Origin of the sequence: Actinomadura kijaniata (genome assembly GCF_014138665.1) — a bacterium.
GTDB classification, from domain to species: Bacteria; Actinomycetota; Actinomycetes; order Streptosporangiales; family Streptosporangiaceae; genus Spirillospora; species Spirillospora kijaniata.
The window spans coordinates 1-103,582 of record NZ_JACJIA010000016.1 but is presented as its reverse complement, the minus strand read 5'-3'; the positions used below and the strand labels follow the sequence as shown (position 1 = coordinate 103,582).

Annotated in this window: 96 protein-coding genes, 5 tRNA genes and 1 CRISPR repeat array; of the genes, 55 read left to right on the top strand and 46 right to left on the bottom strand. The window is 72.3% G+C overall.

Translation table 11 applies throughout. The features are described 5' to 3' along the window. Positions 1-60: 60 nt before the first annotated feature. Positions 61-1,349: direct repeats of the CRISPR family, unit length 37 nt; unit sequence GTGGCGCCCGCCCTCCGGGGCGGGCGAGGATCGCAAC. Between the two features lie 252 nt (positions 1,350-1,601). Next, on the bottom strand, positions 1,602-2,300 hold the full coding sequence (locus HNR61_RS40590) for an ATP-binding protein (protein WP_182848456.1): 699 nt from the start codon (positions 2,298-2,300) through the stop codon (positions 1,602-1,604). Between the two features lie 825 nt (positions 2,301-3,125). Here HNR61_RS40590 and HNR61_RS40585 point away from each other — a divergent pair. Beyond that, a complete protein-coding gene (locus HNR61_RS40585; RefSeq protein WP_220510379.1) occupies positions 3,126-4,001 on the top strand; it encodes a helix-turn-helix domain-containing protein in 876 nt (291 codons plus the stop codon). 13 nt (positions 4,002-4,014) lie between these two features. After that, positions 4,015-4,230, top strand: a complete 216-nt coding sequence (locus HNR61_RS40580; RefSeq protein WP_182848455.1) for a DUF397 domain-containing protein — start codon at positions 4,015-4,017, stop codon at positions 4,228-4,230. A gap of 70 nt (positions 4,231-4,300) precedes the next feature. On the opposite strand, the gene HNR61_RS40575 is transcribed toward HNR61_RS40580, so the two are convergent. From HNR61_RS40575 to HNR61_RS40475, 21 genes are all read right to left on the bottom strand, one after another. After that, on the bottom strand, positions 4,301-4,882 hold the full coding sequence (locus HNR61_RS40575) for a hypothetical protein (protein ID WP_182848454.1): 582 nt from the start codon (positions 4,880-4,882) through the stop codon (positions 4,301-4,303). Positions 4,883-5,679: 797 nt separating this feature from the next. After that, on the bottom strand, positions 5,680-5,937 hold the full coding sequence (locus tag HNR61_RS40570; protein WP_182848453.1) for a superinfection immunity protein: 258 nt from the start codon (positions 5,935-5,937) through the stop codon (positions 5,680-5,682). 18 nt (positions 5,938-5,955) lie between these two features. Then, positions 5,956-6,849 carry a hypothetical protein gene (locus HNR61_RS40565; RefSeq protein WP_182848452.1) on the bottom strand — a complete coding sequence of 298 codons (894 nt, stop codon included), beginning with the start codon at positions 6,847-6,849 and terminating at the stop codon, positions 5,956-5,958. 24 nt (positions 6,850-6,873) lie between these two features. After that, positions 6,874-8,904, bottom strand: coding sequence for a toprim domain-containing protein (locus tag HNR61_RS40560; RefSeq protein ID WP_182848451.1), 2,031 nt, complete (start codon positions 8,902-8,904; stop codon positions 6,874-6,876). Then, entirely contained in the window at positions 8,901-9,137 is a 237-nt protein-coding gene (locus HNR61_RS40555) for a hypothetical protein (protein WP_182848450.1), read from the bottom strand. The genes HNR61_RS40560 and HNR61_RS40555 overlap by 4 nt, the downstream gene beginning before the upstream one ends. A gap of 197 nt (positions 9,138-9,334) precedes the next feature. After that, on the bottom strand, positions 9,335-10,300 hold the full coding sequence (locus tag HNR61_RS40550; protein WP_182848449.1) for a DUF2637 domain-containing protein: 966 nt from the start codon (positions 10,298-10,300) through the stop codon (positions 9,335-9,337). A gap of 11 nt (positions 10,301-10,311) precedes the next feature. Further along, positions 10,312-11,784, bottom strand: coding sequence for a hypothetical protein (locus HNR61_RS40545; RefSeq protein ID WP_182848448.1), 1,473 nt, complete (start codon positions 11,782-11,784; stop codon positions 10,312-10,314). A gap of 5 nt (positions 11,785-11,789) precedes the next feature. After that, positions 11,790-12,182, bottom strand: a complete 393-nt coding sequence (locus HNR61_RS40540; RefSeq protein WP_182848447.1) for a hypothetical protein — start codon at positions 12,180-12,182, stop codon at positions 11,790-11,792. Continuing rightward, complete coding sequence (locus tag HNR61_RS40535; RefSeq protein WP_182848446.1) at positions 12,179-12,988, bottom strand: hypothetical protein; 810 nt, start codon at positions 12,986-12,988, stop codon at positions 12,179-12,181. The genes HNR61_RS40540 and HNR61_RS40535 overlap by 4 nt, the downstream gene beginning before the upstream one ends. Beyond that, entirely contained in the window at positions 12,985-13,395 is a 411-nt protein-coding gene (locus HNR61_RS40530; RefSeq protein ID WP_182848445.1) for a hypothetical protein, read from the bottom strand. Before HNR61_RS40530 ends, HNR61_RS40535 begins: the two co-directional genes overlap by 4 nt. Further along, positions 13,388-13,852, bottom strand: a complete 465-nt coding sequence (locus tag HNR61_RS40525) for a hypothetical protein (protein ID WP_182848444.1) — start codon at positions 13,850-13,852, stop codon at positions 13,388-13,390. The genes HNR61_RS40530 and HNR61_RS40525 overlap by 8 nt, the downstream gene beginning before the upstream one ends. A gap of 17 nt (positions 13,853-13,869) precedes the next feature. Next, positions 13,870-14,682 (bottom strand): hypothetical protein, encoded by an 813-nt coding sequence (locus HNR61_RS40520; protein WP_182848443.1) that lies wholly within the window; start codon positions 14,680-14,682, stop codon positions 13,870-13,872. Between the two features lie 23 nt (positions 14,683-14,705). Further along, positions 14,706-15,521 (bottom strand): hypothetical protein, encoded by an 816-nt coding sequence (locus HNR61_RS40515; protein ID WP_182848442.1) that lies wholly within the window; start codon positions 15,519-15,521, stop codon positions 14,706-14,708. Further along, the gene (locus HNR61_RS40510; protein ID WP_182848441.1) at positions 15,518-15,910 is read right to left on the bottom strand and encodes a DUF4913 domain-containing protein; all 393 of its coding nucleotides are present in this window, start codon (positions 15,908-15,910) and stop codon (positions 15,518-15,520) included. The genes HNR61_RS40515 and HNR61_RS40510 overlap by 4 nt, the downstream gene beginning before the upstream one ends. Positions 15,911-16,001: 91 nt before the next feature. After that, complete coding sequence (locus HNR61_RS40505) at positions 16,002-17,813, bottom strand: type IV secretory system conjugative DNA transfer family protein (RefSeq protein ID WP_182848440.1); 1,812 nt, start codon at positions 17,811-17,813, stop codon at positions 16,002-16,004. Next, on the bottom strand, positions 17,810-19,282 hold the full coding sequence (locus HNR61_RS40500) for a putative type IV secretion/conjugal transfer ATPase (RefSeq protein ID WP_246444834.1): 1,473 nt from the start codon (positions 19,280-19,282) through the stop codon (positions 17,810-17,812). The genes HNR61_RS40505 and HNR61_RS40500 overlap by 4 nt, the downstream gene beginning before the upstream one ends. Before the next feature lie 8 nt (positions 19,283-19,290). After that, complete coding sequence (locus HNR61_RS40495; protein ID WP_182848439.1) at positions 19,291-20,766, bottom strand: SCO6880 family protein; 1,476 nt, start codon at positions 20,764-20,766, stop codon at positions 19,291-19,293. Continuing rightward, positions 20,756-22,165 carry a hypothetical protein gene (locus HNR61_RS40490; RefSeq protein WP_182848438.1) on the bottom strand — a complete coding sequence of 470 codons (1,410 nt, stop codon included), beginning with the start codon at positions 22,163-22,165 and terminating at the stop codon, positions 20,756-20,758. Before HNR61_RS40490 ends, HNR61_RS40495 begins: the two co-directional genes overlap by 11 nt. Next, complete coding sequence (locus HNR61_RS40485) at positions 22,162-22,818, bottom strand: DUF8175 domain-containg protein (protein WP_182848437.1); 657 nt, start codon at positions 22,816-22,818, stop codon at positions 22,162-22,164. Before HNR61_RS40485 ends, HNR61_RS40490 begins: the two co-directional genes overlap by 4 nt. Positions 22,819-22,838: 20 nt before the next feature. Continuing rightward, positions 22,839-23,204 carry a hypothetical protein gene (locus HNR61_RS40480; protein WP_220510376.1) on the bottom strand — a complete coding sequence of 122 codons (366 nt, stop codon included), beginning with the start codon at positions 23,202-23,204 and terminating at the stop codon, positions 22,839-22,841. Between the two features lie 9 nt (positions 23,205-23,213). Then, positions 23,214-23,708: a hypothetical protein gene (locus tag HNR61_RS40475; RefSeq protein WP_182848436.1), complete on the bottom strand. Its 495-nt coding sequence runs from the start codon at positions 23,706-23,708 to the stop codon at positions 23,214-23,216. A 179-nt stretch (positions 23,709-23,887) separates the two neighbouring features. Here HNR61_RS40475 and HNR61_RS40470 point away from each other — a divergent pair, with 179 nt between their 5' ends. Genes HNR61_RS40470 through HNR61_RS40455 form a run of 4 tightly spaced genes read left to right on the top strand, consistent with a single transcriptional unit; the run spans position 23,888 to position 26,440 of the window. After that, entirely contained in the window at positions 23,888-24,196 is a 309-nt protein-coding gene (locus HNR61_RS40470; RefSeq protein ID WP_182848435.1) for a helix-turn-helix domain-containing protein, read from the top strand. 21 nt (positions 24,197-24,217) lie between these two features. Then, complete coding sequence (locus tag HNR61_RS40465; protein WP_182848434.1) at positions 24,218-25,204, top strand: C40 family peptidase; 987 nt, start codon at positions 24,218-24,220, stop codon at positions 25,202-25,204. Between the two features lie 23 nt (positions 25,205-25,227). After that, positions 25,228-26,130, top strand: coding sequence for a phosphoadenosine phosphosulfate reductase (locus tag HNR61_RS40460; protein WP_220510375.1), 903 nt, complete (start codon positions 25,228-25,230; stop codon positions 26,128-26,130). A 52-nt stretch (positions 26,131-26,182) separates the two neighbouring features. Continuing rightward, positions 26,183-26,440, top strand: coding sequence for a helix-turn-helix domain-containing protein (locus tag HNR61_RS40455; RefSeq protein WP_182848433.1), 258 nt, complete (start codon positions 26,183-26,185; stop codon positions 26,438-26,440). Positions 26,441-26,833: 393 nt separating this feature from the next. Here HNR61_RS40455 and HNR61_RS40450 read toward each other — a convergent pair. Continuing rightward, positions 26,834-26,907, bottom strand: a tRNA-Gly gene (locus HNR61_RS40450). Between the two features lie 170 nt (positions 26,908-27,077). On the opposite strand from HNR61_RS40450, the gene HNR61_RS40445 reads away from it, so the two are divergent. The 4 genes from HNR61_RS40445 (at position 27,078) to HNR61_RS40430 (ending at position 29,794) form a co-directional block, all read left to right on the top strand. Then, positions 27,078-27,154: transfer RNA gene (locus tag HNR61_RS40445), tRNA-Pro, on the top strand. Positions 27,155-27,400: 246 nt separating this feature from the next. Next, complete coding sequence (locus HNR61_RS40440; RefSeq protein ID WP_182848432.1) at positions 27,401-28,000, top strand: TetR/AcrR family transcriptional regulator; 600 nt, start codon at positions 27,401-27,403, stop codon at positions 27,998-28,000. Next, positions 27,997-28,749 carry an SDR family NAD(P)-dependent oxidoreductase gene (locus HNR61_RS40435; RefSeq protein ID WP_182848431.1) on the top strand — a complete coding sequence of 251 codons (753 nt, stop codon included), beginning with the start codon at positions 27,997-27,999 and terminating at the stop codon, positions 28,747-28,749. Before HNR61_RS40440 ends, HNR61_RS40435 begins: the two co-directional genes overlap by 4 nt. Positions 28,750-28,759: 10 nt before the next feature. Continuing rightward, positions 28,760-29,794: an NAD(P)-dependent alcohol dehydrogenase gene (locus tag HNR61_RS40430; protein WP_182848430.1), complete on the top strand. Its 1,035-nt coding sequence runs from the start codon at positions 28,760-28,762 to the stop codon at positions 29,792-29,794. Here HNR61_RS40430 and HNR61_RS40425 read toward each other — a convergent pair. Continuing rightward, the gene (locus HNR61_RS40425) at positions 29,791-30,291 is read right to left on the bottom strand and encodes a hypothetical protein (RefSeq protein ID WP_182848429.1); all 501 of its coding nucleotides are present in this window, start codon (positions 30,289-30,291) and stop codon (positions 29,791-29,793) included. The genes HNR61_RS40430 and HNR61_RS40425 overlap by 4 nt on opposite strands. A 78-nt stretch (positions 30,292-30,369) precedes the next feature. Here HNR61_RS40425 and HNR61_RS47060 point away from each other — a divergent pair, with 78 nt between their 5' ends. Continuing rightward, positions 30,370-31,143 (top strand): hypothetical protein, encoded by a 774-nt coding sequence (locus HNR61_RS47060; protein WP_220510374.1) that lies wholly within the window; start codon positions 30,370-30,372, stop codon positions 31,141-31,143. On the opposite strand, the gene HNR61_RS40415 is transcribed toward HNR61_RS47060, so the two are convergent. Beyond that, positions 31,109-31,762, bottom strand: coding sequence for an HAD family hydrolase (locus HNR61_RS40415; RefSeq protein ID WP_312898329.1), 654 nt, complete (start codon positions 31,760-31,762; stop codon positions 31,109-31,111). The two genes, HNR61_RS47060 and HNR61_RS40415, sit on opposite strands and share 35 nt — an antisense overlap. A gap of 118 nt (positions 31,763-31,880) precedes the next feature. On the opposite strand from HNR61_RS40415, the gene HNR61_RS40410 reads away from it, so the two are divergent. Then, entirely contained in the window at positions 31,881-32,321 is a 441-nt protein-coding gene (locus tag HNR61_RS40410; protein WP_182848428.1) for a spore germination protein GerW family protein, read from the top strand. A 6-nt stretch (positions 32,322-32,327) separates the two neighbouring features. Here HNR61_RS40410 and HNR61_RS40405 read toward each other — a convergent pair whose 3' ends face one another. Continuing rightward, positions 32,328-33,452 (bottom strand): glycerate kinase family protein, encoded by a 1,125-nt coding sequence (locus HNR61_RS40405; RefSeq protein WP_182848427.1) that lies wholly within the window; start codon positions 33,450-33,452, stop codon positions 32,328-32,330. Further along, entirely contained in the window at positions 33,449-35,107 is a 1,659-nt protein-coding gene (locus tag HNR61_RS40400; RefSeq protein ID WP_312898328.1) for an L-lactate permease, read from the bottom strand. Before HNR61_RS40400 ends, HNR61_RS40405 begins: the two co-directional genes overlap by 4 nt. 181 nt (positions 35,108-35,288) lie before the next feature. Between HNR61_RS40400 and HNR61_RS40395 the strand changes: the two genes are divergently transcribed. The 3 genes from HNR61_RS40395 to HNR61_RS40385 are packed head-to-tail and all read left to right on the top strand — an operon-like array spanning position 35,289 to position 38,546. Continuing rightward, positions 35,289-35,903: a GntR family transcriptional regulator gene (locus HNR61_RS40395; protein ID WP_218009961.1), complete on the top strand. Its 615-nt coding sequence runs from the start codon at positions 35,289-35,291 to the stop codon at positions 35,901-35,903. A gap of 46 nt (positions 35,904-35,949) precedes the next feature. Further along, entirely contained in the window at positions 35,950-37,551 is a 1,602-nt protein-coding gene (locus HNR61_RS40390) for a nucleotidyl transferase AbiEii/AbiGii toxin family protein (protein WP_182848426.1), read from the top strand. Next, positions 37,548-38,546, top strand: coding sequence for a nucleotidyl transferase AbiEii/AbiGii toxin family protein (locus HNR61_RS40385; RefSeq protein WP_220510373.1), 999 nt, complete (start codon positions 37,548-37,550; stop codon positions 38,544-38,546). Before HNR61_RS40390 ends, HNR61_RS40385 begins: the two co-directional genes overlap by 4 nt. A gap of 82 nt (positions 38,547-38,628) precedes the next feature. Here HNR61_RS40385 and HNR61_RS40380 read toward each other — a convergent pair whose 3' ends face one another. The 3 genes from HNR61_RS40380 to HNR61_RS40370 form a co-directional block, all read right to left on the bottom strand. Beyond that, a complete protein-coding gene (locus HNR61_RS40380) occupies positions 38,629-40,455 on the bottom strand; it encodes a glycoside hydrolase family 18 chitinase (protein ID WP_182848425.1) in 1,827 nt (608 codons plus the stop codon). Positions 40,456-40,644: 189 nt separating this feature from the next. Then, complete coding sequence (locus tag HNR61_RS40375) at positions 40,645-41,031, bottom strand: tautomerase family protein (protein WP_182848424.1); 387 nt, start codon at positions 41,029-41,031, stop codon at positions 40,645-40,647. Beyond that, positions 41,028-41,498: a MarR family winged helix-turn-helix transcriptional regulator gene (locus HNR61_RS40370; RefSeq protein WP_182848423.1), complete on the bottom strand. Its 471-nt coding sequence runs from the start codon at positions 41,496-41,498 to the stop codon at positions 41,028-41,030. The genes HNR61_RS40375 and HNR61_RS40370 overlap by 4 nt, the downstream gene beginning before the upstream one ends. Before the next feature lie 61 nt (positions 41,499-41,559). Between HNR61_RS40370 and HNR61_RS40365 the strand changes: the two genes are divergently transcribed. After that, positions 41,560-41,973: a cupin domain-containing protein gene (locus tag HNR61_RS40365; protein ID WP_182848422.1), complete on the top strand. Its 414-nt coding sequence runs from the start codon at positions 41,560-41,562 to the stop codon at positions 41,971-41,973. Positions 41,974-42,015: 42 nt separating this feature from the next. On the opposite strand, the gene HNR61_RS40360 is transcribed toward HNR61_RS40365, so the two are convergent. After that, the gene (locus HNR61_RS40360; RefSeq protein WP_182848421.1) at positions 42,016-42,660 is read right to left on the bottom strand and encodes a LuxR C-terminal-related transcriptional regulator; all 645 of its coding nucleotides are present in this window, start codon (positions 42,658-42,660) and stop codon (positions 42,016-42,018) included. Continuing rightward, positions 42,633-43,961, bottom strand: coding sequence for a sensor histidine kinase (locus HNR61_RS40355; protein WP_312898327.1), 1,329 nt, complete (start codon positions 43,959-43,961; stop codon positions 42,633-42,635). The genes HNR61_RS40360 and HNR61_RS40355 overlap by 28 nt, the downstream gene beginning before the upstream one ends. Before the next feature lie 135 nt (positions 43,962-44,096). Here HNR61_RS40355 and HNR61_RS40350 point away from each other — a divergent pair, with 135 nt between their 5' ends. After that, positions 44,097-46,586, top strand: a complete 2,490-nt coding sequence (locus HNR61_RS40350; RefSeq protein ID WP_376770304.1) for a Tex family protein — start codon at positions 44,097-44,099, stop codon at positions 46,584-46,586. An 82-nt stretch (positions 46,587-46,668) separates the two neighbouring features. Here HNR61_RS40350 and HNR61_RS40345 read toward each other — a convergent pair whose 3' ends face one another. Then, positions 46,669-47,757 (bottom strand): DMT family transporter, encoded by a 1,089-nt coding sequence (locus HNR61_RS40345; RefSeq protein WP_246444833.1) that lies wholly within the window; start codon positions 47,755-47,757, stop codon positions 46,669-46,671. 299 nt (positions 47,758-48,056) lie between these two features. Between HNR61_RS40345 and tig the strand changes: the two genes are divergently transcribed. The 4 genes from tig (at position 48,057) to clpX (ending at position 52,667) form a co-directional block, all read left to right on the top strand. Next, a complete protein-coding gene (gene tig / locus HNR61_RS40340) occupies positions 48,057-49,577 on the top strand; it encodes a trigger factor (RefSeq protein ID WP_182848420.1) in 1,521 nt (506 codons plus the stop codon). Positions 49,578-49,810: 233 nt separating this feature from the next. Next, a complete protein-coding gene (locus tag HNR61_RS40335; RefSeq protein ID WP_067828953.1) occupies positions 49,811-50,443 on the top strand; it encodes a ClpP family protease in 633 nt (210 codons plus the stop codon). A gap of 57 nt (positions 50,444-50,500) precedes the next feature. Beyond that, positions 50,501-51,175, top strand: coding sequence for an ATP-dependent Clp protease proteolytic subunit (locus HNR61_RS40330; RefSeq protein WP_312898333.1), 675 nt, complete (start codon positions 50,501-50,503; stop codon positions 51,173-51,175). 217 nt (positions 51,176-51,392) lie between these two features. Continuing rightward, positions 51,393-52,667 (top strand): ATP-dependent Clp protease ATP-binding subunit ClpX, encoded by a 1,275-nt coding sequence (clpX, locus tag HNR61_RS40325; RefSeq protein ID WP_067828924.1) that lies wholly within the window; start codon positions 51,393-51,395, stop codon positions 52,665-52,667. Between the two features lie 128 nt (positions 52,668-52,795). Here the strand turns inward: clpX and HNR61_RS40320 are convergent, their stop codons facing one another. The 3 genes from HNR61_RS40320 to HNR61_RS40310 all read right to left on the bottom strand — a co-directional run bounded on the left by HNR61_RS40320 (position 52,796) and on the right by HNR61_RS40310 (position 55,088). Then, on the bottom strand, positions 52,796-53,461 hold the full coding sequence (locus HNR61_RS40320; protein WP_067828925.1) for a response regulator transcription factor: 666 nt from the start codon (positions 53,459-53,461) through the stop codon (positions 52,796-52,798). Next, positions 53,424-54,230: a sensor histidine kinase gene (locus HNR61_RS40315; protein WP_182848419.1), complete on the bottom strand. Its 807-nt coding sequence runs from the start codon at positions 54,228-54,230 to the stop codon at positions 53,424-53,426. The genes HNR61_RS40320 and HNR61_RS40315 overlap by 38 nt, the downstream gene beginning before the upstream one ends. Before the next feature lie 93 nt (positions 54,231-54,323). Next, entirely contained in the window at positions 54,324-55,088 is a 765-nt protein-coding gene (locus HNR61_RS40310; RefSeq protein WP_182848418.1) for a hypothetical protein, read from the bottom strand. Between the two features lie 173 nt (positions 55,089-55,261). On the opposite strand from HNR61_RS40310, the gene HNR61_RS40305 reads away from it, so the two are divergent. After that, entirely contained in the window at positions 55,262-57,871 is a 2,610-nt protein-coding gene (locus HNR61_RS40305) for a valine--tRNA ligase (RefSeq protein WP_312898326.1), read from the top strand. 56 nt (positions 57,872-57,927) lie between these two features. On the opposite strand, the gene HNR61_RS40300 is transcribed toward HNR61_RS40305, so the two are convergent. Then, complete coding sequence (locus HNR61_RS40300) at positions 57,928-58,509, bottom strand: sugar O-acetyltransferase (protein WP_182848416.1); 582 nt, start codon at positions 58,507-58,509, stop codon at positions 57,928-57,930. A gap of 112 nt (positions 58,510-58,621) precedes the next feature. Here HNR61_RS40300 and HNR61_RS40295 point away from each other — a divergent pair, with 112 nt between their 5' ends. Together HNR61_RS40295 and HNR61_RS40290 are read left to right on the top strand one after the other, a co-directional pair. Next, positions 58,622-59,311 (top strand): ComEA family DNA-binding protein, encoded by a 690-nt coding sequence (locus tag HNR61_RS40295; protein ID WP_182848415.1) that lies wholly within the window; start codon positions 58,622-58,624, stop codon positions 59,309-59,311. Positions 59,312-59,393: 82 nt separating this feature from the next. Then, positions 59,394-60,251 carry a hypothetical protein gene (locus tag HNR61_RS40290; protein ID WP_182848414.1) on the top strand — a complete coding sequence of 286 codons (858 nt, stop codon included), beginning with the start codon at positions 59,394-59,396 and terminating at the stop codon, positions 60,249-60,251. Here the strand turns inward: HNR61_RS40290 and HNR61_RS40285 are convergent. Beyond that, the gene (locus tag HNR61_RS40285; protein ID WP_182848413.1) at positions 60,211-61,461 is read right to left on the bottom strand and encodes a folylpolyglutamate synthase family protein; all 1,251 of its coding nucleotides are present in this window, start codon (positions 61,459-61,461) and stop codon (positions 60,211-60,213) included. The two genes, HNR61_RS40290 and HNR61_RS40285, sit on opposite strands and share 41 nt — an antisense overlap. A 177-nt stretch (positions 61,462-61,638) precedes the next feature. On the opposite strand from HNR61_RS40285, the gene HNR61_RS40280 reads away from it, so the two are divergent. The 19 genes from HNR61_RS40280 to HNR61_RS40190 all read left to right on the top strand — a co-directional run bounded on the left by HNR61_RS40280 (position 61,639) and on the right by HNR61_RS40190 (position 85,629). Continuing rightward, positions 61,639-63,018 carry a bifunctional folylpolyglutamate synthase/dihydrofolate synthase gene (locus HNR61_RS40280; protein WP_182848500.1) on the top strand — a complete coding sequence of 460 codons (1,380 nt, stop codon included), beginning with the start codon at positions 61,639-61,641 and terminating at the stop codon, positions 63,016-63,018. Further along, entirely contained in the window at positions 63,015-63,374 is a 360-nt protein-coding gene (locus HNR61_RS40275; protein ID WP_182848412.1) for a DUF4233 domain-containing protein, read from the top strand. Before HNR61_RS40280 ends, HNR61_RS40275 begins: the two co-directional genes overlap by 4 nt. A gap of 113 nt (positions 63,375-63,487) precedes the next feature. Beyond that, on the top strand, positions 63,488-65,089 hold the full coding sequence (locus HNR61_RS40270) for a hypothetical protein (RefSeq protein ID WP_182848411.1): 1,602 nt from the start codon (positions 63,488-63,490) through the stop codon (positions 65,087-65,089). A 108-nt stretch (positions 65,090-65,197) separates the two neighbouring features. Beyond that, complete coding sequence (gene ndk / locus HNR61_RS40265) at positions 65,198-65,608, top strand: nucleoside-diphosphate kinase (protein ID WP_067829538.1); 411 nt, start codon at positions 65,198-65,200, stop codon at positions 65,606-65,608. Between the two features lie 202 nt (positions 65,609-65,810). Then, positions 65,811-66,845, top strand: a complete 1,035-nt coding sequence (locus HNR61_RS40260; RefSeq protein WP_067829535.1) for a rod shape-determining protein — start codon at positions 65,811-65,813, stop codon at positions 66,843-66,845. 40 nt (positions 66,846-66,885) lie between these two features. Beyond that, complete coding sequence (mreC, locus tag HNR61_RS40255; protein ID WP_182848410.1) at positions 66,886-67,893, top strand: rod shape-determining protein MreC; 1,008 nt, start codon at positions 66,886-66,888, stop codon at positions 67,891-67,893. A gap of 5 nt (positions 67,894-67,898) precedes the next feature. Beyond that, positions 67,899-68,492 carry a rod shape-determining protein MreD gene (gene mreD / locus HNR61_RS40250; RefSeq protein WP_067829530.1) on the top strand — a complete coding sequence of 198 codons (594 nt, stop codon included), beginning with the start codon at positions 67,899-67,901 and terminating at the stop codon, positions 68,490-68,492. Next, on the top strand, positions 68,489-70,564 hold the full coding sequence (gene mrdA / locus HNR61_RS40245; RefSeq protein ID WP_182848409.1) for a penicillin-binding protein 2: 2,076 nt from the start codon (positions 68,489-68,491) through the stop codon (positions 70,562-70,564). The genes mreD and mrdA overlap by 4 nt, the downstream gene beginning before the upstream one ends. Then, positions 70,564-71,745, top strand: coding sequence for a rod shape-determining protein RodA (gene rodA / locus HNR61_RS40240; protein ID WP_182848408.1), 1,182 nt, complete (start codon positions 70,564-70,566; stop codon positions 71,743-71,745). The genes mrdA and rodA overlap by 1 nt, the downstream gene beginning before the upstream one ends. Positions 71,746-71,804: 59 nt before the next feature. Continuing rightward, positions 71,805-73,727 carry a TIGR03960 family B12-binding radical SAM protein gene (locus HNR61_RS40235; protein WP_182848407.1) on the top strand — a complete coding sequence of 641 codons (1,923 nt, stop codon included), beginning with the start codon at positions 71,805-71,807 and terminating at the stop codon, positions 73,725-73,727. A 266-nt stretch (positions 73,728-73,993) separates the two neighbouring features. Further along, positions 73,994-74,833 carry a TIGR03936 family radical SAM-associated protein gene (locus HNR61_RS40230; RefSeq protein WP_182848406.1) on the top strand — a complete coding sequence of 280 codons (840 nt, stop codon included), beginning with the start codon at positions 73,994-73,996 and terminating at the stop codon, positions 74,831-74,833. Between the two features lie 209 nt (positions 74,834-75,042). Next, the gene (locus HNR61_RS40225; protein WP_182848405.1) at positions 75,043-77,904 is read left to right on the top strand and encodes an Rne/Rng family ribonuclease; all 2,862 of its coding nucleotides are present in this window, start codon (positions 75,043-75,045) and stop codon (positions 77,902-77,904) included. Positions 77,905-78,203: 299 nt separating this feature from the next. Further along, positions 78,204-78,518: a 50S ribosomal protein L21 gene (gene rplU / locus HNR61_RS40220; protein WP_067829513.1), complete on the top strand. Its 315-nt coding sequence runs from the start codon at positions 78,204-78,206 to the stop codon at positions 78,516-78,518. A 15-nt stretch (positions 78,519-78,533) separates the two neighbouring features. After that, positions 78,534-78,791 (top strand): 50S ribosomal protein L27, encoded by a 258-nt coding sequence (rpmA, locus tag HNR61_RS40215; RefSeq protein WP_067829511.1) that lies wholly within the window; start codon positions 78,534-78,536, stop codon positions 78,789-78,791. A gap of 101 nt (positions 78,792-78,892) precedes the next feature. Continuing rightward, on the top strand, positions 78,893-80,299 hold the full coding sequence (gene obgE / locus HNR61_RS40210) for a GTPase ObgE (RefSeq protein ID WP_182848404.1): 1,407 nt from the start codon (positions 78,893-78,895) through the stop codon (positions 80,297-80,299). Between the two features lie 46 nt (positions 80,300-80,345). Further along, positions 80,346-81,467: a glutamate 5-kinase gene (gene proB, locus HNR61_RS40205; protein ID WP_182848403.1), complete on the top strand. Its 1,122-nt coding sequence runs from the start codon at positions 80,346-80,348 to the stop codon at positions 81,465-81,467. Next, positions 81,460-82,761, top strand: a complete 1,302-nt coding sequence (locus HNR61_RS40200) for a glutamate-5-semialdehyde dehydrogenase (protein ID WP_182848402.1) — start codon at positions 81,460-81,462, stop codon at positions 82,759-82,761. The genes proB and HNR61_RS40200 overlap by 8 nt, the downstream gene beginning before the upstream one ends. 369 nt (positions 82,762-83,130) lie before the next feature. After that, positions 83,131-84,885, top strand: a complete 1,755-nt coding sequence (locus HNR61_RS40195; protein ID WP_182848401.1) for a TIGR03767 family metallophosphoesterase — start codon at positions 83,131-83,133, stop codon at positions 84,883-84,885. Positions 84,886-84,975: 90 nt separating this feature from the next. Continuing rightward, positions 84,976-85,629, top strand: coding sequence for a TNT domain-containing protein (locus HNR61_RS40190; RefSeq protein WP_182848400.1), 654 nt, complete (start codon positions 84,976-84,978; stop codon positions 85,627-85,629). A 67-nt stretch (positions 85,630-85,696) separates the two neighbouring features. Here the strand turns inward: HNR61_RS40190 and HNR61_RS40185 are convergent, their stop codons facing one another. Next, the gene (locus HNR61_RS40185; protein WP_182848399.1) at positions 85,697-86,734 is read right to left on the bottom strand and encodes a M48 family metallopeptidase; all 1,038 of its coding nucleotides are present in this window, start codon (positions 86,732-86,734) and stop codon (positions 85,697-85,699) included. Positions 86,735-86,884: 150 nt separating this feature from the next. On the opposite strand from HNR61_RS40185, the gene HNR61_RS40180 reads away from it, so the two are divergent. The 7 genes from HNR61_RS40180 (at position 86,885) to HNR61_RS40150 (ending at position 92,673) form a co-directional block, all read left to right on the top strand. After that, entirely contained in the window at positions 86,885-88,174 is a 1,290-nt protein-coding gene (locus HNR61_RS40180) for a phenylacetate--CoA ligase family protein (RefSeq protein WP_220510372.1), read from the top strand. Between the two features lie 58 nt (positions 88,175-88,232). Beyond that, a complete protein-coding gene (gene nadD, locus HNR61_RS40175; protein ID WP_182848398.1) occupies positions 88,233-88,850 on the top strand; it encodes a nicotinate-nucleotide adenylyltransferase in 618 nt (205 codons plus the stop codon). Positions 88,851-89,017: 167 nt separating this feature from the next. Next, the gene (gene rsfS / locus HNR61_RS40170; protein WP_067829491.1) at positions 89,018-89,431 is read left to right on the top strand and encodes a ribosome silencing factor; all 414 of its coding nucleotides are present in this window, start codon (positions 89,018-89,020) and stop codon (positions 89,429-89,431) included. Continuing rightward, complete coding sequence (locus HNR61_RS40165) at positions 89,424-90,074, top strand: histidine phosphatase family protein (RefSeq protein WP_182848397.1); 651 nt, start codon at positions 89,424-89,426, stop codon at positions 90,072-90,074. The genes rsfS and HNR61_RS40165 overlap by 8 nt, the downstream gene beginning before the upstream one ends. A gap of 91 nt (positions 90,075-90,165) precedes the next feature. Continuing rightward, positions 90,166-90,238 (top strand) — tRNA-Ala (locus HNR61_RS40160). 239 nt (positions 90,239-90,477) lie between these two features. Continuing rightward, positions 90,478-92,343 (top strand): hypothetical protein, encoded by a 1,866-nt coding sequence (locus tag HNR61_RS40155; RefSeq protein ID WP_182848396.1) that lies wholly within the window; start codon positions 90,478-90,480, stop codon positions 92,341-92,343. A 138-nt stretch (positions 92,344-92,481) separates the two neighbouring features. Next, positions 92,482-92,673, top strand: a complete 192-nt coding sequence (locus HNR61_RS40150) for a hypothetical protein (protein WP_182848395.1) — start codon at positions 92,482-92,484, stop codon at positions 92,671-92,673. Positions 92,674-92,697: 24 nt separating this feature from the next. Here HNR61_RS40150 and HNR61_RS40145 read toward each other — a convergent pair whose 3' ends face one another. Next, on the bottom strand, positions 92,698-93,144 hold the full coding sequence (locus tag HNR61_RS40145; protein WP_182848394.1) for a MarR family winged helix-turn-helix transcriptional regulator: 447 nt from the start codon (positions 93,142-93,144) through the stop codon (positions 92,698-92,700). Positions 93,145-93,225: 81 nt separating this feature from the next. Between HNR61_RS40145 and HNR61_RS40140 the strand changes: the two genes are divergently transcribed. From HNR61_RS40140 to HNR61_RS40130, 3 genes are all read left to right on the top strand, one after another. After that, positions 93,226-94,221 carry an NADP-dependent oxidoreductase gene (locus tag HNR61_RS40140; protein ID WP_182848393.1) on the top strand — a complete coding sequence of 332 codons (996 nt, stop codon included), beginning with the start codon at positions 93,226-93,228 and terminating at the stop codon, positions 94,219-94,221. Positions 94,222-94,290: 69 nt separating this feature from the next. Further along, positions 94,291-94,366, top strand: a tRNA-Ala gene (locus HNR61_RS40135). A 131-nt stretch (positions 94,367-94,497) separates the two neighbouring features. After that, positions 94,498-94,570 (top strand) — tRNA-Ala (locus tag HNR61_RS40130). An 88-nt stretch (positions 94,571-94,658) separates the two neighbouring features. Here HNR61_RS40130 and HNR61_RS40125 read toward each other — a convergent pair. Both HNR61_RS40125 and HNR61_RS40120 read right to left on the bottom strand, forming a co-directional pair. Next, complete coding sequence (locus tag HNR61_RS40125) at positions 94,659-95,756, bottom strand: baeRF2 domain-containing protein (protein ID WP_182848392.1); 1,098 nt, start codon at positions 95,754-95,756, stop codon at positions 94,659-94,661. A 39-nt stretch (positions 95,757-95,795) separates the two neighbouring features. Then, the gene (locus HNR61_RS40120; protein ID WP_182848391.1) at positions 95,796-96,305 is read right to left on the bottom strand and encodes a DUF1360 domain-containing protein; all 510 of its coding nucleotides are present in this window, start codon (positions 96,303-96,305) and stop codon (positions 95,796-95,798) included. Positions 96,306-96,438: 133 nt separating this feature from the next. Here HNR61_RS40120 and HNR61_RS40115 point away from each other — a divergent pair, with 133 nt between their 5' ends. Beyond that, entirely contained in the window at positions 96,439-96,819 is a 381-nt protein-coding gene (locus tag HNR61_RS40115) for a DUF5709 domain-containing protein (protein WP_182848390.1), read from the top strand. Between the two features lie 55 nt (positions 96,820-96,874). On the opposite strand, the gene HNR61_RS40110 is transcribed toward HNR61_RS40115, so the two are convergent. Both HNR61_RS40110 and HNR61_RS40105 read right to left on the bottom strand, forming a co-directional pair. Then, on the bottom strand, positions 96,875-97,132 hold the full coding sequence (locus HNR61_RS40110) for a DUF7218 family protein (protein ID WP_067832811.1): 258 nt from the start codon (positions 97,130-97,132) through the stop codon (positions 96,875-96,877). Positions 97,133-97,207: 75 nt separating this feature from the next. After that, positions 97,208-97,996 (bottom strand): MBL fold metallo-hydrolase, encoded by a 789-nt coding sequence (locus tag HNR61_RS40105; RefSeq protein ID WP_246444832.1) that lies wholly within the window; start codon positions 97,994-97,996, stop codon positions 97,208-97,210. Positions 97,997-98,047: 51 nt separating this feature from the next. On the opposite strand from HNR61_RS40105, the gene HNR61_RS40100 reads away from it, so the two are divergent. Next, positions 98,048-101,209 (top strand): ATP-binding protein, encoded by a 3,162-nt coding sequence (locus HNR61_RS40100; RefSeq protein ID WP_182848389.1) that lies wholly within the window; start codon positions 98,048-98,050, stop codon positions 101,207-101,209. A 2-nt stretch (positions 101,210-101,211) separates the two neighbouring features. Here HNR61_RS40100 and HNR61_RS40095 read toward each other — a convergent pair whose 3' ends face one another. Then, positions 101,212-102,012 (bottom strand): ABC transporter permease, encoded by an 801-nt coding sequence (locus HNR61_RS40095; protein ID WP_182848388.1) that lies wholly within the window; start codon positions 102,010-102,012, stop codon positions 101,212-101,214. After that, positions 102,009-102,968 (bottom strand): ATP-binding cassette domain-containing protein, encoded by a 960-nt coding sequence (locus HNR61_RS40090; protein WP_182848387.1) that lies wholly within the window; start codon positions 102,966-102,968, stop codon positions 102,009-102,011. The genes HNR61_RS40095 and HNR61_RS40090 overlap by 4 nt, the downstream gene beginning before the upstream one ends. Between the last annotated feature and the right edge of the window lie 614 nt (positions 102,969-103,582).

The following is a 103,582-nucleotide window of genomic DNA, read 5'->3' as shown; positions in this document are numbered from 1 at the left end:
CTCCGGGGCGGGCGAGGATCGCAACTGCCAAATCGTTCGGGCGCCCTCCTCCCCCCAGCGGTGGCGCCCGCCCTCCGGGGCGGGCGAGGATCGCAACTGCCAAATCGTTCGGGCGCCCTCCTCCCCCCAGCGGTGGCGCCCGCCCTCCGGGGCGGGCGAGGATCGCAACTTCGCGGGTGGCGTCCACCGGGACGGGGGCGTGGATTGTGGCGCCCGCCCTCCGGGGCGGGCGAGGATCGCAACATCCTGGCCGGCGGCACGACCGCCTCGGACATCCGTGGCGCCCGCCCTCCGGGGCGGGCGAGGATCGCAACTGGTTGGGCAGCGCGCCCAACCCGTCCCGCGCCGAGTGGCGCCCGCCCTCCGGGGCGGGCGAGGATCGCAACCCCGAGCTGTCCGTGGCGCTACACGCGCCTCACCTGTGGCGCCCGCCCTCCGGGGCGGGCGAGGATCGCAACTCGCCGGTCGGGCCCTCGCCGAGGAACGGCTCGACGTGGCGCCCGCCCTCTGGGGCGGGCGAGGATCGCAACAACCTCTCGGACGGGACCCGTGCCGTCTACGTGCTGGCGTGGCGCCCGCCCTCCGGGGCGGGCGAGGATCGCAACATGCGTGCGCGCGCGGAGGCGGAGGTGCGCGTGGTGTGGCGCCCGCCCTCCGGGGCGGGCGAGGATCGCAACAACGTCGCGCCGGCCACGTCGGACGTGGTGGCCACGACGGTGGCGCCCGCCCTCCGGGGCGGGCGAGGATCGCAACGCTGCTGGCTCATCGGCGGGGGCTCCCGTCCGGCCAGTGTGGCGCCCGCCCTCCGGGGCGGGCGAGGATCGCAACGGATTCATGCCTGCGCCACCGCTTCCACCCGCCCGGGTGGCGCCCGCCCTCCGGGGCGGGCGAGGATCGCAACCTCACCGACTGGGCACGACTGATCAAGGCGCTGTCGCGGGTGGCGCCCGCCCTCCGGGGCAAGCGAGGATCGCAACGAGGACACCGGCATCGACTACTTGTTCCTGGACGAGGGTGGCGCCCACCCTCCGGGGCGGGCGAGGATCGCAACGTCCGGCTCGGCCGTCACGGGTGGGCCGTAGGCGCCGAGTGGCACCCGCCCTCCGGGGCGAGCGAGGATCGCAACGTGTGGGTCAGCGGGATCGAGCGGGTCGGCGGCGACCGTGGCGCCCGCCCTCCGGGGCGGGCGAGGATCGCAACGGGTCCACGTAGACCGGCAGCCCCTGGAGGGTGCCCAGTGGCGCCCGCCCTCTGGGGCGGGCGAGGATCGCAACGACTGGTGGTGCGACGGCCTGCGCCGCCTGGGCTATGTGTGGCGCCCGCTCTCAGGGGCGGACGGGGATCGCAATATGCGTGGCGGCGGTGGCTTGGCCGAGGCTTCGGAGATGGAGGCCACACCGGCGCGGGCAAGGATCACAGCAATGCCGCTGCTTGCATTACGACGCCGTACGCGGCGGGTGGCGGCCGCCGTCCGCGGGAATGAGCGAGAAGGCATCGTCAAATTTCCGTCGATCAACCCACCGCACCTAAGAGTCACTTGGCTTCCGCTGCCCGTCGCCCTGGAGCGGGATGTCTCAGGACGACGGGTACTCGACGGATGATCAGCAGACTTGTTGGATGAGAGCTTCGACAACATCTTGCAGGTCGGTTAGCGGAAGACGGAGCACTTTATTGGTAGGCGACCCCCAGAGATAGTGGGTACAGGTCACCTGGATACGGAGCTCGTTCAGTGCGATGACCGTGGGCCCGTCCAAGTCGGTGATGTGGATGGGGTGTAGTCCGCGCACCGTTAGCGCCAGAAGAAGTTGCTGTGCGGCGCGTAGTGGGGTGAGGACTGGCGATGGGAACGGTGAACAGTCCTTCAGCGTGAGTGCGAACCAGACTGCTTTGCCGGGGATCGGGTGTGGCTGGAGTCGGGAGCGGGTGGGGTGGGTTCCGGTGTCGGCGGAGAACGCGGTGACGATCGTCAGACCCCTGCCGTTTTCGGCCAGCAGATCGCCGGGGGTGAAGGTCGGCAGGTGGGTGCGATCGGTGTCGAAGACCGAGACCACCAGCTGAGGTTCGGGAACGGTGCGTCGCCAGATCCACAGCTCGTAGGGGCCGCGGGGAGCGTGGAGAAGGCTGTTGCTGGCCAGCTCCGAGACCGCCAGGGCGCCGTCTTCGATAAGAGGTCGGGGAAGGGTGAGCTGGCTCATCACGATGGTCAGTGCCGAGCGTGCGATGGAGGCGCATTCGGGGGTGTCGGGGAGGGAGAAGGCGTGGAAGCCCCCGGCGGCCAAGGGGAAGTTGTTGTTCAGCATGGGAAGCTCCAGCGACCCCGCGAGATGAGGCGTTGGTGGGCGCAGCACGCCTCACCGCAGACGAGCGGGTGGCGAGGGGGAGTGGGGCGTCGTCGTGTCATGGCGGTGAGGAGTCGCCGCAGAAGACCAGGACGCTGGGCCGGAGCGGCTTCTGCGGCTGGGGGATCTTCGCGTGGTTTGATCGGCGGGAGTGAAGGCTCTGGCATGTAGGCGAGTGGCGTGGGGGCTGGCTCGTGTGACGGCGACGGGCTGCTGGCTTGGGCGAGTTGCTGGGTGAACGCGTCGGCGGTGGCAGCGGTGAGGAAGCGGTCGTTCTCGCGGACGTCGTCGGGGAGAAACGCCCAGTAGGAACCGGTCCACTCGCCCCACCACATCACTACGGCCGGGAAGCGTTCTCGGAGTTCGTCCAGGACCTGATCGGGGTCTCGTTCAGTTTGCGCCCATGGAGTGGGAGGGCGCGGACGGGGTGAGGGGGCGGAGTCGACGCGGGTGAAGCAGACCTGCGCTGGGGGCGGCGGGAGCGAGGGCACGTAGGGCTGCTGAGGGTAGGCGGCGTTGTGGCCGCATGCCGGATGCCCTGGGGGAGCGAGCCGCTCGGAGCGGATGTTGCCGGGGTGGAGAGTCGCGGGCTTTCTGCTGGTCATCGCGGTTGCCTCCGCTGCAGAGACCGATCGGGTCGCCGCGCGGCCAGCGGGAGGCCGGGCTGCGCGGCTTCCTCGCAATCGTGACTCGCTGAACTAGAATCTGCAATGCAGAAATTCAAACCAGGCCGATTGGTTATTGGATGTCCGATTGCCCTGATCTCCCCTACGATCGACACGAGCCATGACCGTGCGGGAGGTACAGGTGGCTGACGCGAGACGGAGCCCGACGGTGCGTCGTCGCAGGCTCGGCATTGAACTGCGAAAATTGCGCATTGCGGCCGACATGTCGGCCTTGGAGGTGACCAAGGCCCTGGAGTGGTCACCCGGCAAGGTGACCCGCCTGGAGAAGGCCCAGGCGGTCAAGCCGATGGTCGCCGACACGCGGCTGCTGCTCGACCTGTACGGGGTGCCGGCCGACGATCCCCGCTATGAGGAGTTGCTCACCCTCACCCGCCAGGCGCGCCAGCGCGGTTGGTGGAACTCCTACAAGGACGTGCTGGATGACTCCTATGTGGAGTTCGAAGCAGGGGCGGAGAAGATCCATGCCTTCGAGCTGTCGGTCATCCCCGGACTGCTCCAGACCCCTGCCTATGCCGCCGCCCTGCACCGCGGACGGCTCATCCGTGACCCGGAGGAAGTGGATCGGCTGGTGCAGTTGCGCATGGAACGCCAGCACCTGCTGGATCATGCCGAGCCGCCGTATCTATGGGCGGTCATCGACGAGGCCGCGATCCTGCGACCGTTCGGAACAGTTGACGACCGTCGTGAGCAGCTTCAACGGTTGATCGACACCGGCCCGATGGAGCACGTCACCGTGCAGGTCCTGCCGTTGGAAGCCGGCCCGCACCCGGGACTTGCGGGCTCGTTCGTCATCTTGGACTTCCCCGACGGAGACCCCAGCCTGGTCTACGCCGAGAACCAGCACACCAGCGTGTATCTCGAAGAACGGGTGGAGATTCAGCGCTATAGCATGCTGTTTCAGCATCTGAGCGCGACTGCGCTGAGCCCGGACGCGACGCTCGCGTACCTGGCCAGGACGATTGACCAGCTCAAGTAGAGAAGGTTTCCTCGTGAAGCGTTCCCCCGCAGACGAGCACCGGCTTCAGTGGCGCAAGTCCAGTCACAGCCAAGGGGGAAGCGGCAACTGCGTCGAGACCGCCTATGCCCCCGCGCTCGGCGTTCTGATCCGCGACTCCAAGAACGTCCATGGTCCCGTGCTAGTTCTGCAACCGCAGGCATGGCGAGAACTCGCCGCAACGGTCAAGCAGAACTGCCCAAGGCTGTGACCGACAGACTGAGACGAACAGAGCCCGGCGCCGGTGAACGCGGCGCCGGGCTCTTCGGTGGTAGAGCCTCTCACGAAGAGGTGAGGTGGGTGCGGATCGCTGCGACGGCCTCCTCCGGGGACAGGCTCGGAAGCTCCCGGCCGCGCCCTTGGGCATCGCGGACACGGACAGTGGCGCTGTCGACGGTGAAGTCGTAGGTCGGACCGTGTGGCCAGTCACCCAACATCATCGTGAGCAAGTTGCGGTGCCGACTTTGTCGGCTGAGCGCCAAGACGTCGTCGCTGTCCTTCCCGGGTGCGGTGATCCAGTAGGTGATGGACCCACCGCACCCGCCGACCGGCTCCCGGCCCGACTTGATGTGCTCGATGGCATCCTCAACGCACTCGAACACCACCAGGCGCGGGGCGAGCGCGACGCTCAACTCGTCATCGAAGGCGCCGGCGAACGACTCGATCAGCTCGCGGCGACCGATGTAGACCAGTGAACGGTCGTTGGGGGCGGTAAAGACATCGACCAGCAGCGCACGAACGAAGGACGCGGCCCCCGTGCCCACCAAGCCCATGCCGCCGTGCCGGACCAGGTACCGGGTGATGCCGTCGGCTCCAGCAGCCGGAAGAGGGCCGAGCGGCCGTGGGGTTTGAGGGGTGGCCATCGAAGCCATCGGATGCTTCCAGCGAGGCGGGCGAAGCGTGCCGAGGGCACCAGCTCCTGACCGGGCACGCCCGAGAGCCGGACTCGGCTTGGCGACGCGCCGGCAGACCAGGCTCACGATGAGCAGAAGCAAGGCTCCGATGGTCACGACGGCTGGTCTCGTTGTCGATTCGCCGCTGGCTCGAAGAGCCAAACCGTCGGATGTGGCTTGTTGTTCGGGCGGGCGATGAACCCCTGCCTGGGAGGAGCCGTTCGCAGGCAGCGGCAGAGCAGAGTCAGCGGATGAAGTTGGTCCTGGGGCGGATGGGACGTCTCTGTCGTCACGGCTGACGGAGGAAGAAGTGTTGTGATCGGCCGGTGAGCGATCTGCTGCGTTGCGGGAGCCCAACGCTGAACGGCCAGGACCAGATGGACCTTGTACGCCCTGCCGGGTCACTTTGCCAGGAGAGAGTCCTGGTCGAGTGGATGCCTTGCGGATCTTCTTCGATGCTCTGGTGCGTCCCCCGGGAGGTTTCATCGACTGCTGTAGTGCCTTGTAGACGTCCATGTTTCCAGCGGCGATCTGCTGCTTCACCTTCTGGCAGAAAGCTTTCTGGTCGACCAGGGCAGCGGCTGTTCCCTTGAGGTTTGGGCATGCGATGCGTTGGGGCGCGGCGAGGCTGCTTGGTGCTCCTGTCAGGACGAACGTCAACGTCGCCCCAGCAAGGACGGCATGACGCCAGTAGTTGCTCATGTCTGTGCGGGCCGTTTCCTCTGCGGTCGCGATGGGTTGCTTCGCTGATGGGCGGCGGGACAGGGTCACCTTCCGGGCGGAGGCGGTGGAGGGGGCAGCGACGACAAGAGATCGCGGCGACGTGGAGCTCTGATGGCGAGCATGAGAGCGACCGGCCAGCCGAGGAAGGTCACGCAGCCGATGACGTTGAACAGCAGGATGAGGGAGATCTCCTCCGCGCCTCTGATGATCGCGATCAACGTCGGGAGAAGGGCGACGAGCACGGCGAGGGCGACAAGGAGCAGCGCCAGCCAGAAGTTGAGGTCGTCGGTGAAGGCGTTCACGGTCGGCTCCTGTGATGCTCAGAGGTTGCGGCGACGGTTGCGGTCGGGAACCTGGACCGGTGTCCTTCTGGCGGACGACTGGTGGGCAGACCAGGTGGACGGCGCGGTCAGTGCTTCGTCGATGGTCAGTGGGAAGCCCTCGTCGGCAAGTGCGCCTTCGGACGTGGCGATCCCAGACGAGCTGCTCGCGGCGCGGACCGGAACGGCCTCGGCGATGACCTCTTCCGGCAGGTTGGTGGTGATCTCCAGCATGGTGCGCAGTTCGATGGGGCTGGGGTCGTGCCCCCTGGCCTTGCACCTGGACCGTAGGTCGGCGGCGATCTGCCGGGCGCGTTCCCGCCGCACGGCCTCTTCCATCTCCGAGCGGCTGGGGCCATGCGGATTAGCCGCCCAGGTGGTGCCATCGCCTTCCGTGAGGGCGGGACGGGAGACGGGGGCGTGGCCGGTGCGGGTGTGGGGAGCATGGTTGAAGAAGGGCGCCGCCTCCTTCATCGCGGCCAGACGGTCCGTGCCGTCGTCGCGGAGCCGGTCGTAGCGCTCCATCCCGTACGGGTGCAGCTCGCGGAGACGGTCTTCGCACTTGCCTACGGCGGATCCGGCAGAGGTGAGCTCGTTGGCGTAGGGCAGCGCGGCAGCCCAGGCCTGCCCGACCTCCACGAGGTTTGCTGTGCGGAGCCACTCACGGTCATGAGCGGGCGACCAGCGTGCTCGTGCTTCCTCCAACGCGGCTTTGCGCAGGGCCTCTGTGCGTTTGAGCGCGGCTTCCTCCTTGGCATGCCGGGCGTCCCGTAGTCGCTGACGCAGTTGCTTGTGAAGCTGTCTCCCGGCGGCTGCGATCGCGACGAACTGGGTGATGCGCTGGCCGCTGAAAGTCAGACCTTCGGTGAATGGGTCGGGGTGCTGTTCGGACATGAGAACTCCTGTGCGTTGGAACCGTCAGGGGGACGGGTGCCGGGATGCCGTGTTGCGAGGGGTGGTCTTCGCTTTGGCTGCGGGGGTGTAGGAGGTTTGCGGGACTATGTGGAGTGGCTCGGGGAAGTCCTCGGCTGCCGTGGTGCTCGCCGGGGGGACGTTGGGGCTGACCGCGGTGGCGACGGCGTGGGTTACCTCCGCTGGGGGGAGGCCGGTGGCGGCGGCGACGCGGGCCACCTGGCGGGCGGCTTGGCCGGGAGACATGCGGGCGATGAGGTTGGCGGTGGCATGGAGCGCCGCCAACCTTCTTTCGGCGAGGTCGAGCTTTCCTCCGGCTCGTGCGACCTCTGCGTCAACCACCAGGTCAGCAAGCTGTACTACTGAATGTAATGAGTCGAGTACAAGTTTGGCACCCCCGTGGCGCAAGAGGTCCGCAGGGTCCTGACCTTCAGGGAGAACGACGGCTTCGACCGGACCGCTGACCTCGCGGAGGAGCGACCAGCAGCGTCGCACCGCTCGTTGCCCGGCGCTGTCGCCATCGAAGGCCAGCACGATGCCCACCTGGTCTAGAGGGGCATGTCGCGCCAGTTGCTCCAGATGGTCGGCGGTGAGTGCGGTGCCGCAGGGAGCGAGGGCGACATAACCGTCCGGCTGCGCGGAATGGACGGCGAGAACGTCCAACGGCCCTTCGACGATCAAGGGCCGAGCCCCTGCGGCGAGACGGTCACGGCCCTCGAACAGACCGAACAACGTCTGGCTCTTTTGGAACACAGATGTGGCCGGGGTGTTGAGGTACTTGGGCCCTCGGGCGGCGTCGGAGCGGCGGCCGATGAAGCCGACCACGGTCCCGTCCGCCTCCCGCAGGGGCAGGATCAGCCGGTCGATGAACAGGGCGGAGAGCGTGCCATCGGCACGGCGTACGAGACCCGCTTCTTCGAGTACCGCATCCGTGAAGCCCAAGGCTCTGAGATGCGCGACCAGCGCTTGGCCGGCCTTGGGCGCGTAGCCGGTTTCCCAGAAGTGGTGAACGTCGTCAGGGAACCCGCGAACGGCCAGGTAGCCGGGCACCCAACTGTTCTGTCTCTGGGTTTGGAAGAACGCATGCGCGGCGGCCAGGGCGTTGATGACCTCACGCGAAGGGGAGGGCGGCTTCGGCTTCTTCGGGGGAGGCGTTGGTGGGGGACTGGCTGTTGTCGCAGGAACTCTTGGTTTGGGAGGCGAGGGTGCTGGGGTGGACGGAACGGTGTCCAGTTGCTTGCGGATGCGTTCAGCAGTCTTGAGGACCTGGGTTCCGACGCTCCGGACGGCGGCGAGGGGGAGCGAACGAGGGTCTTTTCCTGCCCAGGACGGAACGGGCGGGAAGGAGAGCCGCTCCGTGTCGATCCCCAACCTGGCCAGAACCAGATAGGCGATTGAGTCGGCTCGGACCCGTCGTGTGCCCTGGCAAGGCGCGTTCTCCTGCGGGTCAGGCCGTTCTCCGGCCTGGAGGACGTGGGCGAACTGGTGGGCCAGCAATGTGCTCGCCGTGCTCGCGTCCATTCCGTCGGGGATGACGATCCGGCGGGTGGGGTCTCCCAGGTAGGTCCAGGTGGCTCCGCGGTCGATGTACAGGTCCAGGCGTTCCGCCAGGCGGACCAACCGCTCCAGAGCGCTCTCGGGGGTGGGCGAGGTGCCGGGTTTCCCCTCACCGGGATGGTCGAGGTCGGGGCCGTCGGTCTGCGCTCGGTCGAACACCGAGTACACGGTGCCGCGCCCCGAGATGATCCGGATGCCGTGCTCGCCCTTACGGACCTGCCGTCCGTGCCGCTTCCACTCGTCGTAGGTGCGGACCTCGGTCGCCGTGGCACGTTGCAGCGGGACCAGCAGTGTGTTGGCGAAGCCGTAGCGTCCGTGCAGGTCGGCCTGCTTCAGCCAGGTCGTCCAAGGCAACCGGCCCTGATGAAGCTCGCTGGTCCGGTATTCGACGGCCTGCTGCAGAACGGCGAGTTGGCGCTGCTGTTCCCGGACGCGGGGATCGTCCGCATCGTGGTCGGCAGGGGAAGGCGGAACGGTCATCGCTGGTGCCGCTCCAGCATCCAGAGCAGGCGGCGGGCTATGTAGCGGACGTCGCCGGTCGGTCCCAGTAGCTGGCCGTGCGTGGTGACGTAGGCGTAGGTGCCCTCGGCGCCCGCGCACATCACGGTCGTGCTCCAGCCTCGCCAGTAGAGGCGGAGCTTCCAGCGACCACTTCGTGCCCGGCGAACCCGGACGCGTGCTCCGAGCTCGGTCAGTTCGTGTCGTAGTCGCATCAGGTGTGCCTGTCGCTCCTGCGATTCGGTGCGAGGCGTCGTGGCGAGCGACGACATGGGGGTCACCTCCGGTTGATGCTTGCCGACGGACGCGGAGTCCATCAACTAAAGTTAATGAGAAGACGTTGCGGTGTCGGCGGTCGTGATGTCAACGGTGATTGATGGGTTTGAAGGTAAAGAACTTTGATGGTCGGGGGTTACGTGGGCGTGTGTCCGGGGTTGGCTTCCATGTGGGCGAGCGCGATCGCGCGGAGTTCGCCCAGTCGCTCGTTGGCGATCGCGAAGCCCCGGTCGCGGAGGCGCCCGCCGAACTCGGCGCGGGTGAGACGCAGTCCCTGCCGATGCGCTTCGGTGAGGACCTGTTCCGCCGCGTCGAGGAGGTCCTCTTCCAGCCAGTCGGGACGATGCGGTCGCTTGGCGCGGTCGCCGTTCTCGGCTGCCGTCAGGAGGAGCGGGAAACCGAGCCTGGACTGGGCTGGGAGCAGCCGTAGAGCCAGGCGCTCGGTAAGGGGAGCTCGCCACCGCCACGCGAATCGGCCGTACTGCTGCGCCATGCCCGAGACCGCGAGCAGATACCGATACTCCAGGTCGAGGGCTTCGCGGTAGGTGGTGATCTGCCACAGCGCCATCCGCCGCCACAGCATCGCCGTGGAGAACGGTGCGAGCGCCCAGCGGCGGGTCGGGATGCGCTCGGTCCGGGTGCCGGTGGTCAGTCCGACCCAGCGCCGGATCAGGTGCCGGACACCTTCGACGGCGGTGATGAACAGGATCGGCATCGCCGCGTGCAGCACGCTTCCGGTCGGGTCTCCGCCTGCCGCGACGACGTTCACGGCGACCGTTGCGGCGATGTAGCACCAGGCGACCCAGCGCAGTACCGGCCAGGGCAGGCCGAAGTACTCCATCAGCAGGTCCCAGGCGAGCAGAGCCAGGATGCCCACGTCCATGCCGATGGGGACGATCCAGGCCAGCTCGCCGAACCACGGCTGCGCCACGGTCCGCACGGTGGTGAACGACCCGACTCCGCCGAGCACGGCGAGAGCCATGATCAGAAGGGCCAACGCGCACGCGACGACCTTGATCGCTGTGGTGTGCGTGCCGCGCGGTAACGCAGGAGCGGAGGGGCCGTGGGACGGGTGGCGAAGGGGGCCGGAAGCGCTGCTCATCGGGGCGTCCTTCATGTGCTTTGTGATGAGGGGCGGGGGAGGTAGCTGGTCGTTCTCGTAGAGGTGTGTGCTTGGGGCGCCGGGCTCGGGGCTGCTTGAAGGGCTTCGGTGATCGGGCGTGGGAAGTCCTTGCTCGCGAGGGCTGCCGGCGCGGGGGCGGCGGCTCGTCGGAGAGCGAGGGCTGTCTCGTCGGTAGGCGTGAGATCGTGCAGGGCGCGACCGAGCCTGGCGAGAACGCGTTGCCCCGCGACCTGGACGTTCTTGTACATGTTGCTCAGCTCTCTCGGCTGACGGGAGGAACCGGGGCCCCGCCGCGGACCGCGCATGGCGATGTCGTTTACGGCGGCCTGGTGCTGCGCTGCGATGGTGTTGTACGTCTCGATGGACTTCAGCGCGGCCAGGCCGATCAGCCTGACCTCCCGCAGAGAGGGAGCCAGCCGTTCGGGAGGCGCCGGTGCGAACCGGGAGCGGTGGGTGGGTGTCCAGGACGGGTCGGCGTAGGTGAGCCTGCCGAGGCGGAGAAGCAGATCGCTGGCGTCGACCGAGGCGGTGCTGACCGGATCGTGGTGCATGGCGGCGAGGTCGTGCCACCGACGGGCGATGGCTTTCCATCGTTCCGCGACGCGCTCCAGAGAACGGGCCGCCCTGGTCAGGTTGGCGGAGGTCTCCCGGTCGCCGAGCTGTTCGGCCCGCACGCTGAGCGTTCCGACAAGGCACTGGCTGATCCCGGTAGTGACGGCGGCAGCCCTGGCCAGATAGCGCCAGGTCGCCACCGAACTGGGCTCCTCGACGGCGTTCAGCCGACGGATGCTGGCGTCGATCCCCGCGAGAGCCTGGTGAAGGTCTTCGCCCTCTTGGGGACGGACGCGGTCGGGAACGTCGCGGATGGGGATCGCGGCTATGCCGCCGTCGTCGGCTTGGCCATAGCAGTGAGTGATGAGAGCGGCCTTGATGAGCGACAGCGCTGCCGGTTGCGCGGCGGGACTGGCGCGCAGCGCGACGTGACCGACCACGGAGGCGTACTCGCTGAGCATGCGCAGCAGGGATCGGGCGGTGTCGGTCGCGGCGATGACCGAGGCGGTGGGTGTCAGGGGAGTCTCCGCCGCCCGGGCAGCCGCGGTGAAGTGGGTCGACAACAGATCCAGCCCGCAGCCCAAGGCGGTGGAGGTCGCGCGGAGCAGTTGCGACAGCGAAGGGCCGTTCAACTCGGAGTCGGGCGGTGCACCGAGAGCTTCACCGGCGTCCCGGAGCAGGACGCTGGTCCGCCGGGCGGCGTCCCGCACACCGGAACCGTCGGTGTAGGGGACGCCGAACCCGGTGGCGATCCGGTCGGTGTAGCGGCCGAGCACCCGGCACAGCCGCGCCACCTCGGCGATGGTGTCGGGGTGGACCGCCTGCGCGCCGAAGTCGGGATGGTGGAGGAACGAGCGGACCTCGGTGAGTTGCTGGTGAGCGAGCGAGGCCATCTCCCCGAAGGTGACCACGGCCGCTACCGGAGCGCGTCGCGCAGACGGCCGGCGTGCAGGGCGGCCGTGAGGCAGGCCATGGTGTCCACGGGATCGTCGGCGGTCTCGGCGGCGATGATGAGCACTCGGGTGACGCGGTCGGTGGTGTCGGCCAGTGCCGCCAAGGACCTGATCAGCAGGCTGGTGGGCGTGGTGGGAGGCGTCGTGTCGTCGGTGGAGGTCGACGGCGGCAGGGAGGGGGCCATCGCCAGGACGGCCAGGGCGTCGGCGGCTTCGCCTTCGGCCAGGCCCAGCTGGATGTAGCCGTCGGGGAGCCGGTCGGCGACCGCGGTGATGACGGTCTTGGCGTGGGCCAGGTCCTCGTGGACGTTCCGCAGGATGGCGGCGAGGCTGGTGCTGTGGGTGTTGTCGCTCATGCAGAAGGGCCTCTTTCAGGTGGGTGAGCGGCGTCTTGGTGACGCTGAGGACGAGAGGGTGCTGCGGGCGAAGTGGGGTCGGCTGGGAATCCCTCGGTGATGTCGAGGGGAAAGTCACGGGCGGCGAGCCGGGCTGGATTTCCGGTGGGGCGTGCGGGCCGTTCGAGTTCGGCACCACGTCGCGAGATCTTGGAGCTGAGGTCTTGCAGCAGCTCGTTGGGGCGGGTGCCGCTCCAGTCGCTCAACGCCTCCAGCAGGCGATTGGTCTGCCCCTGGTACTTGGAGTACATCGGGCTACCGGGGCGCATATGCGCCGCCGCTTCCACCAGGGCGGCTTCCGCCTGCACGGCGGTGGTGACCGGAGGATCGACACCTTCGACCGGAGGGAACGGCGGTGCCGGCTCCAGAGAGACGGCGCGTTCCTGGTGGAGGTAGGGCAGGCCGGGGACCTTGACCAGGTAGAGCGACTCACCGTGTGCTTCGTCGATCTCGATGACCGTGCCGCGCCGGTTGGGGATCAGCCGGATCTGGACCTGGTCGCCGACCTCGTAGATACGGGCGGCGGCGACTTCGTCGGCGTGTATCCGGTGGCCGGTCGCGACGGCTTGGGCGAAGTCGACGCCGTGGACGGTGGCGAGATGCTCCAGGTCGCACAGCAACGCGCTCAGCACGTCGCGGAGGTAGTCCGGGTCTTGGGGGTGTGGGGTGTTGTCGGGGTCGAGCAGGGAGGCGCGTTCGTAAGCGGTCAGGGCCTGCTTGGCGTTGGAGATCTGCTGGGTGTGCGGGGAATCGCCGTTGCTGCTCATGGCACCTGCCTGAGAGCGGCGTAGACCAAGCCCGTGTGGCGAACGGCTCCGAGGCAGGCGACACGGTCCGCAGGGTCAGCGGCCAGGTTGACGGCGTTCAGCAGCGCTCGGGAGACCGTCAGGCTCAGGTCGGCGACGGTTGCAGCGAGTTCGCGGTGCCGGTCGCTGGCGAAAGCGGCCCTGCTTGGCCAGATGAGCGTGGGGGCTTCCAGCAAGGCACCGGAGGCATGGGTCGCCTCGTTGTAGGCGGTGACATAGGCCGGGCGGGTCTGGAGAGGCGCGATCTCGGTCAGCAGCAGGGTGCCTCGTTCGACCATCTCCAGGCCGATGAACGAAGTTGCCAGCAGCCCGGAAAGGGAGTCGGCGGCTTCGAGCTGCCGAGTGACGAAGTCGATGTGGTCATCCATGGTTGTCTCCGGGAAGCGCTGAGCTGGTGGCGCGGGAGCGGTGCAGTTCCAGGCACAGCCCGTGGACCCGCAACGTGGCGCGCAGGGTGGCGAACGCGTCATGGGGTTCCGACGCCTGGCGTGCGCTTTCCAGGAGCGCCATAGTCAGGACTTCGGCGAGAGTGAGCAGCTCACCGGTGACGGTGGCGGGGTCGTCGATGGCCAGCGCGACGGTGGGAGGCGGGCTGGTGATCGGCCAGCGCAGGGACGGCACCGCGGCCAGCGCCGCCCGCGCGTGTGCGACGTGCCGTTGGACAGCGGCCCAGCGGGGTGGAGGGTCAGGCGCGTCGAGGAACGCCAACTCTTGGACGGCGTTCTCGATGAGTTCGAGGGCGTAGTAGGCGGCGGCGAGACGTTGGTGCAGGTCCTGCTGGCGTGCCAGCTCTTCGGCGGTGCGACGGATCAGCGGGATGGACATGCTCTTCTCCTGCGAAGTCAGCGAGGGGCGTTGTGCTGCTGGGTGGGGCGCGGCTTCGCTGTCTTCGGCCGGGTGGTGGAGACGGTCGGGTCGTCGGCGGGTTCCGGAGAACTCGGGAAGCCCTCGGCGGCGAGCCGGGCGGGGTGTGTCGATAGGGGTCCGCTGGGGAGCTTCAGGGCGTCGGCCGCGGCCTTGAACTTGGGGGCGAGCACTTCGGCCATGCGCTCTTCGGTCAGACCGCTCCACTCGGCGAGCGCGGGGAGCAAAGCATTGAAGTCGGCGACGCGCTCGCGGTCGGGGAGTTGGCCGTGTTCGGTGGCTGAGAGCATGGAGGCGGCGGCGTTGGCCAGGACGCGTTCGGCGCGCACGGGATCGACGACCGGCCCCTTGCTGGTTCCGACTGCGCGGAACGGTGGGGCCGGTTCGAGCTGGTCGGCGCGGAGACGGTCGTTGCGGGACGCGCCGGGGAAACGGACGAGGTAGTCGCGGCCTCCGTCCTCGGCGGGCAGGACGTTCGCCACCGTTCCCCGGACCGGCAACTGCGCCCGTTCGGCTTCGCGCGTTGCTTCGCCGGTGAGCTGGACGAGGGAGTCGAGTGCGAAGACGCCCTCTTCGGCGCGTTCACCGGCGTAGGTGAGCCGGGCGGTTTCGAGCGCCTGGTCGAAGTCCACGCCGTGCAGGGAGCAGTAGTGCATCAGGTCGGACAGAACGTCGGAGATGAGCTCGTCTTCGGGGAGCGGGGTATCGATCCCGAGATCGATGAGTTCGCGGTAGGAGTGGAGGACGAGGCGGCCGAATTCGGCGAAGTCGACGTTGTCGCGTTCGGGCATGAAGATCGCTCCGTTGCGGGTCGTCAGTGGTCGGGGCGGGGGTGGCGGGGCGAAGGCTGCGGGCGGCTGTCCGGAGAGCGTCCGGCGGACGGGGTCTCGGGGATGCCGTCGGCCAGATCGCGGGGGAAGTCGCGACCTGCGAGTCGTGCGGGGGCTTCGGACGAGGCGGCTGCCCCCTGCATGGCGCGATGGATCTGCGGGATGAGGACGGGCTGGATGCGTCGCGACGGAACGCCTGCCCAGTTGCCCAGCTCGACCGCCAGGAGAGCGTGATCCACAAGGTCGGCGGACGACGGAACCTCGTTGGAGCCGGTGGATCGGAGGACGCGCGCAGCCACCTTGATGAACGCCCGTTCCGCGTCAGCGGCGTTGGTGACCGTGCCGCGAGAGGTCTCCACCTCGGGGAACGGTTCGGCCGTGCGCAACTCCGCCGAGGCCATGCGGAACTGCCGGGCGGGGACACCGGGGAAAACGACGGTGTACTCGGCCTCGCCCTCGGACGAGAGGTGAACGGAGCTGACGTAGCCACGTGTCTTGGGCACGGTGGGGCGGGCGTGCTCCGGATCCGCTTCGACCGCGTCGTTCACTCGCCAGCCGCCGTCCGGGCGTTCCTGCCGGATCTCCCGGTCACTTCGCCGTGACTGCGACGCGGTGAGGAGGGAGATCCAGTCGAAGTCGAGGCCGTGGTGGGTGATGTAGACCGACAGGTCGGCCAGCAGTGCGCGGATCAGGGCTTCGGTGATGACCGGACGACCGCGGAAGCTGAGGCCGCCGGGCGGAAGGACGGCTCCCTCGTAGGCGTCCAGGGCGATCTCGGCGGAGGTGACGTGGTCTTTCATCGCCGGTCACCTTCACTCCCGTCCCACCAGCCGTCGGGGACGGGAGCGAGCCGGGCCGGACGCGCCTCCAGATGCTCGTCCTCGGTGCACTGGTAGAAGGGGCCGCGCGGACCGAGCAGCACCGGGAGCTGGTGGTCGAGGTGGTCGCGGTACCACAGGCCCATGCCGGTGGCTCCCTGGAGGCGCGCGGCCTCCCACGAGTACCAGAGGGACTGGAGGCGGGAGATGGCCTCGGCGTGCCGCCACCACTGGGCGCACCAGCGGAACTCGCCGCCGAGGGTGCGCCGGAACATCGGCACGAAGTGACGGGTGACCCAGTCCGTCAGGGACGGGTAGAGCGGTTTGGGGCTCTCGGTTACGGGCTGGCTGTCCTTCTGAAGTTCGGACACGGCTGCTGCTCCAGGTGCGTGAAGGTCGTGAAGTTCATTGCGGTGGTGCCTTTCTTGTGCGGTGGTGCGGGGACGTCGTGCGAGGTGAAGCTCAGTCGGTGCGCTTGGTCAGGTCGGTTTTCCTGCGGTGGTGGCGGCGGGCGCCTTCGGCGATGGCGCTGTCGGCGGCCTGGATCGCCTTGTTGATCGAGGCGGCGTGGGGGCCCCGATACCAGGGGCGCAACCTGATCAGGGCCGGCTTGGTGCCGGTGGCCAGCAGCAACGCGGTTCCGGCGGGCAGGGCGCGGATGTCGGCGGCCTCCAGGATCTCCTGGCGGCGCAGGGAGATCTGTTCGGAGGCGCGACCGTCGCTGTAGGTGATGGAACGGACCGGGACGTCGTGCTGACCGACGAGGGTGGCCAGGTCCTTCGTCAGGCGGGGTGAGTCGATGCCCGCGCCGATGAGCTTGCGGGTGGCCGCGCCCCACAGCGCCGCCATGCCGGGCTCGCCCCAGACGGTGACGCCCTGTTCGTAGGACTGGAGGATGGTCACGGGGATGATGCCGCGCGAGCCGAGGTGGGAGTAGAGCTGGGGCAGGTCGGCGATGCGGCAGATGTTGGCGGCCTCGTCCAGGGCGACCACCATCGGCGGGTCCAACCGCCCGCCGGACTGTTCGGCTTGGCGCTCGGCGGCGCGCATGGTGAGGTCGGTGAGCGCGGCGACCAGCGGAGCCGCCGCCGACAGCGACTTGGACAGCAGGTACAGGGTGTCGCAGGAGGCGGCGAACTCGTCGGGGTCGAAGACGGGAAGGTCGTCGTGCGGGGTGACCCAGGCGAGGATCTCCTGGTCGCGCAGGCATTTGGCGGCGGTGCGAGCGGTCTGGTAGATGCCGTCGCGGGTCTCCACCGCACCGTTCTGGGTGCCCCTCAGCGAGGACGCCAGCAAGCTGAATCCGGCTTTCTGGAGGAGCTCGATCGGGGTGGGAACGGCGGGCTCGTCCAGCCAGTGCGCGACGTGGTGCAGGGTGCGCCCGGATGTGGCGGCGGCCAGGAACAGCGCGCACAACAGATCCTGTGCGGCCGGTCCCCACAGGTCCTTCTTTTGGTCGTCGGCGACGGTGAGGACGAAGTGCCCGGCCAAGCGGTGGGCCTCCTCGACGGTAGTCAGGTGGGAGAGCAGGTCGCACCACCAGTCCTGGAACTGGAAGGTGATGTGCTGCGGGTCGAACAGCCAGACCTTGCCGCCGGTGCGTTCGGCGCGGACGGTGGCGATGGCCGACCAGAGGTCCGCCTTGTTGCTGGTGGCGATGACCGGGCCGGGCGCCGACAGCACGTGCGGGATGCTCTGGGTGGTGGTCTTGCCCGAGCGCGGGGCCATGAACGCGACCACCGTGTCCTCCCACGAGGTGAACAGCGTCGGCCCGGTCCGATCGCCGGGGCGGAGAACGTCGCCGAGCACCAGGCCGATCTGATCGTGGTCCAGCCGTTCGGGGGTGCTGCCGGTGAGGGAGCGGCGCAGGGAGATTGCTTTGGAAGCCGTGGCCGCCGGGCTCAGCTCGCCCAGGCGAGGGTTGTCGGCGAGGGCGGCGATCGGGTCGCCGGGCGTCGGTCTACGGGTGGCGATTCGCAGCCAGATGATCCAGACCAGGGCCGTCAGCCCGACGACGAGGGCCAAGAGGAAGGTCAGGACGAGTGGGGTGGGGGTGCCGGGCCAGGCGCGGTCGGTGTGACGGCGCGTAACGGCCAACAGGAAGTCGGTGCCGAACGCCATCACGCGCCCGCCGGTCAGTGCCGCGGCGCACTTGGCGGCGGCCCACACCACCCACAGGCCGCCGACCGATACCCAGCAGCCGATCAGCACCATCCATCCGGGGGCGGCGCTGGAGTTCCAGATCGAGGGACGGGGCCCGAGAGCGCGGGTCATGCCTCACCCCGGATGGCCTGGTCGGTGTCGTACAGCTCGACCTCGGGTCCTACCAGCGACAGTTCGACGGGGATGCCGAGGCGTTCACCGGTCTTGATCAGGTACTTGCCGCGCCCAGGATGGCGGACGCCCGGCTGCCAGGAGTCGGGGGCCGACCAGGAGGCGACGAGGTGTTGTTCGGGGCCGGTGAGCGGAGTGATCTCGTGAACGCGGGTGAGTTCACGCGGTGGCAGCCCGGCCAGCACCGTGATGGCGGAGCGTTCGACGAAGCCACGGGCCTTGGCGCGGTCCTCCTCGGTGGAGAGCGCGTCCAGGTCGGAGAGCGAGTGGGTGATCATGATCGAGGCCATGCCCTTGGCCCGGTTGAGCCGGGTGAGGGCGTCGGCGTGCTCGACCAGGCCCGGTGCGCCGCGCAGCGCCCGCCACAGCTCGTCCATCACGCCCAGGTAGGCGCGGCGTCTCCCGCCGGGCTCGGTGAGGGCTGCGCTGGCGTCGACCATGCCGAAGGCGTAGGCCCAGGTGCACAGCATCGCGGCGGTCAGCAGCTTGTCCCCGGCGGCGCGGACACGGGAGATGTCCATGCTGATCGCTGGTGCGTCCAGGTCCAACGGACGGGAGGTGGGGCCGTCGAAGACGCCGGCCAGCGACCCCGACACGAGGAGGTCGAGGGTGAACACCAACTCGCGGGTCTGCTGCCGGTAGAGCTTGACCGAGTCGGTGCGGGTGACCGCGCGCAGCTCGGCGGGGCCCTGCTCCAGGACGCGCAGCACGTCGGGCACGGTGGGCTCGTGGGACAGCCGGTCATCGAGCAGGTCGATGGCACGGCCGAGGACGACCTCCTCAGCGTTGGTGATGCGGGCCTCGCGGACCAACGTCGCCAGCGCCATCAGCAGTGACAGGCGGCGGGAGCGGACCTCCCAACGGAGAGTTTCGGCCTCGGTGCCGTTCATCGAGCGCCACACGTGGGCGAGCGGTCCGGCGTCGAGCGGGTTGATGCGGTCGCAGCCGCGGCCGATCCGGATCACCTGGCCGCCCAGGTGCTCGACCAGCCGGGTGTAGTCGGGCTTGGTGTCGCCCAGCACGATCGGCGTGGTGCCGGTGGCGACCGCACCGGTCACCAGGCGTTTGACCAGGGTGGACTTGCCGGTTCCGGGTTGGCCGAGGACGAACACGCCGGGGTTGGTGACCAGCCCGGCGCGCTGCCAGGCCAGCGGGTCCAGGCAGACGACCTCGCCCCATAGCTGGTGGCGGCCGATCGGCGTTCCGGCGGTCGGGGTGCCGGAACCGGCGGTGAACGGGTAGAGCCCGCAGATCTGGCTGGTGGTGGCCTGGAACTCGGGTGCGGCTTCGACGTGGGCGGCACGGCCGCCGTCGCGATGCTTCCATCCCCATGCGGGGGCGATCGGTTCGGCCATCGCCTCGGCCTCGATGCCGGACGGCGGGTCGGTGGTGGGAGCGCGAAGTTTCAAGGGGCCTCTCAGCGGGGGAGCCGGTGGGCGAGCTCGGCGGGGCAGACGCCGCACGGCAGGGAGGTGGCGAAGGCGGCGGCCTGGCTGCCCCACAGGCGGCGCAGCCGGATCTTGGAGGTGTCGGCGGCCGACTCGATCTGGGCGACGGCGCGGTCGAGCTGGTCGGGGTCGGTCACTGTGACGGTGGCGTACATCGACACCAGGCACACTCCGGCGCCCATGGCCTCCTCGGCGGCGGCCTGCCGGGCGCGGGCGGTGTCCCAACTGTCCCGGGCGGTCTCGTCGCGGCCGGTGCGGCGGCGGAACTGGGCACGGAACGCGGCGGCGTTGACCTCCTGCTGCACCACATTGCTGGCCACCGCGGCGGGAAGCGCCCGGTATTGCAGGGTGACGCGCTTGGGGAAGGGCCCGGGAGCGACGAGGGCGGCCAGGACGTCGGAGTGAACGTTCTGCCGGGGCGGTTCGTGCCAGCCCCACGAGACGCTGACGCCGCCGTCGTGTTCGTAGCGGTCGGGATGTTCGCGGGCGAAGACCGGTCCGGCGTCGCACCAGCCGAGTACGTCCGGGTCGTCGCTGGCGGCGAGCAGCCGGTTGACCTCGCCGCGGCTGTGCGGGTCGAAGGCGGTGCGGACGGCTCCGGCGATCTCGGCCGCCGTCGCGCGGCCCAGCACCGTCACCCCGCATCCGCCCAGGCGGGAGGCCAAGCCGTCCAGCAGCCGCCCGAGTTCGGCCACGGCGTCGGTGAGAGCGCGCGGCCGGGTGGGCGATGCCTTGGGGTCGAAGGTGATCGAGACGCGGGTGTCGACGTCGGCGGCGGCCGCCGGTGCGGTGCGCACCAACTCGTTCAGGATGGCGCGCGCAGAGACCGGGGCGGAAGGATCCATCGTGCGTTCGACGGAGTCGGCCAGGGTGGAGCCGGGTTCCGGCGCGGTATCGATGGTGACGCTCACCCATCGCACGGCGGGCAGATGCCCCAGGCCGGCCAGCCAACCGCCCCACGAAGCCACCCACGCGTCCCCATCGGAACGGTCGGCCAACCAGGTGGAGGCCGGAACGACCCGCAGCGTGGCGGTGAGCAGTCCGGCCCGGCGGTCCCACACGATGCCGTACCGACCGCCATAGCCGTCTTCGGCGCTCAGCAAGGTGAGCGCGGCCAACACTCCCGGGAGCTGGAAGGCTCGCTGGTGGTCCACGACGATTCCGGCGCGATAACGCGTGCGTCCTCGCATGGCCGTCCACCACCAGCGGAGCCGCGCCAGCAGCAGTCGTCCGACCGGGACTCCGCCGATGCAGATCAGGCACGGGCCAACGAGCAGGGCGGCGGGCAGCGCGAGGTAGAGCAGGGCGTCGGGCCGTATGGTCGCGATGACCATGAGCGCGGTGACGATCGCCAACGTGGTGAACGTGGCTCTGGTGCTCAGATCGAACAACCCGATCCCGCGCCGACGTCGCCAACCACCGTAGGTGCGAACCTCATGAGTCATGGCCGCCGTCTCCCATCGTGTCGTCGGCTCCGGCGGTGGATGCGTTGCCGAAGCTGCCGGTGGGGTTGCCGAGCCAGCGGAGTGTGTCTCTGCCACGGCGGCGTTCGCGGTCGGCGGTGCGAACGGCGGTCGGTCCGATGGGGTCGCTCCCGTCAGAGAAGACCGGCATGTCAGGGGAGGGCTGGGCTCGCCCGTCGCCGGGGGGTGTCTCGGCGTCGACCCGGTTCCCCTGGCGCGGGTCGCGGGCGTTGAGGCCGTTTACGGGCTCCGAACCGGAAGCGGTGGGCTCGGGCCGGTCCGCCGGCGGCTGGTGGTTCTGCGGCTGGGGCTGCGGCCGTGCGGGGTCTGGCTGATCACCGAGTTGCTGGTTGAGGTAGTCCGCGTGGTCGGCGGCCTGGGACGGGCGCGGACCACCATTCCCCGGAACGGCGCCGAAACCGTAGGCGCGCATGGTGCCGACGGCGGTCAGCCCGCTGAAGACGCTGGACATGACGCCCCCGCCGGTGCCGGACTGGACTGAGTCGGTGGTCCAGGTGAAGAACCGCAGTAGCACCGGGAACGCGACCAGGCTGAGCAGCATCATCGCCAGCCCGGACAGGACCGCCTGGAGGTTCTTGCCGTCCCCGATCAGCGTGAACGAGGTCGCGTACACCGCCGCCGCGGCGGGCTTGTAGAAGATCAGCGCGAGAAGCCAGCCGGTGACCTTCTTGAACCAGTTCTTGGTCGCCGGGGTCATCAGCCCGGCCGCCGCCAGCGGAAGCAGCGCGGTCAGCAGGATGATCGCGCCACCCCGCAACAGCAGCAGCGCCGACTGGATGATCCCGACGAACAGCGCGATCAGGCACAGCAGCAGCGTCAACGCGGCGGGGGTGCCGTTCGGCACGAGCACCAACGCGGTGACCTTGCTTTCGAAGCTGCCGTGGGCGGCGGTCTGCAGTACCCACGAACTCCAGGCATCTCCGATGAGCAGGAGCTGGTTGGGGAGCAGCGCTCCTGCGACGGTGACGACCGCCAGGACCGCGAGTCCGCCTCCGGCGTCGATGAGCGGCGTTCCGCGCCGGAACAGGGTGAGCTTGGCCGCGACCACCAGCAGCATCATCACCATCACGCTGATCGTGATCGGCTGGACGAGCCGCTGGAGGATCTGGACCGACTGCTCCTGCTCCAGATTCGGGGAGGGGGTGGAGACCCACCACGTCGCGGTCCTGGTGACGAACCAGGTGATCGCATCCTGCAGGGCCTCGGCGGCCTCGTTCATCACTCCGCCGCCGACGTCGGCCGCCAACTCTCCAGGCGGAGGGCCCCATGGGTGGCTGTCGTCCTTGTCCACCTGCTGCACGCATTGCGGGTCCAGGACGGTGGTGCACGGCGGTGGTACCGCGGGGACCAGAGGCGTCATGGGCGCCCTCCGGCAGGGAAGCGGGTGTACCCGTCCAACGAGTCGACGGGTGCCGCCGCGCTGGTCCAGGTTCCGGCCAGAGGAGCCACGACACGCCAGTCCCCGTTGCGCCACTGGAGCTGGACGCGGGTGGCGGCACGCACCGTGCGGTCGCTGTCGCCGGGACCGGCCGACACCAGATCCAGGCTCGCCACGTCAGGGGTGAAGCCCTGCCAGCGGAACCCCTCCAGCACCACGTACGCCCGCTGCGCCTCCGAGCCTGCACGAGGGCGGTAGCCGTTCACCGAGGCCATCAGCCCTGCCACGTCGGGGCCGACGAACTGCTGGGTGATGGTGGGCTCGGCGACTCGCTGGCCCCACCGTGGATCGCTGCGCACCGTCAGATGGACGGCCGCCAACAGCGCCCCGAGCGGAGTCTGCGTGAATCCCCAAACTCGATCGTGATCGATGGTGCGCGGCCCGTCCGTCGCGGAGTAGGGGAGCTGAACGCCGTGGAAGTCCCGCCAGCTCACCCCCGCCAACTCTGTGGCGGGTGCGGACTGAAGCCGATGGTCCACCGCCGCAGCGGGAAGGGCGCCCTGCTGAGGCGGGTCGTCGCGGTCGTTGAACAGCGTGACCGTGCCGCCGAGGGCCACCACGCTGACCGCCGCCATGATCAGGAGCGTTCGGCTTCTCATGACAGGAACACCGCCGCGATCGAGGCGGTGGTGGCGGCCAGGCTGAACCCGGCCAGCGTCCAGGGGACGCCGACCGCGCCGTCGACGGCGAGCGAGGAGCGGTTCCTGCGTCCGGCGACCATCTGCCCGGCGCAGTAGAGCAGCCCCGCCACTCCGCAGACCATCACTCCGCCCTTGCCCCAGGCGATCAGCAGGTCGACCTTCTCGTTGACGCCGGGCGGAAGCGCCGGGGCGGGGTTGGGCACCGTCATGGACGGCTGCGGTTTTGGAAGCGGGGGCGGGTTCCTGTTGAGGGGAAGCACCCAGGAGATCTGCCAGATCCATGGGGTGAGGTTCGGGAGGTGCGAGAAGAGGGCGAACATCGGTCTCTCCTAGGCGTGGGAAGCCTGCTCGGCGGCCAGAGCGAGGATCTGGTTCAGCGCGCGCTGGGCCCGAGGCGAGAGCACGGCCCGTGTCGGGTCGTCCACCAGCCGCAGCGCGGTCAGGAACGGCACCCGCACCACCCCACCGACCAGCCCTTCCAGCAGCACGAACCGCGCGGTGGCGTCCTGCGGCTCGGGAAGCCCGTCACCGATCACGGCCAGCACGGCCACCGAGACGCCGTTTTCGTGCAGCACCCGGACCGCGTCGGTGGCGTGCCGGGCGGCGGCCACGGTGCCGCGTGCGGCCAGGATCAGCGGTTCGTTCGCCGTCACCGCGAGGCCCGGGTGGATCGTCCCCAGGTCGCGAGCCGACGGGCCGAGCGTCGCGGCCAGGGTGGAGGCGCCCGCGCCGCCGTGAGCTCCGACGACGGCCAGGCCGCCGGCGGTGGATGAGGGAGGTGGGGGAGGCGAGGTCAGCTTGAGTTCGATTCGTCCCAGATGCATACGGTTACCCCGTTTCGCTCCGGTGGGTTGCGATGCGGCTACCGTACGTGTCAGCATTACAGAGCGCAAGTAACGTCAAACAACTTTTCAGAGCGCCATCGAGTTCAAGAACGTGCTTCCGTGGCACCCACCCTCGACAATGAGAGGCGACTATGGTCCCGATCCCAGGAGTAGACGCGATGCCTGAGCAGCTCGGTCGCGATCCCGACGTGCTCACCACCGCCGAGCTGGCCGCCAAGCTCGGCCTGTCGGCCCAGACCGTGCGCCGGATGGCCAACGCCGGGCAGATCCCGGCGCTCAAGACCGGCAAGGACTTCCGCTACTCCTGGGAAGCGGTCCGCGAGGTGCTGCGGCAGCCCCACCACGAACCGGGGATGCCCACCGATGACCAGCCCGACGAGCAGCCCAAGAAGGGCGCCGGCTACCGCGCCCAACGCCGTGCCCGCACCGGCGCCCAGACCACCGACGAGCCCACCGACCAGGAGTAACCCGCCGCCCGGGCAGGCGGCATGCTGAAGGCCGCCGCCTGCCTGAGCGCCGCCGCGCTCGCCCTGCCTCTGGCGCTGATCTTCCTGATCACCGCCAGAGGCGGGCCGCCGGTCGCGGGCGCGGCGGCGGGCGCTCCCACCGCGTTCGCCAAACGCGACATCCCACCGGCCTACCTGCGCTGGTACCTGGACGCCGCCCGCACCTGCCCGGGCCTGTCCTGGAGCATCCTGGCGGCCATCGGCAAGGTCGAAAGCGACCACGGCCGCTCCCAGCTCCCGGGCGTGCACTCCGGCCAGAACCACGCCGGAGCCGGCGGCCCGATGCAGTTCCTGGCCGCCACCTGGGCCAGCTACGGCGTCGACGCCGACCACGACGGCCGCGCCGACCGCTACAACCCTCACGACGCCATCTACGGCGCCGCCCGCTACCTGTGCGCCAACGGCGCAGGCAAAGGCGGCAAGCAGCTCTATCGGGCGATCTGGCACTACAACCACGCCGACTGGTACGTCCGCAAGGTCCTGGACCTGGCCAAACGCTACGCCGCCTCGGTGACCGCGCTGGCCAGCGGCCGGGGCGCGGTCGCGGTACGGGCCGCGTTGCGCTGGCTGGGCACCCCCTACTCCTGGGGCGGCGGCGGACCCTCCGGCCCCAGCTACGGCATTCAACACGGCGCGCACATCAAGGGCTTCGACTGCTCAGGGCTGACCCAGTACGCCTGGGCCCAGGCCGGAGTCCGCATCGACCGCGTGGCCGCCGCCCAGTACGACGACGGCCCGCACGTGCCCCGCTCCCAGCTTCAGCCCGGCGACCTGCTGTTTTTCGCCCACAACCCGCGCCGCCCCGAATCGATTCACCACGTCGGCATCTACGTGGGTGGCGGCCGCATGCTCCATGCCCCTCAGACCGGCGACGTGGTCCGCATCGCCCCGTTCAGCGGCAACCCCTACCGCGAACGCCAGTACGTCGGCGCCACCCGCCCCGCCGCACCACGCTCCCACTCGGCCTGACCTCGCACCCAGGAGGCCCCGGCATGCACCCACCCGATCCCTATCGCCGATCCGTCCACCGCCCCAGCTCCACCCAGCCGCCCCGCACTCACACCCACCACGGCCCCGCCAAACGCCGAAGACATCCCGTCCCCTGCGGGCCGCTGCGGGCGTTCAGCTTCGGTGGCGGCTGGCAGTCGGTCGCCGCTCTGGTTCTGGCCACCCGCGGCGAGGTGCCCTTCACCACGTTCCTGTTCGCCAACGTCGGCGACGACTCCGAACACCCCGCCACCCTGGCCTACCTCCGCCGGCACGCCGCGCCGTTCGCCGCCGCCCACGGCCTGGACCTGCGCGAGCTGCGCCGCACCCGCCGCGACGGCACCACCGAGACCCTGTACGGCCGCCTGATGCGCGAAGGCTCGCGCTCCATCCCGATCCCAGTACGGATGAGCAACGGCGCACCGGGCACCCGCTCCTGCACCAGCGACTTCAAAATCCGCGTCATCGGCAAATGGCTGCGCGCTCATGGCGCCAGCGCCGCCAACCCCGCCACCGTCGGCATCGGGATCAGCGTGGATGAGATCCACCGCGCCAACAACCGCCGCTGCGAACCCTACGAACACATCGTCTACCCGCTGCTGGACCTGGGCGTTCGCCGGGCCGACTGCCCCCGCATCATCCGCTCGGCCGGCCTGCCGGTGCCGCCCAAGAGCGCCTGCTGGTTCTGCCCCTTCCATCGGCTGACCAACTGGCAGGACATGCGCCGCGACGAACCCGAACTGTTCGCACGCGCCTGCGCCCTGGAAACCACGATCAACACCCGCCGCGCGGCCCTGGGCCGCGACCCGGTCTGGCTCACCCGCTACGCCGCCCCGCTGGCCGATGTCGTCCCCGACATCGACGTTCTGCCGTTCGACGACGGCGACGGCACCTGCGACGGCGGCTGATGCTTCACCTGACCTGCGACTCGACGATCGACCATCCGAACGGAGAACGCCCATGGAGGCTCTCAGCTACGCCGACCTGGCCAAGCTTCCCAGCGTCGTCGACCTCATGACGGCGGCCAAGGCTCTCGGCCTCTCCCGGACCTACGCCTACGAACTGGCCAAGGAGGAACGGTTCCCGTGTCGGGTCCTCCGCATCGGAACGTGCTACCGGGTTCCGACGGCCGACCTTCTCGCCCTCCTCGGCGCGGCCCAACCCCGACCCGGTGAAGCAGAGCACCGCAGCGGGGCCGAGCGGCAGCCCCCGGGCTGACGGACAGGGAAGGGCCATGACCGCTCATTCAGAGGCGATCGGGAGCAACTGAAGGATCGAGGTCAGGGGCAGCTCTTGGTGAGCTGCCCCTGACCACCTCCATGCGTGGGAGGTGCCCAGGGGCGATGTCGATTCCCGTCCACGTCTGTAAGTCGCCTCACGGACGTGGGGCTCAAGGCGGGTTGTTGTGGCCGGGCCCGCGACGCTGCGCGGGCGGCGGCCGGTGAAGGCTTTGGATCTTGTTCAACTCGGGTGCCGGGAGGTGTCGCCGGGGACAGATTCGTGTCGCAGTTGAACACATGATCACGCCGGTTCCGGGTGACAAATGAGTGACAAACGATCTTGAGGCATGATCATCCAAGAGATGATCATGCCTCTGACCTGCGGTGATGGTGGAGCGGGCGACGGGAATCGAACCCGCGTAGCCAGTTTGGAAGACTGGGGCTCTACCATTGAGCTACGCCCGCGTCGATCGGTCCGGGAGGGCCCGGCGATCGTCATCCCGTAGCGTACAGGCTTTCGCGGGTGGTTGTGTTCTTCTGGGCCGGGACGAGGGAATGCCGGGTTGGACGAGGCGTTCGCGGCTGATCGGCACTAGACTTCGGCGGGTCACCGTGGCGCGGACGCGTGCGGTGAGCGGGCTGTAGCGCAGTTTGGTAGCGCACCGGCTTTGGGTGCCGGGGGTCGTGGGTTCAAATCCCGCCAGCCCGACCAGTGAGGTCCCGCCCGGAACGGGCGGGACGGGACGCCGTGCCGGCCGCCTGGTGCGAGGGCGATCCGGATGAGCGCGTTGCTGTTAACGCGCATCTCAAGGAGCTGATCGAGGGTCGGCGGGCGTGCCATCGCCGTTCTGTGTTCCGCCGATGAGGGTGCGCCCATGGGGGCTGGCCGGGGCACTCCTTGAATATGTCTTGATGGGACGTTTGTCCCGATGGGACATTCCGGCGGTAGCGTGGGGGTGTGGAGGGACGTCGGGAACGCAAGGTGAACCGGACCCGGCGGGCGCTCGCCGAGGCGGCGCTGGACCTGGTGCGGGAACGCGGGTTCGCCGCGGTCACCGTGCAGGAGATCGCCGACCGGGTCGACGTGTCGCGGCGGACGTTCTCGCGCCACTTCACGGGTAAGGAGGACGCGCTCGTCGAGCCGCTGCGGGTGGACTTCGCGCGGATCAACGAGGCGCTGGCGGACCGGCCCGCGGACGAACCCCCGCTGGTCGCCTACCGCGACGCCGTGCTGGCCTGGCTCGCCGAGCCCGACGCCTGGCACCGCCGGGAGGGGGCGCCGGACCTGTTCCGGATCGCCCGCGAGGAGCCCGCGGTGCTGGCCGTCTACCGGCAGGTCAGCGTGGAGGCCGAGGACGAGACCGCGCGCGTGTTCGCGGTGCGGACCGGCGCGGACGACGTCCGCGCGGCCGTGCTGGCGGCCGCGGCGGCGGGGGCGTTCCGGACCGGGGCGCGGGCCTGGTGGAACGCGCCCGGGGCGGTGGATCTGCCCGGCGCCGTCGAGCGCGCCTTCGAGGCACTGCTGGGCGCGTGCGCGCCCGGAGGGGAACGGTCGTGAACGAGGAGTTCGGGGGAAGGGTCGCGCTGGTCACCGGGGGTGCCTCCGGGATCGGGCTGGCCGTCGCGCGGCGGCTGGCCGCCGGGGGAGCGGCCGTCGTGGTCGCCGACCGCGACCAGGAGGGCGCGCTGAGGGCCGTCAACGCGCTGGAGACCGACGGCGCGGAGGCCGCCGCCGTGGCGCTGGACGTCGCCGACGCCCCGTCGGTGGCGAACGCCGTGCGGTTCACCGTGGAGACCTTCGGCGGGCTGCACCTGGCGGTCAACAACGCCGGGATCAGCGTCCCGCCCACGCCGGTCGGCGAGCTGGACCCGGAGGTGTGGCGGCGGGTCGTGGACATCAACCTCACCGGCGTCTTCCACACGCTGCGCTACGAGATCCCCGCGATGCTGGAGAACGGCGGCGGCGCGATCGTGAACATGGCGTCGATCCTCGGGACCAACGGCTTCCCCGGCGCGTCGGCCTACGTGGCCGCCAAGCACGGCGTCGTCGGTCTCACCAAGAGCGCGGCGCTGGAGTACGCCGGGCGGAACATCAGGGTCAACGCGGTCGGTCCCGGCTTCGTCGACACCCCGCTGCTGAACGGGGCCGACGCCGCCGCGCGCAGGATGCTGGTGTCGCTGCACCCGCAGGGGCGGCTCGGCCGGGCCGAGGAGGTCGCGGAGATGACGGCGTTCCTGCTGTCGGACCGGGCGTCGTTCGTGCAGGGCGGCTACCACCTGGTCGACGGCGGATACGCGGCGCGCTGAGGAGGGGGCGATGAAGGCCGTTCAGTATCGGCGGATCGGGGCCGCTCCCGAGGTCGTGGAGGTCCCCGAGCCGGAGCCCGGCCCGGGACAGGTGCTGCTGAAGGTGACCGCGGCGGGCGTCTGCCACTCCGACATCGCGGTGATGGGCTGGCCGCGGGTGCCGTTCCCGCTGCCGCTGACCCTCGGGCACGAGGGCGCGGGCACGGTCGCGGCGCTCGGCGACGGCGTCACCGGCCTGGCGGTCGGTGAGCCGGTCGCGGTGTACGGGCCGTGGGGCTGCGGGACCTGCGCCCGGTGCGCCCGGGGAGAGGAGAACTACTGCCAGCGTGCCGCCGCGCTGGGCATCCATCCGCCGGGGCTGGGGGCGCCCGGCGCGATCGCCGAGTACCTGCTGGTCGACGACCCCCGGCACCTGGTGTCGCTCGGCGACCTGGACCCGGTGACCAGCGTGCCGCTGACGGACGCGGGCCTCACCCCGTACCACGCGATCAAGCGGGCGCTGCCGGTGCTGGTGCCGGGCAGCGCCGCCGTGGTGATCGGCACCGGCGGGCTCGGCCATGTCGCGATCCAACTGCTGCGGGCGCTCAGCCCGGCGCGCGTGATCGCGCTGGACGTGACCGAGGACAAACTGGAGCTGGCCCGGAACGTCGGCGCGCACCAGACCGTCCGGTCGGACGCCGGCGCCGCCGCCACGGTCCGCGAGCTGACCGGCGGGCTCGGCGCGCAGGCGGTGTTCGACTTCGTGGGAGCCCCGCCGACCGTGGCGCTGGCGACGGCCGTCGCCGGGGTCGAGGCGGAGGTCGCGCTCGTGGGGATCGGCGGCGGGGTCGCGAAGTTCGGGTTCGGGGGCATCGCCTACGACGCGGCGGTGCGGGTGCCGTACTGGGGCAGCCGCGCCGAGCTGATCGAGGTGCTGGACCTGGCGCGCGCCGGGGCGATCGACGTGCGTGTCGAGACCTACGGCATCGACGACGCGCCCACGGCGTACGAACGCCTGCACGCAGGTCGGGTCAACGGCCGCGCCGTCATCCTGCCGGGCGGTTAACGGGGCGGCGCGGTCGCCAGGGTCCCCGCGCGGACCTCGCCGAGCGTGGTCGCCACCACCCCGACCACCTCGTGCAGGGCGGCGCGCAGGGCCCCGGCGGAGGCGCGGTGCCGCTCCACGTCGTCGACCTTGGCGGCCTCCAGCAGCGGGGTCACATCGTCGAGCATGCCGCGCAGCCAGCCCATCGGGTCGCGGGTGAGCGCCTCGTCGAACACCCGGCCGCCGGGCTCGCTGTCGACCATGCCCGGGTGGTGGTGCATGCGGTCCTTGGTGCCGGGCCCGCCCGCGACCGACTCCAGGAAGTCGGCGCGCCACACCGCCCGGTCGAGCACGACGCGCTGGGCGGCGTTGCCGGAGCCGCGCCAGGGCCGCTGCTCCAGCAGCCGGAGCTCGACGCGGACGCCGCGTTCGTCGCCGCCGAGTTCGGGGTCGGGGTCGCGCAGGTAGAGGTCCTCGACGGTCACGCCGAGCGTGTCGAAGCAGAACGCGCGCAGCACGGGCGCTCCTCCCTCCGCAGTCCTGACTCGGACTTTACGCGTCCCTTGTCGGAGGGCAAGGGCCCTACGGTGGAGGCCATGCGCCGCTATCCCTACGTGGGCCCCGCCGAGCTGCGCCGGGACGTCGGCGCGGCGACGGGCTTCGCGGTCGCCTCGCCGGGCGACCTGCGCGGTTGGCTGGAGGACCGGGACGCCGACGAGCCGTTCACCTACGTCGTCGCCCTGGACGGGACGCTGCTGCTCGCGCCGCGCCGCAGCGAGCACGTGGCGTGCGCGGGCGGCGCGCCGGTCCTGGCGGCGGGGGAGATCGCGTTCGCGGACGGCGCGGCCGTCGAGGTCACCAACCAGTCCACCGGCTACTGCCCCGACCCCGACTCGTGGACGGCCGTCGCCGCGGCCCTGGAGGCCGCCGGGCTGGCGCACCCCGGCGGGTTCACCGCCGCGTACGTCTTCCGGCGGTGCGGGGCGTGCGGGCAGCTCAACATCGTCAAGGACCACCACTACTTCTGCGCCGTGTGCGACGGGCCGCTGCCCGCGTTCGAGGCGGAGCGGTGGCGCTGGCGCAAGCTCTCCTGGGGCACCTGGGAGGAGCAGACACCGGAGGGGTGGCGGTGCGCGGCCTGCCATCTCCCCGCACGCGCGCACACCTACCGCACCGAACGCGGCGGAGAGCGCTGCGTCGGCCTGTCCTGGTGCTCCAACTGCCGCGTCTACTCCGGCGCGATGGTCCACGTCCCGCTGACCGAGGCCCTGCCCGACCCCCTGGCGGACCTGGACGAACACGAGCGCGCCCGCCTCCTGGGCAGGGAGTGGGCCCTCATCGACCACCTGGACAGGCGCGCAGCGAGGTGATCCGCTCGACGGTGAGCCCCGGCGGGGCCGCCCGCCCGGAACGGTCCAGCCACACCCCGCGCAGCCCGGCGGACTCCGCGGCCAGGGCGTCCACGTCCAGCCGGTCGCCCACGTAGGTGACCCGCTCCGGCGGCAGCCCCAGCCGCGCGCACGCGATCCGGAAGATCTCCGGGTCCGGCTTGGCGGCGCCGACCTCGCCCGAGATCACCACGCACGACAGCACCGCGTCCAGCCCGAGCCGGTCCAGCTTGGCGCGCTGCTGCGCGGGGTCGCCGTTGGTCACCACGCCCAGCCGCGTCCCGGCCCGGCGCAGCTCCGCCAGCGCCGGGCCCACGTCCGGGAACAGCCGCCACGCCGCCTCGTAGCACGCCAGGTACCCGGCGAACCACGTGTCGGCCCGCGCGTCGTCCCACTCGCCGAGCCCCGACTCCCGCGCGAACGCCCGCACCCGCACCCGCCGCTGCTCGGCGAACGTCAGCTCACCCGCCAGGTAGCGGTCCATCGTCTGCTGGGTGAGCCGCGCCCACCGCGCCGGATCGGCCCCCGGCAGGGCGCGCGCGACCGCCTCCGCCGCCGCCCCGCCGTGGTCGAACAGGGTGTCGTCCAGGTCGAACAACACCGCGCCTCGAAGCGGTCCCGGGTCCGGCAACGGCCGCGTTCCTTCCGACGGGTGCCCCAACGGTCGATGAGTGCGATTGTGGCAGTAAGGCATGGGCGGCCCGATGGAGGGAGACGACATGACCACCCCAGAGGTCCGGGACGCGGAGGCTCGCGAGCAGGCCGAGCGCGCCGCGGCGGGCCCGGCCTCCCACCTGGTGGAACAGATCGCCGAACGCCTGGGCGGGCGCGCCACCGCGAAGGCGGTGTACGGGGACCCGGTCGAGTACGGCGGCGTGACCGTGATCCCCGTCGCCCGGGTCGGCTACGGCTTCGGCGTCGGCGCGGGACAGGGCCGCCGCCGCGGCGGGGAGGGCCGCGAGGACGAGGAGGGCTCGGGCGGCGGCGGGGGCGGCGGCGTCTCGGCCACCCCGGTCGGCTACATCGAGATCAAGGACGGGCAGGCGACGTTCCGGCCGGTGCGCGACCCGGTGACCGACGTGCTGGTGCCGGGGCTGTTCGTGCTGCTCGGCACCGTCGGCCCCCTGGTCGTCCGGCGGCTGCTGAACCGCCGCCGCTGAGCGCGCTCAGCCGGGGCGCAGGGCGGCCAGCCGGCAGACCGCGAGGGCCGCGGCCGTCAGGTCGTCGGCCGCGGTCGCCAGCGCCTCGTCCAGGGAACGCGGCCCCGGCCCGATCGGCAGCACCGCCGTCGCGCCGCGGTCGTAGAGGCGGTGCGCGTCCGGGGTGAGGGTGCCGCCGAGCACCACGCACGGCACCCTCGCCCCGGCGCACGCGTCCACCACCGCGCGCACCGTCTTGCCGGTGTCGGTGCTGGCGTCGACCTTGCCCTCGGCCGTCAGGCACAGGTCCGCCCCGGCCAGGCGGTCCCCGAACCGTGTCAGGTCGCCGATCAGCGAGGCGCCCGGCACCATCCGCGCGCCGAGCGCCAGCAGCGCCGCGCCCAGCCCGCCGGCGGCCCCGCCCCCGGCGGCGTCCGCGACGCCCAGCAGCGGCCCCAGCCGCCGCAGCCCGTCGTCCAGCTCCTCGACCGCCTCCGGGTCCGCGCCCTTCTGCGGCCCGTAGACGCGCGCCGCGCCCGCCGGTCCGTACAGCGGGCTCGTCACGTCGGCGGCGACGGTCAGGTCGATCCCGGCGAGGCGTTCCCGCGCGGGGGCGAGGTCGACCGACGCGACGTGCGCCAGGTCCGCGCCGCCGCCGCCGAGGGAACGCCCGTCCGCCGCGCGGACCCCGGCTCCGAGCGCGGCGAGCAGGCCCGTTCCGCCGTCCATGGTCGCGGTCCCGCCGAGGAAGACCACCACCCGGCGCGCGCCCGCGCGGACGGCGGCCAGGACCGGGGCGGCCAGGCCCGCGCTGGAGGCGCGCATCACGTCGCGTTCGGCGGCGGCGAGCGCGGCCAGCCCGACCGCCTCGGCCGCCTCCACGACCGCCGTCCCGTCGTCGAGCAGCCCGTACCGGGCGGTGGCGGGGCGGCCGAGCGCGTCCACGCTCTCCACCGGCACCACGCGCCCGCCCCGGGCGGCCTGCACGACCTCCCGCGAGCCCTCGCCGCCGTCGGCGAGGGGATGCTCGACGGCGGTGCCGCCCGCCGCCCGCACCCCGGCGGCGAGCGCGGCGGCGGCCCGCGCGCCGTCCAGCGCGCCGCGCAGCTTGTCCGGCGCACACAGCACGCGCAGGGGTCTCCCGGGGGTCATCCCACGACCATCCATCCCAGTACCGGGGTCGACTGAAGGTAGACGAACACCGCGAACACCGCGGTCAGCCCGAGGCTCCAGCCGATGACCCTGCGGAAGATCGTGCTCTCGCTCCCGGCCATCCCGATCGCGGCGGCGGCCACCGCGAGGTTCTGCGGCGAGATCATCTTGCCGAGGACGCCGCCGGTGGAGTTGGCCGAGGCCAGCAGCACCGGGTCCAGGCCGGTCTCCCGGGCGGCCGTCACCTGGAGCACGCCGAACAGCGAGTTCGCCGAGGTGTCCGAGCCGGTCACCGCGACGCCGAGCCAGCCGACCACCGGCGACAGCAGCGCGAACGCCTCGCCGGTGTGCGCCAGCGCCGTGCCGAGCGTGGTGGTCTGCCCCGACAGGTTCATCACCCACGCCAGCGCCAGCACGCACGTCACCGTCACGATCGTCCACCGGAGCTGGTGCAGCGTCGCGCCGTAGGCCCGCACCGCACGGCCGAACGACACCCGGTACAGCGCCATCGTGACCAGGCCCGCGACCAGCAGGATCGTCCCGGCGGCCTTGAGGTGCTCCAGCTTGAACGTCATCGCCGACGCGGGCTGGCCGCCCGGCGTCCGCACGTCCAGCCCCGGCCAGGCGAACTGGTGCACCCCGTGCGCGCCCAGCCACTCCTTGACCGGCCCGAGCTGGGTGATCGCGAACAGCACCACGATGACCAGGTACGGCGCGAACGCCATCAGCGCGCTGCCCTCGCCGGTCTCGCGCCGCCGCATCTCCGCCTCGCGTCCGGCGTCGACGGCATCGGACGAGCCGCCCGCCACCGCGGGCGCCGCGACGCCCTGCCGCACCTCGGCGGGCCGCCACACGCGCAGGAACCCCAGCAGCGCCACCACCGCCACGATCCCGGCGATGATGTCGGTGACCTCGACGCTGACGTAGTTGGCGGCGAGGAACTGCCCGATCGCGAACGCGACCCCGGCGACCAGCGCGGCGGGCCAGGTCTGCCGCACGCCCCGCCGGCCGTCCACCAGCAGCACCAGCACCAGCGGGATGAACAGCGCGATCACCGGGGTCTGCCGTCCGGCCATCGCGCCCAGGTCGTCCAGCGGCAGCCCGGTCACCCCGGCCAGCGTCGTCAGCGGCACGCCCATGCTGCCGAACGCGACCGGCGCGGTGTTGGCGACCAGCGCGACCGTCGCGGCCTTCACCGGCGCGATCCCGACGGCCACCAGCATCACCGCGGTGATGGCGACCGGCGTGCCGAACCCGGCCAGCGCCTCGATCAGCGCGCCGAAGCAGAACGCGATCAGGATCGCCTGCACGCGCTGGTCGGGGGAGACGGTCCGGATCGAGCGGCGCAGCACCCCGAACCAGCCGGTGATCTCGGTCAGCCGGTAGATCCACAGCGCGTTCACCAGGATCCACAGGATCGGGAACAGCCCGTAGAAGCCGCCCTCGGCCGCGCCGGACAGGGCCTGCCCCACCGGCATGCCCCACACCGCGACGGCCAGCGCGACCGCCAGCGCCAGCGACGCGGCGGCGGCCAGGTGCGCCCGCACCCGGAACACGCCGAGCAGCACGAACAGGGTCAGCAGCGGGATCGCCGCGCACAACGCGGACCACGCCAGGGACCCGCCGAGCGGGTCCAGCACTTGGCGGTACAACACGACCTCCTGGGGGTGGGGCGGGAGCTTGCGGAGGTGTCCCAGATCACTAGAACAGGGTTCGTATACTTGTCAGACAATCTGCGGCGCGTCAAGGGCCGCATGGGATACTTCTCGCCGGCCCGTGCGGGCGGACCGTGAGGGGGCAGGGGCGATGGCTGGTCGGCCGCGAGCGTTGTCGCTGGTGGACGCGTTGGTGCACGAGCTGCGCGAGAGCATCCTGGACGGCCGGCTGCCGGGCGGCACCTCGCTGCCCGAGAGCGAGGTCGCCGGGCGCTACGAGGTCGCCCGGCCCACCGCCCGCGCCGCCATCGAACGCCTGGTCAGCCAGGGCCTGCTGACGCGCGGCACGCACAAGACCGCCCGCGTGCCGGTGTTCGACGCGGCCGACGTCGCCGACCTGTACCTCACCCGCGCGGTGCTGGAGAGCCAGGTCATGCGGGAGCTGGCGCGCCGCCGCCGGGTCCCGCCGGACGCGCTGGCCGCGCAGGAGGAGATCCGCGCGGCCGGGACCGACTGGACGACCGCGATCGTGGAGCCGGACGTGCGGTTCCACCGGGCGCTGGTGGACGCGCTGGGCAGCCCCCGGCTGAGCCGCGCGCACGGCGCGCTGATGGCCGAGATGCGGTTGTGCATGGCGCAGGTGCAGGCGTTCCGGCTGCTGCGCGCCGCCGAGATCGCCGACGAGCACGACGCGATCCTCGCCGCCGTCGCCGCCGGCGACCCCGACCGCGCCGAGGCCGCCCTGGACCACCACCTCGACCGCGCCCGCCACGAGCTCGTCGGCCACCTGTCCTGAGGAAAACCGCGCGCCCGATGTCGGTCCCTTTTGGGATCATCCGGGCATGGGCTTCTCCGGAGAGTTCGAGACCCACGTGACCGTGGACGGCCCCGCCGACGATCTGGCCGGGTGGGCGGAGGCGCGCGGGCTGAAGTTCGTCCACATCCTGCTGGACCGGGGCCGCACGCCGTCGCAGCCGATGCTGACGCTGCGCACCGGGGGCACGCTCGCCGACGCGCGCGCCGACGCCGAGCGGGCCGCGGCGGACCTGCGCGCGGCGGGCTTCACGGTGACCCGCCTGAAGATCGAGGCGTCGCCGCGCACCGAGGGGGTCCCCGTCACCGACGCCGACGCGCTCGGCCCCGGGTTCTACTTCGAGCACCACATCAAGCTGCTGCTCCCCGGGGACGCCGACACCGCCGCGCTCGCGGCGGTCGCGGCCCGGCACTCGGCGCACCTGTCCCGCAACGCCCGCCGCGTCCGCGCCGACGGCCGCCAGGAGCGCTTCGTCACCCAGCGCTGCCGGGAGGTCGGCATGCAGACCGCCGGACGGCGGATGAAGGCGCTGCTCAACGCCCTGCGCCGGCACGGCGGCCTTGAGGTGGGCACGGTGGAGCGCGAGTTCGTCGTCTTCGACGACGCCCCCGCCCTGGACGACGGCTGGATCGACGAGGACGGCACGGTCTCGGCCGTCCGGTGGGGCGAGTACCGGCCGGGTCCGTGGCCCGCGCGGCCGTACCTGCCCGACCACGCGCCCGAACCCGAGGAGGCCGGATGGCTCGGGCTGCCGCCGACACTGCGGCCCGTTCCCGGCGCGATGCAGTCGCCGGTGTTCGACCCGGCCCTGAAGCAGCACCCCAGGGCGATGCGCGCGGGCGAGCCGCGCTTCCCCTCCCGCGAGCAGGGCGAGCGCTGGTACGCCGCGCGTCGCCGGGCGGTCGACCACGTGCTGGCGGCCGTCGAGGGTTCGCGCTGGGCCGATGACCTGGTGCTGCGCGGCAGCGTGCTGCTGCGCGCCTGGTACGGCGACCTGGCGCGCGAGCCCGGTGACCTGGACTTCGTCGTCCTGTCCGCGATGGACGACCCCGGGGAGATGCTGACCGGCCTCGCCTCGGACGCCGGACGGCTGTCCCGCGGCGACCCGGTCGAGATCGCGGCGGGGGAGGCCGCCGTCAGCGGCATCTGGACCTACGACCGGGTGCCGGGGCAGCGGCTGGTGCTGCCGTGGCGGGCCGAGGGCCTGCCGTCCGGCACCGTGCAGCTCGACTTCGTGTTCGGCGAGCCGCTTCCGGCCGAGCCCGAGCTGACCGAGATCCCGCGCGCCGACGGCGGCGGGCCCGCCGTCCTGAACGCCGCCACCCCCGAGCTGTCGCTGGCCTGGAAGCTGCTGTGGCTGCTGACCGACGCCTACCCGCAGGGCAAGGATCTGTACGACGCCTGGCTGCTGGCCCGCAACTGCCGCCCCTCCTACCGGCTGCTGGCCGAGGTGACCGGGCACTCCGAGGCGCCGGGCCCCGGCGCGCTGACGCTCGGGCGGGTCGCCGGGATCGAGGCGGACTGGCAGGAGTTCCGCAAGGAGTACCCCGGCGTGCGGGGCGAGGCGGAGGACTACGTTCGCGAGCTGGCCAACGCGCTCGCGCCGGTGCTCCCGGAAGGAGAGCCGTGACGGCGTCGGACTGGAACAAGTACAGATGGGGCCCCTGGGAGCCCGACGAGTACCTGCCGCACCACCCGCCCGAACCCGAGGAGGCCCGGAGGCTCGGGCTGCCGCCGACGCTGCGGCCCGTTCCCGGCGCGATGCAGTCGCCGGTGTTCGATCCGGCGATGGTCCCCCACCGCAAGGCGATGCGCGCGGGCGAGCCGCGCTTCCCCTCCCGCGAGCAGGGCGAGCGCTGGTACGCCGCGCGCCGCCGGGCGGTCGCCCACGTGCTGGCGGCCGTCGCGGGTTCGCGCTGGGCCGATGATCTGGTGCTGCGCGGCAGCGTGCTGCTGCGCGCCTGGTACGGCGACCTGGCGCGCGAGCCCGGCGACCTGGACTTCGTGTGCCCCACGGGATGGGACGCCGCCGGTCACGAGACCACGCGGATGATGGAGGGGCTGGCGGCCGCCGCCGAGGAGGTCTCCGGCCGGGACCCCGGCGACCCGGTGAGGCTGTCCGCCGACGGCGCGGTCCACAGCGACATCTGGACCTATGACAAGGTGCCGGGGCGGCGGCTGGTGCTGCCGTGGCGGGCCGAGGGCCTGCCGTCCGGCACCGTGCAGCTCGACTTCGTGTTCGGCGAGCCGCTTCCGGCCGAGCCCGAGCTGACCGAGATCCCGCGCGCCGACGGCGGCCCGCCGATCCTGCTCGACGCCGCCACCCCGGAGCTGTCGCTGGCCTGGAAGCTGCTGTGGCTGCTGACCGACATCTACCCGCAGGGCAAGGATCTGTACGACGCCTGGCTGCTGGCGCGCAACTGCCGCCCCTCCTACGACCTGCTGACGGCCACGCTGGCCGAGGAGTGGGACCACCGCGCCGAGCGTCCGCTGTCGAGAGGGGACATCCTCGGGATCGACGCGGACTGGGACGAGTTCCGCAAGGAGTATCCGGGCGTGCGGGGCGAGGCGGAGGACTACGTCCGCGAGCTGGCCGACGCGCTCGCCCCGGTCCTGCCCGCGTGAAAGGGGACGAGCCCCCCGACCGTGCGTCCGTGCGGTCGGGGGGCCCGTCGTTCGATCTCGGCTGAACCCGGGAGGTGGAAGATCAGCCGAGGCCGTTCCGCATGGCGGTGATGAGCTCACCGCCGGTCGTGTCGCCGCTCAGCTCCCAGAAGAACGACCCGCCCAGGCCCTGGTTCCTGGCGTAGGTCATCTTCCCGCCGATGGTGGAGGGGGTGTCGTAGCTCCACCACTCGGAGCCGCACTTGGCGTAGGCCGTTCCGGCGACGGTCCCGGTGGCCGGGCAGCGGGTCTTGAGGACCTTGTAGTCCTCGATGCCCGCCTCGTAGGTGCCCGGCGCGGGGCCGGTCGCCGAGCCGCCCGGCTCGGTCTGGGTGACGCCCGTCCAGCCGCGGCCGTAGAAGCCGATCCCGAGCAGCAGCTTGCTGGCCGGGATGCCCTTGGACTTGAGCTTCTGGATCGCCTTGTCGGAGTGGAAGCCCGGCGTCGGGATGCCGTTGTAGGAGGTCAGCGGGGAGTGCGGGGCGGTCGGGCCGTTCTTGGCCCAGGCGCCGAAGAAGTCGTAGGTCATCGGCAGGTACCAGTCGACGTACTGGGCCGCGCCCCCGTAGTCCGCCGCGTCGATCTTCCCGCCGTCGGTGCCGTCGGCGGTGATCGCGGCGGTGACCAGGTCGTCGCCGAACTTGGCGCGCAGCGCCTGCATCAGGTTCCGGAACGCCGCCGGACCGCTGGTGTCGCAGGTGAGGCCGCAGGCGTTCGGGTACTCCCAGTCGATGTCGATGCCGTCGAACACGTCGGCCCAGCGCGGGTCCTCGACCAGCTTGTGGCAGGACTCGGCGAACGCGGCCGGGTTGCGGGCGGCCTCGCCGAACCCGCCCGACCAGGTCCACCCGCCGAACGACCAGATCACCTTCAGGTGCGGGTGCTTCTTCTTCAGCTTGCGGAGCTGGTTGAACGACCCGCGCAGCGGCTGGTCCCAGGTGTCGCCGACGCCGTCCACCGACTGGTCGGCGCCGTAGGACTTCTCGTAGTCGGCGAACGCGTCGCCGATGGTGCACTTGCCGCCCTGGACGTTGCCGAACGCGTAGTTGATGTGGGTGAGCTTGGACGCCGAGCCGCTGGTGTCGATGTTCTTGACGTGGTAGTTGCGGCCGTAGACGCCCCAGTTGGCGAAGTAGCCGATCACCTTGTCGCCGCCGGGGCCGGGGCCCTGGCCCTCGTCGGTGGTGACGGAGACGGCGTTGGAGGCGGCCGAGACGTTCCCGGCGGCGTCGCGCGCCTTGACGGTGAACGTGTAGGCGGTCTTGGGGTTCAGCCCGCTGACGGTCGCGCTGGTGCCGGTGGCCGACTCGACCTTGGTGGAGCCCTGGTAGACGTCGTAGCCGGTCACGCCGACGTTGTCGGTGGCGGCGTTCCAGGCCAGGTCGACGCTGGTGGCGGACTTGCCGGTGGAACGCAGGTTGCCCGGCGCGGCCGGGGCCTGGGTGTCGTCGCCCGGCCCGCCGCTGCCGTCGCAGGACCCGCCGTTGACCTTGCAGCCGGTGATCCATCCGGGCCCGGTGCCGCCGAACCCGAAGCTCACCGACGCGCCCGCGGCGACCGCGCCGTTCCAGCCGACGTTGGTGAACGTGTAGTGGTTGCCCGAGGCGGCCTTGGTGGCGTCCCAGGTGGACCCGACCGACGTCCCGGACGGCAGGTCGAACTCGACCTTCCAGCCGTTGATCGTCGCGGTGGTCCCGTTCTTGACGGTGCACCGGCCCTCGAAGCCGGTGCCCCAGTCCGAGGTCTTCGTACAGTTGGCGGTCACCGTTCCCGCCGACACGGCGGCGGGAGCGGCGACCAGGGATCCGGCCGCCACGATGGCCGCCGCTCCGGCGAGCGCTATGACCCGCCGTCCACCCGATCCGGACATGACTCTCCGTTCAGTTCGCGCCCCCGAACCAACAGGAATCTCGGCCCAATTCTTAGGAAAGTTTCCTAAGAATTGCGGCGATCGTAACCGGACGGGCACGGCGCATCAAGGGTCTCGGGACGGCGGATGCGGCGCGCGGAACTGGTCCGTTCCCTGGCCTGGACCGGTATGGCGCGGGCCAGGGAAAATTCACAGCTCCACGGGGTAGGGCAGCGTCAGCTCGTCGGCCGGGACGCCCCGGATGCCCCAGTTGACCGGCGGCATCTCCACGATCGTCAGCTCCAGGTCGTCGGCGTCCAGGCCGAGCGCCGGGCACAGCCGCCGGTAGACCTCCCCGATCAGCGCCCGCTTGGCGTCCTCGCTCCGCCCGGTGAAGCACAGCACCTCGACGATCAGGTACCGCTCACCGCGCCGCGGGCAGATCCAGTCCCGCTCGTCCAGCAGCAGGAACCGGTGGAACCGCTTGTCCTCGGGCAGCCGCCACGCCTCCCGGAGGCAGGCGTGCAGCAGGTCCGACACCTCCCGCTGCCGCCCGTCCCACGCGTCGCGCCGTCCGTAGATCTTGATCTGTGTCATGAGGAGCCACCGAACCATCCCGGGAGGTCCAGCCGCCAGGGGTTCTCGGGGGTGACCTCGCGCAGGGTGGACTCCAGGGCGCGCAGCCGTTCCGCGCCCAGCTCCTCCGCCCAGCGGTCCCGGATCTCGTCGAAGATCCGCGCGGACCGGGCCAGCGCGTCCACCCCGTGCCCGGTGAGCCGGACGACCTTGCGGCGGGCGTCGGCCGGGTCGGCGGCGCGCTCGACGTAGCCGAGCCGCTCCAGGGTCTCCACGAGCTTGCCCGCGGCCTGCTTGGACACCCCGAGCCGCCGCCCCAGCTCCACGGCGGTGGTGCCGGGCCCGATCGCCTGGAACACGAACCCGTACAGCGGTTTCATCCCCGGATGCCCCTGCTCGGCCAGCCGCGCGTACGTCTCGTCGATGATCGTGCGGAACGCCAGCAGCAGCCGCAGCGGCAGCTCGAATCCGGGAACGTCACTTGACATGAAAGACAACCTCGTTGACTATATAGACAACCACGTTGACCAATCGTAGCGAGGACCGCCCATGCCCGTCATCCACCACGCCGACGCCCGCCGCACCGAGACCCCGAACGGCGTCATGACCACCTTCGCCTCACCCGCCCAGGGCGGCACCGGCATCGTGCTGTGCCGCTCGGCCCTGCACCCCGACGCCGAGGGCCCGCTCCACGTCGCCGACGCCGAGCAGATCTGGACCGTCGTGGCCGGCGGCGGCGACGTCGAGGTGGACGGCGACCGCCGGCCGATCGCCGAGGGCGACACCGTCGTGCTGCGCGCCGGCCGCCCGCGCCGGTTCCTGGCGGGCCCCGGCGGGCTGACCGCCGTCGTCGCGGGCCCCGCCGGGACCAAGGTCGCGGTCGTCGACCGCTCCACGCTCTCCGACGCCTGCGACCTGGCCCCCAGGGAGGGCGAACGCCTCACCCCGCCCTGGTTCCTCTGATGGGCCGCCCGGCGGCGGCGCGCGGGCCCGCGCCGCCGCCCGTCAGGCCCCCAGGTAGGCCAGGACGGCCAGCACCCGCCGGTTGTCGTCCTCCGAGGGCGGCAACCCCAGCTTCGTGAAGATGTTGTTGGTGTGCTTGCTGATCGCCTTCTCGGTGATGAAGAGCTGGGCGGCGATGGCGGCGTTGGAACGGCCCTCCGCCATCAGCCCCAGCACCTCCCGCTCCCGGGGGGTCAGCATCTGCAGCGGCTCCTCGCGCGCCCGCCGGGTCAGCAGCTGCGCCACCACGTCGGGGTCCAGCGCCGTCCCGCCCGCGGCCACCCGCCGCACCGCGTCCACGAACTGGCTCACGTCCGACACCCGGTCCTTCAGCAGGTAGCCGATCCCGCCCGAGGAGTCCGACAGCAGCTCGCGCGCGTACAACTGCTCGACGTGCTGCGACAGCACCAGGATCGGCAGCCCCGGGATCTCCCGGCGCGCCTCCAGCGCCGCCCGCAGCCCCTCGTCGGTGAACGTCGGCGGCAGCCGCACGTCCACCACCGCCACGTCCGGCCGCTGGTTCACCAGCGCGCGCACCAGCGACGGACCGTTGTCCACCGCCTCGACCACCTCGAAGCCGAACGCCTCCAGCAGGCGGATCAACCCGTCCCGCAGCAGGGCTAGATCTTCGGCGATGACGACGCGCACGGCAGCTCCATGGTCACGATGGTGGGCCCGCCCGGAGGGCTGGTGACCGCCATCGTCCCATCGAAGGCGGCCAGCCGCCGTTCGATACCGCGCATTCCGGACCCGGCCGCCGGGTCCGCGCCGCCGGTCCCGTCATCCCCGACGATCATCAGCAGGCGGCCCCGGTCGTGCTCGATCTGGATCCAGGCGCGCCGGGCGTCGCTGTGCTTGACCACGTTGGCCAGCATCTCGGCGACCGCGAAGTAGGCCGCCGTCTCCACCGGGGCCTCCGCCCGCCCCGGAAGGTCGATCCGCACGTCCACCGGCAGCGGCAACGACAGCGCCAGCGCCCGCACCGCCCCGTCCAGGCCCCGTTCGGCCAGCACCGGCGGGTGGATGCCGCGCACCAGGTAGCGCAGCTCGGTGAGCGCCTGCCCGCTGGCCGAACGCGCCTCGGCCAGCAGCGTGGCGGCCGTCTCCGGGTCGTGCTTCATGAGCTCCTCGGCCAGCCCGATGTTCATGCTGAGCGCCACCAGCCGGGCCTGCGCGCCGTCGTGCAGGTCGCGCTCGATGCGGCGCAGCTCGGCGGCCGAGGCGTCCACGGTCTGCGCCCGGGTCTCGGTCAGCTCGCGGACCCGCTCGGCCAGCGCCCCGCGCGTGGGGGCCAGCAGCGAACGGTTGACCAGCGCGTGCGCCCGGACCAGCGCCGGCCCGTACCGCAGCCCCGCCACCGCCATCACCGGCCCCAGCACCAGGCAGCCGGCGATCCCGGCCAGGCCCCAGTCGTCCAGCGGCCAGAACGGCCCCCACCCGTAGAAGATGACCTGTCCCAGCCACGGCGCGACCAGCACGCCCTCCACCCCGTACACCACCAGCATGGCGGGCAGCAGCCCCAGCAGCAGGCCGACCGGGATGTTCACCAGCAGCCACAGCAGGTCCCGCCAGGTCGCCGGGTCGCGCAGCAGCCAGCCCAGCCGCCGCAGCGGGTTGGAGGTGACGGGCTCGGGACGGTAGGGGAGCGGCACCGACACGCCCGACCACTCGGCGGCCCACGCGCGCTGCTGGTTCGCCAGCATCCGCACCGCCAGCAGGACCGCCGGCGCCAGGATCATCCCGACGCCTATCGGGATCAACGCCAGCGACACGATCGACAGCACCAGCAGCGGGATGCCCGCGGCCAGGGCCAGCACCGCCTGTATCAATCCCCGCAGCGACGCTAGCGTCCCGAGCCTGACCAGCTCCGTCCCGCCGTCGTCCCCCGCGCCCCGTCCGTTCGCCGCGCCCCGTCCGTTCGCCACGGCCGCCTCCACCGGTTCGTTCACATCCCCGATTGTGGTCGATCCGGACGTTCCGAACAGGGGAGCCAGCACCACCATCCGGACCGGACGGCGCGACAAGCGCCGCCGCATCCTGGACAATGCACGGGCGACATCCAGGGGAGAAAGCGAATCGAACTCGTGACAGCGACCATCCACCACACCGCCGGCGACCAGGGCGCGGACGGCCCCGCGCCGATCACCCAGCGGATCGCCGAGGAACTCGGCGTCCGCGAGGGCCAGGTCCGCGTCGCGGTGGACCTGCTCGACGGCGGCGCGACCGTCCCGTTCATCGCCCGCTACCGCAAGGAGGCCACCGGCGCGCTCGACGACACGCAGCTGCGCAACCTGGAGGAGCGCCTGCGCTACCTGCGGGAACTGGACGAGCGCCGGAGCGCGATCCTGGAGTCGGTCGAGTCCCAGGGCAAGCTGACCGACGAGCTGCGCGGGCAGATCATGGCGGCCGACTCCAAGGCCCGCCTGGAGGACATCTACCTGCCCTACAAGCCCAAGCGGCGCACCAAGGCGCAGATCGCCCGCGAGGCCGGCCTCGAACCCCTCGCCGACCTGCTGCTGAACGACCCGTCGCACGACCCGCGGCAGGCCGCCGCCGGGTACGTGGACGCCGACCGGGGCGTGGCCGACGAGACCGCCGCGCTGGAGGGCGCCCGCGCGATCCTGGTGGAACGGTTCGCCGAGGACGCCGACCTGATCGGCGCGCTGCGCGAGCAGATGTGGGAACGCGGCCGCGTGGTCTCCCGGGTCCGCGAGGGCAAGCAGGAGGCGGGCGCGAAGTTCGCCGACTACTTCGAGTTCGCCGAGCCGTTCGCCAAGCTGCCCTCGCACCGCATCCTGGCGCTGTTCCGGGGCGAGAAGGAGGAGGTCCTCGACCTCGACCTGTCGCCGGAGCCGGACGACGAGGCCGCCGAGCCGGGCACCCGCAGCGCCTACGAGGCCGAGATCGCCCGCCGCTTCGGCATCACCGACCAGGGGCGGCCCGCCGACCGGTGGCTGAACGACGCCGTCCGCTGGGCCTGGCGCACCCGCATCCTCGTCCACCTGGGCATCGACCTGCGCACCCGGCTGCGCACCGAGGCCGAGGACGAGGCCGTCCGGGTGTTCGCCGCCAACCTGCGCGACCTGCTGCTGGCCGCGCCCGCCGGGACCCGCGCCACCATGGGCCTGGACCCGGGCCTGCGCACCGGCGTGAAGGTCGCGGTCGTGGACGGCACCGGCAAGGTCGTCGCCACCGACACGATCTACCCGCACGAGCCGCGCCGCCGCTGGGACGAGTCGATCGCGACCCTGGCCCGGCTGGCCGGGGCGCATAACGTCGACCTCGTCGCGATCGGCAACGGCACCGCCTCCCGCGAGACCGACAAGCTCGCCGCCGACCTGATCGCCCGCCACCCCGAGCTGAAGCTCACCAAGGTCATGGTCAGCGAGGCGGGCGCGTCGGTCTACTCCGCCTCCGCCTACGCGGCCCGCGAGCTGCCCGGCCTGGACGTGTCGCTGCGCGGCGCGGTCTCCATCGCCCGCCGCCTCCAGGACCCGCTGGCCGAGCTCGTCAAGATCGACCCCAAGTCCATCGGCGTCGGCCAGTACCAGCACGACATCTCCGAGGTGAAGCTGTCGCGCTCGCTGGACGCCGTGGTCGAGGACTGCGTGAACGGCGTCGGCGTGGACGTCAACACCGCCTCGGTCCCGCTGCTGACCCGCGTGTCGGGCATCAGCGAGGGCCTGGCCGAGAACATCGTGGGGCACCGCGACGCCAACGGCCCGTTCCGGAACCGCGCCGGGCTGCGGGAGGTGCCGCGCCTCGGCCCGAAGGCGTTCGAGCAGTGCGCGGGCTTCCTGCGCATCCCCGGCGGCGACGACCCGCTCGACGCCTCCAGCGTCCACCCCGAGTCCTACCCGGTGGTGCACCGCATCCTGGAGGCCGCCGGGACCGACATCAAGGGCCTGATCGGCAACTCCGCGGCGCTGCGCTCGCTGCGGCCCGACCGGTTCGTCGACGACACCTTCGGCCTGCCGACCGTCACCGACATCCTCGCCGAGCTGGAGAAGCCGGGCCGCGACCCGCGCCCGGCGTTCCGGACGGCGGCGTTCAAGGACGGCGTGGACACCCTCGCCGACCTGGAGCCGGGGATGCTGCTGGAGGGCGTGGTCACGAACGTGGCGGCGTTCGGCGCGTTCGTGGACGTCGGCGTCCACCAGGACGGCCTGGTCCACATCTCCGCGATGTCGGACAAGTTCGTGTCCGATCCGCGCGACGTCGTCAAGCCCGGCGACATCGTGCGCGTGAAGGTCCTGGACGTGGACCTGCCGCGCAAGCGCATCTCCCTGACCCTGCGCCTGAACGACGAGCCCGAGCGCAAGGGCGGCGACGACCGCCAGCAGCGCGGCGGCCAGGGCGAGGGACAGGGCGGACGCGGCCAGGGCGGACGCGGCGGCCAGGGCCGGCGGGGCCAGGGCGGACGCGGTCAGGGCAACCGGGGCCAGGACAACCGCGGTCAGGACAACCGGGGCCGGGGCGGCGACGCCCCGGCGGGCAACAGCGCCATGGCCGACGCCCTGCGCCGCGCGGGCCTGGACAAGGGCCTGCCGCGCCAGCAGGACCGCCGCCGCTGACCCGTCCCGCGACGGACCCGGACGCGGGCCCTCCCCCTCGGGAGGGCCCGCGTCCGGGTCCGGGGACGCCCCGCGGGTCCGCTCAGCCGCGGATGTCGCGCGGACGCGCGGGAGGGGAACCCTCGCCCGGCGGCCACGGGCCGGGCTGCGGCGGACGCGGCCGGGGCAGCGGCGGGACGTCGAACGGCGTCGGCGCCGACACCGGCCCGTACGGGGCGGGCGGAGCGCCGGAGGCGCCGGGGGCGTCCGCGCGCGGCCCGCCGAACGGGTCCTGCGCGGGCGGGACCTCCTCCACCGGCGGCGTCGCGGGGGCCTTCACCGGGCGGTGCCGGGGGAACTGGAGCACCGCCACCGCGGCCAGCGCCAGCGCGCCCGCCCGCAGCGCCCCGTGCTCCAGGTCCGACGGCCACGGCTCGCCGTACAGGAACGTCCCCATCAGCAGCAGGTAGGTCTTGGCGCTGACCGTCATCACCGCGGCCACGATCGTCACCCGGCAGCGCTGGAACGCCGCCACCATGATCCCGAAGCCGAGCGCCGCCGCGAGCACCGTCACGTACGGGTACGGCGTGGCCGCGATGCCCGTCCCGTCCGCCGACGAGCCGCTCCACCCCTTGATCGCAAGCTCGGCCGTGCCCACCGGGAACCCCGAGGCCAGCCCGTAGGCGATCCCGGTGACCGGCCGGGCGTGCCGCCCGTCGGGCCGGTGGTCCCCGAACACCATGATCAGCAGCGGTACGAGCACGGCCGGCAGCACCACCACCGCCAGCTTCCACGCCGGCGCGTCCGCCGCCCGCGCCGCCGGCGGGTTGCCGGTGGAGGCCACCAGCAGCAGGATCGCCGCGCCGATCAGCACCAGGCTGAGCCACTCGCGCGGGGTGAGCCGATCACCGAAGAACACCATGGCGATCAGCAGCAGCGGTACCACGCCCGACATGAAGATCGGTACCGCGACGCCCAGGGACAGCTCCCGCAGCGCCAGGATCTGGAGGCTGAGCCCGCCCAGCACCAGCGCCAGGGCCACCAGGAACACCCAGCTGGTCAGGATCGTCCATGTCATGTGCAGGATGCGGTTGCCGCGCAGCGGTTCCATCCGGTCCGCCGCCAGCTTGAACACGGCGAACCCGAGGTAGTACAGCGCGGTAGCACCGAATGCGGCGACTATCCCGTTCATCCCGGAAGAGTATGGATGTAACGCGTGCGTCATGTCACACCCCCGGCCGTTTCCGGCGTTCTCGTGACTCCCCTGTAACGCGTCCGGACGGCCCGTAACGGCCCGGCCGCCGCGATCGGGCCGTATTCTCGTGTTCCGGTGTCCGCAGCGACCGCTCGGACCCCATAGACTTGGCGCGCAGAGGCGCGGAGCCGGTTGTTCGGCGTGCCCGCGCCACCTACGAGCCTGAGGACCGGCTGGCTGAGATACGCGTCGAACGCCGCGGCCGAGACAGCGCCTGATCAAGGAGACCTACCCCAGTGAAGACCGATGTCGAGGAGCTGACCCCGACCCGGGTCAAGCTCACCGTCGAGGTTCCGTTCGACGAGCTCAAGCCGAACCTCGACAAGGCGTACAAGGAGATCTCGCAGCAGGTGCGGATCAAGGGCTTCCGTCCCGGCAAGGTGCCCGCGCCGCTGATCGACAAGTACGTCGGCCGGGGTGCGGTGCTCCAGGAGGCCGTCAACGACGCCCTGCCCGAGCTCTACGGCCGCGCCGTCGAGGAGACCGAGATCTTCGTGCTCGGCCAGCCCGAGGTCGAGGTCACCGAGCTGCAGGACGGTGACAAGTTCGCGTTCACCGCCGAGGTGGACATCCGGCCCAAGTTCGAGGTGCCCGAGTACGACGGCCTGGAGGTCGTCGTGGACACCGCCGAGGTCACCGACGAGCAGGTCGAGGAGACCCTGGGCAACCTGCGCGAGCGCTTCGCCTCGCTGACCACCGTCGAGCGCGAGGCCCAGGACGGCGACTTCGCCACCATCGACCTGGCCGCCAGGATCGACGGTGAGGAGATCGCGGACGCGACCACCACCGGCTACTCCTACGAGGTCGGCTCCAAGTCCTCCATCGAGGGCCTGGACGACGCCCTGGTCGGCATGAAGGCCGGCGAGAGCAAGACCTTCACCAGCAAGCTGGCCGGCGGCGAGCACGCGGGCGAGGACGCCGAGATCACCGTCACCGTCCAGTCCGTCAAGGTCAAGGACCTGCCCGCGGCCGACGACGAGTTCGCCCAGATGGCCTCGGAGTTCGACACCGTCGACGAGCTGCGCGAGGACGTCCGCACGCGGCTGGGCCGCCAGGTCAGGCTCCAGCAGCTGTCGGACGCCCGGGACAAGGCCCTGGAGGCCCTCCTGGAGAAGGTCGACATCCCGCTGCCGGAGAAGGTCGTCGAGGAGGAGATCTCCCGCCGCAACCAGCAGCTGGAGCAGCAGCTGGCGATGGCCGGGATGACCAAGGAGCAGTACCTCGCCGACGAGGAGAAGGACGAGGAGGCCTTCGAGCAGGAGGTCGCCGACGCCGCCCGCCTCGCGGTCAAGGGCGGCTTCGTCCTCGACCAGCTCGCCGTCCAGGAGGAGCTGGGCGTCGAGAACGAGGAGCTCAGCGAGTACGTGGTCACCCAGGCCATGCAGATGGGCGTCGCCCCGCAGCAGCTCGCCCAGTACCTCACCGAGAACAACCAGCTCCCGGCCATCGTGTCGGAGGTGCTGCGGAACAAGGCCCTCAACCTGATCGTCGAGCACGTCACGATCAAGGACGAGGCCGGCAACGAGATCGACGCCGAGGCCGTCCGCCGCGAGCTGAACGGTGAGACGGGCGAGACCGTCGAGGCCGCCGCCGAGGACGCCGTCGAGGAGGCGCAGGAGATCGCCGACGCCGCCGCCGACGCCGCCGACGCGGACGAGGCCGACGCGAAGGCCGCCCAGGAGGCCAACGCGCAGGCCGACGCCGCCGCCGACGCCGAGGACAAGGCCGAGGGCGTCGAGGGCAAGAAGGACGCCTGAGCCGGTTCCCGTGCATGCGGGACAAAACAGGGACGTTCGTGGTGGCCGAAGCCACGCGCGCGTAAAGAACACCCCGTACCGGGACCCGGTACGGGGTGTTCCCGTTTCCGGAATCTTGATGCTCGGATACGCCCCCAGCGAAAAGCCGCCCCCGCGGGCTTAAGCGGGCGGCCCAGCGCGTTAATGTCCAATCATCCGTACCGATTAAAGGACCGGAGGAACACCCGGTGAGCATGCCTCCGACTTTCAGCGAGTCGTCGCAGGTCCACGCGCGGGTCGCCGAGGCGCCCCTGCTGCCCGTGGCCGAGCAGCTCTTCCAGCGACTGCTGCGGCAGCGGATCGTCGTCCTCGGCCAGCAGGTCGACGACGACATCGCCAACCGCATCTGCGCCGAGCTGCTGCTGCTGTCCGCCGAGGACGGCCGGCGCGACATCACGCTCTACATCAACTCGCCCGGTGGCTCGGTCACCGCCGGCATGGCGATCTACGACGTCATGCAGTACGTGCCCAACGACATCGTGACGGTCGGCATGGGCCTGGCCGCCTCGATGGGCCAGTTCCTGCTGTGCGCGGGCACCGAGGGCAAGCGGTACGCCCTGCCGCACGCCCGGATCATGATGCACCAGCCGTCCGGCGGCATCGGCGGCACGGCCTCCGACATCAAGATCCAGGCCGAGCAGATGCTGTACGTGAAGAAGACGCTCGCCGAGCGGATCGCCTTCCACACCGGCCAGACGGTCGACCAGATCGAGAGGGACTCCGACCGGGACCGCTGGTTCACCGCCGCCGAGGCCAAGGACTACGGCTTCGTCGACCACGTGGTGGAGAGCGCCAACCAGGTGCCCTCCGAGGGCCCCGTCTCCTGACGACCTGAGACTCATCATTCGGAGGCACAGCAAGTGAGCGACCTGTTCCGGCCCCAGATCCAGACGGGCGTCCCCGGACACGGCACCGGCTTCGGCCCGGGCCCGGCGCCGGTGGACAACCGCTACATCATCCCCTCCTTCGTCGAGCGCACCACGTACGGCGTCAAGGAGATGAACCCGTACAACAAGCTCTTCGAAGAGCGGATCATCTTCCTCGGCGTGCAGATCGACGACGCGTCGGCCAACGACGTGATGGCCCAGCTCATCACGTTGGAGTCGATCGACCCCGACCGCGACATCAGCATCTACATCAACTCGCCCGGCGGTTCGTTCACCGCCATGACGGCGATCTACGACACGATGCAGTTCGTCAAGCCCGACATCCAGACCGTCTGCATCGGCCAGGCCGCCTCGGCCGCCGCCGTGCTGCTGGCGGCCGGGACGCCGGGCAAGCGCGCCGCCCTGCCCAACTCGCGGATCCTGATCCACCAGCCCGCGACCGAGGGCACCTACGGGCAGTCCTCCGACATCGAGATCCAGGCCCGCGAGATCATGCGGATCCGCGAGCTCCTGGAGGACATCCTGGCCAAGCACAGCGGCAAGGCCATCGAGGAAGTGCGCCACGACATCGAGCGTGACAAGATCCTGACGGCGGACGAGGCCAAGACCTACGGCCTCATCGACGACGTCTTCGTGAGCAGGAAGCGTCAAGCCGAGGTAGTGTCGTCCTGAGGCGACGGCCTCGGTGACGCATCCAGACGCGGAAGCCCCCCCGCCCGGTCGCCACACTTCCGGGCGAGGGGCTTACCAACTCCCTCGGAGGCGGTAACGTCGAGTCCGACACGTTTTCTCCGCGCGAGCGGAGGTGGTCCGACGGAGCCTTCGGGACGTAACCGAGCCGCACCGCGACCCTTTGAGGCGAGCGGCCCCACGAAAAGGAGACAGTTGGGTGGCACGCATCGGCGACGGTGGTGACCTGCTCAAGTGCTCGTTCTGCGGGAAGAGCCAGAAGCAGGTCAAGAAGCTCATCGCGGGACCGGGCGTGTACATCTGCGACGAGTGCATCGATCTCTGCAACGAGATCATCGAGGAGGAGCTCTCCGAGACCTCCGACCTCAAGTGGGACAGCCTGCCCAAGCCGCGGGAGATCTACGAGTTCCTGGACTCCTACGTCATCGGGCAGGAGACGGCGAAGAAGGCCCTTTCGGTCGCCGTCTACAACCACTACAAGCGCATCCAGTCCAGTGACACCGGGCGGGAGGACGCGGTCGAGCTGACCAAGTCCAACATCCTGCTGCTGGGCCCCACCGGATCAGGGAAGACGCTGCTCGCGCAGACGCTCGCGAAACTCCTCAACGTCCCGTTCGCGATCGCGGACGCCACGGCGCTGACGGAGGCCGGATACGTTGGCGAGGATGTCGAGAACATCCTCCTGAAGCTGATCCAGGCGGCCGACTACGACGTCAAGAAGGCCGAGACCGGGATCATCTACATCGACGAGGTCGACAAGATCGCTCGCAAGAGCGAGAACCCGTCGATCACGCGGGACGTCTCGGGCGAGGGCGTCCAGCAGGCCCTGCTGAAGATCCTGGAGGGGACCACCGCGAGCGTGCCGCCGCAGGGCGGGCGCAAGCACCCCCACCAGGAGTTCATCCAGATCGACACCACCAACGTGCTGTTCATCTGCGGTGGCGCGTTCGCGGGCCTGGAGAAGATCGTCGAGTCCCGGGTGGGCAAGCAGGGGATGGGCTTCGGCGCGGTGATCCGCTCCAAGACCGACTTCGACGAGTCCGCCAACGTGCTGGCCGACGTGATGCCCGAGGACCTGCTGAAGTTCGGCATGATCCCCGAGTTCATCGGCCGCCTTCCCGTGATCACCAGCGTGCACAACCTGGACCGCGAGGCTCTGATCAACATCCTCACGGAGCCGAAGAACGCGCTGGTCAAGCAGTACCACCGGCTGTTCGAGCTGGACGGGGTGGACCTGGAGTTCACCGACGACGCCCTGGAGGCGATCGCGGACCAGGCCATCCTGCGTGGCACCGGCGCCCGCGGACTGCGCGCGATCATGGAGGAGGTCCTGCTCTCGGTGATGTACGAGGTGCCGTCGCGGCAGGACGTCGCCCGCGTGGTGATCACCCGGGAGGCGGTGCTGGAGCACGTCAACCCGACGCTGGTCCCGCGCGAGCGGACCAAGCGGGAGCCCCGGGAGAAGAGCGCCTAGCGCCTGAGCTTTCATGCCGGAGCCCCGGCGGCCCTTCGGGCCGTGGGGGCTTTCGGTTCTTCGGGGCGGGGGCCGTGCTCGCCTGGAGCCCGCCCGCCCCCTCTCTCGTGCGCCGCCGGGTTCGTGGGTCAGGTCGCGGTCTTCGACTCGCCCAGGCCCGCCTCCCTGGCCAGGACTATGGCCTGGGCCCGGTCGGCCACGTGGAGCTTCATGAAGATGTTGGAGACGTGGTTGCGGACCGTCTTCTGGCTCAGGAACAGGGCGGCGGCGATCTCGCTGTTGCTGCGGCCCTGGGCGATCAGCTCCAGGACCTCGCGTTCCCGCTCGGTGAGCTGGGGGAACGCCGCCTGGCGCGGGTCGGGCATGTCGGTGAAGTAGGTCAGCACGCGGCGGGCGATCTCGGGGCCGTAGATCGCCTCGCCCGCCGCCACGGCGCGGACGGCCCGCGCGATCTCCTCGGCGCCCGACTCCTTGAGCAGGTAGCCGCGCGCCCCGGCGCGCATGGCCGCGAACACCGAGTCGTCGTCGCGGAACATCGTCAGCACCAGCACGCCGATCCGGGGGCTGGCGCGGGTGAGGGTGCGGGTGGCCTCGATGCCGTTGCCGCCGGGCATGTGCAGGTCCATCACGACCACGTCGGGCTGGAGCTCGGCGGCCATCCGGACGGCGTCGGGGCCGCACTCGGCCTCGCCGACCACCTCGATCCCGCCGAGCGCGTGGAGCAGCCCCTTCAGCCCCTCCCGGAAGACCGGGTGGTCATCGGTGATCAGGACCCGGATGCCGTCTTTTTCCATTGACCCGCCCGTTCTCGCCGTTGGAAGGCCGATGGTAGCCCGGCGCGGACGCCGGGAGGCGCGCCGAGACGACGACGCCGCCCCCCGGCCGTGAGGCGATCATGAAGTCGCCGCCGACCTCGGCGGCCCACTCGCGCATCGCGGGCAGGCCCCGGCCCGTCCGGCGCGTCTCGGGCAGCCCGACGCCGGAGTCGGCGACCGTCAGGCGCAGGTCCCCGTCGCGGCTCAGCAGGATGGACGCGGCGCGGGCGCGCGAGTGCCGCCGGATGTTGGCGACCGCCTCGGCGGCGATCCGGTAGGCCGCGACCTCCACGGCGGCGGGCAGGTTCTCGGGAGGGCCGTCGAAGCGCACGTCGACGCGTTCGCAGCAGTCGTTCGCCAGCGCCTCGATCGCCCCGACCAGGCCCAGGTCGTCCAGGGCGGGCGGGCGCAGGCCGTGCGCCATCTCGCGGATCTCCCCGACGGCGACGGCGAGCCGGTCGCGCAGGTCGGTCAGAACGGGATCGAGGCGCTGTGGGTCGTCGGCCAGGGTGAGCCGGGCGGCGTCCAGGGAGTGCGCCAGCCCGGCGAGCGTGGGGCCGAGACCGTCGTGCAGGTCGTGCCGGAGGCGGCGGCGTTCCTCCTCGCGGGCGGCCAGGATGCGTTCCCGGGACCGCTGCAGGTGGGCGGTGCGCCGCACCAGCGGCCCGAAGCCGGTCAGCCGGGCCACCGCCGCCCCGGCGGCGAACGCGCCCGCCAGCCCGGCGGCGCGCGTCAGTCCCGCTCGCATCCCGGCTCCCTCCCCACCCGTCTCCGTGGATCTCCAGGATGGCGGGTGGGGCGACCCGAGGTCAGGTGACCGGTGTCCCGGCCCGGGCGGGAACTACTTCTCCCGCTCGATCTCGGAGCGGAACAGGCGCATGGTGACCGCGGCGCTCGTGGTCGACTCGCTGGTCGTGGTCGGCACGATCACGCCGAACGTGCTGGAGGTCGCCCACGCGCACTGCACCAGCGAGACCGCGCCGCTGCTGACCCGGCCGCAGGCCGCCTCGCCGCCGTGCGTCCCGGGGGCGACGTCGATCACCAGGCTGCCGCCGCGGCTGCCGGCCTCCTTGAACCCCTTGATGAACGACTCGGGGTCGCCGATGTCGCCGGTGCCGCCGACGAACACCACGCCGGCGGGCAGCACGGTCGAGCTGGTGCCGCCGGAATTCTTCTTGTAGAACGCGGTGACGAAGTCGTCGATCTTGCCCTTGGCGGCCGACCGCATCTGCGACTGGATCCCGCTCATCTGGCTGCTCATGCGGGACTCCATGGCGGAGTCGCGGGTGTGGCCGAGGACCGTCGTCGGTGGGCTGATCGTGTACTCCTTGCCGCCGCTCAGCGCGACGAACGCGACCACGACCACCACCAGCAGCACCAGCGCGCCCGCGCCCAGGCCGATGACCAGCCCGGCGCTGGACCTGCGGTGCGGCGGGGGACCGAAGGGCCCGGGGGCTCCGGGCGGGCCGTAGGGGCCGGGCGGCGGCGGGCCGTAGGGACCACCCGGTCCGGGCGGTCCGGGCGGGCCGGGCGGGGGGCCGTAACCCCCGGGGCCCGGGGGCATGCCCCCGCCGGGCGGGGGAGGCGGAGAGTTCCAGCCGCTCATGTCAACTCCTCGTTCGGCCCGGCGGGCTCACGGAGGCGAGGCCGGAGGGGACAGCCGGGACGGTCGTTTATTCGCTGCTATGAACTGTGCCGTATCGGGGCACAGTACGCATGCACGTTATCCGCACCGGTCCCGCACCTCCTACCGGCCCGCGCCCCGTACAATTCGGGTCCGTGACAACGCCCAGCAATGAGCGCGGCACGGTTGCCGCCGAAGTCGATCTGCCCACCCAGTACCAACCCGCGGACGTGGAGGGCCGACTTTACGAACGCTGGGTATCGGAGGGCCTGTTCGCCGCCGACGCCGAGCGTGACCCGAGCCGTCCGGCCTACTCCATCGTCATCCCGCCCCCGAACGTCACCGGCTCCCTGCACATGGGCCACGCCCTGGACCACTCCATCCAGGACGCGCTGATCCGGCGCCGCCGCATGCAGGGCCACGAGACGGTGTGGGTGCCCGGCATGGACCACGCCGGCATCGCCACCCAGAACGTCGTGGAGCGCGAGCTGGCCAAGGAGGGCCTGTCCCGCCACGACCTGGGCCGCGAGGCGTTCGTCGAGCGCGTCTGGAAGTGGAAGGGCGAGTCCGGCGGGCGCATCCTCGGCCAGATGCGGCGGCTGGGCGACAGCGTGGACTGGGCGCGCGAGGCGTTCACCATGGACGAGCGGCGCGCCCGCGCCGTCCGGACGATCTTCAAGCGACTGTTCGACGACGGCCTGATCTACCGCGCCGAGCGCATCATCAACTGGTGCCCGCGCTGCCTGACCGCGCTGTCCGACATCGAGGTCGAGCACTCCGAGCGGGAGGGCGAGCTCGTCTCGATCCGCTACAGCGACGAGATCGTGGTCGCCACGACGCGCGCGGAGACGATGCTCGGCGACACCGCCGTGGCCGTCCACCCCGAGGACGAGCGGTACCGGCACCTGGTCGGCACCGAGGTCGAGCTGCCGCTGACCGGCCGCCGGATCCCGATCGTGGCCGACGAGCACGTGGACCCGGCGTTCGGCACCGGCTGCGTCAAGGTCACCCCGGCGCACGACCCCAACGACTTCGAGATCGGCCGCCGCCACGACCTGCCGTCGGTCACGGTGATGGACGAGCGCGGCGTGATCACCGCGCACGGGCCGTTCCAGGGACTGGACCGGTTCGAGGCCCGGCCCGCCGTGGTCGCCGCGCTGCGCGAGCAGGGCCGGATCGTCAAGGAGGTCCGCCCCTACGAGCACGCGGTCGGCCACTGCCAGCGCTGCTCCACCGTCGTCGAGCCGCGCGTGTCGCTCCAGTGGTTCGTCAAGGTCGCCCCGCTGGCCAAGGCCGCCGGGGACGCCGTCCGCGACGGCCGCGTCGAGATCCACCCGCCGGAGATGGCCCCGCGCTACTTCGAGTGGGTCGACAACATGCACGACTGGTGCATCAGCCGCCAGCTGTGGTGGGGCCACCGCATCCCCGTCTGGTACGGGCCGGACGGCGAGACCGTCTGCCCCGGCCCGGACGAGGAGCCCCCGGCCGGGTGGACGCAGGACAGCGACGTGCTCGACACGTGGTTCTCCTCGGCGCTGTGGCCGTTCTCCACCCTCGGCTGGCCCGACGACACGCCCGACCTGCGGCGCTTCTACCCGACCTCGGCGCTGGTCACCGGCTACGACATCCTGTTCTTCTGGGTCGCCCGGATGATGATGTTCGGGCTGTACGCGATGGACGGGGCCGAGCCGTTCAAGCAGATCGTGCTGCACGGCATGGTCCGCGACCAGCACGGCAAGAAGATGTCCAAGTCGTTCGGCAACGTCGTCGACCCGCTGGACTGGATCGACCGCTACGGCGCCGACGCCACCCGCTTCACGCTGCTGCGCGGCGCCAACCCCGGCGGCGACGTGCCGGTCGCCGAGGAGTGGGCGCAGGGCTCGCGGAACTTCTGCAACAAGCTGTTCAACGCCGCCCGCTTCGCCCTGCTGAACGGCGCGCACGTGAACGGCGACCTGCCCGACGAGGTCACCACCGTGGACGCCTGGATCCTGTCCCGGCTCCAGCAGGTGACCGCCGAGGTGGACGCGCTCCTGGAGGGCTTCGAGTTCGCCAAGGCGTGCGAGGCGCTGTACCACTTCGCCTGGGACGAGGTCTGCGACTGGTACGTCGAGCTGTCCAAGGTCCAGCTGAACGACGAGCGCGCCGAGGCCACCCGCCGCGTGCTGGGCGAGGTGCTGGACAAGCTGCTGCGGCTGCTGCACCCGGTGATCCCGTTCGTCACCGAGGAGCTGTGGACGACGCTGACCGGCCGGGACACGATCGTCACCGCCGCGTGGCCGGCCGCCGACCCGCAGTGGGAGGACAAGGAGTCCGAGGCGCTGATCGAGTCGTTGCAGCGGCTGGTCACCGAGGTCCGCCGGTTCCGCGCCGACCAGGGCCTGAAGGCCGGGCAGAAGGTCGCCGCCGTCCTGGAGTGGGGCGACTCGCCGCTGGCCGCCCACGAGGAGGGCGTGCGCTCCCTGCTGCGCCTGACCGCGCCGGAGGAGGGCTTCAGCGCCACCGCCTCCCTGCCGGTCGAGGGCGCGGTCGTCCGCCTGGACACCGCCGGGGCCATCGACGTGGCCGCCGAGCGCAAGCGGCTGGAGAAGGACCTGGCCGCCGCGCGCAAGGAGGTCGAGCAGATGGGCCGGAAGCTGTCCAACGAGGCGTTCATGGCCAAGGCCCCCGAGGCGGTGGTGGAGAAGAACCGCGCCCGCCTGGCCCAGGCCGAGGCCGACATCGCACGCATCCAGGGCCAGCTCGCGGCGCTGCCGTCCGCCTGACCCGCGGTTTCGGAGGGGCGGGTCCGGACGGCCGGGCCCGCCCCTTCCGCGTCCCGTCAGATCTCGCGGACGGGCCGGGCGGGGTTGCCGACGGCGACGACGTTGGCGGGGACGTCCCTGGTGACGACCGCGCCCGCGCCGATGACGGAGTCGCCGCCGATCGTCACGCCGGGGCACACGATCGCGCCGCCGCCGAGCCAGACGTTGTCGCCGATGGTGATGGGGAGCGCGGCCTCCAGCTTGTCCCGCCTCGGCCCCGGCTCCACGGGGTGGGTGGGGGTGAGCAGCTGGACGTTGGGGCCGATCTGGCAGTCCTCCCCGATGGTGATCCGCGCGACGTCCAGCGCGGTCAGGTGGTAGTTGACGAAGGTGCGGGCCCCGATGGAGATGTTGGTGCCGTAGTCGACGTACAGCGGCGGCCGCACCTCGACGCCCTCGCCGACCGAGCCGAGCAGCTCGGCCAGGATCGCCCCGGCGGCGCCGGCGTCCTCGGAGTAGAGGGCCTGGTAGCGGGCGGCCAGGCGCATCGCGTGCCGCTGCCGCCGGTCGATCTCCGGGTCGTCGGCGATGTAGAGGTCGCCCGCGAGCATCCGTTCGAGATTGGTGCGCGGATCGTCGGCGAAGTGGTCCGTGGGCATGCCCGCGAGCGTACGCCCCGCCGCCCCGGGGAACGCGCGCGTGATCCCGTTCGTCCCTGTTAGGCAGGTTCGTACACTGGGATTCGGCGGTCACGGAGACTGAGGGGTGCGCATGTCGGAGCAGCCACACGAGCAGCCGGGACAGCCCCAGCCGCACGAGCACGCGCAGCCCCGGATCCCGCTCCCGCCCCAGCAGCAGCCGGTCATCAACGTCCACATCCAGCCGCCCGCGCCGCCGGGCCCGCCGCCCCCGCCGCCCGCCCCGCAGCCGGTCGCGGTCCCGGCGAACAACGACGGCAACTGGCACATCGCGCATCTGGTGATCACGATCCTCACCTGCGGCGTGTGGGCGCCGGTCTGGATCGTCCACGCGATCGTCATGGCGTCCCGCAAGCCCGTGGTGCTGCCGCCGCCCCAGCCGTGGAACCCGAACGCCCGGCCGCTGCCGCCCGAGCACACCAACCAGATGGCCGTCCAGGAGGTGGCCGCCCGCGCCCGCCGCCGCGCCGAGGCCCGCCATCTCGCCCACCAGAACCCGCTGATGGCGCGCGAGCTGTCCATCGGCCGCACCGACATGCCCGCCGACCGCCGCCCCTACGACGACGGCGGCCTGATCGACGTGAACATGGTCCCGGCCAACGAGTTCACCCGCTTCGGCATCGACCCCGAGACCGCCCGGCGCATCGTCGAGATCCGCGAGCAGGCGGGCGGGTTCTCCTCGGCCGAGGACCTGGCCACCGTCGCCGACCTGCCGCCCAGGCTGCTCCCCGAGCTGATCGAGTACGGCCTGTATCTGCGCTGAACCGTGCGCTGAACACTCCCGGTTCGGGCTACCATCCGGTGTTCAGCGAGGTTTGGGACGTATGTGACGCGCGGGGAGTTCGATGGCCGATTCGTCGCCTCAGGTCCAGGAACCGGAGGACCTGAGCGTTCCGCGGGCCGTCCCCCGGGTGGGGGAGGAGATCCCGGGCCCGTCCTACGGCGGGGCGCCGCCGTGGTGGCTCCAGCAGGACGAGGACTCCGCGGCCCCCTCCCGGGTGTCCGGCCCGATGCCGACGGTCGTGGACCTCGCTCCCGAGCCCCCGCCCGCCGCCGGGCAGCCGCCGCCGCACCCCGGGCCCGCGCCGCGGGCCGTGGTGGACGCGGTCCTGGCACCCGCCGTTGCACCCGCCGCCGCGCCCGCCGGACGGCGGGGCAGATCGAAGATCGTCGTCGGGCTGGCGGCCGGCGCGGTGCTGGCCCTGGCGGTGGCGGCGGGCGGCTACGCGGCCCTGACCCGGTTCTCCGGGCCGCCGGAGTACGAGATCGTCACACCCGCGAGCGTCGCCGGGATGCGCAAGGACACCCGCGAGCCCGCCGCCGGCGCCGCCTACCCGTTCGTCTCGGCGGGCGTCGAGAACGGCGCGGTCGCGGGGCCCCGGGCCGTCGCCCTCTACCTCGACGGCGCCCGGAACGTCCTGTTCATGGGCGGAACGGGCGCGGTCGGCGACCCGGCCGCGTTCCTGCGCCGCGCCCGGCCCAGCACCACGATCAGGACCGGGCCGGTCGCACCGGCCAGGAACGGCGGGCAGGCGGCCTGCGGGACGTTCGCGGTGCTCGCCGACGTGCACGCCTACTGCGCGTGGGCCACCGAGACCTCCTACGGGGTCGTCGCCTCCAACACGCCGTCCGCGCTGGCGCGGCCCACCGAGCTGCGCGACCTCATGCGCCGTCTGCGCCCGGAGGTGGAGCGGCCTCGCTGACGCCGTCGAACAGGCGCTCGGTGTCGGCCCCGACCAGATCCAGCACCAGGCCGACGAAGTAGACGGTGCCGAGCGCGACCACGTGCCGTCCCAGCCCGGCCAGCAGGCCGGCGGTGAGGTCGGCGGCGTCGAGGACCCGCCAGTGCGGCGGCAGCGGACGCGTGAAGCGCAGGTGGTCGTAGGGCAGCCGGACGTAGGTCACCGGCAGCGCGCCGAGGCGTTCGACCGCGCCCGCCAGGTCCTTGTGGTCGGGGAGGCAGACCAGGACGTGGTCGATCTCCCCCCACCGCTCCCGCGCCGCGTCCAGCGCGGCCCCGACCCCGGTCCGGTCGATCGCGGAGTCGGCGAGGACCTCGGTCGCGGCGCCGGGGACGCGGTGCCACGACAGCCGCCCGGGCAGCGAGACCGTCCCCAGCACGGCCCGCAGCCGCCGCGGGCGCGGGCGCGGCAGCCCCGCGGCGTCCAGCAGCCGCAGCGCCGCGGCGACCCCGACCTCGGCGCCCACCGCGCCCAGGCCCGCCGGAAGCAGCCCGGCCGGAACCGCCCCTCCCTCGGCGTACTCCACCGGCACGTCCCCGACCGTCCGCTCCACGGCCGCGCGGATCTCCGGCGGCTGCGGCGCGGAGACCACCGCGCGCGTCCCCGGGACGGCGACGGCGGCCTTCTCGGCGGCGATCGCGGCGGGGGAGTCGCCGAGCACCCCCAGGTGCTCGCCGAAGACCGGCGTGACCGCCACGACGGTGGGGGCGAACAGGCTCACCTCGTCGGAGCGCCCGCCCATCCCCGCCTCCAGCACCAGCGCCCCGGCCCCGACGTCGCGCGCGTGCAGCACCCCGGCCAGCAGGAACAGCCCCGACGGCGACAGGTAGCCGGCGCGGCGCGGCGGGAGCCCGGCCACGGCCCGCGCCAGGCGCTCGGCGAGCGGCCCCAGGTCGGCGACGGCCCGCCCGTCCACCCGGACGCGGTCCCGGTCGCCGCGCAGGCCGGGGCTGGTGACCGTGCAGACCCGCAGGCCCGCGGCGACCAGGCAGGCCGAGGCGTAGGTGGCCGCCGTCCCCTTGCCCTTGGACCCGACGACCGTCAGCAGCGGGACGCCGGCCTCGCGCGACAGCCCGAGCGCCGCCGCGAGCGCCCGCGCCCGCCCCACGTCGCGCCTCTCCCCGGGGGCCCGGTCCCGCCACTCGCGGAAGAACACCTCGTCGGAAGCCACCCCTCCATGATCCCAGCGGGGTGGGCCGGGGCTCGGGACGGGGCCGAGTAGGCTTCGATGGTCCAGTGACATCCGGTCCGCGCGGCGCGCGGACCGGGGGAGACGCCAGCCGGGAAGAAGCAGAGCAACGTGAGTCAGTCAGAGCCGACCGACTATCGGGGCACGATCGCCGAGATCATGGGGCGCGGCGTCGAGTGGGAGATCGATCCCACCCTCGACCGCGTGCGCGACCTGGTGGAACTGCTGGGCGAGCCGCAGCGGGCCTATCCGGTCATCCATGTGGCGGGCACCAACGGCAAGTCCAGCACCGCCCGGCTGATCGAGTCGCTGCTGCGCGAGCGCGGCCTGCGCACCGGCCTGTACACCAGCCCCGAGCTGACCACCCTGCGCGAGCGCGTCGCGGTCGACGGCGAGCCGGTGACCGAGGAGCGGTTCGTCGAGATCTGGGAGGACGTGCGCCCCTACGCCGAGCTGATCGACGCCAAGAACGCCGACTCCGGCCTCGGGCGGCTGTCGTTCTTCGAGGTGCTGACGGCGATGGCGTTCGCGGCGTTCGCCGACGCGCCGGTGGACGTGGCGGTCGTCGAGGTCGGCATGGGCGGGACCTGGGACGCCACCAACGTCGCCGACGGCCAGGTGGCCGTGGTCACCCCGATCGGCCTGGACCACACCCGCTACCTCGGCGACACCGTCGAGGAGATCGCGGGGGAGAAGGCCGGGATCATCAAGCCCGGCGCGGTGGCGGTGCTGGCGCAGCAGCCGGTCGCGGCGGCCGAGGTGCTGCTGCGGCGGGTCGCCGAGACCGGCGCGGCCGTGGCGCGCGAGGGCATCGAGTTCGGCGTGCTGCACCGCGACCTGGCCGTGGGCGGCCAGCAGATCGGCCTGCGGGGGCTGCGCGGCTCCTACGAGGAGATCTTCCTGCCGCTGTTCGGGGAGCACCAGGCGGGCAACGCGGCGGTCGCGCTGGCGGCCGTGGAGGCGTTCGCGGGCGGCGGCGCGACCCCGGCGGCCGGGCTGGAGGCGGCCACCCGGATCGCCCCCGGCCAGGAGTTCACCGGGGGCGGCGAGGGGCAGCTGGACCCGGCGCTGGTGCGCAGCGGGTTCGCCAAGGCGGCGTCGCCGGGCCGCCTGGAGGTCGTCCGCACCGGCCCGACGGTGCTGCTGGACGCCGCGCACAACCCCGCCGGGACGGCCGCGAGCGTGCAGACGATCACCGAGTCGTTCGCGTTCAGCCGGCTGGTCGGCGTGTTCGCGGCGGCGGCCGACAAGGACGTGGAGGGCGTGCTGGAGCAGCTGGAGCCGGTGCTGGCCGCGATCGTGGTCACCCGCAACTCCTCGCCCCGCTCGCTGCCGCCCGACGAGCTGTACGACATCGCCGAAGGGATCTTCGGCGCCGACCGGGTGCACCGGGCCGACCGCCTGGACGACGCCATCGACCGGGCGATCGGCCTGGCCGAGGAGACCGGTGAGTACCAGGGCGCGGGCGTGCTGGTCACCGGCTCGGTGGTCACCGTCGGCGACGCCCGGGTCCTGCTGCGTGTGGAGGAGAACAAGTGAGCCGGGCGGGAGAACGGGGCGGCGCGGGGGCGAACCCGGTGCGCCGGCTGCTGGCGACCGTGCTGACCTGCGAGGCGGTCGTGATCGCGCTGGCGATCCCGGTGGCGGTCGCGGTGCAGAAGGTGGACGGCGCGCTCGCCGGGGCGGTGTGCGGCGGGCTGGCGGTGGTCTGCCTGCTGGCGGCCGGGCTGCTGCGTTTCCCGTGGGGCGTCACGGTGGGCACGGTCCTCCAGGTCGCGATTTTCGCGACGGGGCTCATGGTGCCGACCATGTTCTTCCTCGGCGTCCTTTTCGGGGCGCTTTGGGGAACGGCGATTTGGATGGGTCGCAAGGCGGAGAACGCGCAGGCGCGCTAAATTCGCGGGGACGGCACCGCCATTTCATCCGCCGGTCTTCACTATTCGCCTTTAATGCGCGAAACAGACATTCGGGAAATGTCGGCGGGTGACCATCGCCCAAGGAGAGGGCCGTGTCCCCCACCACCCCTGCATCCGACCCCGATCCGTTCGCCCCCCGGGACCTCGACGTCACCCAGGAACTGGACGCGCCGGAGGCGTTCGCCCGCCTCGCCGGACGCGCCCCCCGGCCCGAGCGGGCCCCCGAGGACGTGGCGGACCGGCTGTTCGCCGCGCCGGACACCGCCCCCCACGCCGATCCCCACGCCGGTCCCCGCGGCGGGCGGGCGGCACGGGCGGCCGCGCTGCTGGCGACCCTCACCGTCGTCCCGGCCGTCGCGTTCGCGCTGCCGGACACCACCCTCAACGTCGTCGACGACGCCGGAGCCGCCCTCGGCCTCGGGCCGGACGGGCTGCGCGGCCTGCTGCGCGCCACCGGCCTCGGCCTGCCCGCGCTGCTGCTGGCCGTCCCGCCCGCCGCCGTCGCCGCCCGCAGGCTGTCCGCCCGCGCCGTGCTGCTGGCCGGCCTGCTTTGTCTGGCGGCGGGCGTGCTGGCCGCGCCCCTGGCCGACTCGGTCCCGCTGGTCGCCGCCGTGCGCGCCGCCCAGGGCGCCGGCGCGGGCGTCGCGCTGCCCGCGGTGCTGGTGCTGGTCTGGGAACGCCGCTCGACCCTGCTCACCGCCCTGTGGGCCGGAACGCTCGCGGCCGCCCTGCTGGCCGTGATGCCCCTCGCCCTGGCCGCCGTCCCCATGAGCGGTACGACCGCCGAGCCGGTGCCCTGGCACACCGCCCTGGCGCCCCGCCCCGAGCCCGTCCTCGCCGCGCTGGTCGCCGCGCTGCTGTGCCTGCTCCTGCGCGACCGGGGCCGGGACGCCCTGCCGCCGCTGCGCCACGCCGAACGCGGCCAGCTCGTCCTGCCCCTGGTGCCCGCCGCCGGGTTCGCGTTCCTGGCGCTGATGACCACCTACGACTGGTCGTCCGGCGGCCAGCTCGTGGTGGCGGGCGTGGCGCTGTTCGCGCTGGTCGGGCTGGCCCTGGTCGGCAGCCGCGACGCCACGGCGGGCAGCCCGCTGGGATGCGCGGTGGTCATGGTGACGGCGGGCCTGTTCGGCTACCCCGTCACCGCGCCGCTGGCGGGCCTGGCCGCCGCCGCGGCGCCCGAGCGGGGCGCGCCGCCGCCGGCGCCGTTCGTCGCGGCCGCCCTCGCCGCGCTGCTGGGCGCGCTGCTCACCGCGCTGCTCACCGCGCGGCTGCCGCACGCCGCCGCCCGCGCCGCCGTCCTCACCGGCCACGGACTGGTCGTGACCGGCGTGCTGCTGGGCCTGGCCGTCGACGCCACCGGCGCCCCCTGGGCGCTGCTGCTCCCGCTGGTCCCGCTCGGCGCGGGCCTCGGCGCGGCCCTGGCCGCGTCCCTGCGCGACGCGGGCGTCGGGTCGGCCCTGTTCGGCCTGTCCCTGTGCTTCCCGGCCGTGCTGACCGGCCAGCTGCTGGTGCTGTCCCTCCAGGTCGGCCAGCTCGAACGCGTCGCCCCCGCCACCGAGGCCCAGCGCCTGTACGGCCTGCTGGCGGGCTACCGCCTCTGGCTGGTGGTCGCGGGGGTCCTCGTCCTCGTCCTCACCGCCGCGTGGGCGCGCGCGGCCCGCGCGGCCCGCGCCGCGAACGTTCCCGACCTTTGAGACGGGTAGGATTCGGCGCGCAGAGGTGCAGGCCGCACGGCGGCCACGCCCCCGCCGGACGCGGGGCGCGCGTCACCCGTTCCTTCGTTTCCCTGAGGAGAATCACCCGTGTCCGAGCGCACTCTCATCCTGGTCAAGCCCGACGGCGTTCGCCGCGGCGTCGTGGGCGAGGTCATCTCCCGGATCGAGCGCAAGGGCCTGAAGCTCGTGGCGCTGGAGCTGCAGAACCTGGCCCGCGAGACCGCCGAGGCCCACTACGCCGAGCACGCCGACAAGCCGTTCTTCGGCGAGCTGGTGGAGTTCATCACCGGCGGCCCGCTGGTCGCGCTGGTGGCCGAGGGCCCCAACGCCATCAAGGCGTTCCGCCAGCTGGCCGGCGCCACCAACCCGGTCGAGGCCGTCCCCGGCTCGATCCGCGGCGACTTCGCGCTGGAGATCGGCGAGAACATCGTGCACGGCTCCGACTCGCCGGAGTCCGCCGAGCGCGAGATCAAGATCTTCTTCCCCGAACTGGGCTGATCCACGGCGCGCCGGCGGGCGCACCGACAACACGCGGGCCGGACATCTCCGGCCCGCGTGTGTTTTTTAGGAAGAACGGCAGGTCACTGGCTGACATTCGGTTCGATCTTCACCGAGGCATGGCTATGTGAGACCCGTTGGGCACGTTACGATGGGCAAGCCGCTCTGCACGCCCGACAAGCATGAAGGGCTCCCTTTCTTCATGGGTAACAAGCTGTCGTTTCTTGGCCGTGACATGGCGGTCGATCTGGGCACCGCCAACACGCTGGTGTACGTGCGCGGACGCGGCATCGTGCTCAACGAACCCTCCGTCGTCGCGATCAACACCAACACCGGCAAGATCGTCGCGGTGGGCATCGAGGCCAAACGGATGATCGGCCGCACTCCCGGCAACATCGTCGCGGTCCGTCCGCTGAAGGACGGCGTGATCGCCGACTTCGACGTCACCGAGCGCATGCTGCGCTACTTCATCCAGAAGGTGCACAAACGGCGGCACTTCGCCAAACCGCGCATCGTGGTGGCGGTGCCGAGCGGGATCACCGGGGTGGAGCAGCGCGCGGTCAAGGAGGCCGGCTACCAGGCCGGGGCCCGCCGCGTCTACATCATCGAGGAGCCCATGGCCGCCGCGATCGGCGCCGGGCTGCCCGTCTACGAACCCACCGGCAACATGGTCGTCGACATCGGCGGCGGCACCACCGAGGTCGCGATCATCTCCCTCGGCGGCATCGTCACCAGCCAGTCGGTCCGTGTCGGCGGCGACGAGCTGGACCAGGCCGTCATCGCGTTCTCCAAGAAGGAGTACTCCCTGATGCTCGGGGAGCGCACCGCCGAGGAGATCAAGATGGCGATCGGGTCGGCCTATCCCGGCGGCGAGGACGAGCCGCACGCCGAGATCCGCGGCCGCGACCTGGTGTCGGGGCTGCCCAAGACCGTGGTCATCTCCGCCGAGGAGGTGCGCCGCGCCATCGAGGAGCCGGTCAACTCGATCGTCGACGCGGTCAAGACCACCCTGGACAAGTGCCCGCCCGAGCTGTCGGGCGACATCATGGACCGGGGCATCGCCCTGACCGGCGGCGGCGCGCTGCTCAAGCACCTGGACGAGCGGCTGCGCGAGGAGACCGGCATGCCGATCCACCTGGTCGACAACCCGCTCGACTCGGTGGTGCTGGGCACCGGCAAGTGCGTCGAGGACTTCGACTCGCTGCGCCAGGTGCTCGTCCCCGAGTCGCGGCACTGAGCACCCATCCGGATCGCACAGACAACGGGGAGGTCGGCGGGTGAACGACACCCGGCGCAGCCGTGTGGTCCTCGGGGTGCTGCTGGGCGCGGCACTCCTGATGATCACGATTGACTACCGGGGCGGGGCGGACTCGCCGCTGCGCGCGCTGCGCAGCGTGGGCGCGACCGTGTTCGGCCCGGTGGAACGCGCCTCGGCCGCCGTGGTGCGCCCGGTCGGCAACACCTTCGACGCGATCACCGACGCGCCCGACCAGCGCCGCCGCGCCGAACACCTGGCCCGGGAGAACCAGCGGCTGCGCGAGCAGCTGCGCGCCAACCGGCTGAACCAGAGCCGCGCCGACCAGCTGGACCGGCTGCTCGGCACCGCCGGGGTCGGCGGCTACCGGATCCGCGCCGCGCAGGTGATCTCCGCCGGGCAGGGCCTGGAGGACACCGTCAGCATCGACATCGGCAGCCGGGACGGCGTCCGCCGCGACATGACGGTGATCGCCGCCGAGGGCCTGGTCGGCCGGGTCACCCGGGTCGGGCCCGCGACCGCGACGGTGCTGCTGGCCACCGACGTGACCTCCACGGTCGGGGCGCGGCTGGAGGACTCCAAGGAGATCGGGATCGTGCAGGGCCGGGGCCGCCGCGGGCTCGGCGGCGGCGGGCAGACCCCGCTGCGGTACCAGTTGCTGGACGCCGACGCCCCGATGCGCGTCGGGCAGCGCCTGGTCACCCTCGGCTCGCAGGGCGAGCGCCCCTACGTCCCGGGCGTCCCGATCGGCGTCGTCGAACGCATCGACCGGCCCGTCGGAGGACTGACCCGCACCGCCTACGTGCGGCCGTTCGCGCGGTTCACCAGCCTGGACGTGGTCGCGGTGGTGGTCGAGCCGCCCAAGAAGGACCCGCGGGACTCGGTGTTGCCCCCCTCACCGAAGCCCAGCGTCACCCCGTCGGCGAGCCCCAGCGCCCGGCCCGACGACAAGAAGGACGACAAGGACGAGAAAGACGACAAGGACGCCGACCGGAGGAAGCCCTCCGCCCGGCCGTCCACGGGGGACTGAGACACGTGCTGAACGCGCCAGAGCCGTCGCCGACCGGCCGCACCGTGGTGACCGTGCTGGTCGCGGTCGTCGCGCTGATCCTGCAGGTGTCGGTCGCCAACCGGCTGCCGCTGCCCGGCGGCGTCATCCCCGACCTGGTGCTGCTGACGGTGGTGGCGCTGGCCCTGGTCAACGGGTCGATGACCGGGATGGTCGCCGGGTTCTGCGCCGGGCTGGCCGCCGACATCATCCCGCCCGCCGACCACACCATCGGCCGCTACGCCCTGGTCTACTGCCTGATCGGGTACGTGTGCGGGCTGGCGTCGGCGGAGATGAACCGGCAGTCGCTGGTGCCGTTCCTGGCGGTGGCGGTCGGCGCGCTGGCCGGGACGGTGCTGTACGCCGTCACCGGCATGATGCTCGGCGACCCCCGCGCCTCCTGGGCGATCGTGTCGCGGGCGGTGCCGCTCCAGGTCCTCTACGACGTGATCGCCAGTCCGTTCGTGGTGTGGGCGATCCTGCGCGTCCATCGGCGGTACGAACGCGGTGACCGCAAGGACCGCTTCTCGCTCCCGGTGGCCCGCTACCGCGCGATGTCGGGAAGGGGGACCCGCCTGTGAACTCCCGCACCCACTTCCGGCTGCTCGTCCTGTACGTCATGGTCGGGGTGATGCTGCTGGTGCTCATGGGGCGGTTGTGGACGATGCAGGTCCTCGACGGCGCGCACTACCGGCAGGTCGCCGCCGAGAACCGCACCCGCGACATCGTCGTGCCCGCCGTGCGCGGCCTCATCGTGGACGTCAACGGCAAGCCGCTGGTCCGCAACCGCACCGCGCTGGTCGTGTCGGTGGACCGCACGTCCCTGTCCCGGCAGAAGGACCGGGGCCGCGCCGTGCTGGAGCGGCTCGCCCGGACCCTCGGCACCACCCGCGAGGCCCTGGAGCTGAAGACCCGGCTGTGCTCGCCCACGGTGAAGCGCCCCTGCTGGCCCGGCTCGCCCTACCAGCCGATCCCGGTGGAGGACCGGGCCGACCCCAAGCGCGCGTTGCAGATCATGGAGCGGCAGGAGGACTTCCCCGGCGTCACCGCGCAGCTCCAGGCGGTGCGCGAGTACCCCGCCCCGGACGGCGCCCGCCCCGTGCAGGCCCTGGGCTACCTCCAGCCGATCACCCAGGAGGAGATGGACCGGCGCAAGGGCCTGAAGGTCACCGGCTACAGCGCCGTCGACCTGATCGGCCGCGACGGGCTGGAGGCCATCTACGACGCCGACCTGCGCGGCGAGGCCGGCTACCGGCGCGTCCTGGTCGACAGCCAGGGCCGCGTCACCGGCACCGCCACCGAGAAGGCGCCGGTCTCCGGCGGGACGCTGGTCACCAGCATCGACGCGAGGATCCAGGGAGCCGCCGAGAAGGCCCTGGAGAACGCGATCAAGAAGGCGCGGTCGGGCGGCGAGAAGGCCGACGCGGGCGCGGCGCTGGTGATGGACGTGCAGACCGGCCGGGTCGTGGCGATGGCCAGCTACCCCACCTACGACCCCGCCGTCTGGACCGGCGGGATCTCCCAGGACGAGTACGAGGCGCTGCTGGGCAAGAAGAAGGGCGAGCCGCTGATCTCGCGGGTCACCCAGGGCCAGTACGCGCCCGCCTCCACGTTCAAGATCTCCTCGGTGGCGGCGGCGGTGCGCGACGGCTACGACCTGCACGGCACCTACCCGTGCCCGGGGTCGTTCAAGGTCGGCGCCCGCTCGTTCCGCAACTACGAGGGCCGGGCGCACGGCAGCATGAACCTGCGCCGCGCCCTGGTGGTGTCCTGCGACACGATCTTCTACAAGTTCGCCTACGAGCAGTGGCTGCGCGACGGCGGCATGAAGCCCGGCAAGAACCCCAAGGACCCGATGGTCCGGATGGCCCGCGACTTCGGGTTCGGCAAGCGCACCGGCATCGACGTGCCCGGCGAGGCCGACGGCCGCATCCCCGACCGCCAGTGGAAGCGCGACTACTGGAACGTCACCAAGAAGTCCGACTGCAAGGCCGCCAAGGAGGGCTACCCCGAGCTGGCGAAGAGCGACCCCTCGCGCGCCGCCTACCTGAAGTCCGTCGCCGCCGAGAACTGCACCGAGGGCCATGTGTGGCGGGCCGGTGAGGCGGCGAACTTCTCGATCGGGCAGGGCGACGTGCTGGTCACGCCGCTGCAACTGGCCCGCGCCTACGCCGCCGTCGCCAACGGGGGCCGCCTGGTCGTCCCGCGCGTCGCGCAGGCGGTCGTGCGGCCCGACGGCACCGTCGCCCGCCGCATCGACCCGCTCCCGCCCGCGCGCCTGCCGGTGCCGCCCCACGTGCTGAAGTACATCCGGTCCGGCCTGGAGGGCGTGACCAAGGAGGGCACCGCCCGCGGGGTGTTCCAGGACTTCCCGCTGGACAAGGTCCAGATCGCCGGCAAGACCGGCACCGGCGAGGTCTGGGGCAAGGGCGACACCTCCTGGTTCGCCTCCTACGCCCCGGCGAAGAAGCCGCAGTTCGCGGTGGTGGTCATGGTGTCGCAGGGCGGCACCGGCGGCGGCACCGCCGCCCCGGCCGTCCGCGAGATCTACGAGACGATGTACGGCCTGAAGGGCAAGCAGCCCGCCCTCAAGGACGGGAAGCTGCCCGCCACCCTGCCGAAGCTCCGCCAGGACAGCGGGAGGAAGCCCTGATGCTCGGCACGGGCGTGGGAACGGTCGAGGGGTACCGGGACCCCAACGTCTGGCGGCGGCGCGCGGCCGGGCTGAAGCGGCTGGACTGGACGCTGATCCTGGTCGTGACGGTGCTGTCGGTGCTGGGCGCGCTGCTGGTGCGGTCGGCGACGTTCCAGCTGATGATCGAGCACGGCAAGGACCCCAACAGCTTCCTCAAGCGCCACATCCTGAACCTGGTGATCGGGTTCGGGCTGGGCGCGCTGGTGACGTTCCTGGACTACCGGCTGCTGCGCGCCTACGCGCCGATCCTGTACGGGCTGGCGTGCGTGGGCCTGGTCGCGGTGCTCACCCCGCTCGGCGAGACGATCAACGGGTCGCACTCGTGGATCGTGATCGGCGGCGGGTTCCAGGTGCAGCCGTCGGAGTTCGCCAAGGTCGGCCTGGTGGTGCTGCTGGCGATGATCCTGGGCGAGCCGCGCGACGGCGAGGTCGGGCCGTCGCCCCGCGACATCCTGCTGTCGCTGGTGCTGGCCGGGGTGCCCGCCGCGCTGATCATGCTGCAGCCGGACCTGGGCACCACGCTGGTGTTCGGGGCGGTGCTGCTGGGCATGCTGGCGATCTCCGGGGTGCGCAGGCGCTGGCTGGTCGGGCTGGTCGGCGGGGGAGTGCTCACGGCGTGCGCGGTGGTCTTCCTCGGCCTGCTGAAGCCGTACCAGATCGCGCGGTTCACGGCGTTCCTGGACCCGTCGGCGGACCCGCGCGGCGCGGGCTACAACGCCATGCAGGCCCGCATCGCCGTGGGCTCGGGCGGGGTGACCGGCAAGGGCCTGTTCCAGGGCGAGCAGACCGGCGGCCACTTCGTCCCCGAGCAGCAGACCGACTTCATCTTCACCGTCGCGGGCGAGGAGCTCGGCTTCGTCGGCGGGGCGGTCATCGTGCTGCTGCTGGGCGTGGCGCTGTGGCGGGGCCTGCGCATCGCGCTCCAGGCCGCCGACACGTTCGGCGTGCTGGTGGCCAGCGGGGTGGTGTGCTGGATGGCGTTCCAGACGTTCGAGAACATCGGCATGACCATCGGCATCATGCCGATCACGGGGCTGCCGCTGCCGTTCGTGTCCTACGGCGGCTCGGCGACCTTCGCCAACATGATCGCGGTGGGGTTGCTCCAGGCCGTGCACCTGCGGCGGCGGACGTTCGACTGACGTCGCGGCGGTACGCTTGAAGGTCTATCCCCCCGTCCACAGCACTGGAGGACACCGTCATGCCTGTCGAGTCGCTCTTCCCGCGCCTGGAGCCACTGCTCCCGAGCGTGCAGAAGCCGATTCAGTACGTCGGCGGCGAGCTGAACTCCCAGGTCAAGGACTGGGACGAGGCGCGGGTCCGGTGGGCGCTGATGTACCCGGACGCCTACGAGGTCGGGCTGCCCAACCAGGGCGTGCAGATCCTCTACGAGATCCTGAACGAGCGGGACGGCGTGCTGGCCGAGCGCACCTACTCGGTGTGGCCGGACATGGAGGCCGTCATGCGGGAGAACGGGATCCCCCAGTTCACCGTGGACGGGCACCGGCCGGTGGCGGCGTTCGACGTGCTGGGCGTGAGCTTCTCGACCGAGCTGGGGTACACGAACCTGCTGACCGCCCTGGACCTGGCCGGGATCCCGCTGCGCGCCGCCGACCGCGGCGACGAGCACCCGATCGTGCTGGCGGGCGGGCACGCGGCGTTCAACCCCGAGCCGATCGCCGACTTCCTCGACGCGGCCGTGCTGGGCGACGGCGAGGAGATCGCCCTCGCGGTCACCGACGTGATCCGGGAGTGGAAGGAGGAGGGGCGTCCCGGCGGCCGCGACGAGCTGCTGATGCGCCTGGCGGCCTCCGGCGGCGTGTACGTGCCGAAGTTCTACGACGTGTCCTACCTGCCGGACGGGCGCATCCAGCGCGTCGCGCCGAACCGGCCGGGCGTTCCGTGGCGGGTCGAGAAGCACACCGTCATGGACCTGGACAGCTGGCCCTACCCCAAGAAGCCCCTGGTCCCGCTGGCCGAGACCGTGCACGAGCGGTTCAGCGTGGAGATCTTCCGCGGCTGCACCCGGGGCTGCCGGTTCTGCCAGGCGGGCATGATCACCCGTCCGGTGCGGGAACGCTCGATCACCACGATCGGCGCGATGGTCGACCAGGGCCTGAAGGAGTCCGGCTTCACCGAGGTCGGCCTGCTCAGCCTGTCCTCGGCCGACCACAGCGAGATCGCCGAGGTCGCCAAGGGCCTGGCCGACCGGTACGAGGGCACCAACACCTCCCTGTCGCTGCCCTCGACCCGCGTGGACGCCTTCAACATCACCCTGGCCAACGAGTTCTCCCGCAACGGGCGGCGCTCGGGCCTGACGTTCGCGCCCGAGGGCGGCTCCGAGCGCATGCGCAAGGTGATCAACAAGATGGTGTCGGAGGACGACCTGATCCGCACCGTCACCACCGCCTACGAGAACGGCTGGCGGCAGGTCAAGCTGTACTTCATGTGCGGCCTGCCGACCGAGACCGACGAGGACGTGCTGGAGATCGCCGGGATGGCCCGCCGCGTCATCCAGGCCGGCCGGGAGGCGACCGGCCGACGGGACATCCGCTGCACCGTGTCGATCGGCGGGTTCGTGCCCAAGCCGCACACCCCGTTCCAGTGGGCCGCGCAGACCGACCACGAGACCGTGGACCGCCGCCTGCGCCTGCTCAAGGACACCCTGCGGCAGGACAAGGAGTACGGCCGCTCCATCGGCCTGCGCTACCACGACGGCCAGCCGTCGGTGATCGAGGGCCTGCTGTCGCGCGGCGACCGCCGCGTCGGCGGGATCATCCGCGCGGTGTGGGAGGACGGCGGCCGCTTCGACGGCTGGTCGGAGCACTTCTCCTACGAGCGCTGGCTGCGGTGCGCCGAGAAGGCCCTGGCCGACGAGCCGGTGGACCTGGACTGGTACACCACCCGCGAGCGCGACGAGGTCGAGGTCCTGCCCTGGGACCACCTGGACGCGGGCCTGGACCGCGAGTGGCTGTGGCAGGACTGGCAGGACGCCGTCGACGAGACCGAGGTCGAGGACTGCCGCTGGACCCCCTGCTACGACTGCGGCGTCTGCCCGACCATGGGCACCGAGATCCAGATCGGCCCCACCGGCAAGAAGCTGCTGCCGCTTTCGGTGGTCTGACCTGCGAGAACGCCCGACGCGGCGGTCCGTGCCCTCCGGCGCGGACCGCCGCGTCGCCGTTGGGGGCGCCACGCGGCCCCGATATGTGATCTACATCACGTCGCCTTGGGGCGGAGTGGGCGGGGGAAGGGCCTGTTTCCGCCGGTGTGGGACGGGGCGGAGCGCACGGGGGAGTGCGGGCGGTCACGGACGCGTCCGATAGCCGTACTCTATAGAGAGACGTTTTCGACTCGATGCGAGTAGGAAGGACTACTGCCCTGGCTCCCATGCCGGAGGGTCCTGCACCGGCCCCCGTGACCCAGCGCCTGCGAGTTCGCTACGCCAAGCGAGGCAGGCTGCGGTTCACGAGCCATCGCGACATTTCCCGGGCCGTGGAACGCGCCGTACGGCGTGCCGGGATCCCCGTCGCGTTCAGTGCCGGATTCACTCCGCACCCGAAGATCTCGTACACGGGTGCGGCGGCGACCGGGGTGGCCAGCGAGGCCGAATACCTCGAACTCGGGCTCACCGAGCCCCGCGACCCTGCGCGGGTGCGAGACGAGCTCGACGCGGCCCTGCCGGACGGGATCGACATCTGCGATGTCGTGGTCGTGCCGCCGGGGTCGGGCAAGCCGAGCGCCCTCGCCGACCGGCTTGAGGCGTCCGAATGGCGGATCCGGCTGGACGGTGTCGCACCCGACGACGCCGACCGGGCCGTGAACGCCTTCCTGGCCGCCGAGAGCGTCGAGGTGGAACGCCTCACCAAGAAGGGTCGTCGCCGTTTCGACGCGCGCTCGGCCGTGTCCGCCATGGGGCTGGACCGGCGAGCCGTGGAGGCGTCCGATGCCCCTTGTGCGATACTTCGAATGGTTGTGCGGCACACCACACCCGCCGTACGACCCGACGACATCCTCACCGGACTGCGTCAGGTCGCCGACCTCGCGCCGCCGTCACCGCCACTGGTGACCAGGCTGGCGCAGGGGCCCCTGGACCCGGACACCGGTGACCTCGCGGATCCACTGGATCCCGACCGCAACACGCAGCCGGCCGGCGACGACGCCGGGGCGGCGGGCGGTGCTGTGCTCGGAAACCCGGGCGCCGCGAGCGCGGATGCCGTCAGCGCCTGATCGTCGGGCCGAAGCCGTGGCAGCACGGAACCGGCCCTCAGGGGACGGCGGGCGCGCCCCCGACGACTTCGTCGTCGTGCCCGGGCAACGGCCCGGACGCGGCGGCACCGACGATTGACGGAGTGTTCCCGTGCGGCGCACCGCACCGTATCCGCCCCTTCGGCGGAACGGCGCGGACGCGCCCGGGAACCTGACGGGAGATTGCCCGCATGCTTGAGAACGACGCCGATTCGGCCGCGGCCGAAGGCACCGATACCAGTAACACGCCCACGTCGAGCGGCGCCGCCGCCGGGACGGCGTCCACCGGGGTGACCCGGGTGACCCGCACCCGCAAGCGCGCCGCCAGCCGCCCCGCCGGGCCGCCGCCGGACGTCGAGGACACCCCGGCGGTGATCGCGGTTCCGGTGGAGGAGAAGGACCGGCCCGCCGCGCCGGCCGAGGAGCCGCCGGCCAAGAAGGTCACGCGGACCCGCAAGACCACGGCCAGGAGCCGCAAGCCCGCCGGGGAGCCCGAGCCGGTCGAGGACAAGCCGGCCGACAAGCCCGTCGAGGCCGAGGCCGCCACCGAGCAGCCGGCCGAGAAGCCCGCGCGCCGCACGCGCAAGCGTGCCGCCGCGCCCGCCGCGGAGAAGGCCGCCGAGGAGGCCCCCGAGGAGCGGGACGCCGCGCCCGCCGTTCCCCCGGCCCCGGCCGTTCCCGCGGCCACGCCGGCGCCCGTTGCCGACGAGGAGGAGGGCGACGAGGACGAGGAGGCCGCCCCCGGCGTCCCCTCGGTGACCTTCCAGCCGCCGATGGTGGTCTTCCAGCCGCCGCAGCCCACCGCCACCCCTCCCGCCCGTTCCCGCAAGGACGAGGTCAAGGAGGACGAGGAGGAGGGGCCCGAGGACGAGGCCGAGCTGGCCGACGACGCCGAGGACGACGAGTCCGACGACCGTCCCTCGCGCCGTCGCCGCCGTCGCGGCGGCCGCGGCCGGGGACGCACCGGCAAGGAGGGCGGCGAGGACGAGGCCGCCGAGGAGCCGCAGGCCGCCGAGGAGCCCGAGCCCGCCGAGCCCGCCGAGGCCCCCGCCGAGGAGGCGGAGGACGCCGACGGCGGCACCAGCCGCCGACGCCGCCGTCGCCGCCGCCGGACCGGCGGCGCCGACGCCGAGCCCGCCGTGACCCCCGACGACCCGCCGAACACCGTCGTCCACGTGCGCGAGTCCCGCGCCGTCGAGGACGAGGTCCAGGCCGTGCGCGGCTCCACCCGGCTGGAGGCCAAGAAGCAGCGCCGCCGCGAGGGCCGCGAGCAGGGCCGCCGCCGCCCGCCGGTGATCACCGAGGCGGAGTTCCTGGCGCGCCGCGAGGCGGTGGAGCGCGTCATGGTCGTCCGCCAGGAGGGCGAGCGCACCCAGATCGCCGTGCTCGAGGACGACGTCCTGGTCGAGCACTACGTCAACCGCGCCACCCAGCAGTCCTACGTCGGCAACGTCTACCTGGGCAAGGTCCAGAACGTCCTGCCGTCGATGGAGGCCGCGTTCGTCGACATCGGCAAGGGCCGCAACGCCGTCCTGTACGCCGGCGAGGTCAACTGGGACGTCGCCGGGCTGGAGGGCCAACCGCGCCGCATCGAGTCGGCGCTGAAGTCGGGCCAGTCGGTGCTGGTGCAGGTCACCAAGGACCCCCTGGGCCACAAGGGCGCGCGCCTGACCAGCCAGGTCTCGCTGCCCGGCCGCTACCTGGTGTACGTGCCGGACGGTTCGATGACCGGCATCAGCCGCAAGCTGCCCGACAAGGAGCGCAGCCGCCTCAAGCAGATCCTCAAGAAGATCATGCCGGAGAACGCCGGGGTGATCGTCCGGACCGCCGCCGAGGGCGCGACCGAGGAGGAGCTGGCCCGCGACGTGTCGCGGCTGGCCGCCCAGTGGGACAACATCCGGTCCAAGGTCAAGTCCGCGTCCGCGCCGTCGCTGCTGTACGGCGAGCCGGACCTGACCATCCGCGTGGTCCGCGACATCTTCAACGAGGACTTCACCAAGCTGGTCGTCCAGGGCGGCGAGGCGTGGGACACCGTCTCCGAGTACGTCGAGTACGTCGCCCCGCACCTGGCCGACCGGGTCGAGAAGTGGACCGGCGACGGCGACGTGCTGGGCGGGTTCCGCATCGACGAGCAGATCGCCAAGGCCCTGGACCGCAAGGTGTGGCTGCCCTCCGGCGGCTCGCTGGTGATCGACCGCACCGAGGCCATGACGGTCATCGACGTCAACACCGGCAAGTTCACCGGCCAGGGCGGCAACCTGGAGGAGACGGTCACCCGCAACAACCTGGAGGCGGCCGAGGAGATCGTCCGCCAGCTGCGGCTGCGCGACATCGGCGGCATCATCGTCGTCGACTTCATCGACATGGTCCTGGAGAGCAACCGCGACCTGGTGCTGCGCCGCCTGGTGGAGTGCCTGTCGCGGGACCGCACCAAGCACCAGGTCGCCGAGGTCACCTCCCTCGGCCTGGTCCAGATGACCCGCAAGCGGGTCGGGCAGGGCCTGCTGGAGGCGTTCTCGGAGACCTGCGAGTGCTGCAACGGCCGCGGTATCCACGTCCAGCTCACCCCGGTCGAGCCCAAGGCCGACAAGCCCGGCCAGGGCAAGGACGGCGGCCGCCGCCGCAAGCGCAAGGGCGAGGTGGAGAAGGCCGTCGAGGAGAAGCTCGCCCAGCAGGAGAAGGGCCGGGAGGGCGCCCGGGCCGAGGAGGCCCCGGCCGAGGAGCCGAAGGTTGAGGAGGCCCCGGCCCCCGAGGCCGCCGAGGCCAAGCCCGAGTCCAAGCCCAAGGCCAAGCGGGCCACCCGCGCCAGGAAGGCCAAGGCCGTCCTCGCCGACGAGGAGGGTGCCGAGGCCGTGGTGGAGGCGGCCGACGCCGCCGCCGAGGCCGCCGACGCCGCGCCGGGGACGCTGGAGGCCGACGAGCCGGTTCCCGCCGACCTCAACGGCGAGGCCGCCGAGGAGGCCGCCACCGCGGGCAACGGCCGTCGCCGCCGCACCCGCCGCACCGTCAAGAAGGCCGAGACCGAGGCTCCCGCCGACGTCGCGGCCGAGTAAAGGCTCCGGAACGGCCGGGTCCGGGCGCGGTTCGCGTTCGGGTCCGGCCATCCGGTAACCTTGGAGGTCGGCGCGCCGTGAGCGCGTCGTCTCGACTCGCACCCGATCCCTCACCGGATCTCACGGGTGTGCCTCCCGCCGATCCAGGCGGGACCAGCAGAGAGCGCCCAGGGGACCTCTCCTGAGGCGTGCCGCCATCGGCCCCGGCCGGTGGTAGGCCCCCAAACCGTGGGGGCTGGGTTCAACCACGCGTGGGACCGGTTGACTCCGGAAGCGCGCGCAGACGAAGGGTTTCCGCGGTGTACGCGATTGTCCGCGCAGGCAGCCGCCAGGAGAAGGTGGCGGTCGACGACGAACTGCTCGTCGACAAGCTCACCGGTGACGCCGGTGACACGGTCAGCTTCCCGGCCATCCTGGTCGTCGACGGCGACAAGGTGGTCAGCAAGGCCGCCGAGCTGGCCAAGTACGAGGTGACCGCCGAGATCGTCGGCGCCGTCAAGGGCCCGAAGATCAACATCATGCACTACCGGAACAAGACCGGGTACAAGCGGCGCATGGGTCACCGCCAGCCGTACACCCAGGTCAAGATCACCGGTATCAAGGCCGGGAAGTAAGGGAGGCGTCGAACAATGGCACACAAGAAGGGCGCATCGTCCAGCCGTAACGGCCGCGACTCCAACGCCAAGCGCCTGGGTGTCAAGCGCTTCGGCGGCCAGGTCGTGAAGGCGGGCGAGATCCTGGTCCGCCAGCGCGGCACCCACTTCCACCCCGGCCCGGGCGTCGGCCGCGGCGGCGATGACACGCTGTTCGCGCTGGTCGCGGGCGCTGTCGAGTTCCGGCGTTACCGTGGTCGTAACGCCGTGAGCATCGTCCCGCCGGCGGAGTAATCCGCCGCGCAGCGACGTTAGAGCTATCTGAGGGGCGGACCGCACCGGTCCGCCCCTCGGCCCTTTTCGGGGCCGATCCAGCGAGGCGAGGGAGAACGAGCGTGGCAGCAGGAACCGGATCCGGCGCGCAGTTCGTGGACCGGGTGGTGCTGCACGTCGCCGCGGGCAACGGCGGCCACGGCTGCGCGTCCATCCACCGGGAGAAGTTCAAGCCGCTCGGCGGCCCGGACGGGGCCAACGGCGGCAGGGGCGGCGACGTGATCCTCGTCGTCGACTCCAACTCCGCCAGCCTGCTGGACTACCACCGGCGTCCGCACCGCAAGGCGACCAACGGCCGTCCCGGCCAGGGCGGGCACCGCACCGGGGCCAACGGCGAGGACATGGTCCTGCCGGTCCCCGACGGCACGGTCGTGAAGACCGCCGGCGGCGACGTGCTGGCCGACCTGGTGGGGGAGGGCACCCGGTTCGTGGTCGCGCGCGGCGGCCACGGCGGGCTCGGCAACGCCGCCCTGGCCTCCGCCAAGCGCAAGGCCCCCGGCTTCGCCCTGCTCGGCGAGCCCGGCGAGGCGCTGGACGTGGTGCTGGAGCTCAAGAGCGTCGCCGACGTGGCGCTGGTCGGGTTCCCCAGCGCCGGCAAGTCCTCGCTGATCGCGGCGCTGTCGGCGGCCAAGCCGAAGATCGCCGACTACCCGTTCACCACACTGGTCCCGAACCTGGGCGTGGTCAGCGCGGGCGACACGACCTTCACCGTCGCCGACGTGCCCGGCCTGATCGAGGGGGCCAGCGAGGGCCGGGGCCTGGGGCTGGAGTTCCTGCGGCACATCGAGCGTTCCTCGACCCTGGCGCACGTGCTGGACTGCGCGACGATGGAGCCGGGCCGCGACCCGGTCAGCGACTTCGAGGTCATCGAGAAGGAGCTCCAGGCCTACGACCGCGTCCTCGGCGACCGCCCGCTGTCGGACCGGCCCCGGATCGTCGTGCTGAACAAGGTGGACGTGCCCGACGCCCGCGACCTGGCCGAGATGGTGCGGCCGGAGTTCGAGGCGCGCGGGCTGAAGGTGTTCGAGGTGTCGGCGGCCAGCCACGAGGGGCTGCGGGAGCTGTCGTTCGCCATGGCCGAGATGGTCAAGGGCTTCCGGGCGTCGCTGCCGCCCGCCGAGCCGACCCGCATCGTGATCCGCCCGACGCCGGTGCGCGGCGGCGTCGAGTTCGAGATCAAGAAGATGGGCGACAACACCTATCTGATCACCGGGGAGAAGCCGGTCCGCTGGCTGCGGCAGACCGACTTCCAGAACGAGGAGGCCGTCGGCTACCTGGCCGACCGGCTCAACCGCCTCGGCGTGGAGACCGCCCTGGCCGAGGCCGGGGCCGAGCCGGGCGCCACCGTCATGATCGGAACGGTCGACGAGTCGGTCGTGTTCGACTGGCACCCCGAGGTCGCCGCCGGGACCGACGACGGCAGCGCGGGCCCGCGCGGCTCCGACCGCCGCCTGGACGACTACCGCTGACCCTCCCCGTGACCCATCGGCCCTGATCCCCCGAGGGAAACCACCCATGAGTGCTCGCCCGACGATCGCCAAGGCCCGGCGGATCGTGGTGAAGGCAGGTTCGTCGTCGCTCACCACGTCCGAGGGCACGATCGACGCCGACCGCATCGACGCCCTGGTGGACGTGCTCGCCGCGCGCCGCGCCGCGGGCACCGAGGTCGTGTTCGTCTCCTCGGGGGCGATCGCGGCGGGGCTCGGCCCGCTGGGGCTGAGCCGCCGCCCGCGCGACCTGGCCACGCAGCAGGCGGCGGCGAGCGTCGGGCAGGGCCGGCTGGTCGCCCGCTACACGTCCTCGTTCGCCCGGTACGGCCTGACGGTGGGGCAGGTCCTGCTGACGGCCGACGACATGATGCGGCGCTCGCACCACCGCAACGCCCAGCGCGCGATCCACCAGCTGCTCGCCCTCGGCATCGTCCCGATCGTCAACGAGAACGACACCGTCGCCACCGACGAGATCCGCTTCGGGGACAACGACCGCCTGGCCGCGCTGGTCGCCCACCTGACCCGCGCCGACGCGGTGGTCCTGCTGTCGGACGTGGACGCCCTCTACACCGGCGACCCGCGCAGGCCGGGCGCGCGCCGCATCGACGAGGTGCACGGCCCCGAGGACCTGGCGGGGATCCAGCTCGGCGGCTCGGGCCGGGTCGGCACCGGCGGCATGGTCACCAAGGTGGAGGCCGCGCGCATCGCCGGCGTCCCGGTGGTCCTCACCAACGCCGCCCAAGCCGCCTCCGCGCTCGCCGGGGAGCCGGTCGGCACCTACTTCCACCCGCAGGGGACGCGGCGTTCCACCCGCCACCTGTGGCTCGCGCACGCCACCACCGGGCAGGGCCGGGTGGTGCTGGACGCGGGCGCGGTCGAGGCGGTCGTGCGGCGCGGCAAGTCGCTGCTGCCCGCCGGGGTGACCGGCGTGGAGGGCGAGTTCGCGGCGGGCGACCCGGTGGACCTGTGCGACCCGGCGGGCGCCGTGGTGGCGCGCGGCCTGGTCAACTACGACGCGGGGGAGATCCCGGACCTGATGGGCCGCTCCACCCGCTGGCTGGCCCGCGAGCTGGGGCCGGAGTACGAACGCGAGATCATTCACCGCGACGACCTTGTGATCCTGGAAGGCGGAGGACCCCATGAGTGATCACGAACGCGAGGAGTTCCTGCGGGTGGCGCGCCGCGCCCGGGAGGCCGCCGCCGGGCTGGCCCCCCTGCCGCGCTCGGTCAAGGACGCGGCGCTGCACGCCGTCGCCGACGCGCTGGTGGCGAGCGCCGCCGAGATCGTCAAGGCGAACGCGTCCGACGTCGCCCGCGCCCGCGACAACGGCACCTCCGAGTACATGATCGACCGGCTGAGCCTGTCGCCGGAGCGGATCGAGGCGATCGCCGCCGCCGTCCGCCAGGTCGCCGCCCTCCCGGACCCGGTCGGCGAGACCGTCCGGGGCAACGTCCTGCCCAACGGCCTGGAGCTGCGCCAGGTCCGCGTGCCGCTCGGCGTCGTCGGCATCATCTACGAGGGCCGCCCCAACGTCACCGTGGACGCCGCCGCCCTGTGCCTGAAGAGCGGCAACGTGGCGATGCTGCGCGGCTCGTCGTCGGCGTTCGACTCCAACACGGCGCTGGTCGGCGTCATGCAGGCCGCCCTGGAGGGCACCGGCGTGCCGTCCGACGCGGTCCAGCTCGTCCCCGGCACCTCCCGCGAGTCGGTCAAGCACCTGATGCGCGCCCGCGGCCTGGTGGACGTGCTGATCCCGCGCGGCGGCGCGTCCCTGATCAACTCGGTCGTCGAGGAGTCCACCGTCCCGGTGATCGAGACCGGCGTCGGCAACTGCTCGGTCTACGTGGACGCCGCCGCCGACGTGGACATGGCCGTGGACATCCTGGTCAACGCCAAGACGCAGCGCCCCTCGGTCTGCAACGCGGCCGAGACGTTCCTGGTCCACGCCGACATCGCCGACGCGTTCCTGCCCGCGGCCCTGGCGGCGCTGAAGGCGAAGGGCGTGACCGTCCACGGCGACGAGCGGGTCCGCGCCCACTCCCCGGACGTCGTGGAGGCCACCGAGGACGACTGGTACGCCGAGTACCTGTCCCTCGACATCGCCGCCCGCGTCGTGGACACCCTCGACGAGGCCGTGGCGCACATCCGCCGGTACGGCTCGGGCCACACCGAGGCGATCGTGACCACGTCCCAGCCGGCCGCCAAGCGCTTCGTGGCGCTGGTGGACTCGGCGGCGGTCATGGTCAACGCCTCGACCCGCTTCACCGACGGCGAGGAGTTCGGCTTCGGCGCGGAGATCGGCATCTCGACCCAGAAACTGCACGCCCGCGGCCCGATGGGCCTGCCGGAACTGACCTCGACCAAGTACGTGGTCACCGGCGAGGGCCACCTGAAAGGAGAGACGCCGCCTGCACCGGGGATCGGCTGCTCCAACGCTTGATTGCTTTGCTTCCCGGCCCAGCCCTTCCGCCCTAGGGGCTCCGGGGCTGACCGCTGCGCGGGCGAGCGCTGCATCGCAGTGTCTAATGGCTTCACGGCCCAGCCCCTCCGCGCGGAGCGCTCCGGGGCTGACCGCTGCGCGGGCGAGCGCTGCATCGCTTCGCGATCTTCCGCAGGGGGCCTCGCCTTCGGCTTCCGCCCCCTGCCTCAGCCTCCGGACGCGCTCGCGTGCGGGGCTGAGGCCGAGGCGCTGGTGGAGAGAACCCCGTCCGGCTCTGCCGGGCGGGGTTTTCGCGTTCATGAAGAAGATTCTTGTTTGTGACATCTTGACTCTTGATGTCACGTTGTAAGTGTGGTCTGATCCACTGCTGTGACTCCTGAGATCAGCCGCCGTGGTGTCCTGCGGGGCGCCGCGCTCGGGGCGGGGATCGTCGCCGCCGGGCCCGTCCTGTTCCCCGCCCGTCCCGCCTCCGCCGCCCCCGGCCTGCGGGGTCCCGTCGCCGGGACCACCCTCGACCGCACGCTGGTGCTCGGTCGTCCCGGACGGGGCGGCTACCGCAAGGTCGTCGCCGGGCCCGGTGAGCCGCACGTGCTCCGCCGTGACCTCGGCGGCGTCGCCTCGGCGCGCCGGGCCGCCCGGCGGCGCGGGCTGCTGGCGTTCGGGCACCTCACCGACGTGCACGTCGTCGACGCGCAGTCCCCGGCGCGGGTGGAGTTCCTCGACCGGTTCAAGGACGCGCTGAAGGTCCTGCCGGTGGAGGGGGCCTGGCGGCCCCAGGAGTTCCTGTCCACGCACGTCGCCGAGTCCATGGTGCGGGCGGTGAACCGGGTCGGGCGCGGCCCGGCGACCGGGCTGCCGCTGGCGTTCACGATCAACACCGGCGACGCCGCCGACAACGTCCAGCACAACGAGGTCCGCTGGATCATCGACCTGCTCGACGGCGAACGCGTCCACCCCGACTCGGGCGACCCGAACCGCTACGAGGGCGTCCAGGACTGGGTGAACTACGACACCGGGTTCTGGCACCCCGACGGCCCGCCGCCCGGCGCCCGGGCCGACGTCGCCATCGCCCGGCACGGGTTCCCGCGCGTGCGGGGCCTGCTGGACGCCGCGCGCCGCCCGTTCCGGGCGACCGGCCTGGACGCGCCGTGGCTGGCGGTGTTCGGCAACCACGACGGCCTCGTCCAGGGCAACCTGCCGATCAACCCGCCGGTCACCGCGCTCGCCACCGGCGGCGTCAAGATCGGCGCGCCGGGGGGCCCCGCGCAGGCCGAACGCCTCGCCCGCATGATCCGCGACGGCGACGGCCGCGACCTGACCCGGCTCGCCCGCCGGGAGAACGGCCTGGGCGGCCTGCTGCGCCCCGTCACCCCCGACCCGCGCCGCCGGATGCTGTCGCGCGCCGAGGTCGTCCGCGAGCACTTCGCCACCAGCGCCGCCCTCAAGGGTCACGGCTTCACCGCCGCGAACCTGCGCGACGGGACCGCCTACTACGCGTTCGACCAGGGGATCGTGCGGGGCCTGGTGCTCGACACCGTCAACCCCCACGGCTACTCCGAGGGCTCCCTCGACCGCGCCCAGTTCGGATGGCTGGAGAAGCAGCTCGTCGCGGGCAGCGGCCGCTACACCGACGCCAGGGGCGCCGTCGTGCGGCAGAAGGTCAGGGACCGCCTGTTCGTGCTGTTCAGCCACCACACCCTGGAATCGATGGGCAACCCCCTCGGCGGCGGCCGGGTCCTCGGCGACGAGGTGGAGGCGCTGCTGCTGCGCTTCCCCAACGTCGTCCTGTGGGTCAACGGCCACACCCACGTCAACGAGGTCGTCCCGCACCCCCGCAAGGGAGGCGGCGGCTTCTGGGAGGTCAACACCGCCGCCCACATCGACTTCCCGCAGCAGGCCCGCGTCGTCGAGCTGGCCGACAACGGCGACGGCACCCTGTCGGTGTTCGCGACCGTGCTGGACTCGGCCGGCCCCGAGGCGTTCGGCGGCCGCCTGAACGATCCCGTCCACCTGTCGTCGCTGTCACGCGAGCTGGCCGCCAACGACTGGCAGGACGAGCCCGAGCACCGCCGCGGCAAGGCCGAGGACCGCAACGTCGAACTGCTGGTCCCCGCCCCCTTCTGACCAGCCCCGGCCGCCCGATGACCCTTGTCACTCAACGTGCATCTCTTCACACTGAGAGTGACAAGGCTCATCTTTCACGGAAGGCGGCCCATGCCCCTGCGACGACGATCCGCCTGGCTGCTCTCGTTCCTCGTCCTGCTGCTCGCCCCCGCCCCGGCGGCCCTGGCCGCTCCGCCGATCCCCGCCGTCGCCTGCTCGGCCGAGGACTACCGCGGCGACCCCCGGCTCGGCCCGGCCGTGCTGCCCGGCCGCGGTGTGGTCGGCCGCGAACTGCGCGGCTACCGGCGGTTCGGGAACCTGTCGGCCTCCGGGTTCCTGGCCCGCCACTGGGATCCGGCCGCCAACGACGGCCGCGGAGGCTGGCGCTACCCGCCCGCCGACGGCTTCGTGATCGGCCCGGACGGCGAGCCGGTCAAGCGGGTGACCACCCTGGCCCCGCGCCAGCGCCTCGACCGGTTCGGCAGCGAGTACGGCGCGTTCCTGGCCCGCTACGGCGAGCGCTACGCCCGGCGCTCCATCCTGCCGCAGAACCTCGACAACGCCGAGAACCCGGCGGGCTGCAACCGGCGCGCCTACGTCGTGCGGCGCGCGTTCCGCGTGGAGGCGGGCCCGGTCGCGCCCGCGTTCGAGCAGCCCGGCCGCGGAATCCAGTACAAGCTCGACGGCGCCCTCGTCCCCGGATCCCCGGCCCGCCTGAACGTCCTGTGGCTGGTCGAGAACGGCTACCTGGCCCGCCTCAACTGAGACAACCCGCCCGACAAAGGCGAAGGGCCGCCGGACGTCCGTCCGGCGGCCCTTTTCCGGGCCGGGATCAGTTGGCGGTGGTGGTGCCGCCGTCGCGGCGGCGGTTCACCCGGTCGAAGATGCCGGCCGCCACGTCGGCGGCGGCGTCGGCCGCGCCCCGCACCTTCCCGATGAACGGGTCGGCGGTCCGCTCCCACGACTCCTTGTAGGCCTGGGCGGCGTTGCGCATCTCGTCGGTGACGCTCGCCTCGCCGTCCTCGGCGCGGCGCGGGTACTCGCCCGCCAGGATCCGCTGGTAGTCGCCCTCACGCGCCCACCGGTCGATCTCGGCGAACCGCACCACGACCTCCGGGTGCGACTGCGGCAGCAGGTTCAGGAACTTCAGCAGGCCGTCGCGCACGTCGCCCGCCGCGTCGTACTCGCGGGCCTGCTCCAGGAACGCCTCGGTGCTCATCTCGTGCAACCGGGTCCCGCCCGCCAGCTTCATCAGCACGCGCTTGGACGCCTCCAGGTCCTGCCCGGCCAGCAGCCCGGCGCGGTCGGCCGACAGCTCGGCCTTCCGGAACCACTCCTTCAGCCCGATGATGATCCCGCCGATGGCGATGTTCCCCAGCGGCAGCCAGGCCAGCCGGGCCCCCAGCGACAGCAGGATCTGCATCATCGTCTGGTAGACCGCGTGCCCGGACAGGATGTGGCCGACCTCGTGGCCGATGACCGCGCGCAGCTCCTCCTCGTCCAGCAGGTCCAGCAGGCCCGTGTTCACCACGATGAACGGGCGGTCCGAGCCCAGCGCCATCGCGTTGGGCGTCGGGTCCTGCTTCACGTAGACCTCGGGCACCTCGGCCAGGTCCAGGATGTAGCAGGCGTCGCGGGTCATGTCGTACAGGTGCCGGAACTGCCCCTCGCCCGCGCGCACGCTGCCCGCCAGGAAGTGCAGCCGGAACGCCCGCTCGTTGAACAGGCCCGACAGCTTGCGCAGCACGACGTCGAACCCGGACAGTGAGCGCAGCGCGACCAGCGCCGAACGATCCGCCGGGTGTTCGTAGGCCCGGGAACTGATCCCGGGAAAGCGCGTGCGTGCCCGATCCGGTGTGTTCTCCGTCATGTTCGGCATGCTACGTCCGACGAACCGCGTCCTTCACGGGTTCCCGACGTGCCGGAATAGTCCGCCCCCGGCCCCGGAGGGTCTTGCGCCGCGCCCGGACCGCGGGATGTACTGCCTGCCAGCGGGAGAGGGCGGGCGCGAGGAGGCGCGGTGTTCGATCCGAAGGCCGAGGCGATGTCGCGGGACGAACGGGCCGCGCTGCAACGCCACCGCCTGTGGGGCCTGGTGGACCGGCTGCTGGCCGCCGACGGCGTCCAGGGACGCCGCCTGCGGGAGGCCGGGGTCAAGGGCGGCGCGGACGTCACCCTCGCCGGGCTGCACGAGCTGCCGTTCACCACCAAGCAGGACCTGTGGGACCACTACCCCTTCGGGATGCTGGCGGTGCCCCGCGACCAGGTCGCCGCCGTGCACGGCTCGTCGGGCACGCGCGGCCGCCCCACCCTCGTCGCCTACACCAGGGCCGACCTGGACCTGTGGGCCGCGATGTGCGCGCGTTCGCTGTCGTGCGCCGGGGCCGGGCCCGGCAGCGTCGTCCACAACGCCTACGGCTACGGCCTGTTCACCGGCGGCATGGGCGTCCACCAGGGCGCCGTCGCCCTCGGCGCGACCGTGGTCCCCATGTCCGGCGGCATGACCGAACGCCAGATCCGCCTGCTGTCGGACCTGCGCGCCGACATCCTCACCTGCACCCCCGCCTACGCGCTGCGCCTCGGCGAGGCCGCCGCCGAGGCCGGGGTGGAACTGCCCTCCCTCAAGGCCGGGATCTTCGGCGCCGAGCCCTGGTCGGAGGAGCTGCGCGCCGCGATCGAACGCGTCCTGCCGCTCAAGGCCCTCGACATCTACGGGCTGTCGGAGGTGATCGGCCCCGGCGTCGCCACCGAATGCCCGGAACAGAACGGCCTGCACGTCAACGAGGACCACTTCGTCGTCGAGGCGGTCGACCCCGCCACCGGCGCGCCCGTCCCCGACGGACGGCCCGGCGAGCTGGTCTTCACCACCCCGACCAAGCAGGCCCTGCCCCTGCTGCGCTACCGCACCGGCGACATCGCCTCCCTCACCCCCGGCGACTGCCCCTGCGGCCGGACCCTGGTCCGGATGAGCAAGGTCACCGGCCGCGCCGACGACATGCTGGTGATCAGGGGCGTGAACGTCTACCCCAGCGAGGTCGAACGCGTCCTGCTCGCCTCCGGCCTGGTCCGCCCCCACTACCAGCTCGTCGTCGACGCCCGGCGGCCCGCGCTGCGGCTGCTGGTGGCCTGCGAGGCGCTCACCGGGACCGACCCCGCGCCGGAGCTGACCGCCGCCCTCCAGGCCGAACTGGGCCTGCACGCCGACGTCGCCGCGCTGCCCGCCGGGACCGTCCCGCGCGTGGAGGTCGGCAAGGCCGTGCGCGTCGTGCGCTGGGAGTCGGGCCCACCGCCGCTCCCCGGCCTGGACTGACCCCCGCCGGACCGGGGCGCCGGACCGGGGCCCCCGGCGGCTGGCTATTCTCGTCGGCATGACGCAAAAGCGGCGCTTGGGGATCATGGGCGGGACGTTCGACCCGATCCACCACGGCCACCTGGTGGCCGCCAGTGAGGTCGCGCACTACTTCTCGCTGGACGAGGTCGTGTTCGTCCCCACCGGCGTCTCCTCCCACAAGGACGACCGGAAGATCGCCCCGGCCGAGGACCGGTACCTGATGACGGTGATCGCCACCGCGTCCAACCCGCGCTTCTCGGTCAGCCGCATCGACATCGACCGGCCCGGCCCCACCTACACCGTCGACACCCTGCGGGACATGCGCGACCTGCACGGCCCCGGCACCGAACTGTTCTTCATCACCGGCGCCGACGCCCTCGGCAAGATGCTGACCTGGCACGACACCGACGAGCTGTTCGAACTGGCCCACTTCGTCGGCGTCACCCGCCCCGGCCACCGGCTGGCCGACCCCGGCCTGCCCGACGGCCGCGTCAGCCTGATGGAGGTCCCCGCCCTGTCGATCTCCTCCACCGAGTGCCGGGACCGGGTCCGCGCCGGCGAACCCATCTGGTACCTCGTCCCCGACGGCATCGTGCAGTACATCAACAAACGCTCGCTCTACCGCGACCACGAGACCGCCGCCACACCGTCCTGACCACCCGCCACAAAAGATTACGGGCATCAGCGCACGCGCCATACCCTGAGAGGGAAGGGCCGACCCGGCCGGGCCGGGACGGCGACATCGACCGAGGGCGACCCGGCCCCCGCCGTGAGAGGCTGGAACCGGGAACCGACCCCTACAGGGAGGATCGCGAGCGCACCGTGACCGCATCCGACAGAGCCACGCAGCTCGTCCGGATCGCCGCCGAGGCGGCGGGCGACAAGCTGGCCGACGACATCCTTGCCTACGACGTGAGCGAGCAGCTCGTCATCACCGACGCGTTCGTTCTCTGCTCGGCGCCCAACGACCGCCAGGTCCGCGCCATCGTCGACGAGATCGAGAAGCGCCTGCGCGAGGAGGCCGACGCCAAGCCGGTCCGCCGCGAGGGCGAGCGGGACGGCCGCTGGGTGCTCCTCGACTACATCGACGTGATCGTGCACGTCCAGCACGAGGAGGAGCGGCTCTTCTACGCCCTGGAACGGCTGTGGAAGGACTGCCCCACCCTGCCGCTTCCCGAGCACGTCAACGCGCACGCCGAGCAGCGCGGCCGCGCCGTGGGGAGCGCGCGTGACTGACCGCGTTCCCGGCAAGCGCCGTCTCGTGCTGTGGCGGCACGGCCAGACCTCCTGGAACGTCGAACGCCGCTTCCAGGGCAAGACCGACATCCCGCTGGACGACACCGGCCTCGACCAGGCCGCGAACGCCGCCCGCCTGCTGGCCGCGCTGCGCCCCACGGCGATCCTCGCCTCCCCCCTCCAACGCGCCGCCGCCACCGCCCAGGCCCTGGCCGCCGTCACCGGCCTGCCGGTCGACCACGACCCGGACCTGATGGAACGCGACGGCGGCGCGTGGGAAGGCCTCACCGCCCGCGAGATCCGCGAACGCTACCCCGAGGAACACGCCCGCTGGGAACCCCCCGGCGGCGAGACCAGCGCCCAGGTCGCCAAGCGCGTCGGCACCGCCCTGGAACGCGCCGCCGCCGCCCTGCCCCCCACCGGCCTGCTCGTGGTCGCCTCCCACGGCGCGGCCCTGCGGCTCGGCATGTCCCACATGCTCGGCCTCCCCGAACAGGTCTGGGAACGCCTCGGCGGCCTCTCCAACTGCTGCTGGTCGGTCCTGGCCGAAATGCGCGACGGCGGCTGGCGCCTCGTCGAACACAACGCCGGAACCCTCCCCGAACCCGTCCTGTCCGACGACCGCACCGACAACGGCGCCTGACCCCCGACCCCCACCCAACCCGTTCGAACTCCCGCCCGAAGTCCGATATGCTGGCGGAGCACTGCGGGGGTGAACGCCCACCGCAGAGCACGGGGCTATGGCGCAGTTGGTAGCGCGCCTCCATGGCATGGAGGAGGTCTGGGGTTCGAATCCCCATAGCTCCACTCCAGACCCAGGGCCAGTGTGGTCAGCGATCTTCGTCGCTTTCCCCGCTGGTCCTTCGTCGTGTTGGCCCGGGGGGCGACCCCCCGGAACCCCCCGGGTTCCGCCGCCCACCCCCACCCGCCCGCCCCCGCCACCCGCCCCCGCCCTCCCGCCCCTTTCCTGTAGCTGGGGCTAGGGTGGTCTGCGGCCGGAAGGCCGCCGCCCTTCGGCGGTTCACGACCGCGAACGAGGGAACGCGATGCCGTATCTGGTGGAGATCGATCTCGCCGGGCCGCCGCCCGACGAGGGGGACCTGCTCCCGATGCTCGACACGCTCGCGGCCGCGATCGAGGAGGAGCGCCGGGGCGTCCGCGCCGACCCCGAACGCGTCCTCGACTACCAGGTGCTCGGGCACTCCGGCGGCGCGCGGGTACGGGTCGTCCTCGACGTCGAGGACGTGGAGCGGGCCTGGCTGGCGGCCGCCACGCTGACCGGCTACCTGACGACCTGGAGCCCCGGGCTCGTCGACCGCACCGTGTCCGGGATGAGCATCACCGCCGTCACCGGGGCCCGCGACGGCGACGCCGACTGGCTGCCGCCGCCCGAGGAGGGACTGCCGGTGGGACGCCGCCCGCTGGCGGCGCTGCTGGACGACCAGGCGCTGCCGCTGGCCGCCCACTACCTGCTCGCCGGAGCCGTCCGCACGCTGTGGAACCCCGTGCTGCGGTCGAGCCAGCCGGTCGTCGCCCCCGAGGACGTGGTGGCCGGAGCCGCCGAGCACCCCTGGGACCGCGAACTCGTCGACGTGCTCGGACCCCTGCTGATCGCCGCCGCCCGCCGGGAACCGGCCGAGGCGCGCGGCGGCCCCCTGGTCGCGCGCGGCGGCGGCAGCCCCGAACTCGCCCGCGACCTGCTGCACCGCGCCCGCCAGGCCGCCGCCCGCACCGACGACGACCTGGTCGCGGGCCGGGACCTGATGGAGGCCTTCACCGCCGACCACCACCTGGACTGGCAGGAGACGGCGGGCCGGGGCCCCGACGCGCGCGGCTGGAACGCCGTCCGGCGGCAGCGCGAACTGCTGTGGGCGGGCCTGCGGGCCCTGGCCACCCTCGCCCAGAGCCGGTCCCACGTCCCGGGCCCGTGGAGCCTGCTGGCGGAACTGGTGGACGAGGACGACCTCGTCGCGCTGCTCGCGGCCCGCGAGGTCGCGATCATCGAGTTCTCCACGGCGGAGGACCTGGCCGACACCCGCAACGCCGCCGCCGCGCACGCGGCGGTGTGGCTGGCGCTGCGGCGCGGGCGGCTGCTGGACGCCCCGGAGGGCCGGCGGCTGGTCGAGGGCCTGGTCGAGGGGATCGACCAGTTCCGCTACGTCGTCAACAGCGCGCTGGTCGAACTGGGCGCGGCGCCGCTGGCCGCCGCGCTGCGCGAGGCGCCGGTGCCCGCCCCGGTGGCCGACGCCCTCACCGACTTCGCGCGGGCGCTGGCCGAGACCGAGATCGACGTCCCCAGCGGGGTGGACGCGTTCGGGGACATGCTGGGGATGCTGGAGGAGGCGCTGCGGCCGGGCGAGGGCCTGCCGGACCGCGTCCGGGGCGTGCTGGAGGTCCTGGGCCGGGCGGCCGCGCTGGCGGCGCTGGAGGAGGTCGATCCGGAGTTCGCCCGGGGTCCGGAGGAGCTGGCGGCCGGGCTGCTGGCCGAGGCCGCCGACAGCGCCAGCCTGTTCCTGGTGGAGGAGGACGACGCCGACGAGGCCGTGCGGATGCGCGCGCTGGCCGCCGTCGCGCGGGTGAGCGCCGAGGCCGCCGGGGCGATGGCGGCGGACCTGCCCGACCTCGACGGCGACGACCCCCGGCTGGAACCCGTCGCCCGCGACCGGGCCCGCCGCTGGGTCGAGACCGCCCTCGCCGGGGCGGCGGACGCGGACAAGGCGGCCGACGCGGTGCGCGGCGGCCTTGGCCCGGACGCCCGCGAGATCCTCGCGGCGGTCGTGTCCGGCGAGGGCCCGCCCGGCTGGTGGCCGGTGCGCCGGGTGACGGCCGCCGCCGCCGAGGCCGCCGCCGCGCTGGCGCTCGCCACGGGCGCGCCAGGACTTTCCGAGACCACGTTCGTGCCCCCCTCCTGACGATGTTTCCGCAGGTCTGAGCCCCTGCGGATGGACGAAGCAGTCCGTCGGCGATGGTTTCCTTACGTTCAGCTTCGGAACGCGGGGAACTGGACGGACATGGGACGACATCGCAGGGGTGCCAAGCGTGAGGTCACGGTGGCCGACCTGATCGACGCGCTGCGGCGCTTCGATCCGGGCATGGAGGTACGGCTGGCCGTCCAGCCGCGCCTGCCCCAGGAGCACGCCATCAGCGCCGTGGCCGAGGCGGACGGGATCGTGTGGATCGGCGACGGCGGGGCGCGCGGCTACTGCCCCGACGAGGTCGCCGAGCGCCTCGGCTGGCTCTGACGCCCGGGGACGGTCAGGGGGCGGTCAGGGGCGCTTGAGCTTGGACCAGACCCGCACCAGGGCCTTCAGGTCCTCCTCGTCGAGCGTGCCGAACGTGTCCCGCAGCGCCTCCCGGCGGGTCGCGTCGGCCTCGGCGAACACGGCGCGGCCCCGCGCGGTGAGGGCCACCTCGGCGGCGCGGGCGTCGCGCTCGGAGCGGGCGCGTTCGATCAGGCCGCGCTCGCGCAGGCTCTCCACCACGCGCGACACCTGGCTGCGGCTCAGCATCGTGCAGGCGCCGAGGTCCGACACCGAGACCGGGCCGTCCTGGTAGGACAGCCACAGCAGCACCTCGAACCACGACAACGGCAGGTCGTGCCGCCGGACCAGCTCGCGGCCGACCTGCGCGGTCAGGGTGTTCCCCGCCCACACCAGGCCATAGAAGGCCAGGTCGGAGGGGGGTAGGTCGGCGTCCGCGAGCTGTTTGGCCATAGGTCCAGCTTAGGTGGTTTGTGTGCAGGCGCACGCGTTCATAACCTGTGTGTGCACACACAAATGTGAGAGGGGTTCGTGATGTCCCGTGAGATCCGTCTGGTCACCCGCCCGGTGGGGGAGCCGAAGCACTCGGACTTCGAGATGGCCGAGGTGCCGGTCCCGGAGCCGGGGGAGGGGCAGGTCGTGGTCCGCAACGACTGGATGTCGGTGGACCCGTACATGCGCGGCCGGATGAACGACGTGAAGTCCTACGTGCCGCCGTTCCGGCTCGGCGAGGCCATGGAGGGCGGCGCGGTCGGCACGGTGGTGGCGTCGCGTTCGGAGAAGGCGCCGGTCGGCACGGTCGTGCTGCACGGCCTCGGCTGGCGTGAGCACGCCCTGCTGGACGGCGACCGCGCCCGCGTGATCGACACCACGCGCGTGTCCCCGCAGGCCTACCTGGGCGCCCTCGGCATGCCGGGCCTGACCGCCTACGCGGGCCTGACCGAGGTCGCCCCGGTCAGGGAGGGCGATGTGGTGTTCGTCTCCGGCGCGGCCGGGGCGGTCGGCGGCATCGCCGGGCAGATCGCGAAGAAGCTGGGCGCGAGCAGGGTGATCGGCTCGGCGGGCGGCCCCGCCAAGACGGCCAAGGTCGTGGACGCCTTCGGCTTCGACGCGGCGATCGACTACCGCGAGGGCGACCTGGAGGGCCAGCTCGCCAAGGCCGCGCCCGACGGCGTCGACGTCTACTTCGACAACGTCGGCGGCGCCCACCTGCGCGCGGCGATCGCGGCGCTGAACACCCACGGCCGGGTCGCGCTGTGCGGCGCGATCTCCCAGTACAACGCGACCGGCCCGGTCCCCGGCCCCGACAACCTGGCCCTCGCCATCGGCAAGCGCCTGACGCTGCGCGGCTTCATCGTCGGCGACCACGCCCACCTGGCCGGCAAGTACTTCACCAAGGCCGCCGAATGGCTGGCCAACGGCGACCTGTACACCGAGGAGACGGTCGTGGAGGGCATCGACAACGCCGTGGACGCGTTCCTCGGCCTCCTCAACGGCGCCAACACCGGCAAGATGCTGGTCCGCCTGTGACCACCGTGTCCTGACCACCTCCACCGATGCCCTAAGCTTTTCCCTGTCGCCGCGAGCGGTGACGGGCAAGGGGCTATGGCGCAGTTGGTAGCGCGCCTCCATGGCATGGAGGAGGTCTGGGGTTCGAATCCCCATAGCTCCACCACCGGGAAGAGGCGGTGATCTCCGGATCACCGCCTCTTCCGCGTTCCGGACCGCCACGCGGCGATAAACCGTCCGAAGCGCACCCCGGAATGCTCTAAGCTTTTCCCTGTCGCCGCGAGCGGTGGCGAGCAAGGGGCTATGGCGCAGTTGGTAGCGCGCCTCCATGGCATGGAGGAGGTCTGGGGTTCGAATCCCCATAGCTCCACCTCGGGCCTGGGGCCGGTGGACGGCCCCCGGACCCCCGAAGGACCCGGAAGGGGCGGTGATCTCCGGATCGCCGCCCCTTCTCCGTTTCAGGGGGTGGCGGTGAAGCGCAGGACGGCCCCGAAGCCCAGTCCGGCGTCGGAGTCCCTCGGCGGAACGATCACCAGGCCGCCGTCCGTGCACGCGACCGCGCGGATCAGCGCCGCGTCCGCCCGCTCCTCCCGAGGGTCGTCCACGCCGTAACGCCGCAGCTCCTCCGGGTCGGTCGCGATCTGGTCGGGCTCCGGCCCGACCCACAGCCGGGCGGGGGAGTCCGCGTCGTCCAGCAGCAGCGCCTCGATCTGCCCGTTGCGGGCGGCCTCGACGGTCGCGGGCAGGCCCGCCACGGCCCGCTCCCCGCGCGCCAGCTCGCGTTCGAACCGCTCGGCGACGGCGAACACGCGTTCGGCGCACTTCAGGTCCAGGACCCGGCTGAGCTCGGACTGGAGCTCCGGATCGCCGATCTCGTGCCGGTCCGACTCGACGGTGTACTCGCGCACCCCCTCGGAGATCTCCTCCAGGACGGCGTTGCGGGCCCGCACGTCCCCGGCGATCATGATCACCTCGGCGTGGACGCGGCGGGCGGCGCGGTCCACCTCCCGCCCGACCTTCTTGGCGTTGGCCTTCCAGGTCTCCTCGGCCGAGCGCTGGAACCGCGACTGGTTCCAGTCCCCGGCCTTGACCTTGCGGATCGGGTAGTCCTCGTCGCCGGGGACGTCGATGCGCTCCCGTTCCCCCTCGGCGGTGACGCACTCGATCGCGCCGCCCTTGCGGTCCACGACCACGACCATGTACGGGAACCGCTCGCCGCGCGCCGTCAGCCACGGCAGCACGTGGGGCAGCGGCCCGACCCGGGCCTGCGTGACGGCGGGCGGGTCGGGGAGCCGTCCGGCGTGCACGATCTCGCCGCCCGCCGCGAACAGCACCAACCCTTCCGAACGGCGTTCGGCCAGTTCCCCGGTGACGGTCCCGTCGATCGCCCGCAGCGTGTCCTCGGGGCAGTCCTGCTCCTCCAGCTCGGAGCGCAGTGCCCGCCACCGCAGCTCGGCGGCCTTGGCGGCGTCCTCGGTGGTACGGCTCAGGTCGGCGTACACCGACGCGACCGGCCCGGGCCGACGGTACAGCGGTTTGAGGAATGACAGATCCATGCCGCGGCCGTACCCGCGGTAATCGGCTCAAACGTAAAATCACTTCTCGGCAGCCTGCTGGAGCCTCGCGTACACCAGCTGCAACCAGTCGGCCCCCGCCACGGCGGTCATGGTCGCCCCGACCAGCCGGGTCGCCTCCGGCGCGAGCGCCAGCCCCGCCGCGTACCCGGTCGCCACCCACTGCGCCGTGCAGAACGGGCAGGTCAGCAGCTCACCCAGGGCGTGCCGGACCCCGTCCTCGTGCCGCACCTCCTCGGCCAGCTCGGCCGGGCCCGAGGTCCCCTCGTACCGGGTGAACGGGGCCCGCAGCGGGCTCGTCACCGCGTCCTTGGTGATCATCCGGGCGAGCTTGTGCGTGGTCACGGTCATCAACGCCAGGTCGCCCGGTCCCACCCGGGGCATCTCCCCGCGCCGCCGCGCCAGCAGGGCGACGGTCCCGGCGGCCAGCCCGTAGACGGTCAGCGTCACCAGATACGAGCCCAGGGGCCGGTCGGCGCCCCCGGTGTACCGGCGCTTGGTCTCGCGCGCGGTGTCGATCACGGTGTTCATGTGGTCGGCCTCCTTCGGAAGGGTCTCGGGCGGCGCATACCCGTCCTGCGCCGTCGCATCCCCCGGGACGGCCGTGACCGGTGGTTGGGATCTGTCAGCCGGGTAACGGCGGTAGTGAGAAAGGGGGATCACGATGACCGAGTACGAACCGGAACGCCGCGCCACGACCCCTGAGGACGACGGGATCCCGGACCTCCAGGACGGCACCCCGCAGCAGCAGTGGGCCGAGGACCCGCAACAAATGGTGCTGCCCGGCGACCGCTCCATGACGCTGGACGAGTACGGCACGACCGTCGAGGAGATGCGTCAGGGCGAGCCGCTGTCGCGGCGGCTGGAACGCGAGGAGCCCGAGGTCCCGATCCCGCCGAACGAGCCCATCGAACCCGCGGGCCGGATCGTCGAGGACAACGAGGGCATCGGCCCCGACACCGAGAAGGACGCCGTCGCTCACGAGACCGCCGACGAGTCGGGCTTCACCGCCGAGGAGAGCGCGATGCACATCGAGAGGGAGTGAGCGAACGAGAGGAGCGGCGGGGCCGAGGCCCCGCCGCTCCTCTCGTTCGCCGCGCTCAGTGGTCGCGCAGCGCCTTCACCAGTTCGGACTTGTTCATCGAGGAACGGCCCTTGATGCCGATCTCCCGGGCCCGCTTGAGCAGGTCGTCCTTGGACCAGTCGTCGTAGGAGGGGCTCTTGCCGCCCCTGCGGCCGACCGTGGACTCGCCCTCCTTGGCCTGCGCGTTGGCGATCCGCGCCGCCTTCTCCTTGCTCTCGCCCTTGTCGCGGAGCTTCTGGTAGGTCTTCTCGTTCTTGATCTGCGCTCTGGGCATCCGCCGCAGAACCCCCTTTCGCGTCGGAACGAGCCCTACCCAGCTGACACGGACCACACCTTTCGTTCCGTCCCTTCACTCCACGCGGACGAACGGCGACGGCAGATGCGGCGCGGCGAGCACCCCGCCCCGCGCGCGCAGCCCCTCCAGCACCGCCACGCGCGTCTCCACGGCCCGCCCGGGATCGTCGTCGTACACGTAACGCACCCGCGGATCGGCGAGCTGCACCGGATGCAGCACCACGTCCCCCGACACCAGGACGTCCCCCACGGCCACCGACTGGTGCCCCGGGGTGTGGCCCGGCGTCGGAACGACCTCCACCCCCGCCCTCAGCCGCACCGTCCCCTCGACCACCCGCAGAAGGTCCCGCAACGGCTCCACCACGCGCTCCTCCATCACCCGGTCCACGGCCGCCAGCTCCCGCGCCTGCACCACGTGCCGGGCGTTCGGGAACACCGGCGCGCCCCCGGCCACCGCCCCGCTCGCATGATCGCTGTGCAGGTGCGTCAGCACCACGGTCCCCACCTCGCCCGCCGCGACCCCCGCCTCCGCGAGCGCCGCCACCAGCCGCCCCGGCACCGGCGCCCACAGCGCGGCGGGCGAGTCCGCGCCCCCGATCCCCGTGTCCACCAGCGTCAACGCCCCGTCCGCGCCCCGCAGCAGGAAACAGTGGAAATGCAGCCGCCATCCGCCGTCCGCGCCGAACGCCCCCGGCTCCCGCTCCCGCACCCGCTCCCAGAGCCCGTCGGCGGCGCCCGGGAACGTCTCGGGCAGGGGCCGCCGCAGCGCCGAGCCCATCGGCCCGACGGCGTCGCAGAGGGCAATAACCTCGATACCGTTCACCACGAGTGTTTCCCGATGCATGCGGTCACGATCCCAGCTTCGGGACGTTGAGGGCGGAAAAGGGGGCGCGGCGTGCGCATCGGCGTTCTGGGGCCGCTGGAGGTGCGGGACGGCGCGGACCGTCCCGTCGCCGTCAACGGCACCCGCCTGCGCGCCCTCCTGATCCGCCTGGCCCTGGACCCCGGCCGCGCCGTCTCCGTCGACCGCCTCCTGGACGACCTGTGGGACGGCGCGCCCCCGGCGGGCGGCGCCGGGGCCCTCCAGGCGCTGGTCCGCCGCCTCCGCACCGCCCTCGGCCACGACCTGCTGGAACACGGCCCCGGCGGCTACCGCCTCACCCTCGACCCCGCCCATGTCGACGCGGTCGCGTTCGAACACGCGATCACCGCGGCCCGCGCCCGCACCGACCCCGCCGACCGCGCCGCCGCCCTCCGCGCGGCCCTCGACCTGTGGCGCGGCGCGCCGCTGGCCGACGTCGCCGACGCCGACTGGGCCGCCGCCCCCGTCGCCCGCCTCACCGAACTCCACCTCACCGCCCGCGAGGACCGTGCCGACGCCGCCCTCGCCGCCGGCGAGACCACGTCCCTGCTGCCCGAGCTGGAGGCGCTGACCGCCGCCCACCCCCTGCGCGAACGCCTGCGCGCCCTGCACATGCGGGCACTGCGCGCCGCCGGGCGCCAGGCCGACGCCCTGCGCGTCTACGAGGACGTCCGCGCCCGCCTCGCCGACACCCTGGGCGCCGACCCGTCCGCCGAACTCGCCGCCGTCCACCTGGCGGTCCTGCGCGACGCCCCGCCGCCCGGCGAACACCCCCGCACCAACCTGCCCGCCGCCCTGACCAGCTTCGTCGGCCGCGAGACCGAGTCCGCCCGGGTCGCCGCCCTGCTGCGCGAGGCCCGCCTGGTCACCCTCACCGGCCCCGGCGGCGCGGGCAAGACCCGCCTGGCCGCCGAGACCGCCGCGCCGCTGGTCACCGCGGTGCCCGACGGCGTGTGGTTCGTCCCGCTCGCCTCCGTCAGCGACGCCCGCGACCTCGCCCCCGCCGTGCTGGCCGCGCTCGGCGTCACCGAGATCGTCCGCCCCTCCGAGACGCTGGCCGCGACCCGCCCGGCCGACCGGCTGGCCGACCTGCTCGCCCCCAAGACCACCCTGCTCGTCCTCGACAACTGCGAACACCTCGTCGACGCCGTCGCCGAACTCACCGGCCGCCTGCTGGCCGCCGCGCCCGGCCTGCGCGTCCTGGCCACCAGCCGCGAACCCCTCGGCATCACCGGCGAGTCCCTGTGCCCGGTCCCGTCCCTGCCGCTGCCGCCGCCCGACGCCACCCCCGCCGACGCCCTCCGCTACCCCTCGGTCCGGCTCCTGGCCGACCGCGCCGCCGCCGTCCGCCCCGGCTTCACCGTCGACGACGCCACCGCCCCGCACACCGTCGCGATCGTCCGCGCCCTCGACGGCATCCCCCTGGCGATCGAACTGGCCGCCGCCCGGTTGCGCTCCCTCACCCCCGCGCAGGTCGCCGCCCGCCTCGACGACCGGTTCCGCCTTCTACGCGGCGGCGACCGCGCCGCCCTGCCCCGCCACCGCACCCTGCGCGCCGTCGTGGACTGGAGCTGGGACCTGCTCGACGACGCCGAACGCGCCGTCCTGCGCCGCCTGTCGGTGTTCGCCGGCGGCGCGACCCCCGAGGCGGCCGTCGAGGTCTGCGCCCCCGGCGACCCCGCCGCCCTCGACGTGATCGCCTCCCTCGTCGACAAGTCCCTGGTCATGGCCGACGGCGCGGCCGAACCCCGCTACCGCCTGCTGGAGACCGTCCGCGTCTACGCCGCCGACCGCCTCGCCGAGGCCGGCGAGACCCGCCGGACCCGCGACGCCCACGCCGCCCACTTCACCGCCCTGGCCGAACGCGCCGAACCCGGACTGCGCCGCCGCGACCAGCTCCGCTGGTCCGAACGCCTCACCACCGAACGCGACAACTGCAACGCCGCCCTCCGCCACGTCCGCGACACCGGCGACGTCCGCACCCTGCTGCGCCTGGTCGGAAACCTGGCCTGGTACTGGTTCATGGTCGACCTGGAGATCCAGTTCGGCGGCTGGGCCACCGCCGCCGCCGCGCTGGCCGGCGACACCCCGCCCCCCGGCCTGGCCGAGGAGTACGCGCTCTGCCGCCTGGTCGCCGCGCTGATGGACGGCGTCATCGGCGACCCGCCGACCCCGCCCGACGAGACCCGCGCCGCGATCGGCAAGGCCGTCGCCCACCTGCCCGGCCGGCCCCGCCACCCCGCGCTCGCCCTCGCCCCGCACCTGGCGAACCTGTTCACCAACGAGATCGGCGAGATGCACGCGGGCCTCGCGACGCTGGGCGACCACCCCGACCCCTGGGTCCACGCCGTCGTGTCCGTCGTGCTCGCCTACACCGCCCTCAACGCGGGCGACATCGACGACGCGGCCGCCAAGGTCACCCGCGCCCAGGCCGGCTTCGCCGCCCTCGGCGACCGCTGGGGCATGATCATGGCGTTGAACGGCCTCATGCAGACCGCCGTCGCCCGCGGCGACCTGCGCGCCGCCCTGCGCTACGCCGAGGAGGCCCACGGCTACGCCACCGAACGCATCAGCCCCGACCAGGGCGCGACCCTGCTGGCCGACCTCGGCCGCATCCGCGCCGCGCTCGGCGACCTCGAAGGGGCCCGCCGCGACCTCGAACGCGGCATCCGCGCCTCCGAACGCATCGGCGAGTACGCCGACGCCGCCAACGCCCTGCTCGCGCTCGGCGACCTGGAACGCGACCAGGGAGACCTCACCGCCGCCCACGCCACCCTGGAACGCGCCCGGACCCTGCTCGGACACCGCCACCGGATCGACTTCCTCCACGTCCTGACCGTCGCCCACAGCAAACGCGGCTGCCTCGCCGAACAGCGGGGCGACCTGGCCGAGGCCGCCCGCGCCCACACCGAGGCGTTCCGGCTCGCCGAGACCACCCCGCTGCTGGGCCGCCCGACCCGCGCCGTCCTGCTCGACGGCCTGGCCGCGCTGACCGCCGCCCGCGGCGACCACGCCCGCGCCGCCGAACTGCTCGGCATGGCCGACCTGCTGCGCGGCCACACCGACCCGCTGGGCGTCGACTCCCGCCGCGTCCGGGACACGACCCGCCGGGCCCTCGGCGAGGACGCCTTCACCGCCGCCTACGACCGAGGCCACGGTGCCACCGGCGAAGACGCCCTCGCCGTCCGCCCCTGAACTCAGGCACGCCTCCCGTACAGCCACATCGCCACCGGGAACGCCACCGCCACGATCCCCGCGGCCCACCCCAGCGTCCACCACGCGTGGTCGCCCAACGGCCCGCCGATCGTCAGCGCCCGCACCGCGTCCGCCAGATGCGACACCGGGTTGACCTTCGTCCACGCCTCCAGCCACCCCGGCATCGTCGAGGTGTCGGGCACCAGCACGCTGCTGCCGAACGTCAACGGCATCACCAGCACGAACGTCAGCCCCTGCACGGTCGCCGGGGTCGGGGCCAGCAGCCCCACGATCACCGACAGCCACGACACCGCCAGATAGAACACGTACGCCAGCGCGAACCCCGCCAGCACCGACACCGGACCGGTCTGGAACCGGAACCCCAGCAGCATCCCGAACCCGGTCAGCACGGCCATCATCACGAAGAACCGCACCGTGTCGCCCAGCACCGTCCCGATCAGCGGCGCGCTGCGCGCGATCGGCAGGCTGCGGAACCGGTCGAACACCCCCCGGTGGATGTCCTCGTTCAACGCGATCCCGAGCCCCTGCGTGGCGAACATGGCCATCTGCGCCACCAGCCCCGGCAGCAGCAGCTGCAGGTAGGTCCGCGTGTCCCCGGCGACGGCGCCGCCGAACACGTACAGGAACAGCAGCAGGAACACGATCGGCATCAACGTCGTGTCCAGCAGCTTCTCCGGCGAGTGCTTCAACTGCGCGACGTTCCGCCAGGCCAGCGTCAGCCCGTGCCGCAACGTCCGCCGCGGGTTCACCCGCCGGGGAGGAGCAACGCCCACCGCGGTCACACCAGACTCCCTTCCATCCGCTTCTCCTCGACGTGGTGTCCGGTCAACGTCAGGAACACCTCGTCCAGGCTCGGCATCCGCAACGCCAGCTCCGCCGGGACGATCCCGGCCTCGTCCAGCCGCCGCACCAGCGCCGACAGCACCGCCGCGTCGTCCACCGACACGCTGACCAGCCCCGACCCGACCTCCGGCCGGACCCCGACCAGCTCCGCGACGATCGCCGCGAGCCGCTCGCTCCGGGACGCCTCGGCCGCCCGCACCACCAGCGTCTGCCGCCCGGTCCGCGCCTTCAGCTCCGCCGCGGTCCCCTCGGCGATCACCCGCCCGTGGTCGAACACCACGATCCGGTCCGCCAGCGCGTCGGCCTCCTCCAGGTACTGCGTGGTCAGCAGCACCGACCCGCCCTCGGCGACCACGTCGCGCACCGCGTCCCACACCTCGCCTCGCGCCCGCGGGTCCAGCCCGGTCGTCGGCTCGTCCAGGTACAGCACCTCGGGCCGCCCGACCAGCCCGGCGGCCAGGTCCAGCCGCCGCCGCATCCCGCCCGAGTAGGTCTTCACCGCGCGCCCGCCGGCGCCGGTCAGCCGGAACCGCGCCAGCAGCTCCCGCGCCCGCGCCCGCGCGTCCCGCCGGCAGAAGTCCAGCAGCCGCCCGATCATCACCAGGTTCTCGAACCCGGTCAGCTCCTCGTCCACCGACGCGTACTGCCCCGTCAGCCCGATCTTCGCGCGGACCCGCGCGGCGTCCCGCACCACGTCGAACCCGCAGACGCGGGCCGTTCCCGCGTCCGGCCGCAGCAACGTCGCCAGCGTCCGCACCGCCGTGGTCTTCCCGGCCCCGTTCGGCCCGAGAACCCCCAGCACACTGCCCCGGGGAACCACCAGGTCCACCCCGTCCAGCGCCCGGGTCTCCCCGAACCGCTTACGAAGCCCCTCGGCCTCGATCACATGCTCCATGTGGGTCTCCATCGTTCGTCGTTCACCAACGACCTTCGGGGACCGCGCTGACACGCCACCGACACGCCACCGACACGGGCACCGACATCCCGTCTCGCGCACACGCGCATGCTCAGGACCGTCGCCTGCATGGGGGCCCGGCCCTTTGACTGCCCGTGAGCGTCACCGCCCCAGGGGGCAACGGATCGGAGCCGACGCCGATTTGACGACTCCTCCGGGGTTACCTAAGGTTCTGGATGCCCGCGGGGGAGCAGGACGCCGACAGGCGGCCGACCTCGGGGGAAGCCACCCGGAGAAAAACGGTTCGAAGCACGCTTCGAGCGGAGGTACTCTGGAGTGGTCAGCCCAGACGGGATGCAGGACACCACAGGTGGCCGGCCCGGGGGACACCACCGCAAGACCAACGACAGGCGCTTCTGATCGCCTGCTGTTGGCGTGTGGCGGGATGGGCGAGGTCCAGAAGATCGGCTCGAAAGAACCGATTGACAGGAGCGAAGATCCCGGTAAGATAGAAGGGTTGCCCCGGAGCGAGAGACGCGCGAGCGGATCGAGCGCGGTGGGTGTCCGTTTCTTGAGAACTCAACAGCGTGTTAAAAGCCAGTGCCTTTATCGAT

Excerpts from the sequence above, each read along its gene's own strand:
- HNR61_RS40490 (WP_182848438.1), bottom strand. The coding sequence starts at position 22,165 with ATGACGCCTCTGGTCCCCGCGGTACCACCGCCGTGCACCACCGTCCTG.
- HNR61_RS40200 (WP_182848402.1), top strand. The coding sequence starts at position 81,460 with ATGAGTGATCACGAACGCGAGGAGTTCCTGCGGGTGGCGCGCCGCGCC.
- HNR61_RS40280 (WP_182848500.1), top strand. The coding sequence starts at position 61,639 with ATGGGGCGCGGCGTCGAGTGGGAGATCGATCCCACCCTCGACCGCGTG.
- HNR61_RS40520 (WP_182848443.1), bottom strand. The coding sequence starts at position 14,682 with ATGCCCGAACGCGACAACGTCGACTTCGCCGAATTCGGCCGCCTCGTC.
- HNR61_RS40090 (WP_182848387.1), bottom strand. The coding sequence starts at position 102,968 with ATGGAGCATGTGATCGAGGCCGAGGGGCTTCGTAAGCGGTTCGGGGAG.
- HNR61_RS40540 (WP_182848447.1), bottom strand. The coding sequence starts at position 12,182 with ATGAGCGACAACACCCACAGCACCAGCCTCGCCGCCATCCTGCGGAAC.
- HNR61_RS40430 (WP_182848430.1), top strand. The coding sequence starts at position 28,760 with ATGAAGGCCGTTCAGTATCGGCGGATCGGGGCCGCTCCCGAGGTCGTG.
- HNR61_RS40120 (WP_182848391.1), bottom strand. The coding sequence starts at position 96,305 with ATGAACACCGTGATCGACACCGCGCGCGAGACCAAGCGCCGGTACACC.
- HNR61_RS40505 (WP_182848440.1), bottom strand. The coding sequence starts at position 17,813 with ATGACCCGCGCTCTCGGGCCCCGTCCCTCGATCTGGAACTCCAGCGCC.
- HNR61_RS40535 (WP_182848446.1), bottom strand. The coding sequence starts at position 12,988 with ATGAGCAGCAACGGCGATTCCCCGCACACCCAGCAGATCTCCAACGCC.
- HNR61_RS40115 (WP_182848390.1), top strand. The coding sequence starts at position 96,439 with ATGACCGAGTACGAACCGGAACGCCGCGCCACGACCCCTGAGGACGAC.
- HNR61_RS40565 (WP_182848452.1), bottom strand. The coding sequence starts at position 6,849 with ATGTCCGAACAGCACCCCGACCCATTCACCGAAGGTCTGACTTTCAGC.
- proB (WP_182848403.1), top strand. The coding sequence starts at position 80,346 with ATGAGTGCTCGCCCGACGATCGCCAAGGCCCGGCGGATCGTGGTGAAG.
- HNR61_RS40230 (WP_182848406.1), top strand. The coding sequence starts at position 73,994 with ATGCCGGAGGGTCCTGCACCGGCCCCCGTGACCCAGCGCCTGCGAGTT.
- HNR61_RS40225 (WP_182848405.1), top strand. The coding sequence starts at position 75,043 with ATGCTTGAGAACGACGCCGATTCGGCCGCGGCCGAAGGCACCGATACC.
- HNR61_RS40485 (WP_182848437.1), bottom strand. The coding sequence starts at position 22,818 with ATGGCGGCGGTCAGCGTGGTGGCCCTCGGCGGCACGGTCACGCTGTTC.
- HNR61_RS40515 (WP_182848442.1), bottom strand. The coding sequence starts at position 15,521 with ATGAAAGACCACGTCACCTCCGCCGAGATCGCCCTGGACGCCTACGAG.
- HNR61_RS40310 (WP_182848418.1), bottom strand. The coding sequence starts at position 55,088 with ATGAGCGGCTGGAACTCTCCGCCTCCCCCGCCCGGCGGGGGCATGCCC.
- HNR61_RS40125 (WP_182848392.1), bottom strand. The coding sequence starts at position 95,756 with ATGGATCTGTCATTCCTCAAACCGCTGTACCGTCGGCCCGGGCCGGTC.
- HNR61_RS40335 (WP_067828953.1), top strand. The coding sequence starts at position 49,811 with ATGCCTCCGACTTTCAGCGAGTCGTCGCAGGTCCACGCGCGGGTCGCC.
- HNR61_RS40110 (WP_067832811.1), bottom strand. The coding sequence starts at position 97,132 with ATGCCCAGAGCGCAGATCAAGAACGAGAAGACCTACCAGAAGCTCCGC.
- HNR61_RS47060 (WP_220510374.1), top strand. The coding sequence starts at position 30,370 with ATGCGCCGCTATCCCTACGTGGGCCCCGCCGAGCTGCGCCGGGACGTC.
- HNR61_RS40375 (WP_182848424.1), bottom strand. The coding sequence starts at position 41,031 with ATGACACAGATCAAGATCTACGGACGGCGCGACGCGTGGGACGGGCGG.
- HNR61_RS40315 (WP_182848419.1), bottom strand. The coding sequence starts at position 54,230 with ATGCGAGCGGGACTGACGCGCGCCGCCGGGCTGGCGGGCGCGTTCGCC.
- HNR61_RS40475 (WP_182848436.1), bottom strand. The coding sequence starts at position 23,708 with ATGCATCTGGGACGAATCGAACTCAAGCTGACCTCGCCTCCCCCACCT.
- HNR61_RS40455 (WP_182848433.1), top strand. The coding sequence starts at position 26,183 with ATGGAGGCTCTCAGCTACGCCGACCTGGCCAAGCTTCCCAGCGTCGTC.
- HNR61_RS40365 (WP_182848422.1), top strand. The coding sequence starts at position 41,560 with ATGCCCGTCATCCACCACGCCGACGCCCGCCGCACCGAGACCCCGAAC.
- HNR61_RS40260 (WP_067829535.1), top strand. The coding sequence starts at position 65,811 with ATGGGTAACAAGCTGTCGTTTCTTGGCCGTGACATGGCGGTCGATCTG.
- HNR61_RS40390 (WP_182848426.1), top strand. The coding sequence starts at position 35,950 with ATGGGCTTCTCCGGAGAGTTCGAGACCCACGTGACCGTGGACGGCCCC.
- rpmA (WP_067829511.1), top strand. The coding sequence starts at position 78,534 with ATGGCACACAAGAAGGGCGCATCGTCCAGCCGTAACGGCCGCGACTCC.
- HNR61_RS40530 (WP_182848445.1), bottom strand. The coding sequence starts at position 13,395 with ATGGATGACCACATCGACTTCGTCACTCGGCAGCTCGAAGCCGCCGAC.
- HNR61_RS40470 (WP_182848435.1), top strand. The coding sequence starts at position 23,888 with ATGCCTGAGCAGCTCGGTCGCGATCCCGACGTGCTCACCACCGCCGAG.
- HNR61_RS40585 (WP_220510379.1), top strand. The coding sequence starts at position 3,126 with ATGACCGTGCGGGAGGTACAGGTGGCTGACGCGAGACGGAGCCCGACG.
- HNR61_RS40495 (WP_182848439.1), bottom strand. The coding sequence starts at position 20,766 with ATGACTCATGAGGTTCGCACCTACGGTGGTTGGCGACGTCGGCGCGGG.
- HNR61_RS40300 (WP_182848416.1), bottom strand. The coding sequence starts at position 58,509 with ATGCCCACGGACCACTTCGCCGACGATCCGCGCACCAATCTCGAACGG.
- HNR61_RS40190 (WP_182848400.1), top strand. The coding sequence starts at position 84,976 with ATGCCCCTGCGACGACGATCCGCCTGGCTGCTCTCGTTCCTCGTCCTG.
- HNR61_RS40145 (WP_182848394.1), bottom strand. The coding sequence starts at position 93,144 with ATGGCCAAACAGCTCGCGGACGCCGACCTACCCCCCTCCGACCTGGCC.
- HNR61_RS40185 (WP_182848399.1), bottom strand. The coding sequence starts at position 86,734 with ATGACGGAGAACACACCGGATCGGGCACGCACGCGCTTTCCCGGGATC.
- HNR61_RS40465 (WP_182848434.1), top strand. The coding sequence starts at position 24,218 with ATGCTGAAGGCCGCCGCCTGCCTGAGCGCCGCCGCGCTCGCCCTGCCT.
- HNR61_RS40290 (WP_182848414.1), top strand. The coding sequence starts at position 59,394 with ATGGCCGATTCGTCGCCTCAGGTCCAGGAACCGGAGGACCTGAGCGTT.
- HNR61_RS40525 (WP_182848444.1), bottom strand. The coding sequence starts at position 13,852 with ATGTCCATCCCGCTGATCCGTCGCACCGCCGAAGAGCTGGCACGCCAG.
- HNR61_RS40235 (WP_182848407.1), top strand. The coding sequence starts at position 71,805 with ATGCCTGTCGAGTCGCTCTTCCCGCGCCTGGAGCCACTGCTCCCGAGC.
- HNR61_RS40575 (WP_182848454.1), bottom strand. The coding sequence starts at position 4,882 with ATGGCCACCCCTCAAACCCCACGGCCGCTCGGCCCTCTTCCGGCTGCT.
- nadD (WP_182848398.1), top strand. The coding sequence starts at position 88,233 with ATGACGCAAAAGCGGCGCTTGGGGATCATGGGCGGGACGTTCGACCCG.
- HNR61_RS40590 (WP_182848456.1), bottom strand. The coding sequence starts at position 2,300 with ATGCTGAACAACAACTTCCCCTTGGCCGCCGGGGGCTTCCACGCCTTC.
- rodA (WP_182848408.1), top strand. The coding sequence starts at position 70,564 with ATGCTCGGCACGGGCGTGGGAACGGTCGAGGGGTACCGGGACCCCAAC.
- HNR61_RS40410 (WP_182848428.1), top strand. The coding sequence starts at position 31,881 with ATGACCACCCCAGAGGTCCGGGACGCGGAGGCTCGCGAGCAGGCCGAG.
- HNR61_RS40405 (WP_182848427.1), bottom strand. The coding sequence starts at position 33,452 with ATGACCCCCGGGAGACCCCTGCGCGTGCTGTGTGCGCCGGACAAGCTG.
- HNR61_RS40105 (WP_246444832.1), bottom strand. The coding sequence starts at position 97,996 with ATGCATCGGGAAACACTCGTGGTGAACGGTATCGAGGTTATTGCCCTC.
- HNR61_RS40380 (WP_182848425.1), bottom strand. The coding sequence starts at position 40,455 with ATGTCCGGATCGGGTGGACGGCGGGTCATAGCGCTCGCCGGAGCGGCG.
- HNR61_RS40320 (WP_067828925.1), bottom strand. The coding sequence starts at position 53,461 with ATGGAAAAAGACGGCATCCGGGTCCTGATCACCGATGACCACCCGGTC.
- HNR61_RS40550 (WP_182848449.1), bottom strand. The coding sequence starts at position 10,300 with ATGAGCAGCGCTTCCGGCCCCCTTCGCCACCCGTCCCACGGCCCCTCC.
- HNR61_RS40345 (WP_246444833.1), bottom strand. The coding sequence starts at position 47,757 with ATGAACGGGATAGTCGCCGCATTCGGTGCTACCGCGCTGTACTACCTC.
- HNR61_RS40480 (WP_220510376.1), bottom strand. The coding sequence starts at position 23,204 with ATGTTCGCCCTCTTCTCGCACCTCCCGAACCTCACCCCATGGATCTGG.
- HNR61_RS40555 (WP_182848450.1), bottom strand. The coding sequence starts at position 9,137 with ATGCGACTACGACACGAACTGACCGAGCTCGGAGCACGCGTCCGGGTT.
- HNR61_RS40140 (WP_182848393.1), top strand. The coding sequence starts at position 93,226 with ATGTCCCGTGAGATCCGTCTGGTCACCCGCCCGGTGGGGGAGCCGAAG.
- HNR61_RS40155 (WP_182848396.1), top strand. The coding sequence starts at position 90,478 with ATGCCGTATCTGGTGGAGATCGATCTCGCCGGGCCGCCGCCCGACGAG.
- HNR61_RS40460 (WP_220510375.1), top strand. The coding sequence starts at position 25,228 with ATGCACCCACCCGATCCCTATCGCCGATCCGTCCACCGCCCCAGCTCC.
- HNR61_RS40370 (WP_182848423.1), bottom strand. The coding sequence starts at position 41,498 with ATGTCAAGTGACGTTCCCGGATTCGAGCTGCCGCTGCGGCTGCTGCTG.
- HNR61_RS40295 (WP_182848415.1), top strand. The coding sequence starts at position 58,622 with ATGTCGGAGCAGCCACACGAGCAGCCGGGACAGCCCCAGCCGCACGAG.
- HNR61_RS40560 (WP_182848451.1), bottom strand. The coding sequence starts at position 8,904 with ATGACCGTTCCGCCTTCCCCTGCCGACCACGATGCGGACGATCCCCGC.